A 114,765-nucleotide genomic window follows, 5' to 3' on the forward strand; every position below is an offset into this window, starting at 1 on the left:
AAGACGTCGTCGAGCATCTCCAGACCCGCACGTAGCTTGGAGGACAGGGCGTCGAGTGCGTCCAGTCCTGTCGCCAGGTCCGAACGGAGTGCACGCAGTTCGTCTTCGCGATTCACGGCTGTTTCTTGTTCCCGATAGCGAGCGCCGCCGGCCACGTTCCCGGCGCTTGTCGATGTCGCGATTCTGACACGAATCACCGACCAGTAACTACCGAAACAGTTGTCGCATAGGCGATCTGCGAGTGCGATCGACGTCGAATCGCGCGGCCCCGGCAGGCACATTCGGGAGCCGCTCATACGACGAAGCACCGTTCTTACCGAAACCGCCTGTTCGGCCACGTTGCGGCGAGGACCACCGCATGCACTCTTGGCCCAGCCGACCTGAGTCTGCCTGTAACCAGTTGCATGAGGTCGGCGACATCGAAGAGATGGAAGACATTGAGTGGCAGCAGGATATCGCGGGTGGTGTCCGATGTGAGGTCAGTACTGTCGGTCTGAGCTTCGCCTCTGGGCTCGCCGGCACGCCGGTGACAGTTCACATGCCAGACCCACCGATCCAGTCAGGAGCGCTCTACCTTACGCAACCGCCGGCGGTCCGCAGTCGCATGGAACTGGATCCAGGAGCATGGGGACACCAGATGTCAGAGATCGCGGTCATCAACCGGCTTGGGTTCACCGCCGTGGTGGCCGATATCCAGGTTGTGGGCGACGAGATGAACGACTGGATTGACGATTTCTTGTCTTGGCTGGACCTCCTGACGGGTCAGCACCTGACGACGGTGGGCTACCAGCCGCCCCAGCAGGCAACGAACCGGACTTGCTTGTGGACCCGGGAGAGCGACGGCTCACTCATCCGCGAGTGGGTATACCGACCCTTCCGCCGCTCTACAGCTTGAGCGAGGTCGAGGCCACCGAGGAGATGCTCAAGCACTGCGGCACCTTGGCCGGGAACAAGACATCAGTGCCTTTGGCGTGGACATTGCTCCGCGACGCGCGAGCGCTGCACCGAGTCGCGCAAACGCGCCGCGCCGCGATCGAGTGCGGCAGCGCAGCGGAAATGGCGATCAAAGAACTTCTGAACAGGCGAAACGTCATAGCCAAGCAGAAGAAACCCACCCTCGGGATCCTCTCGGATGACCTCCGCGGCGACGGCTACCCGCTATCGTCGGATTTCGACGCCGCGTTCCTGGATGTCGCGCCGTCGATCAGCACGGTCCCGTAGCGGTGGCGGCGCAGCAAGGCGAAATCATCCACACTGAGCACCCGCGGCACCTTCTGGGTCTGCAGTGGGATACCGAGCAGCACCGGCACCGCGGTCTGCCGCGACAATCGCACCGACCACCGCCCGAGCATTCGGACCGCAGCCCGCCCGGCCAGCTCCCGCGCCGCCGCACGCACGTGCCCGGTCAACCGGGTAGTGCGCCGCTGATAGCGTTCCAGCACACCGGGGACCTGTTCCCGGAACGTGCGCTGGCATCCAAGCGTCGGGCAATAGAGGCGCCGGATGCGCACCCGCACCATCACGCTGCGGCCATCGACCGGCAGATCAGCAAGCCGCCGCTCGTGAACTCCATGAACGCGGGCCGATCCCGCACCACAACCCGGGCATTCAGCCACACCACCGGGAGTCCGGGCCCGGACCACCAGCCGCGAACCGACCACACCCACATCCTCGACAACGAGTGGCGACAAACCCGAAAACGGTACGCCGACACCGATACTCACCTCAGCCACCGGGATATCGTGCCGCCCTCACCTCACAGCCACCACCGAAAGTGGCCCAGAGCCGTTAACTGGACAGACCCCGAACGAAGCCGAGAAGTTCGCCGAAGCGTCGCCCGAAGAGTTGAGTCGCTGATGGTGTGTGCGACGGCTTCGGGTCGGAGGCAGGGGAGTGCCGCGGCGACCGGATGTCTACCCGATCCACTTCTACGAGGGCGCTACGCGGATGCTTTTCTCAGGTCTTTGGGCCGATGTCGAAGACGACGACCTCGACATGACGTCCCGGAATATGACGCCTTGCCTGGGTGCGGAGTTGTTCGGCAAGTGCACCGGCGTCGGGATGTTTCTTTAATCTCCTGAATTTGGTTGCGGTCCAGTAGATGATGTAGATGCCGTGAGTGAACAGAGCAGGGTCCATGTACTGGCCGACGAGTTGATCATCAATCGCGGTCAGCAATGAAGTGTTGGTGACGAGTTTGGCTTCGAAGGCGACCCGCCCGACAGGAGCACCCCCGGATGTAGCGGTGAGGTCGATCCGGGTGCCGACGCCTTTGGGTTTGCGGCGAGTCACCTGTATCTCGCGGTCTACAACAATGTGGGGTTGAAGCCGCAGATACAGTTGCTCGGCCAACCAGTCGGAGATGGTGTCCTCGCCCTTCGGTTTCGCGCCCGCGGTACCAGGGTCTCCGTCCCACAAGCTTCGAAAGGTGCCGCGTTCGCGGATGTCGTGTTGGATTCGGTCGAGTTGTTCGAGCAGAACGATGAGCAGTCCGGCGCTGTCGCGAACCAGTCGAGCGTCACCGCTGGTCAACAAGCCCATGAGCATCCCGGGCTGCACCGGTCGCCAGTTCGCCAGCGCCTCACGAATGCGAGCCTCCTGCAACAGATGCTGAATCGACTCGAGATCTGCTGCTGGGCGGACGAGCGCGAGCGCGGCCAGGTGAGGAGCCATGCCACGCCCGGCCATCGTTTGCAGCAGGGACATACGCAGTCGACGCGCTGCCGATTGCGGAGTGCTTTCGGTGAAGTCGTTGGTTTGGGGTGAGTCCTCGGCGAGGGGGAATTCGTCGAGAAGCATGCGGGTCAGTGTGAAGAGTGATTCGTCGGACAGACGGGCAGGATCGATGTCGCTCACAGGCTCCACAGGGTCGAGGTGACCCCGCGCGTTCCATTTCGTCACCAGTTCGTCAGGTGCCAGCCTCGCGAGGACGGCGAGGGCTGAGGCAGGGGCGGCGTCTTCGTCCAACGCCGAGTGTGCGACATCGAGGGCCGTATCAGGCGCGTGTTCAACAAGCACTTCGAATGCCTCGTCGCGACAGGCTGCGGAGCCGTCGGTGTCGCGCGCCACCTGTTCGACGACCGCGATAAGGCTGGGATCGGCGAAGTCGGCCAACGGGTGGTGAGCGAAGGAGAATCCGTCCGCCTTCTGCACCTGCTCGCGAAGCGCTGCATCGATCGCCTCGCGGCCCGCCTGCGGCGCCGCGTCTCGGATCCCGCGATGCCAATTGGTGGTGCCCGTGTAGGGGAAGGTCACGGTGAGCACCGGCGCCCAGACCGTCCACGTACCCGGCTCGACCTCAGCCAGAAGGTTCGGGTGATGTTCGGCCAGCGTCGCGAGCAGGAACACTCCGGCCCAATCGGGCATCGCGTCATCGACGCTGAACTGTTCACGGCCCACCCAGCGGCCGACGTCGGGCTGTCTGACTTCGAGATAATCCATCCCGAGCCGTAGGAGTGCTTGCTGCTCCTCGATTGCCAGGATGGGCCACATCGGTCCGCTCGTCAGGTCCCAGTGCGTTAGAACTTGCGGGTCTGTGCGCCAATCACCGGCGAGCGCGAGCACAACATTCCACCAATCGCCAAGGTCGTCGCCTGCGCGTGTGATGGCATCACGCAGCACTGTTTCGAGTTCTGGCGCCGCCGGTGAAGGGTCCTCCTCGACGTCGGGCCAGCTACTCTGCTCGGGGAGTTGCTGTGAGGAGATCTCCGGGTGCTGGCGGCATCTTTCGAGTTCGGCATACGCTGGATGGTCCTCGTCGGTAACGGGAAGGCTGTCTGCCGGTCTGAGCGGAGGACTCCACAGCAGATTTCGCAGTGTCACTCGTGCGGGGGCGAGTGTTTCGGATGGCGCCGTTGTCATCCAATCGATGAGCCACTCGATGTCCGCAGGTGTGAGCAAGTTCAGGTCGAGGACAGAAACAAAGGCATGCTCGTTGGTTGCCAGTGCGGTCGCGGCCATCACACGACGTAGATCCGGATCGTCGTCGCTCTGCCATGGGAGCAGGCGTTCAGTGGCGAGCATGTGCCGTCTGGGCAGGCGCCCACTGCCCAGCGCCACGCCAATTTCTGCGGCGATCGCTAAATCTCTCATCCTCCACGCACGGTGCAGCAGGCCGCCGATCAGCTGGTCGAAAGCGGAGTCGGTCCACTCGGGCCGGTGGTTCACTGCATGGATCAACGCGGGGACGACACCGTCGCTGGGGACGAGTTCGGCCAATTCGCCCAGTAGCCGGTGGTAGCCGCCGATGTAGTTCCGTGTGCGGCGGGGTCTCAACGCCTTTCGAATGAGACTGAACTCCACCGCATCAGGCAGCAGCGCTCGCAGCACCGCCGCGATGATCTCGTCGTGGGGATCCTCGTCGGAGTTCAGCTCCAGCAGCGGCGCCAACTCCGCCATCCGCTCGCGTGGCGCGACTGCGGCGAACGCCGTCACAGCTTCGGCTCGCATGGGATCGGGCCAAGTCGAACCAACGGCGATTTGGAGTAGATCGCCGGCGGACTCGCGCACAACGCACTGGCGGGCGATGCGACAGACCCAGAAGGCGACCCAATGATTCGATACGTCTGCCGCGGCCTCGTGGAGCTGGGCGGCCAGTTCGGGGTGACCCAGCACAGAGGTGTCGATTTGCCAGCCTTCGTCGATCGTGCCGGATGCCGCTCCGTGCAGTAGTGCCTCGACGAGGCGCCGACGAATCTGATCGCTGACCAGTTCCACACCGGTCGTGCGCAGCAAATATTTGGCGTTGTCGGCGAGCAACGTGTCGGGAACCGGCGCTCCCGAAGCGAGAAGCCAGCCGAGAACCTCGATCATCGGGCCGGGAACCAGACCATTGACATCGGACCCCAGCAGCGACACCAGTCGCTGCCCTATAACACCGCGGCGCACAAGGTAATGCGCCGCAAGATACTCCGCGTAAGACTGGTGAACGAAGATCACAGTGCCTGGCACCCCCGCCGTGAACAATGCGGTATCGAGCACTTCGCGCACATCATCGACAGTGAGCATCGTCCCGGACAGGGCGGGTTCGGTCTGGGTTGGCACCGCGTTCACCGCGAGAACCGGCGTTTGAGAACTCGTGGCGGTATTGGTCTGCCCCGAGCTGGGGAGCGGCCCTGCTGCTGGCCGGAGCGCGAAGTTGCTAACACCGCAGAACATCGATATCGCTGCCAAGCGCTCGGCTACGAGACGTCGGCGGTAATCGTCGACCTTGCCGGGCTGGCGAGTGGTACTGGTCTCGGTCAGCCTGTCGGTGACAGCGTGCCCCATCGCCTCCGACCGGCTAGCGGGAAGCTCACCGGATTCCCGCCACTGCCTCAGCAAGTTTCCTGCCGACAGAGGGTAGGCGAGCAGACGTGTGAGACGAGCCTCCGCGACCGCCTTCAAGAAGCCGTCGGTATCCGAGCCGGCCAGCTCGCCAATCCCCGCCAAGCTCAGGGGAAGAAGCTCCAGCCGCTCGAAACCAGATAGCGCCGTCCGCAGCCCGTCCGCCAAATCAACCGTCCATGACGCGGGTCGACAAGCCAGCCGCCACGACAGCTGCTTGGCTTCAGGACGACTCAGAACCCTGATCAGGACATAACCGATGTCGGGATCGGTCTGGAGCGCTTCGTCTACAGCATCAATGAAGACACTGCCCTTCGGACCGTCGGACAGAGCAACATCGCTAAGCGACAGCGAGTTCACCAAATTGATGAGAGCCTGTCGACCTTCCAACTTGAGGTCGACCGATCGGCTATCAGGCTCACGGACCTTCAAATCCTCGATCAGCGTGGATTTGCCCGCTCCGCCCGGCGCGAGCAGCACATACGACCTGTGCGTACCGACAAGGTCTTCGGCCCGCTCGGGTCGGTCACCGTTGTACCAATCACGGCTCAGCGTCCTCGCATCCACAAGACCGTGCTCGGTACGCGGGATATCGCTGTCCACCGACGCTACCCAACGAGATACCAATCCACTCACGCCAGCTCCTCACCTGCCGCCGCACCGGCCAGCGGCATGAATTCTTCAGGATGCGCCACGACGCTGGCAGCCTAGACGAACAAGTCCGAAGTCATGGTGATGCCCAAAGGGGCTGCTGCACGGATAGGTGACATCGTGGCCTGCCCCGCCCTCACACCCCCACTTCACCTCGACACGCTGGAAGGATGCCGAGGCCACGCTTCCTCTCACCTGAGCTCCCGACGAAATAGCGCTAGCCGGCGAGGACACTCGCACCTAATCCCCGTGCGGGGCGCGGCTTCAGGTTTCCGGCAACAGCAGCGCCAGGATGTGGGTTGGCCGCCGCAAAAGGACACCATGCCGGCTGGTTCTCAGGCCTGTCTCAGCTGGACCCGACTTGAACCCCCACGCCGCTGACCTGCGCATATAGTGCGATTGATTGATACTCACACCAAATAACAGCAGGTAGAAAGAGGGGGAGATGTGTCCGGAGGGGGACTTGAACCCCCACGCCCGATAAAGGGCACTAGCACCTCAAGCTAGCGCGTCTGCCATTCCGCCACCCGGACCGGTGTGCTCAGCAAGACTATCTGATCGGGCGTGTGGGGCAAAATCACGGGTCTCACCTGCGGAGACTGTCTATGTGATCTACATGGCGTGGACAAAGCGTGTTCGCCGTGCGCCGGATCGGCACCGGGCTGTATTGCGTCCTCGCGCGCGGTCGGGGGGTGTGGATGGTCATGGATGGCGGGTGTCTTTCCGGCGGCATTGCGTGAAGTTCGGGATGCGGTGCTGTCTCCGTCGCGGTGGTGCGGTGCGTGCGTCCCGCGCCGAATCTGTGAGCACGATCTCCTGGACTCTCACTGGGGTTGGGCGTCGTTATCGCGCCCGGCCGCTGCCTCGCCTGGCGGTCGTTATCGATCCTGAGGGGCCGGCATGACTGTTGCCGTCGTCACCCGTCTCGTGATCGACCGATCCGGCGCCGATGCCGAGTGGTGTCAGCCGGCGGCATCTCGGGACATTTCCGCATCAGCGGGGACGGGACGAGCGCCCTCAACTTCGGGCGGTGGACTCAATGAAAGGTGTGCCTCGGCTTCGGCGTGGGTGCGGAAGGAAGCGCTTTTCCGGGCTGGCGACATGTCCCACACGGGGGATCCCGGTGCCCCCGCTTCTCTGTTCCGGGGCGGCCGACATCCGATCGTGCCGGCCCTGTTCGACCCATTAGGAACCTCTTGGAGTGAGTGCCCCCTCGAACGACCCCGGTGCACGTGCTCCTACCCGCGGGCTGTCGAACTGCACCGGAGCTGCCCCATGGGTAAGACCGTATCGAAGCCGGGGAGGTGTTCAGTTGATGGAATCGGTGGGCCCCTGGGGTCGATTTGCCTGCATCCTGTTCGGGTCGTCGACGGATCGTTGTAGCCGCGTTGAACATTCCAGCGCAACAGAATTCGCGGCGCCGGCGACAGTTCCTGTCATCCGCCGAGGTGGCAGCTCCGACGCATCAGATCAGGCTTCTATCGTGACGAGCGGGCGCTGCATCGAGACGGCACTCGACGCAGTCGTGCGGGGCGGGTTTCGCGGGTGTGCGCTCGGCGGAAGCGTCCAGGCTACGTCGTGCACAGTCGCGGGTTCACCAGAGCTGATCCGGCCGACTTCGGTTGTGTCCCTTCTGCCGACCGGTCGTTGCCACACAAATTGACACGACCGTCATTTCGTATAGCCTCATGCATCTGCACAGCGACCCGGCACCGGGGTGATCGGGCGTCGTGGCCGCGGTCCAGTGCGGTCGGGCCGGTAGCGGGCCGAATCCGTATCCCGCGCATCCTGATCAGAAGGGACCCCCGATGACCACCGCCACCCCGACCGAACAGAGTTGGGGCAAGCTGTCCGAGCCGATTCGTTCCGACGCCGCCGGCGCCGATGACCCGGTGTGGAAGGATAACGCCTACCTCTCGTTCTGGGACTCCGCCGCAACGGTATTCGGCACGGTGCACGTGTCGACTTCGCCGAACGCGCCGGATACTTGCCGGGCCCGGTTCAGTGTGTCTGTGGCAGGGCGGGTGACCGAGGTGGTCGAAACGCTCGGGGTGGGGACCTTCAGTGGTGAAAGTATTCATTTCGGATTGGATGGCCGGGTGCGGGTCGAACACCCGCTCGTCTCGGCCGAACTCGTCAATGCGCCACTGTTCACCGCCGCCGATTACGCTGCCAACAACGCCATCCCGGCGCTGGGGGGCGCCGCGCCGCTACAGCATTTCCAGCAGGCGTGCACCGTCGCGGGCAGTATCACGGTGGAGGGGGCGACGATCGCCACCGCCGGCCGCGGTATGCGCGACCGCACCTGGGGATTTCGGGACGAGTCGTCGCAATGGGTCGAATTCGCGGCGCTGTTCGCGGTGGACGATTCGGCTTTCGTCACGGCGATGAAGTTCCGGCACGCCGATGATTCGCTGACCGCCGATGGTTTCGTCATCGACAGCGCAGGCTCGACGGCGATTACCGCAATCTCCTTCGCCCGGGACGCGGCGGCTCAATTCCGCTGGGCACGACTGGAACTCGAGGACGGCACCACCCGGCTGGTATCGCTGGCTGCCCGGCTCGGGGGATTCCGGGTGCCGGCGGGACCGGCCGAGACCGACGGGCCGGCGCTGGGCGTTTACGACGACTTCTTGTCGTTCGATGCCGGTGGCCGCGGCGGCGAGGGCATTTTCGAGCAGGCGATCCTGCACCGGGTCGCCTGACCGGCGGCGACGAGAAAGAGCGGATACACCATGCCCTATACCCTGCGTGTTCTCCAGGCTGCGCGATTCAAAGGTCGTCCCACCGAGCCCGATCTCGCCGCCGCGGCAGGTCTCACCGATGCCGCGCTGGCGAGCGTGTTGGAGCCGCTCCTGGTAGCGGAGGAGCTCCAGCGTGTAGGCGGACGCGTCAAGATCACCGTCACGGGCCGCGCGCGACTCGACGAGCTGCTGGCGGCCGAGCGGGACACTGTCGACCGGGCGCTGCTGCGGCAACGGTACCTGGGCTTCGGCGCGGTGAACGAGGACTTCAAACGGCTGGTCACCGATTGGCAGCTGATCGACGGTACGCGCCCCAACGATCACAGCGACGCCGAATACGACGCGCGGATCGTGGCACGGCTGGGCGAGCTGCACGAACGGTTTGCGCCGCTGCTCGCGGAATTCGTCGAGCTGGCGCCGCGTCTGGCGCAGTACCCGGACCGGTTCGCCGGGGCCCTGGCAAAGATTCGCGCCGGCGATCCGGCCTGGCTGGCCCGGCCGCTGGTCGACAGCTACCACACCGTGTGGTTCGAACTGCACGAGGAATTGATCGGTCTCGGCGGCGGGTCCCGGGTGCGGGAAGAGGCGGCGGGGAGGGCCGAGTGAGCGCTGCCGGACACCCGCCGGTCCTCCTGCTCGGTTCTGCGATAACCGCAGGCCCGGAACTGCTGGGCGGCAAAGCATGGAGCCTGCAACGGATGGCGGTGCTCGGGATCCCGGTCCCGCCGGCATTCGTCCTCACCACCGAGGTGTGCCGGCGGATGCACAGCGCGGGGGAGTCGCTACCTCCCGAGGTATGGGATGCGGTGCCCGCCGCGGTGGCGGAGCTGGAGACGGCCACCGGCCGTCGTTTCGGCGCCGGTCCGCGGCCGCTCCTCCTCTCCGTACGCTCAGGCGCGGCGACCAGCATGCCCGGGATGATGGACACCGTGCTCAACCTGGGTACGAACGACGAGGTCGAGCGGGCACTGGCCGATGAGTTCGGGGATACCGCATTCGCTGCGGACACCCATCGCCGGTTCCGCGCCCAGTTCGAGCAGGTGGTCGGCCGGACCCCGGTCGCGGACCCGTGGGAGCAGTTGCGTGGCGCGATCGAGGCGGTGATCGATTCGTGGCGTTCACCGCGCGCCGTCGGATATCGCGAGAGCCGCGGCCTGTCACACGACGCCGGGACAGCGGTCACTGTGCAAGCGATGGTCTTCGGCAATCTCGATGACCGTTCGGGGACCGGCGTGCTGTTCACCCGCAACCCGCTCTCCGGCGATGCCGAACCCTATGGCGAATGGCTGCCGCGTGGCCAGGGCGAGGATGTGGTGTCCGGCCGCGCCGACGCGCTCCCGCTCGCGGAGCTGGCCGCCGCGATGCCGGAGGTGCACGCCGATCTGCTCGCCGCTGCGGCCCGGCTGGAGGCCGACGCTCGCGACGTGCAGGATATCGAGTTCACGGTGGAGAGGGGCGCGCTGTGGTTGCTGCAGTCACGGGTCGCCAAACGCACCCCGGAGGCCGCGATCCGGCATGCGGTACTCCTTCGGCAGGCCGGCCTGATCACCACCGGTGAAGCGCTCGACCGGGTGACGCCCGAACAGGCTCGCGCACTGCTGGACCCGCGGCTCGACCGCGCCGAGCCGGCCGCGACCGCCGCGGTGGCAACCGGCAAACCGGCGTGTCCGGGGATCGCCACCGGTCGCGTCGTCACCGACTCCGGCGAAGCCGAGGAACGCGCGGACCGGGGTGAAGCGGTGATCCTCGCCCGGCCCACCACCGACCCCGACGATGTGATGGCCATGTCGGTGGCCGCGGCGGTGATCACCGAACTCGGCGGGTCGACCTCGCACGCGGCGGTGGTCTGCCGTGAGATGGCCGTACCGTGCGTGGTCGGTTGCGGTACCGGATCGCTCATGGTGCTGGCCGGACAGACGGTCACCGTCGACGCGACAGCCGGAGCGGTGTATCCCGGCGAGCTCACCGTCGTCTCCGGCGCTCCGGCCGACGATCCCGATATCGCGCTGCTCACCCGATGGGCACGTGCGGAATCGCCTGACAGCGCAACGGGTTCACTACCCGATCTGCTCCTGCGACGCAAGATGGAGAGAGTTCGATGAGCACCCGTGAAATTGTCGAGGAAACGCTCGATAACACGACGATCGACCCCGCGGTCACCTGGACCACCGGCAATGTCGCGGAGGCATTTCCGGGTGTGTTCACCACATTGGGGTTCACCTTCATCAACGCGTCGGTGGAATTGGCGACCCGCACCACGTTCCGGAATCTGGGTGTCCTCACCGGGAGTCAAGTCCATGTTCCCGATCGGCCGGAGGACATGTTCTGGACATTGTTCGCCGGGCGGGCCGCGGCCAATATCGACAAGTTCCGGGAGATCGCGAACATCACCCCCGGTACCTCGGCGACGGCGGTGGAACAGCAGCTCTTCGGTTACGTACGACCGGAGACGGTCGACGCGAACAGCGCTCGGCGCTATCCCGTCATCGTGGTGAAAGCGCCGGCGGCGGTGCTCCGGCTACCCAAGCGCCACGATGCCGAATTCGCCGGACTGCGCCGCTGGCGGCTCGCCCATCTGGACGGTATCGACACGCTCGACCACGCGGGATGCGTCGAACTGCTCGACGACGCGCGACAGCGTTTCCAGCGCATGCTGACCGCGCATATGCTCGTCGCGTTCGTCAGCTCCGGGCTCGCGGACCGGGTCACCGATATGCTGGCCGGGCTCGACCTGGCCCACCTCGCGCCGGCGCTGCTGTCCGGGGTCGGATCGGACGAGAGCGAGATCGCGCATGATCTGTGGGCGCTGGCGCATGACGAGATCGGGCTGCGTGAGTTCACCGACCGGCACGGCTACCACGGCACCAACGAGGGGCAGCTGTCCGGTGTCACCTGGCGGGAGGATCCCACCCCGGTACTCAACCGGCTCGCCGACTACCGGGCTGTCGCCGCGGACAGTCCACGGGCGCCGCGCAATCGGAGCCGGGAACAGATCGAGACCCGGGCGCGTGCTCTGGCCGAGCTCCAGGCGGCCCTGCCCAGGCGCAAGCGTCGCGGCGCGGCCCGGTATGTGCGGTGGGCCGCCCGCTGGATCGCGCTACGCGAGCAGGGCAAGGCCGGGTATCTGCTGACCTTCGATATTGCCCGCGCTGCTATGCGGCGGCAGGGTGCCCTGCTGGTCGAAGCGGGCGTAATCGACGATATCGACGATGTCTTCCACCTGTCCTACGACGACGTGTGCGCGGGGGTCACCGGTGACCGGCGCGTACTGGTCGCGGCCCGCCGGGCACAGTACGACGAGCGTTGCGATTACCGGCTGCCGCAGGCGTGGGCCGGTGTACCGCAGCTGATCAAGTCCGGCGAGACCGAGGCTCCCGCCCTGGATGTCTCCGGCGTCGTGACCGGTGTGGCGGCCAGCGGTGGTGTGGTGGAGGGCCGGGCTCGGGTGGTCCGCGATCCCTCGACCACCGAACTGGACGACGGCGATATTCTCGTCTGCGAAACGACCGACCCGAGCTGGGTGTCGCTGTTCCTCGTCGCCGCCGGAGTTGTCACCGACTACGGCGGTCTGCTCAGCCACGGGCCGATCGTGGCCCGCGAACTCGGAATCCCCTGTGTCTGTGGCACCGAGAACGGCAGCTACCGGATCCGCGACGGCCAGCACATCCGGCTGGACGGTGATGCAGGCACTGTCACCGTCCTCGGATGAGCCGACGGTGCGGCACCGCACCCGGCTTGCCGGCCGGTGGGCCGGGTGCGTACCGGCAGTGGCTACCAGAGGACGCCCCGCAGCAGAGCTGTGAGTTGGTCGATCATCGGCTCGAGCCGGTCCTCGGCTCCGACGAACCCCGCGTACATGCTCATTCCCCACACCACGGCGATGAGTACCTCGGTGGCGGTCGCGATATCGACATCCGGCCCGATGGTCCCGTCTGCCGCGGCGGCCTCGAGTGCCGGCCGGATGAAGCCGCGCACGTTATCGATCTGTTCCTCGGCCCAGTCGGCGAGTTCCGGATTGCGCAGCGCGTCGAACAGCGAAACCGCGAGAAACCTGACGTAGGTGCGGTTCTCGGAATCGCCGCGCATGGTGATACGCAGGAATGCGGCCATCCGATCGGCGAGGTCGGACGCTGCTCCGGCATCGGCGATCCCGGCGGTGATCACATTGTCCTTATCGGCTTCGAACAGTGTGCGGTAGAGCTTGTCCTTGCTCCGGAAGTAATGGTTGATATTGGTGCGGGTCACCCCGGCCCGGGTCGCGATACCGGAGAGTGTCGCGCGGTCGTAGCCGACTTCGCTGAACAGTTCACGCGCCGCCCGCAATATGGCATCCCGCGTTTGCGCTCCGTCCGATCCGGGCGGTCGCCCGCGGCCACGCCGGGGTCGCGCTGCCGAGCCGGTCATCACCGCGCTCCCTCTCGTCGGCCGCTTCCCGGGGGCTGTCTCCGCTCGGGATATCGCCCCGCAGCGACAACTCGCGGTGGACACACCTTCCGCACGGACAGCACCGGACAGAGTGTAGCTGTCCGGTTTCCCTTGGTCCGCAAGCAGTCTCGTCGGATTCGCGGCGCCTATTCGCAAGCCCCGGGATCCGACCGCAGTTCTGGCTCTCGTTCGCTGTCCGCAACCGCTGTCTGGAGTTCATTTCTTGAGCAACATCCCACCTGAAACGCCTGCCCCGTCCTGCCCCGTCCGTCCGATCTCCCCATTCGATTCCGACGATCCACGGATGCCGCTGTTCGCGCCGGAATTCGCCGCCGCTCCCCATACCTACTACCGCGAAATGCGAAAGCAGTACGAGTCTTTGATGCCGGTAGAACTGGCGCCGGGAGTACCCGCGACGCTGGTGATCGATTACCGGACCGCGGTGCGGATCCTGAACGATCCGGAGCATTTCCCGGCCGATCCGCGCACCTGGCAGCAGGGTATGCCCGCCGATTGCCCCGTCCTGCCGATGATGGAATGGCGTCCGATGGCGACCCGCAGTGCCGGGGCGGAGGCAGCCCGCTTTCGCCGGGCCACCACCGAGAGTGTCGATGAGGTCGATCTCTACGCACTGCACACCACGGTGGAAGAGATCGCCATCTCGCTGATCAACACCTTCTGCGAGGACGGCAGCGCCGATCTGATCAGCCAGTACACCTTTCCGCTGATCTTCGGAGTGCTCAATGTGCTGTTCGGCTGCCCGCCGGAGGTCGGCCAGAAAATGGCGGCCGGGATGGCGGCGATCGTCGAAGGGGTCGACGCCGATCACGGGAATATGATGATCAGCGAAGCGATGCTGGAGCTGGTGGCCCTGAAGCGGGCCGAGCCCGGTGACGATATAACCTCGGCGCTGCTGCGGCATCCGGCCGAGCTCGACGATCTGGAGATGGTCCACCAGTTGGCCAGTCAGTACGGCGCGGGGATCGAATTCCAGCAGAATTTCATCGTCAACACGCTGCTGTTCATCCTCACCGACGACCGGTTGGGCGGTGGTGTGCTGGGCGGGAGCCTGTCCACCCGGGAGGCACTCGACCATGTTCTCTTCAACGACCCACCCTTGGCGAACTACCTGCTCACCTACCCGCGGCAGCCGATCCTGATCGATGACGCCTGGCTGCCCGCCCATCAACCGATCGTCGTCAGTATCGCGGCCTGCAACAATGATCCGAGGGTCCGCGGTGGTGATCGCACCGGCAACCGGTCCCATCTCGCTTGGGGTGTCGGCCCCCGTACCTGTCCAGCCCAGTCCATGGCGTACCTCATCGCGCAGGACGCCATCGACCAACTGCTCGATGCACTTCCCGAGATCCGGTCGACCGAACCCCCGACCTGGCGGCCCGGGCCCTTCCACCGGTCGCTGACCTCGTTGCGGGTGGAGTTCCCGGCATCGTCGCCACTGCACAGATCCTGATCACGGTCCGGCCCGCCTGGAGGCGGGCCGGTGGGTGGTCGAACACCGCAGGCCGGGACGATCTCGGTCCCGGCCTGCGGTGTCGCCCGGTCGGTTCGCCTTCAGGCGAGGCTGTGCGCGTGATGATTCGGGTTCGGCGCCCCGCCCGGCCGGGCGGCGTCCCTCACGTGTATCCGATGTCCTGATAACGCCATCGAATACTTTGGTGGGTGCAGGCCCTGGGTGGGATCGGTGAGCCTTCCGGGGTCCTGGCTGTAATGCGGGCTCGCGGGTACAAGAAGATTTCGACGGGCCGGTGCTCATTGGCGAGCTGGGTGAGAATACCGGCCCCTATCAGTGCCAATTCCTCTGAAGGCAGCCCGCCGGTATGGGATTCGGCGAGCGATACACACGTGCGATACGGCGCGACATAGATCGCAGCGGCCGGAAAGGTGCGCTGCACCGCGCTCTTCAGCTCACTGCCCGTCGGCCACTGCGCGGCGGTAGTCGGTATGGGGGCGGCGAATGTATCGCTGCCCGGATCGAGGCTGGCGATTCCGATTGCTGCTATTTCGTCGTCACCGGCGACATCGAGAAGCAGATCGCGGCATACGATCCAGCCGTCGAGTGGCGGTATGGGCACGCGTACCACGAGCACGGGCAGATCTTCATCGGTGATGCGGGCGGCCGCAATCCCTTTGATTCCGACTTCCAGTGCGAGCGATTTCATTTGTTTACCGCGGAGGCCGTGAGAGGTTCGGATGATTCGTGGCCGTCTGCGGAAGCTGCTTTCATTGCGGTCCGCACTGCACCTCCAGAAAAATTACATGTCGTAACGTATCGTAGGAGTGCAATCTCCTGGTCGTCAACCGAATGTTGCTCGGGATTGCCCTTGGTGTCGAGGAAACGGTGTGGACCGGATGTCATACGGCCGGGCATCGGCATTTCCGTATTCGGATCGCCCTCTCAGGTGTGATCAGGGCCGCGTCCGCAGCCGCCGCTCCGCTGGAGAGGCGGCTGTCGCGGTAGGTGGGCGCTCGCAGCGCCGCGTCGCGCACCGGCCCGGTCGTCTACTCCGGTTCGGAGAAGGTATTGACTATGTTTCACATCACATATACAAACGTTCATATACCTGAGGAGGTTGTATGTCGGAGGTCATCAGCGCACGTTTCTCGCGCCGGACGGCACTCGCCGGGTTCGGCGCCCTGGCCGCGGCCGGTGCGCTCGCGCTCAGTGGCTGCGGGCGCGGGGCCGGGGCCACAGGGCAAGTGGGGGTGGGGTGGATCGAACCGAAGACGGGGCGACTCGCCGCCGCGTACAAGCCGATCTATGTGGGTGGGAGGCTGGCACTCGAGGACATCACGGCCGGCGGCGGCCTCCTCGGTGAGATGGCCGGGCTCACCGAGATCGATGACAAGGGCAGTCCTTCGACACAAGCGGCGATCGCCCGGCGCGTGGTCGGCGCCGAACCCTCTTTTGTCGTCGGCCCGACAGGGAGTTCGCAGGTGCTCGCCTCGGCGAGCGCTCTGGCCCAGAAGGCATTCATCCAGTCGGGCTGGGGTGGCAGTGCAAATCTGGGAAACGGGAAGGAATTCCCGTACTTCTATCAGCTCGTCTACAACACCACCCAGCAGGCCGAGGCCGCCGTGCGATTCCTTCGGGAAGCGCGTGACAAGAAACGGATCGGTCTGATCGTGGAGAACTCCGAGTTCGGAGAGTCGATCAGGACGGCTGCCATCGACTATCTGGCATCCGAGTACTCGGCCACCCCGGTCGCAGTGGAGACCTTCGAGGTCGACGCGAACGACCTGACCCCCTACGTCCGCAAACTGGAAGCCGCGAAGGTCGACGGGCTGGGGCTTTTCACCGGTCAGCCGCAGGCCACCATTCTGATTCTGCGCGCCATGCGCGCGAGCGGTTTCGCCCCGACGATCGTGTCCCACGACCTGAACTACGTCGATGCGCTGTCGGAATTCCGTGGTGAACTGCTGGACAACTTCTTCGGCACGACGTATCGCGGGTTGACCTACACCGCCACCGAGACCCCGCACGAGCGGGTCACCGCCCTCGCGGGGCGCATCGCTGAGCACCCCGACACCGCAGGTCTCGGCTATTCCGCCATCACGAGTCCGTATTTCGACTACCTCACCTTGATGGCCGATCTCGTCGCTCAGGAGAACACCGCCGACCCGCGTGCACTGAAGAAGGCGCTCGACGCAGTTGCGGGCTATCAAGGTGTGCGCTCGAAGATCAGCTTCACCGCCGACAACCACACCGGCATCGCCGACGAGGAGATCACGATCGGAACGCTGACCTCGGCGCTGGAACCCGAGTCGCTGGGTGGCTTGCTGCGTCGCCGGGCCGACGGGCTGTGAGACAGGAATGCTGACAGATATCATCGTGCCGGGGTTGACCTTCGGCAGTATCTACGCGCTCATCGCGATGAGTTTCAATGTCTCGTATCGGCCGACCAATGTGGTCAACTTCGCGCAGGGCGAGCTGGTGATGGTCGGTGCGATGGTGGTCGCGGCGACCGCGCTCGGTGGACTGCCGTGGGGGTTGGCCGCCGTGGCCGTCATGGTCCTCGTCGGCGCGATAGCGTTGGTGGAGGAGCGGATCGCGGTGACGCCCGTATTGCGTCGGTCCAGTCACGCAACCGGCTGGGTCATCACCACCCTGGCGTTCTCTTTGGTGATCGGCGAGGTGGCCGGCAAACTGTGGACCGATCAGCCGCGCGCTGTCGAACCGCCCGCGCCGTTGTCGCTGGACCGGATCGAACTGGCAGGGGCGAGTTTCAACACCTATCAGGTCGCGGTGGTCGTCGCAGCGGTGCTGGTCATGCTCGTACTGCAACGCATCGACCGGACACCGCTCGGATGTGCGATGCGAGCCGTCGCCGCCGACCGCGATGGCGCCCGCCTGCGTGGCGTGGATCCGTCCTCGCTGACCCGGCAATCGTTTTTCATCAGTGGTGCGCTCGCCGGGCTGGCCGGGCTCCTGGCCGCCCCTTTGCTGCTGGCTTCTCTCGGCATGGGGCTGGCGCTTCTCATCAAAGGGTTCGCCACCCTGGCCATCGGCGGTATCGGATCGAACAAGGGAGCGCTGCTCGCGGGCTGGACTCTCGGCCTGGTGGAGGCCATCGGGACCAACTATGTGAGTCCCGGGCTCCAGAACGTGGTGCTGTTCGCCTTCATGCTCGTGTTCCTGTTGATTCGCCCGAACGGGGTCCTGGGCCAGAAGGTGATGCGCCATGTCTGATCGTCGCTCGATCCGGTTCGCGCTCATCGGCGCAGGAGTGATCCTGCTCTTCGCGCTGCCGCTGATCAATGCGCACCCCTCGTTCATCTACCTCGCGGCCATGGTGGGAGTTCTCGCCCTCGTCGCCATGGGCCTGAACGTGACGATGGGCTACACCGGGCAAGTCTCGCTGGGGCACGGTGCGCTGGTCGCTGTCGGGGCTTACACCGCGGCAATCCTGATGACCGACCAGGGGTGGTCGTTCTGGCTCGCGGCCGCGGTCGCCACGTTCACCGGCACGCTGGCCGGAATGGTCATGGCACTGCCCGCATTACGACTGTCGTCGTGGTACATCGCGCTGATCACCCTGGGTTTCGCGATGGTCGCGCGCACCCTGATCGTGGAGCTCGAGTGGCTCACCGGCGGGTACGCCGGGATCGTCGGTATCCCGCGCCCGAGTATCGGGGCGATCGAGCTCGGTGATCGCGGGGTGTACTGGCTGGTGATCGTTGTCGACCTGATCGTGCTGGCCCTCATAGCGAGCATGGCCCGCTCACGGATCGGCCGGTCGATGATGGTGGTGCGGGACTCGCCGGAGCTCGCGCGTGCCGTCGGTGTCGACGCCACCGTGATCAAGCTGGCCACCTTTGCGGTGGGTGGTGCCGCGGCGGGGCTCGCCGGGGCGCTGCTGGCCACGAACAACGGCATGGTCTCGCCCGACGACTTCACCCTCGATTTCTCCATCTTCTTCCTGATCGTGGTGATCATCGGCGGTGCGGGCCGACTGTGGGGCCCGATCGTCGGAACCCTGGTGTTCTTCGCTGTGCCGGAGCTGCTCACCTCGCTCGATCAGTGGCGTGGGCTCATCTACGGTGTCGGTCTGCTGTTCCTGATGGTGTTCGCGCCGCGCGGCATCATCGGTGCGGTCGAGGCATGGCGCGATCGCCGTACTCATCGCCCGGATTTCGTCACGCAGGAGCCGCTGGCCACCCGATCCGAGCATTTGGCGTCCGGTTCGCCCGCGGCGCTGTCGATATCGGAGGTGTCGAAGTCCTTCGGCGGCGTCCGAGCGCTCGACGGCGTCAGCGTCGAGGTGGCGCCGGGATCGGTCCACGCCATCGTCGGGCCGAACGGGTCCGGTAAGACCACACTGCTCAATGTCGTCAGTCGCATGCTGGTGCCGGACTCGGGCCGGGTGCGCCTTGACGAGACCGATCTGCTGTCGACCCGGGCCGAGCGGCTGGCCGCTTCCGGCGTCGCGCGGGTCTTCCAGACACCCAAACTCCTTCCGGAGGCGTCCGTCTCCGACAACGTGGTCCTCGGTGGATACGCCCGCCGCACGGCTTCGGTATTGGGTGTCGTCCTGCGGACCCCCGGTGGACGACGGGAGGAACGTGAGGTCCGTGCGCACGCGCACGAGGTCCTGGTCGAACTCGGCCTGGGGTCTTCGGAGTCGTCGCAGGCCGATCTCCTGCCGCACGGCCGGCAGCGGCTGCTGGAGATGTGCCGCGCGCTGGTCGCCCGGCCTCGCCTGCTGATTCTGGACGAGCCTGCCGCGGGGCTGGCTCCACACGAGCTCAGCGCGCTGGAACAGTTGATCGGCTCGATTCGCGACGGCGGGACGACAGTGCTGCTGGTAGAACACCATATCGAGCTCGTCGCGCGGGTCGCCGACACCGTGACCGTTCTCGATCGCGGCCGATTGGTCGTGACGGCGACACCTGATGAGGCGCTCGCGGACCGCCGGGTTGTCGAGGCATATCTGGGAGTGAGCTCATGAACGATGACGTTGTTCTCGTAGCGGAGAACGTGCACGCGGGTTATGGTCCCGTTCCGGTGGTCGCCGCCGTCGATCTGAGGGTGTCGCGCGGCGAGATCCTGGCCGTCGTGGGTGCCAACGGCGCGGGTAAAACCACCCTGCTCAGTGCCCTGTCGGGATTGTTGCCGCTGGCCGAAGGGCGGCTGATCGTCGACGGCGTCCCCGTGCGGAAAGCGGGCCCGAACCAGCTCATCGAGCTGGGGGTGGCGCTGGTGCCCGAGGGGCGGCGGCTGTTCAACGGGCTCACCGTGGACGAGCACCTCCGGATGGGTCTGTGGAAGCAGCGGCTGTCGCGCCGGGTGGCCGCCGAGCGACGGGACAGGGTGACCGAGCTCTTTCCGATCCTGCACGAACGCCGCAGCTCACCGGCCGAGGTGCTCAGCGGTGGAGAGCAGCAGATGTTGGCGATCGGGCTGGCGCTGATGCGCGCACCCCGGCTGCTGATGCTCGATGAGCCGTCCATCGGGCTCGCTCCGGTCATCATCGACCGGGTCTTCGACGTGCTGGCCTCGCTGCGTGCGGAGGGACAGGCGATCATCATTGTCGAACAACGGGTGCAGAAGGTGCTGGAGCGGGCCGACCGGGCAGCCGTCCTGCAGAACGGCCGGGTGGTCGTCACCGGTCTGGCCGCGGCGCTGGTGGACGATCCACGACTTCGCGCCGCGTATCTGGGAACAAAGGAAGTGCGATGACGAGTAGGTTGCGACCCGCGGACGAATGCGTCCTGCCTACGGTGTTGCGGCGGCGAGCCGCCGAGCGTCCCGACCAAACCTTCGTGATCTTCGAGGACGGGGTCGACTGGACGTATGCGCGGATGTTGCGGGAGGCCGAACAGGTGGCCGCCGGGCTGGTGACGCTCGGCGTCGGCCGGGGCGACCGTGTTGTCTCATGGTTGCCGAATGGCCCGGACGCGCTTCGGGTGTGGTTCGGCGTGAACCTACTCGGCGCGATCCTCGTGCCGCTCAACACCGCCTATCGCGGTGGATTACTCGAACACGCTTTCCGGCTCTCCGGTGCCGAGGTCGCGGTCGTTCATTCGGATCTGCTGCCCCGATTGGGTGAGATCGATCTGCACGGCCTCCGTGATGTGGTGGCGGTCGGGCCCGGCTACACCGGTCCGTTCCCGGTCACCGTGCACAGTGAGACGATTTTCGCGGTCGAGCGACCCGGCCCGCCTGCGGTGGATCTCGCGCCGTGGGACACCTACGCGATCATCCTGACCTCGGGCACCACCGGTCCGTCCAAGGGCGTGATCTGCACCTACGCTCAGCTCAGTGCATGCGCGGAGGCTGCTTTCGAGGGCAATTTCGGCCCTGGTGACCGATACCTGGTGACACTTCCGCTGTTCCACGCGGGCGGCACCATCGGAGTCAACGCGGCGGTCGTGCTGGGGGGCAGCATCGCTCTGACCACTGCGTTCCGAACGTCGGAGTTCTGGGATCTGGTGCGGGCCACCGGCTCTACCCATGTCACATTGCTGGGGGTGATGGCCACCTTCCTGAGTAAGCAGCCGGAATCGGCCGCGGACACCGAACATCCGTTGCGCCGGGTCTTCATGATTCCGCTGTCCGAGGACGCAGCGGAGTTCGCGCGGCGATTCGATGTCGACCTCGTCGCGATGTTCAACATGACGGAGGTGTCGATTCCGATCATCTCCGAGCTCAACCCGTCTGTGGTCGGGACCTCCGGGCGGGTGCGCCCGGGGGTGGAGGCCCGGCTGGTGGACGAGCACGACCGGGAGGTCGCGGACGGGACCGTCGGTGAGCTGATCGTGCGGGCCGATCGCCCGTGGACCATCGCGAACGGTTATCTGGGCAGACCCGAGGCGACTGCGGCGGCGTGGCGTAACGGCTGGTTCCACACCGGTGACGCATTCCGGCGGGTCGACGGAGAGTTCTTCTTCGTCGATCGGCTCGGCGACACCATTCGCCGGCGTGGCGAGAATATCTCCTCCTTCGAGGTGGAGAGTGAGATTCTTGCGCACCCTGATGTGCAGGAGGCTGCGGTGGTGGCGACGCCCAGCCCGGACGGGGAGGACGAGGTGCTCGCAGTGGTGGCGCCCGTCGCCGGCCGCCGTATCGACGTCGTGGAGTTGCTGGAGTTCGTCTGCCCGCGCATGGCGCATTTCATGGTGCCGAGGTTCGTCCGGGTGCTGGACGAGCTACCCAAAACGCCCACCAGCAAGATCCAGAAGCACCTGCTGCGCGCCGAGGGGGTAACGGCGGACACGCTGGATCGGGAGGACCTCGGCGTGGTGGTCAAGCGTGGCCGGGTCGGCTCACGGGAGTAGTCACTTCCCATTCGTCCCGACCATCAGCATGACGAGTTCGGTGTGCTGCCGGGCCAGCTCGATGGAGTCGAGCCGGCCCGCGGGCCGGAACCACTGGCCGGCGTTCATACACAGATCGAGGATCGATTTGGCTGCGATGTCCACGTCGATGCCGCGTTCGGGGAAGGTGAAGGTTTCGTTCTCCACGCCGCGGCGTAGACAGATTTCGAAGATCTCGCGAACCTCGCGCTGGCGCTGGAGAATCACCGCGCCGCGGTCCGCGGGCAGGTGGCGCCATTCGCGCTGACTGACCATTCCTTCTATCTGGCGCTCGGTGTGGAAGGTGGAGATGGCAGTGACAATGGCCCGTAGTTGTTCGGCGGGGTCGTCACCGGCGGTGTCGAGTCCAATGCGTAGCGCGGTAAGGGTGTCGTCGTGCGAGCGTTCGAGGATGGCGAAGAGGACATCTTCCTTCGATGCGTAGTGGTTGTACAGCGAGCCGGCGGTGACCTGGCATGCGGTCATGATTCGCCGTACGGAGGTGGCGGGGTAGCCGTCTTTGAAGAACAGTCCGGCGGCGACGTCGAGGATGCGCTGGGCAGTGTCGGTTGTGCGGGCATCGCTACGGGGTTCTGTCACACCTCGAGACTAGCAGTTATGTGAACGAACATTTGTTGACGTACTTGGCCGATGCTGGTAAACAAACGTTCATATATATTGGAGGTATAGTGAAACAACAGCCTGTTATCGACATATGCGATGTCGTTTTCGACGAACAGGGCTGGCGGGCGTATCTCCACGCCCTGCTCGGGAGCGCACCGCGCTACCTCGAAGTCTTCGCCGGTCGATTCGGACGGCTCAGTGGCCGGTCGGCAGCGAGTGTGATGAGGGCATTCGCTGCCGACCCCGGTAGTACCATCGGGTGGCTGGCCGAACAGCTCGGGTCGACCACACCGGACACGCACGTCGCGCACCTGGCCACGGAGGGGATCCGGGCGCAGGTCCTGCACGGCGGTTCGTGGCCCACCACGCACGGCACGGTCAACGACCTGGTCGCCGCGCAGGTTGCCGCCCACCCCGAACGACTCATCGGCTGGGCGGGAGTGAGTCTGCGGGAACCGGATTCAGCGCTGGCCGAGGCAACCCGAGCGCTCGGAGAATTACGGATGACAGGTCTGTCGATCATCCCATTTCTCGACGGAGTCGACGTCGCCGACCAGGTCCACGATCCGCTGTGGCGGCTCTGTGTAGAACACGACGTGCCGGTCTGGATCCACAGCGGTCAGCACTTTCGTACTACGGTCCCCACCGGGATTTCCACCCCTTCGGTGATCGATCGGATCGCCGGGCGCCACCCCGGCCTGCGCATCATCATCGGACACGGCGGCTGGCCCTGGATACTCGAAGCCATCGCGTTGCTGCAACGCCACCCCGAGGTCTATCTCGAGTTCTCCTCACACGACCCGGCGACGATGGCCCGGGCGGGCTCCGGTTGGGAGCCACTGTTCCTGCACGGCGCCCGCTCGATCCGGCACCAGGTGATGTTCGGCTCCACCAGCTGGACGCACGGAAGGTCCGTGCGCGAGATCGCCGAGCGAGCGGACCGGCTGCCCATCGACGAAGCCGTGCGGCACGCCTGGTTGTACGGCAATGCCGAACGGATGCTCCGACTCGACGCGGTGGTGTCGCAATGACCGGGCTCCTCGACGGCCGGCGCATTCTGGTCACCGGCGCGCTCGGCGGTATCGGAACAGCGGTGACGCGGCTGATCGAGTCCGAGGGGGGCACGGTGGTCGGTATCGACCGTCCGGAGTCCGTGGCACGCAGTGGCACGCATACGGCGCACGGACTCGACCTGACGGCGGCGGGAGCCACAGACCGGGCCCGCGAGCTCTGCCGGGAGCTCGGCGGGATCGACGGGCTGGTCAACAATGCGGGGATCGAGTACCGGGCCGGGCTCGGCGAGCACACCGATGACGACTGGTCACGAGTCATGGCCGTCAATCTCGACGTGCCGTTCCGGCTCAGCCGCGACCTGGCCGGCCTGCTCGAAGCCGGTCCCGACGCGGCAATCGTCAACATCTGTTCGATCGCGGTCACCGGTTTCGCGGGCCAGGTGGCCTACGACGCGAGCAAAGGCGGTCTCCAAACGCTCACTCGTTCGCTGGCGGTGGAACTCGGTCCCGAGGGCATCCGCGCCAACGCGGTGTGTCCGGGATTCATCGATACCCCGATGCTCGACACCGGCTCCCTGCGCGATCTCGCCACGAAGGTGGCCCGTGGTCTTCCATTACGCCGCCTCGGAATCCCCGACGATATCGGGCACGCCGTGGTGTGGTTGCTCAGCGGTCGTTCCCGATACATCACCGGACAGTCGCTCTACGTCGACGGAGGCATGATCCGCTCATGAAAGCCCAATACGAGCTCACCACGCCACATTCCACGCTGCGGGTCACCACGCCGGGGCCCGGCATCGTCTGGATCACCCTGAACCGCCCGCACCGGCTCAACGCCATCGATCGCCGACTCGGGGCCGAGCTGTGCGCCGAACTCGAGCGGCGTTTCGCCGACCACGCCACCCGGGTCGTCGTGCTCACCGGCGAAGGACGCGCCTTCTGTGCCGGTGACGATCTCGGCGCGGTCGAGGAACACCTGCGTGGGGACCGCACCCACTCTCCGGTGGTCGGTGACACCGCCGATCCCATCTATCTGCGCATCATCGAGATGATGGTGACGGCCCGTGCGCCGGTCATCACGTCGATCAACGGCTTCGCCGCCGGGGCAGGCGCGGAAATCGCCTGTGCCGGTGACCTGCGCATCGCCGCGAGTACCGCCCGCATCGGCAGTGGTCTGCTCCGGGTCGCCCAAGCGGGCAGCGTCGCGATGCTGGGCCGCCTGGTCGGCCCGGCGCGAGCCACCGAGATCTACCTCTCCGGCGAGCTGTTGGACGCGGACGCCGCCGAGCGGGCCGGGATCTTCGGCCGCGTGGTACCGCCCGCGGAACTCGAAGCGGTCACGCTGGTCGAGGCCGAGCGGTTGGCCCGATCGGCTACCGCCGCGATCGGATTGTTCAAAGAGCTGCGTGAACGCTGTGTCGGTCAGCCGGTCGAAATGGCGCTGCGCCTACAGAACTCGGTGCATATCCGCAACAACGCCGAAGTCGCCGATGCCCGTGAGGGCGCGATGGCCTTCCTGGAAAAACGTGACCCGCACTTCGTGGGCAGATAAGGGGCGCAACACCATGAACATCTTCGGATCCTTCGACCAGCACGTCGCCGTGGTCACCGGCGCGGCCAGCGGTATAGGTGCCGCCTCGATGACGTTGTTCCGGCAGGCCGGGGCGACGGTCGTCGGCCTCGACCTCCGGCCCGGTCCGGACATCATCGCGTGCGACGTCTCCGACCCGGCAGCCGTGGATGCGGCGCTGACCGAGGTGGTGGACCGCCACGGTCGGCTCGACATCGTTCACGGCAACGCGGGTATCAATATCCCCGGTCGTGCGCATTCACTGTCGGACCAGGACTATCGCAAGGTGATGGGCGTGTGCTGTGACGCCAACTTCTACCTCGTGAGGTCCGCGGTCGGCCACATGCGGAGTAACGGGGGAGTTTTCGTTTTCACCACCTCGATGTGCGGTGTCGGAGCCACGCCGAGATCGCCGGTGTACAACATGGCCAAGCACGCGCTGATCGGCCTGACCCGGTCCGTGGCAGTGGATTACGGCTACCAGGGAATTCGCGCGGTGGCACTGGTCACCGGGCCCACCCATACCGCGATGGTCGACGATCTGTGGCCCGAGGGCGTTCTGCGTCAGAGCCTGGTCGACTCCACCGCGACCGGACGATTGAGTACCCCCGAGGAGCAGGCGCGGGTCGCGGTGTTCGCGGCGCTGCCCGGCTCGGCCTACATGAACGGTGGAGTCGTCATGGTCGACGGCGGCGCCACCGCGGGATGGAACGAGATGGCCGGCCGGATGTTGACCCTCACCGCGCCCGCATGAACCCCGACGCTGTCTGGCACCGCGATATCGAGAGCCCGATGCGCGACGGCGTCGTGCTGCGCGGTGATCTCTGGCGGCCGGACCGGCCCGCACCTGTGGTGATCTTCCGAACTCCGTACGGCCGTCGCAGGATCAGCTCCGACGTGCTCACACCGATGGCCTGCGTCGAATTCGGTTGGGCGGCTTTCGTTCAGGACACCCGCGGACGTTTCGGCTCCGACGGCGAGTGGAAGCCCGTCATGTGGGATCAAGAAGCGCTCGACACCCACGATACGGTCGAGTGGGCGGCAGCACAGCCCTGGTGCGACGGCACGGTGATCCTCGCCGGCACCTCCTACGGCGGGATCCTTTCCATGCTCGGCGGGGCGGCGCGGCCACCGCATCTGGCCGGTGTGGCCGCAGCAATGGTCACGACGGGCCGTCGCGATCGGGTGGAGATGGGTGGCGCGCTGCGGCTGGACCACTTGTTCGGCTGGATGATCTACATGGCGGCCGACTGGCTCGCCCGAAATCCCGAGTACGCCGACGCCGAGAACACCGCCCTGCTCGGGTCGTTACTCGCCGACCCGGCAGCGGCGATGCGGACTTTGCCGCTGGCCGCGAACCCGCTCGCCCGCCTGCGCGGTTTTCCCCTCGACGTCGAGAAGCTGCTCACCGGAGCCGAGCAGACACTGCCGGAGTGGCGACCCGAGGCGATCGAGGTGCCGGTGTTCGTGACCACGGGCTGGTACGACGTCTACGCATCGTCGACGATCGATACCTTCACCGAGGGGGTGGCCGCGAACCCTGAAGTGCCGTATCGGCTGCTCATCGGACCGTGGGCACACACCGGGCCGCTCCAACACGTCCAGGGTGAGCTCAACTTCGGAGTGTCGGCCTCGGCGGCGGCGATCGGCCTGCCTGCCAGACAGCTCGGCTTCTTCCGGCAATGCGCCGAGAGCGCGCCGGTGCTGCCTTTGCGGCAGGTCGACTACTTCCTGATGGGCGCCGACGAATGGATGTCGGCCGATCAGTGGCCGCCGAGAGGGGTGGTGTCGCGTCGATTCCGGTTGGTCTGTGGCGCGGGAGCCGGTCGAGCGGGCGGCCTGGAGTCCGACGAGGTCCAGGTGGACGACGGCGGTATCGATACCTATGTCTACGACCCGCTTTCGCCGGTGCCGAGTCGCGGCGGCCGACTCCTGCACCTCGGCCGTCTCGCGCCTGGACCGATCGATCTCGGTCGGCACTGCGAGCGCGGTGACACACTGCACTACCTGACCGAGCCCCTGGAACAGGCTGTGGACGTGGTGGGCTCGGTGTCGATGACGGTACGAGTGAGCCTCGACCGCCCCGACTCCGACGTGTTCGTCAGGCTCGTCGACCGATATCCCGACGGGCGGATGCTGCCGGTGGCCGAAGGCAACACCCGGGTGCGGTTCCGGGACGACCCGGCCGTCGCGGATCCGTTGCCGCCGGGCGAAACCGCCACCATCACTGTCGATCTGGGCTATACGGCCCAGCGTTTCCGGGGCGGGCACCAGCTCGGCGTAGTGGTGACCAGCAGCAACTTTCCGCACGTCGATCGCAACCTCAATATCGCTGCGCCCGGTGCCGCCTGCGCCGACCCGTTGCCGGTCACCGTGGGTTTGCACACTGCGGGCTCGATGCTGACTCTCGATATCCTCCCTGGCGAAAGGATCTGATGATGCCGGTCTGGACCGAACGACGTGAGGGCGCGGTGGCAGTGTTGTCGTACCGAAACCCACCACGCAATTTCCTCACCTTCGCCGCGCTCGCCGAACTGGGCGAGATACTGCGGCAGATATCTGCGGACGACACGATCTCGGTGGTGGTGCTGCGCAGTGCGGTTCCCGGCTACTTCGTGGCGCACGCCGACCTGGAGGAACTCGCGAGGCTCGCCGCGGGTCCTGTTCAGGAGGCGCGTTCCTGGTACACCACGATGCGTCTCGTCGAAACCATGCCGCAGCCGGTGATCGCCGCGATCAACGGGCAATCATGGGGCGGAGGTGTCGAGCTCGCTCTGTCCTGTGCGCTGCGCTGGGCGAGCGCCGCGGCGCACTTCGCGTTGATCGAGACGTCGCTGGGGATCATTCCAGGCGCGGGCGGCACTCAGCGGCTGATTCGGCTTCTCGGCCGTGGAGATGCCACCGAGCTGGTGTTGAGCGGAGAGGTTGTCGATGCCGAGCGCGCGCGGGAGATCGGGTTGGTCGGTCGGGTCTTCGCGACCGAGAACTTCGACGAGGCGGTTCTGACCGCGGCTACAGCGATGGCTCGGAAGCCGCTGACGGCGCTCGCGGCGGCGAAACGAGTACTGCGTGACGGCGCGGAGCTGAGTATCGCCGATGCCTTCCGCCTCGAGGGCGCCACGTTCGCGGACCTGTTGGCGACACCGGAATCCGTTGCGTTGCAGGAGCATGCGCGACATATCTACGCGAACACAGCCGACGACGAGCCGGTGCGATTCGGCACCGATCGGATGGTGAACTGATATGCCCGGGGTTGCTGTTGTCACCGGCGCGAGCCGAGGGGTGGGCCGCGCGATAGCTCTCGAACTCGCCGAACTCGGCTATGACATCGGCGTGGGTTACTACTCCCGCACCGGTGCTGCCGACGCCGTGGTCCGCGAGATCGAGCATCTCGGGCGATCGGCGTGCGCGCTGCAAGTCGATACCCGTGAACCCGAATCGTGCCGCGCGATGGTCGGCCGGGCTCGCCGGCTGGGGCCGATCCGCGCCGTTGTCGCCAACGCGACCGGATTCGCCGACTCCATGCCCGCTCGGACCTCGACGGTGGACACCCCGATCGAGACATACACCGAGATGTTCACCGCCCGGGTGGGCTCCGTGCTCAGTCTGGTCGAAGCGGCCGGCGGCGATCTGCACGACGGTGGTCGAATCGTCGCCGTCACCAGTACCGGCACCCGGCGACACGTTCCCGGGTACGCACCCGTTGCGGTATCGATGGCGGCGACAGAATCTGTGATCCGCTACTTGGCTGTGGAATTGGGCCGCGAAGGCGTCACAGCGAATATCGCCAGCGGCGGGGTCATCGACACCGAGGCACTGTCGGCGGTCTCGTCGAACCCGGACCGCCTGAAGGCGCTGGTCGCCAAGTCGACACCGCTCGGCCGGGTGGGTTTGGCTCATGATCTCGCCCGCCTGGTGAAGTTCCTGTGTGGCGACGACGGCGCATGGGTGAACGGCCAGACCGTGATCGCCGACGGCGGCAATCTCATCGCGTGACCCACTGGGCGCCCGGTCGCCGGTCGAACGCGGCACGGTGCGCTGCCCCCAACTGATCGAGCGCTCGGCATTCTGTGGTTGACGTCACACATCGGACCGGTTATCTTTCATTACGCAGCGTAATGTAATGAAAGGATCGGTTCGTGCGCGACGAGGTGGAGTTCTTCAGTGGCGTAGCAGCGCCACGGGGAGGAATGAGCACGTAATGAGCAGACGAATCCGCCCGAGGTGGCAAGGCGAACGTGCTCGGCCCACCCGCGCGGCGGCAGAACTGACACTGGACGACCTGCAAATTGTCAGTCGGGTGCTCGGGTTTCGAAGTGTCGAGGACCTCGTCGGCAGCGAGCTGTGGCTCGGCACGTCCGGCGGTCGGCCATCGAAGGCGGGGATCTCCGATCTGCCGACTCGGTCGCAATCGCAGCCGGCAGTGAGCGTGGGCTGTCCGGGTGAAACCGAGGGTCGGCATCATGATCACGATGTCTGCCGGTGCCCCGCCGTACCTCCGCGGTGATTCCGATGCGGGCAATCGAACATTCGACACAACCGGCCCGTTCGTCGAGCTCGGCGCACTGCGCGCTACCGACGGGGGAGGAGTTGTTGTCGGCGATCCGAGGTCATCACATCGGGCCCCATCCGCTGGTCCGGGTCGCGTGTCAGCTCGGGCGGCTGCATCATCCCGATACGCAGAGTTCGGCCTGCGCGAAACGGCGATTCCGGAATGCCTTGGCCCGGCAAGCGGACCAGTGGGTGGCCGACCACGCGCCGCCACCACATCCTGCCGCGACCCTGCACACGGAATCCATGGGCGCAGTGATCGATCGACTCGCTCAGCAACAGGTCCACGCCTATCGCCTGCTGATGACCACGAAACCGTCCGACCCCACTGTGCACGCGGAATGGTATCGGCTCGCTCAGCTGATCGACGACTACACCGATCTGGCCACGGCGGTGACACGCGGGTCGCGCCGCCTGCCGACTACCCCGATCTCGTAGGGGGAGCGTCGGCGATATCTCGTGAGGTGATCCGGTGCCGCCGTGCATTCCTCGATGGGAGCTCGTCAACAGTCGACCTCGGGACATCGAGGATCTATCGAGATCGGCTCAACGTCGTAATCACCTGCCAACCCGAGAGCGAAAGGCCGACTACAGGTTTCTTCAGTGGAGACGCCCGCTGCCCTGCTAGGCCTCCGGTCTTTTCGTAGGGGGCTGGTCGGCCGGTTCGTGACGGTCGCAATCGTGGTGATGTGTGGCGCATCGCGAGCAGTTGACCTGAAGTTCTATTGAGGTTACAGAATCGTGTGATGAGCAACGAAGTAGCCACAGTGACCGGGCAGATCCCCGGCGATCTCGATACCGAACTCGCGGCGATTCGCGCCGTTGTCGGGACTGTCGAGCACGCGCAGGCCAACGAACTGGTCGATGAGTTCACCGGGGTTTTCCGCGCCGATGCGATCTGGACTACCGGCCATGGGCGGCGCCTTTTCGGTCGCCCGGCCATCGCCGAGTTCACTGCCGAGGTACTGCCCGGCGCCGCCGCACGCGGGCGGGCGACCTACGAGATCGAGCACGTGCTGTTCCTGCGGCCCGATGTCGCTGCCGTCAAGATCCGGCAAAGCGGCTTCACACCCGAGGGCGAACTGTGGGGTCAGGGTACGCCGATGTATGTGATGACCAAGGAAGAAGGTATCTGGGTGCTCACCGCCGGTCAGAACACCGCCGTGGTGACCGACTGACATACCGCAGACGAGGTGGGATCGGCCGCTTCGAAGGTGCCACCGAAACCTTCGGCGCGGCCACTTCTGGATGGTCGGGGACGCTCAGCGGGTCGGCCTGCTCATGCGCCGGATCGCTGCCGTCCGATCACTCGGCCGGGGGAACTCGGTGTCTGCGGCCGCCCGCGATGAGCGTTTCGATCCATCCGATTGCCTCGTCTCGACCGTGCGGCAAGCGGTCGGCGTGTCCTTCTCTCCGGTAGGTTTCCGGCGCCCGGTGGCGATCTCACCAGGTCGAGGCGTTGCCTCGATTGGATGGCGGTGGGCGTCGGCCCGTCACTGTCGGGTGAGGTGTGTCAGCAAGAAGTCGCGGGCGGCGGAGGAGGCTTGATCGAATCGTTCGCCGTAGACGGCGAAATGACCTCCGGGGACCAGGGCGAGCTGTTTGGGCTCCAGGGCCTCGGCGTAACTCTGGAGTGCGATATCGCTGGGTGTGAGAGTGTCTCCTTCGGCGATCACCATCAGCAAGGGGGTCGGAGACACCCGGCGGAGGAATGCTTCAGGTGCGTAACCCTGGAATTTGTCGATGCTGGAGAGTGTGACCTCGTTACGCCAGGTCGGTATCTGCGGGCCGTTGGCCATCAGCCATTCGTAGACCTCGCTGCCCGGCATCGCGACCAGTTCGGTGGGGTCGTCGGAGGCGGCCTTGATCGTCTGGTGCGGTTCGCCCGCGGCGCGGGCCGACCGGTCCGCGGCGATCGCCTCGTGTACGACGGGCAGCATGATCGACGGCACGAGGCGGCCGAAGGTCGCCCAGCCGTTGGTCAGCGGGACCTGGGACACGACGGCTCGGACGCGGCGGTCGGTGGCGGCGACGACCAGGACATGGGCGCCGGCGTAACTGGTTCCCCAGATGCCGATCCGATCGCTGTCGATTCCGTCGAGCGTCTGTGCGTAGGTCACCGCGTCGCGATAGCCCTCGATCTGCGCGGCCGGATCCACCTCTGAACGCGGTTCGCCGTCGGAGGTGCCGAAACCGGGATGGTCGTAGACCAGGCAGGCGAGCCCGGCGGCGCTGAGCACCTCCGCGAACGGTGCGACCCATTCCTTGACGCCGGCGAACCCGTGGGTCATCACCACCAGCGGCACGGCGCCGGTGCGGCCTTCCGGCCGATACAGCCACCCACGCAGGGAGACTCCGGCGCTGAGGAATTCTACGTCTTCACGCATCGCGGCACCTTTCATTACATTCCGCCTTGTAATGAAATCTAGCGAGTCGGCAATGTGAGGTCAACCACAGAATGATCAGTGCTTGTGCAGGCCTACGGCGTCGAGTGCGGCCTGCACCGTGTACTGCACGAACTTTTCGTCGATCGGTCCGAGGGTGGGTACCAGCGCCCGTATCAGCATCGGCCCGGTGATGAGGTCGCACACCCATTCGGAATCGACTCCGGGCGCAATCTCGCCTCGGGCGATCGCGCGTTCCAGGATCGTCGCAGTGGAAAGCCGGCGTGGTCGCATGAACTGCTCCTGGAACCGTTGCGCTACCTCCGGGGTGCGACCGAGCTCTTCCAGTAGACCCGGCACTGCCCGGCGCAGCACCGGGTCGTTGAACAGGTCACGCTGGTGTTGCTGGATCGCGAGCAGCTCTGCCTCGATCCCACCCAGGTCCTCGGCTCCGGGTTGCAGTCCGTACCGATCGATCAGTACCGCGACCACGAGATCGGCGCGGGAGCTGTACCGGCGGTAGAGTGCAGGCCTGCTCGTTCCTGCTGCGTCGGCGACAGCCTGGAGGGTGAGTGCGCCGTAACCGCGTTCGGCGATCAGTTGCGCGGCGGCCTCGAGCAGCGCGGCGTCCACTCGGCTGTCGCGCGGACGGCCGGTGCGGGAACCAGCGGAGTTATCGAGCATGGGTTCACCGTACCGAGAGCGATCTCCGAGATCGCAGCAACGGGCCGCAGGACGGGACCGGACACCAGTTGCCTCAATGGCCGCCAGGAGCCGGCTGATGGTTCAACTGTTGTCGGGCAGGCGGACGATATGCGGGATAGCGACCGGATTGCTGATCCAGTGGGCGTTCATTCCCGAAGGGAACGGTTCCAGCTCGTCCTGCACAGGGATGCCGTGGGCGGCCAGGTGCTCGGTTGCCCGGTCGACGTCGTCGGTGAACAGTTCCAGCCAGAGGTCGGCGTGCGCATAGTTGTCGACACGATCGAGCCACAGCGTGACGGGTCCGAAGCGGACGGCGGCGCTCTGGACCACTCCTTCGGCGACGGTCTCGTCGCTGTTTTCGGTGACCTCCATGTCCAGGATGTCGCGATAGAAGGCCACAGTCCGGTCGAACTGGGCCCGGGGGAGTTTCATGGCGATATTGTTTCCGCCGCGGAAGGTGGGGGTCATGGTTCAGTTCTCCTGTGTTCGATCGAGGTGGTTCTGTAGCGCGCTCAGACGGCCGTCCCAGGTGTGCGCGAGTGCCGCCAGAAACGACTGAGCCACGGCAACCGGCCGGGTCTGCAGGCGATAGCGGATCCGGCGCCGTTCTCCGGGTTCGGCTCGGACGAGTTCGGTCTCGGCCAGTAGAGCGAGGTGTTTGGTGATCGCCTGCCGCGAGATGGGTAGCCGGTCGGCGAGATCGGTTGCGGTGGCCGGGCCGTGCGCGGCGAGCTCGGCGAGGAGGGTGCGGCGTGTGGGATCCGCCAGTGCAGTGAATACCGCCTGGGCGATCAGCTCGGTATCTGCCTCTTCAGGCTGCGGCATCGAGGTACTCGGTCAGCTCGGTCAGCTCGGTCGCCCATCCCTCGACATTGCCTTCGTATGCGCTGCCCAAGTGGTCGGGCAGCTGAGCGAAGCCGATCTCGACAACTGTGAGCCGGGTGCCGGTCGGTGTCGGCGCCAGCGAGAATTCCACGTGTGTCCGGCGCGGATCGCTGGGCGGCAGCCCGCTGATCGCCCAGGTGAAGGCGAAGCGGCGGGGTGGCTCGACGGCCTGGATCCACAGGGTGTGCGGTCCGTCTTCGTCCCACCACACGCGCACCGTGCCGCCGGGACGCATGTCATCGATTTCGGCTCGGGAACCGAACCAGCTTCCGAGCCCTTCCGGTGTGGTCAAGGCGTTCCACACCTTCTCGGGTGGGTGGTGGAGTTCCTGGTCACGCTCGATTCGATCGGGCAGGGGCACCGCAACCTCCAGATATAGCAACCATTGGATTGCTATAAATTACCGCAATCGATGGGTTGCGGCAAGCGGGTTTCGATGCAGTGAGTGGGCGTAGTGGGTCTCTGTGGCGCCGACCCCCGCGACATGTTCCGGGGACTGTCACAGTGTTCGCAGGAACCGCCCTTTCGCTCCGCCGTGCAGTAGCATCCTTCCCGCAAGGCCGGGTTCCGGCACCGGCGTACAGATCGCGGCTACAGGAGGGTTTTGTGCAGCTTTCGGGCGTGGGGATCTGGAGTTCGCAGCTGCGCTACGGCGATCCGGCCGTAGCTGCGGAGGCGGCCGCCGAACTCGAGGAGCTGGGCTTCGCCGCGGTGTGGATCCCCGATGTCGGCGGACCGGTATTCGATGCCGTGGGCAACCTGTTGCAGGCGACGGAGCGCATGGTCGTCGCGACCGGCATCCTGAACTTGTGGATGCACGAACCGTCGGAGGTCGCGGCTCGGTACGCGTCGCTGACCGGTACACACGGCGACCGGTTCCTGCTCGGTATCGGCGTGAGCCACGCACCGTTGATCGATGCGGGCGATCCGGGTCGCTACCGGAAGCCTTTGGCGGCGACCCGGGCTTATCTGGACGCACTGGACGCGCTCGATCGTCCCGTGCCCGCAGAGGCGCGGGTGTTGGCCGCGCTGGGGCCCAAGATGTTGCACCTTTCGGCGACCCGCGCCGCCGGCGCCCACCCCTACCTGGTCACGCCCGAGCACACCGCCACGGCCCGGACTGCGCTCGGCGAGGGGCCGCTGCTGCTGCCGGAACAGACGGTGGTCCTCACCACCGACGCCGAGCAGGCGCGGTCCATCGGCACCGATTGGCTGCGTAGCTACCTCCAGCTACCCAACTACGCCAACAACCTTCTGCGGTCGGGCTTCACGCAGGAGGATATCGACACCGTAAGCGACCGGCTCTTCGACGCGATCATCGCCTGGGGCGACGAGGAAGCGATTCTGCGTCGAGTAGCCGAACATCGAGCGGCCGGCGCCGACCACGTCTGCGTGCAGGTACTCGACGCCGACCCGCAGGCGTTCCCGCGCGAGCAGTGGCGGCGTCTCGCGGCCGCGCTGGCCTGATCCGAGCGCGTCCGCCCATCGGCACCGAGACCGGGTGGGGTTCTTGACCTACCGGCGCCCGATCGTGGTCCGCTGCGAATGCGGATCGATAGTTCGGGCCGGGTAGCGGCCGAGGGAGTGGGACGGCCTCCTGCTCGATCCGCCGGAACGGGGCCGGGCCTGCTATGCAACGGAGTCGTCGGCGGTCCGGGCGATCGAGGCTCGACTGCGCAGCATCGTGGAATGCGCCGTCACCGAACGCAATACGAATCGGAGGTCGGGCACCGGCCGGTACTTGCGTGCTTCCGGCCGGACGGCGTGGCCACGGGAACGAGAGGATCGCGCCCGGCGCGCCTGAACGTATCGCCCGGCCCTGTCAGTCGCCGCCGATGTCGCTTTCGGCTGGTTTGGACAACGATTCGACCAGGTTGTGCATGGCGCGCATATCGGAACGCAGCGCGTCGAGCTCGGAACGCAGCGCATCCACTGCATCGCCGGCCGGTTCGTGCACCGATGTCGTGGCGGGCGGCTGCGGGTGGCGCTCACTCACCGGTGCCGGTTCCGGTTCCGGTACCGCATCGGGTCGCGCCGGCGCGAATCCGTCCAGGAAGACCGATGTCACTGTGGCGGTGATCGATTCGATATCGGCGGCGAGCGTTTTCCGGTGCCACCGGACCGACTGGAACACGCACTCGCGCATCATCCGCTGGAACTCGAAGGGATCTATGCCGGAGTTGAATTCGCCGTTGCGCACACCTTCTTCGGTGATTTCGTGCCAGGCGTGATGCGAGAAATCGACGGCCTCGGCGATCTGTGTGTAGCCGGGCAGCGCGCTGAGACTCTCCAGTTCGTTCTGGTAGATCTCGGTGGCATAAGGGTGCTGGTCTGCGACTTCGAGCGAAACCCGGACCATGAGGCCGAGCCGGTGACGGGCGGTGCCGGTTCCGGTGAGGACGGCTTCGTAGCGCTGTACCAAATCTGTCAGGAAACTCGTCAGGATCTCGGAGAAGATCGCATCCTTGGAGTTGAAATAGTGATACAGCGTCCCGGAGTTCAGTCCCACCGCATCGGCGATCTCCCGGATCGTCGTCGCCGACGACCCCCGTTCGGAGAATAGCCGAGCCGATTCGGTCAGAATCAGCTGACGCCGACTCGCTGCCACTGTGCACCTCTCGTGTCCGGACTGGCGGTGTATGCCCCTGTTGTACAGAGGCTAGCAGCAGGTCAAGGATGGTTAATCGGCCATCCGTCACCGGTGTACGGCGCGAGCTGTGGCTCGGCCGGGCGCGGTCAGGGCGGCTTCGACGGGCCCGTCGGAGACTACTGCTGTACTCGTGAGCATCGATATCTGCGGTGTCGCGAGCGCCATCTATATCGGCGCCCCGGTCTCGGTCTCGAACATATTCCTCCATCGGGGCAACCATGGTGACGACGGGTCTCCCCGAAGCCCCGAGCCCTTCTGTCGGCGCACGCCTTCGACGCGGAGGGGAACGGATTCTACCCTGCGACACCAGAACTCGAACGGGTTTGTGCTGCTGGTTGCGAGCTCGGAGTATGCGCAGAGGCGATGGGACGCACCCGGGCGACCGCTGCGGAACCATCCGGCAACGGCGCGGAGCCACTGATTTCCGAGCCGGTGGAAGTGTTCGATCGTCCGGACATCCGGCAAGTGGGGGTGATTCGCCTCCGGAGGAGCCTGGCCGGGGCCTCCCGGCGGTGCGGGCAATGTGCATTTACCGGCATGTCCGGCCATGTGGATCACCTATGGATCGGGCGAGTGAGGTGCGACGCCCGTCCCACCGTAGAGTGCGAGTTCATCGGCGGTCAATCAATCAATTGATCAGAAACCAATCGGATGGTTGACAAAAGTGAGTGACCAGGGTCACCATTGAGCGCGTAACCCGTGTGCCGATCCTCGGCCGATATCAGGGGCACCAGTGGCTCGACCACCAACCGGCGCTGCCCAATAGGGGCCCGGTCAGCTCGCGGGCCTTTCATCGAACATCGGAGATCTGTGACCCTCTCGGACGACTACAAAGACACCACTCGTGGCCCGTCCGCCACGGACGGGCTGCACTACCACGAGGCCGGGGACGGGCATCCCCTCGTGCTGTTGCACGGATCCGGTCCGGGCGTATCCGGCTGGTCGAACTTCGCGAAGAACCTGCCGGTCTTCGCGCGCACCTTCCGTACGGTCGTCGTCGATATGCCAGGGTTCGGCGCGAGCCCCGACAAGGAATACGACCGGCCGTACCCGGAGATAGCAGCGCAGGCGATCGTCACCCTGCTCGACGACCTCGGCATCGAGAAGGCCCACCTGCTCGGCAATTCGATGGGCGGATGGGTCTCGCTCGAAACGGCCGCCCTCGCCCCCGAACGAGTCGAACGGATGGTGCTGATGGGCCCGGGGGGTTTGTACGCACCACTGCTCGGGCCGATGGTGAGCGAAGGGGCCCGCCGGCTGCACGAGTTCCTGGCCGAACCGAGTCGCCAGGCCCTGGAGGCCTGGGTCGACTCGATGGTCTACGACCGGGCAACGATCACACCGCAACTCCTCGACGACCGCTGGAACAATGCCACCGCGCCTCGCGCAATCGAACGTATGCGTGCGGTGATGGCTTCGCTGGGTCTGCCCGGCAAGGCGCCACTGTGGACCCGCACCGCCGAGATCCCGCACGAAACTCTGGTCACTTGGGGTCGCGACGACCGGATGCTCCCGCCGGACGGCGCATTCTTCGCGCTGCGGCGCATGCCGAAGGCCGATCTGCACATTCTCGGCGAGTGCGGGCATTGGGCACAGGTCGAGCGAAAGCACGACTTCGAAACGCTCGCCACGGCGTTCCTCACCCGCTAGAGCCATCCCCGAAGATCGAAGGAACCAGATACATGCAATGTCAGCACGAAGCCATCGATGCAGTCCTCGCGGTGCGCGACCGGGTGACCGAGCTCGAGGGCGAATGTACGCAGCGCCGCAAGCTGACCGACGAAACAGCCAAAATTCTTCGGGACGCGGGCATTATGCGGCTCATCCAGCCGAGACGTTACGGCGGGTTCGAGGCAGACCCCTGCCTCTTCAATGCTGCGATGTACGAGATCGCCCGATTGTCGAGCTCGGCAGGGTGGGTCACCGGCGTCGTCGGTGTCCACTCGTGGCATCTCGGGCTCTTCCCCGACCAGGCGCAGCGGGAGGTCTGGGGCGAGGATCCGGATACGTGGATCAGTTCGTCCTACAGTCCTGCGGGTACCGCCAGGATTGTGCCGGGCGGTTACGAGCTGACCGGCCGGTGGGGTTTCTCCTCCGGTAGCGACCATTGCGGCTGGGTTTTCGTCGGCGCGATGGTGACCGACGCGGACGGACGTCGCACCGGGCAGCAGGTCCATCTCCTGCTTCCCCGTACGGATTACACGATCGACGATGTCTGGTTCACTGCGGGCCTGGCGGGAACCGGCAGTAACGATATCGTCGTCGACAAGGCGTTCGTGCCCGAGCACCGGGTCCACGATGTCGCGGACCTGTACGGCGGCCGCTACCCAGGTAATAGCGTCAATACCGGGCCCCTGTTCCGTATGCCCTGGTACACGGTGTTCATCAACGCGGTCGTGGTGCCGCTGGCCGGGATGTCCCGGCGTGTTGTGGACGAGGCGGCGGGCATCCACCGGTCCCGGCTGGCGGTCGACCCGGCGAAGCTACCGCATCCGGCGACGCTGGCACGGCTGACCGAAGCGGATTTCGAGGTCGACACTGCCTACCGGATTCTGCAATCCAACCTGGGCGATGCCTACGCGGCGGCGGTTCGCGGGGACGAGGTGACGGTGCCGATACGTCAGCGCAGCAAGCGTGATCACATCGCCGCCGTGCGACTGGTCGTCTCGGCGGCCGACAAGGCATACCAGGTCGGCGGCCCGCGCTCCATCGCGTCGTCGTGCGCACTGCAGGCGGTCTGGCGTGACGTCCACGCCGGTCGACACCATGCGATCAATCTGCCGGACAAGGTCGATCACGAATACGGCGAGTATCTGCTCACCGGCGCGCTCAACGGCCTCTACTGATTCAAGGAGCTCCTATGCCCATCCTCTCGCTGGGGTACCTGCGTCTGCGTGTCGAGTCCACCGAGTCGTGGCGGACTTTCGCCGGCGACTTCCTGGGCATGATGCGAGTCGACGGCCCGCTGCCCGATGCCCTGCACTACCGAATGGACGACTATCCGCCGCGCCTGGTGATCTCGGAATCCTCCGCCCCGGGGCTGGAGGCGATCGGTCTCGAGGTCCTGCACCGGACCGATCTACAGGAGTTGGTCGAGCGAGTGGAGGCCGCGGGTGTCGAGATCCATATCGGTACCCCGGCGGAGTGCGAGCTACGCCAGGTGACGGGTTTCGCGGGATTCGACGATCCCTCCGGAAACCGGATCGAGTTGTTCTACGGCCCCGTTCTCAGTCACCGTCCGGTGGAACTGAACGGTGTTTCGCGTTTCGTCACCGGTGACCAGGGCATGGGACATGTCATCGTGAACGTGCTGGATACCGAGGAGGCGTACGAGTTCTACGTCGGTGTCCTGGGATTCGTCGAACGCAACTCACTGGCTCTGCCCGGCGGGGTCAGCTATTTTCTGGGCTGCAACCCGCGCCAGCACACGTTCGGGCTCAGCCCCGCGCAGGGGCCCGCGTTGATGCACTTCATGGTGGAGGCCGAGGATATCGACGATGTCGGCAGGGCGCTCGATCGTGCGGCCGATCTCGGGATCCCGATGATGCAGTCGCTCGGCAAGCACACCAATGACCGGATGCTGTCGTTCTACGTCTACTCTCCCGAAGGTCACGCCACCGAAATCGGCTGGGGTGGAGAACGTATCGAGACGCCCCAGCCCACCTACCGGATCACCGAGGGGGCTGTGTGGGGCCATCGATTCACGCCGGCGCCCGACGGTGCGAAGGGGCTTGCTCGGTGACCGGCACACTCGACGGCCGAAGACCGGCGGCGGCCACCACGAGCGAAACCCGCCGGTGGACACCGAGACTGGTCGCCATACTGGTCGTACTGATCTTGATATCCGAGATCATTCCCGTCTCGTCGGTTCTCGCGGGGACCGCCCTGCCCGCCATCGCCGCGGAGTTCGCCACCACCCAGGCCGGGTGGACCATGACAATCGCCTTCCTGACCGCCAGCATCGGGATGCCGCTGGTGGGCAAGCTCGCCGATATGTACGGCAAGAAGCGATTGCTCATGATCGTGCTCGCGGTGACGGTCGCCGGGGCAGTACTGTCGGCCCTGGCGCCGACCTACCCCGTGTTCCTGATCGGACGTGCGCTACAGGGGGCGATCTTCTCGGTCGCGTTCCTGTGCTATTCGCTGGTGCGGGATGTGTTCCCGCCGAGAATCATTCCGTTCGCTGTCAGCGTCACCATCACCGGCACCGGCATCGTGGTTGTTCTGCAGCCGTTCCTCGCAGGCTGGTTGATCGACAATCACGGTGTCACGGGCGCCTTCTGGTTCGTGACGGTGCTCACCGCGGTGCTGGCCGCCGCGGCGTTCCTGATCATTCCGGAGTCGCCGGTACGCTCCGGGGACTCTCGTCCCGACCTGGTGGGGGCGGTTCTGCTGGGTGGCTCGGTGGCGGCGGTCCTGCTGGCGGTGAGCAAGGCCCCGGAATGGGGCTGGTCCAGCGCAGCCACGCCGGCGCTGTTACTGCTCGGGTGCGCCATGTTCGCCGCCTGGCTCGTGCAGGCCGGTCACACCCCCGAGCCATTGATCAACGTGCGGCAGCTCCGCCGGCCCGCGCTGCTGTTCACCGTGCTGTCCTCGGGCCTCGTATACGGGGTGGGGACCACCACCAGTTCGATCCTGGCCGTGATGGCGATGACGCCGCGCGAGGCCGGCGGCGACTACGGATTCGGGATGACGGCCAGTGAATACGCGATCTTCGGTGTGATCAACGGCCTCGGCATCGTCCTGGGCGGTTTGATCGTCGGGGTGACCGCCCGCCGAACGGGCGCCAAGCTGCATATGGTCCTCGCCGCTGCCCTCATCGGGATCGGTGTCCTGGCTATGGGCGTGTGGCGCGGAGAAGAACTGATCGTGCTGATCGCCACCGGCGTGGTGCACCTCGGTGTGGGCCTGGCCGGTGCCGCCATCCCGAACCTCGTCATCGCGGCCGTGCCGGCCGACTCGCAGGTGGTGAGTTCGAGTATCGCCGAGGTCAGCCGCACACTCCTGGCCGGCGTCGGAACGACGGTGGTGTTCTTCCTCCTCAACGCCAATGTCCGGGCGTTGGCAGAGGGAGCGCCGGTGTATGCGGGCGCAGGATTCATGTGGGCATTCGGCGTCATTGCCGCGTGTGCCCTCGCCGGAGGTATCTGCGCAGTATTCCTTCCCCGCCGGCTGGGTGCGGAAATACCCACGGCCGGAAAGGGGGAACCAGCCGCCGCATAGTGACAATGCCGCTCTCGGTGGTTGCTCGACTATCCGGCGAAAAGCGACAGGACCGTTCCGTGCCGGCGGTCCTGTCGTCACGGACCGATCATCGTGGGGCAGCAGCCGATGCTTCCGGGGTGCCCCCCGCGGGCCGGGTCTCCGCCGCCGCCGCGCCGTCGACTGCCTGCGGCCGGTCGGACAGCGACTGCACGAGCTCGCGAATGGCATCGACGCCGGAACGCAGCTCGTCGAGCTCGCCACGGAGTTCGTCCACAGGGTCGGTGGGTGGCTCGGGGGCAGGTTCTGGAGCAGGAATCCGGGTGCGCGGGATCTGCGCCGATACCGGCGGCGGAGCCGGGTCTGCCTGTCCGGTGCGTGCCGGTGCGAACCCGTCGAGGAACACCGAGGTGACGGTCGCAGTGATGGCTTCGATATCCGTGGTGAGAGTGTCGCGGTGCCATCTGACGGACTGGAAAACACATTCACGCACCATTCGCTGGAACTCGAATGGATCTATACGCGAATTGAATTCGCCACAGCGAACACCTTCCTCAGTGACACCGAACCATGCGCGATGCGAAGATTCGACCGCCTTCGCGATCTCGGCGTAGTCGGGAAGCGCGCTCAGGTTCTCGTATTCGTTCTGGTAGATCTCGGTGGCGTAGGGGTGCTGGTCGGCGACCTCGAGCGATACCCGGATCATCAGCGACAAGCGGTGACGGGCTGTTCCGGCCCCGGCCGTGACGGCCTCGTAGCGCTGCACCAGGTCCGTCAAGAAACGCATCAGGATCTCGGAGAAAATTGCGTCCTTCGAGCTGAAGTAGTGGTAGAGCGTCCCGGAGTTCAGGTCGACCGCATCGGCGATCTCACGGATCGTTGTGGCAGACAGACCGCATTCGGCGAACAACCGAGCGGATTCTGCCAGGATCACCTGACGCCGACTGGCGGCCATTGTTCACCTCTCGTCGTTCTGCGGCTACCCGCCGGCTCAGGATCGGCACAACTGCGTTTCTCGTGGGGCCTCGGGCGGGCCCAGGGCATGAGGAGGCGCCGTATCAGAATTGCCGGAGTACTCGTGCGCATCGAAATCTGCGGTATCGCAGGCATCATCGATATCGGCGCCCCGCCCCACTTCGGTCTCGAATGTATTCTGCCACCGGGCGATCCTGCCGGGTGACCAGTCGAGTCCGGTCCGTTCGCGCAGCAGTCTCTCGGTGATCCCCGCGACCATCGCGAGTCGAGCATTGTGCCGGGCTCGGGCCCGGCCGAGGATGTCCGCGGGCATCAAGGGGCGCGCTCTTGTGCGGTAGTGCTCCCACGTTGCTTCGAGCGCATCGGATTCTGCACAGCCCCGCAGCAGTTCGGTCCAGTAGTATTCGCCGAACCCGTCGGGTGCGGCGTACTGTTCGACTCCGGCCCGGATGCGCAGGATCTCCCGGCAGGTGTAGACGTCGACAGTCTTGATCCCGGTCATGGCGTAGTGACATTCGCCGTGGCGGCCACGGATTCGGTGGCGAGCGTACGTATCTCGCCCTTCGCGATCTTTCCTCCGGACGAGCGGGGCAAGTGATCGAGGACCAGCAGATGCTCGGGGAAAAGTTCCTTCGATACGCCACGATCGGCAAGATGCCCGGTGAGCTGGGGGAGTGTGAGCTCATGACCGGGCCGGAGGTTGACGACCGCGCAGACCCGTTCGCCGAATACCGGGTCCGGTACGGCGACGACACTGGCCAGGTCGACTGCGGGGTGGGTTTCCACCTCCTGCTCGACCTGGGGTGCGGAAATATTCTTGCCGCCGCGGATGATGATGTCCGATGTACGGCCCACGGGCGTGAGGAAACCGTCTTCGATCGTGACGATGTCACCCATCAGCAGCCAGCCGTCCGCGGTGTACAACTGCTTGTTGGCGGCCTCGTCCTCGTAGTAACCCGCACAGGTCAGCGGGCCGCGTCCACCCGGCCGGCCGGGACCGCCGCCGGCGGTGACATCCGTGCCCGAGTCGTCGAACAATCGCACGTTCATATCGGGAATGAGCCGCCCCGAGGTGTTCAGGCGGCGGTCGGACGTGTCCGAGACCCGGGTGACGCTGAACGCCCCGCTCTCGTTCGACCCGAAGAACTGGAGAACGGTGGCACCGGTACGGTCCTCGAACTCCGCCGCCCGGTCCGGTGGGACGGCCTCGCCGCCGGTGAACATCACCCGCAGCGACGACAAGTCGAACCGGTCGGCCACCGGTGAGTTCAGCAACATCCGGAACTGGGTGCTCACGCAGCACAGGACTGTCACCTTTTCCCGATCGATCATCCGGATCATGGTTTCCGCATCGAACCTGGGCAGGACAACGGTGGGTGCGCCGAGTATCGCCGGGGCATAGTGCGAGGTCCACAAGCCGAAGCCGAACGGTGCCGGAACAGCGCCGAAGAAGACCTCGTCCGCGCCCAGCTCTCCTGCTTCGATTGCCAGGCGGCTGAACGCAACCCACCGATTGTCGAACTGTGTCACGCATTTCGGGAGGCCGGTCGTGCCGGATGTCGAGTTGAGCATGGCCAGATCGTTCGGCCCGATACTGCGTGCTGCGACCTCCGTCCGGCTCGCCCGTCCCGGTTCTACCGGGGCCGGGACAGCTCCCCGGACATCGACGATCCGGTCCACGCCTCGATTCGACAACGCGACATAGAAATCGAGCGATGCGCCGCGGCCGCGGAGCTGCTGCACCAGCTCCGCCGCCGAGCGGCCGGTGAGCGCATCAATGCTGACGAGTGCGCGTGCCCCGGTCTTCCCGACGAGGTGCGCGATCTCCTGAGGTCCCGATCGCGCACCGATGCCGACCGCGACGACGCCGGCGCGTGCGGCCGCGACCAGGGCCGCGTGGACCAGGAACGAATCCGGTAAACGGATGGCGACCCGCGCCCCGGGTGGTATCCCCAATGCCACCAGGGCGCCGGCCAGATCATCCGCCACCCGGTCGTATGTGCGCCACGATGTGCGTTCGGCCGGCTGGATGAATGCGGGCAGGCCGGGAGTGGCGGCGGCCTGCGCCCGGACGATTTCGTGCAGCGGTTCGGTACCCCACCAGCCGGAGTCGACGTACTGTCGTGCAGTCGCGGCATCGATCAGGCTCATGTAACTACTCCTCCTGTACGGGGCGGGATGTGTCGCCGTGGCACCTGGTGAATCCCCGTACGGGGAATCCGGACCCGTCTAGGTCTCGCGTGACCATGCCAGGTCCTGGTCGCCCCAGGAGCGTGCCGGGCGCGCGAAGACTTCCTCGAGCAGCGGCATGAAGAATTCGAGGGGCTCGGTGTTGTAGTCCGGGTCGAACGACTCCTGGTCCCAGGCGGCGCAGAAGTGTGCGCACGAATCGAAGTACGGTGAGTCCCGGTATCGTTCACGGCTGTCGGTCGGCATGCCCAGCTTCTCCCCGTAGTGGTAGGTCTGGAAAACGCCGTGGTGCTTGACGATCCACACGGCTTCGTCGTCGAGTACCGGCCGCAGGATCGCGGCGGCGACTTCGCTGTGGTTGTCGGGGCACAGATCGTCACCGATATCGTGCAGAAGGGCAGCTACCACGAGATCGGTCCGAGCGCCCTCTCGATGCGCGCGGGTCGCGGACTGCAAAGAATGTTCGTAGCGGTCGACGCGGTAGCCGAAGGTGTGGCCCTTCATCGATTCCAGCAGCCGCAGGACTGTGCCGAGCCAGTGGTCACGTCGGTGTCGGGTGGCCTCGGACTTGATCAGCTCCATCTCCGGGACTGTCGCGTCGTCCATCCGGGTGAAATCGACGGTGCGTGTTTCTTCGGGCATGCCAACTCCTTGGGTTCTGTGATATTTCGGCTGTGACGGTGATCGGTGGCGGGAGGTCATGGCACGTGTGTGGCGTTACCGGGCGTGATTGCGGGTTCTTCTACGAGGGCGATTCCCTTGGTCTCCTGGGTGAAGTAGGCGGCGATTGCTACGGCCAGTGCGAGCACGATGACGTACCAGGTGAATATGTCGGGCGTACCGCGCGAGGTCAGCCACGAATTGAGGTAGGGCGCGGTGCCGCCGAAGATCGCGGCCGCGAGGGAGACGGCGATACCGGTGCCCGCTGCGCGCGATTTGGTCGAGAACAGTTCGGCGAACCAGGCGACCTGGGTACTGGCGGCCAGGGCCTGGACGATGAGCGCCAGAGCGATCGCCAGGGTCAGTGTCGCGGCCGAGGAGTCGAGCATGCCCGACAAGGGGAAGGCCAGGATCGCGACCCCCAGTCCCCACCCGATGTTGTTCCAGCGGCGTCCGAACCGATCGGCGAGCAGTGCTGCGAGCGGTAGGGCGGCGATGAAGACGAGGTTGGCGACGACGCCGGCCCACATGGCGAGCTTATCGTTCACGTCATGGAAGCTGATGGCGTATGCCGGGGCGCTCACCGACCAGGTGTAGGAGAAGACCGAGGTGCCGCCGACCAGCATGACGACTCGCAGGATCGAACCGCGCTGGGCCCAGATGTCCTGGATCGCCGTCCATGCCGATGCCAAGGGGGCAGGGTCTGTGGTTTCGGGCGTCTGTTCGGTGAATGCCGCCGATTCACTCAGCCCACGGCGCAGGTAGAGCGCGAAGAAGCCGAGGACACCGCCGATCAGGAACGGTATGCGCCAACCCCAGTCGGCCATCGCGGAGGCGTCGATCCAGGTGCGCATAACGGCGCCGAGAAGTGTGGCGAGCACCGTTCCGGCGACAGTGGACATGATGACTGTGCTGCCCCACAGCGCGCGGTTGTCCGGGCGCGCTACTTCGGCGATGTAGGTGTATGAGCCACCCTGCTCACCGCCGTGCGCCACGCCTTGCACACATCGCACGAGCAGCAGCCACAGCGACGCCAACGCACCGATCTGTTCGTAGGTGGGCGCGACCGCGATCAGGACACTCGAGATGGCGACGAGCGTCATGGTCAGGACCATGACGAACTTCCGCCCCCGGCGGTCGGCGACCAGGCCGAACAGCAGGCCGCCGATCGGGCGCATGACGAACCCGACGGCGAAGACAGCCATCGTCGAGAGGAGGTTCGATACGGGGTCGGCCGAGTGGAAGAACTGGTTGGAGAAGTAGATCGCGAAGATCGCGAAGATCGTCCAGTCGAACCACTCCAAGGCGTTGCCCATGTTGACGGCCAGAATCATCCGGGCCTTGGCCCGGACCGTGCCCGGTGCGGCCGAGCCCCCCGTTCCGGGGCTCTGCGGAGTGTCGTTGCGGGGTGGTGACGAGGTCATTCGCGTTCTCCTTGGGGCGACAGCGTCGATGGGTGAGTAGGTGACGCGCATCGGGCCGGCTGCCGGTGCTGATTCTCTATTCGGCTGGCGTGCAACGGTTTCGGCTCATGGGCTATGAGGCACCGTTCGACGCGAGGTGAGGAGAGGGATCACACACGTATATGGCGTGAATCACAATGTAAGCCGACCGGCCGGGGAAGTCAATCAATCGTTTGAGTGGCTTTCCTGAAAGGGCTTACATCACTATCTTTTGTAAGATAGAGTTCGGGTTCCTTGCAGCTCTGTGATCCCGATCTCAATGTGTGGAGGCATCGTGACCATGTACGACGAACCGGCCGTCGCTGAAGGGGAGACCGACCCCATGGGCGGATGGAAGCCGCGAGCCACACCACCGATCGGGGTCGACCTCACGAACGAGCAGGCACTCGCCTGTGCTTTCCGGACGCTGGCGCACGGCGGATTCAGCGAGAATATGGCCGGTCACATCACCTGGGCGGATCGTGGCGACGGCAGTCTTCTCATCAACCCGTGGGGACTGTGGTGGGAGGAGGTCTCGGCCTCCGACGTATGCCGCGTCGATGCCGACGGTGTGGTGATCGAGGGGAAATGGGATGTGACACCCGCGTACCACATCCACACCGAACTGCACCGGCGGCGGCCGGACGCCCGCGTGGTCGTCCACAACCACCCGTATTACGTGACCTTGCTCGCCGCCGTGGGTGTACTGCCGATGATCGCCCACCAGACCGGCAGTCTGTACGACGGCGACCTGTCCCTGGTCAGCGAATACGATGGCGAGGTCGGTGATGCCGAACTCGGAAGGGATCTCGCCGAGCGTATCGGTGAGTGCAACAACGTGATACTCGCCAGCCACGGCATCATCACCACCGCCGGCACCATCGAACTCGCGGTCTACCGCGCGGCCTCGATCGACCGGTTCTGCCGGCTCGCCTACGACATCCTGCTACTCGGCAAGGATCCGTTGCCGATCGAGAAGAGTATCCGCGTCGCAATGCAGAAAGCGCTCGTCGAGCGTGCCGCCGGCGTCTACTGGGCCGGTGCGGTGCGCAAACTGCTCCGGACCGATCCCGACGTTCTCCACTGAAACCCACCCACCTCGACCCGTTCCGGCTACGTGTCCCGCGCAGCCGGGTTTGCCGAACCCCGAACCTCCAAGGATTTCCACGATGGCTGATCTCGACGAATTGATGCACAACACCGACTTCACCCAGAACGTGAAGGGGAAAGTAACTTTCCTTCCCGAGCCGGAGAAAGCACACCGGCCCTTCCCGTTCATTTCGGTCGACGACCACATTGTCGAGCCGAAGGACACATTCGAGGGGCGCCTGCCCGCGAAATTCGCCGAGCGGGCACCGCGGGTCATCAACCGGGATGGCGCCGACCTGTGGGTATACGACGGCAAGGAGATCCCGAACGTCGGTTTCAACGCGGTGGTCGGGCGCCCGGTCGACGAGTGGGGATTCGACCCCCAGCGTTTCGAGGATATGCGTCGTGGATCCTGGGATATTCACCACCGAATCAAGGATATGAACCTATCGGGTGTGTATGCGTCCCTGAATTTTCCGTCGTTCCTTCCGGGCTTCGCGGGCCAGCGACTACAGCTGAGCACCGACGATCCAGAACTGGCCCTGGCTGCGACGCGCGCCTACAACGACTGGCATCTCGAGGAGTGGGCGGGGCCTTACCCCGATCGCATAATCCCATGTCAGATCCCGTATTTCCTCGATCCGGAGGTCGGAGCGCAGGAGATCTACCGTAACGCGGAGCGCGGGTTCAAGGCCGTGACCTTCTCGGAGGGGCCACACGCCCTGGGGCTGCCATCTGTGCACTCCGGACACTGGGATCCGATCATGCGTGCGTGTGAGGAGACCGAAACCGTGATCAATCTGCACATCGGTTCGTCGAGTACATCGCCGAGCACCTCGGCGGATGCACCCCCGGATGTATCCGGGACGTTGTTCTTCGGCTACGCGATGTTCGCCACGGTGGACTGGCTTTTCTCGAGGATCCCGGTGCGCTTCCCGAACATCAGGATCGTGATGTCGGAGGGCGGAATCGGCTGGGTCCCCGCGCTTCTCGACCGGCTCGACCATATGACCACATACTCGTCCATGTACGGCACGTGGGACGGCATCGATATCTCACCGGCGGATGTGCTGAAACGGAACTTCTGGTTCTGTGCCGTGGAGGATCCCAGCACGATGGTGCTGCGCGAACGGATCGGTATCGACCACATCCTGCTCGAAGAGGACTACCCGCACAGCGACAGTCTGTGGCCACGGACGATGGAGGTCGTCAACGAGTCCATGAAGGGCCTTTCGGCCGGCGAACTGCGCAAAATCACGTGGGAGAATGCCTCGGTGCTCTACCGGCATCCGGTGCCGCAGAGCGTGATCGACGACCCGAACAGCTTCTGAGAGCGCCCGCGCCGGGCCCGGATACTCGAACGGGCCCGGTCAGCCGAAGAAGAGGCGATCACGGGCGACCGCCGGATCGAGCGGAACACGGGCGCGCTGCGGGTCGTGCGGATATGTCTGCACGTCCCGCAGGTGGCGAGCCGCGATCACCCGCGCCGATGCGGCGTCACCATCTTCGATGCACTGCAGGATCTGTCCGTGTACGGCCAGCGCCTGCGCTCGTTCGGTGAGCGGAATAGTTGCGGGATCGGCTCGTTCACTGGCCCAATCCGTGACGTGACTCGACCACAGGGCTTCGAGGGCGCCCGCCAGCACGATCAGCGACCGGTTGCCACACAGCTGGACGACGGATTCGTGGAATCGCCGCGACAGTGCGGTAGCGGCCACGAGATCGTCGAGCTCGCGCAGCGACTTTTCGTGCAGTTCACGCAGCACGGGTACGACCGTCTCGGCGCGGTCGTCGCGTTCGGCGCACAAGGCCGCGCACATCGGTTCGACCTCATGGAGCGCGCGACCCACGTCGGTGATATCGGTGTCGGACATCGCCAGCACCATCGACAGGCTGTAGGCCACATTGCCGGGAGTGGGGCGGTGCACCACCGCTCCACCACGGTTACCGCGACGGACGCGCAGTAGCCCCTCGGCCTCGAGGATCCGCATCGCCTCACGCAGCGACTGGACGTTGACCGGGTACTGGTCGCGCATTTCGGCTTCCTTCGGCAGTACGTCGCCCTCGGCGAGATCGCCTCGAAGGATTCGCTGCCGGATCTGGTCCGCCACCATCTCGGCCAACCGCCGCCACCGGAGATTGCCCGGGTCGGGAACCGGGGACTTGCGGTCGTGTCCCGGTGGGGGCACCGCCGTCACATCCTTCCGATCTGGATCGTCGATTCGCACTAAATTACCAAACTTAGTGAAGTTCGAATCCGCCGCGGCTCTGCCCGTGCGGCACAGTTGCGGCTGTTCACGCTCGCCGCCCCCCGCCGGATGCTGCCGCGGCTCCGAGGTACACGATCTGCTCAACCGCCCCGCTCGTAGAGCGCGCGGACAGTATCGACCGTATCGGCCTCGGCCGGGGATTTGTCGTCGCGGTAGCGCACCACGCGAGCGAACCGGAGTGCCATGCCGCCGGGATACCGGGTCGACCCCTGGACCCCGTCGAAGGCGATTTCGACGACCTGCTCGGGACGTAGTCGCACGACATACCCATCGGTCGCTCCGTCGGCGAGCTCGGTGAAACGTTCCGTCTGCCATGCCAGCATGGCGTCGGTCATCCCTTTGAAGGTCTTGCCGAGCATCACGAAACCGCCGCCGGCCGGGTCACGAGCGCCCAGGTGGATATTCGACAGGGTGCCGGTTCGCCGGCCGGAACCCCGTTCGACGGCGAGAACGACCAGGTCCAAGGTGTGTACGGGTTTGACCTTGAGCCAGCCGGAGCCACGACGGCCGGCTTCGTACGGGGCCGACGGCGATTTCGCCATCACCCCCTCGTGTCCGGCGGCGAGCGTGCGATCGAGGAAACCCTGCGCCGCAGCGGTGTCGGTGGTCAGCAGACGGTCGACGCGCTGAGCGGCGGGGACGAGCGCGTCCAGTGCGGTGAGGCGGTCTCGGGTGGGCAGATCGAGGAGATCGTTGCCGTCGAGGTGGAGCAGGTCGAAGAAGAACACCGACAACGGTTCGACATCGCCCGGATGTTTGCGGCCGAACCGGGCTGCGGTGACCTGGAACCGCTGCGGCCTGCTGTCGGGTCGCAACGCGATGGCCTCGGCATCGGCGATCAAGTCGGTAGCGGGGAGGGCGAGGGTCGCCGCGACGATTTCGGGGAGCCGGGCGGTGACATCATCGAGACTGCGGGTATATACCGAGACTTCAGATCCTGCGCGGTGGATCTGTACCCGCGCGCCGTCCAGCTTCGCTTCGAATATCGCGGTCCCGCCGAGTCGCTGAATGGCATCGTCGACCCCGGTCGCGGTCTGCGCGAGCATCGGCCCGACCGGCTGCCCGGCGCGGAGCCGGAACTCCGTCAGCGCCGGGCGCCCCCCGCCAAGAGCCGCCGCTGCCACGGTGGGCAGGGCGCCGGCCAGCATCGCCGCGCGCCGGACCTCGGCCGCGGGTATCCCGGCAGCTTCGGCGACCGCATCGGTCATCACGCCCGTGAGTGCGCCCTGGCGGAGCTCACCGCTCAGCAGCCGGCGCAGGAATACCTGCTCGGGGCCGGTCGCGGTCTCGAACAGATCGCGCACCAGGTCGGCGCGTACCGTCCGGGATCCTTTCCCGGCGACCGCTCCGATCCGCGAGAACCGAGCGTCGACGTCGGCGACCGTGAGCGTCGCAACATCAGTGGGCGGCGGCAGCGTGCGCAGCGCTGCCCACCCCACACCGATCTGGCGTTGCGGTAATTCTCCGGACAGCCAGGAGGCCGTCACCGCGATCAGTCGCGCGTCGCCCTCTGCCGCGATTCGGTTCAGCAGTTCGGCGAGGCGGCCTGTTTTGGCTCGCCGCGCCGACGCTGACGCGATCTCGGCGGATGCGGCGGCGACCTCGGCTAACAGCACGTCAACAGCCTGGCACGGGCACCGCCTCCGGGCAATCGGCCGATGTGAAGGTGCGGTTTTCCCCGAGTGCGCCCGCCGATCAGTCCCCGGACCTCGCATCGGACAGGATTTCGGTGAGCGGTAACCGCGGCGTGCTCTCCGGTGGCCGGTCGCGGTGCGGTGGCGCACCTACCCTGACCAGTATCTGGGGCAGCTGGTGGCTGTCGATCAACTGCCGGACCGCGCGCCTGCTATCCGGTAACTCGGTCAGATGAGTGAGCGGGCAGGTCGCGTAACCCGCCAGGGTGGATTCCAGGAGTACGACCGATAGCGTTTCACCGGATCGAACGTGTTCTGCGGGCGAATCTCCGGCCGTGGAAACAACGAGCACCACAGCATGGTCGGACGAGTCCTCGCCGGGGTTTCCGGTATCCGGCGAGGCGGTCGGGAATCGGCGGCCGATATCTACCTGCTCGTGTTCTCGTGGCGAAACCAGCGAGGTTTTCGGTACACCGGTGCCGCCGATCACGTGCCCTGTCCACCAGTGCAGCTCCGCGTGATAGTTCGAATCGTAACGCCGGCGCGCGCCTGTCAACCGGGTGGCGTCGGCCAGCGCGGGGTGGCTTTCCGCCGGCACGATCTCCACAGTGGTGTCTGCGGAATCGATCGCGGATCGCAGTACCGGCTCGAACTCCGGCCAGCCGGGCGGCGGCCCGAACGGTAGGCGGTCGGTGTAACGCCGGTCGATCGCCTCCGCGCGGGCCCGGTCGGCATCGGTCACCATCGGCGAACGCTCGAACGTGATATCCGCCAGGTGGGTCCTGTTGTTGGGGTCGGGGAAACGCGCGACGGACGGACGCCAACCGGCAGCCGCCATAGCGGCCCGCAGGTGGTCCAGGGTGGCACCGCAGCTGATCAGCATCTGGCGGCCGCCCGGATCGGTCGTGGTGAGCATCCGCTCGGGTACCGCGAACAGCCGCAATACCTCGCCGTCGGACTGCCACCGCCACGGCTGGCTGTTGTGCAGTGAAGGAGCCCGTGCCGCGAGGCGGACTGCATCCGCGATTGTGGAACCGCTGGGACCAGCGCTCATGTACCCGACCATACCTATCCGGAGGTACAGGGTGTACCACCCACGCGGACCGCTCTCGATCGTGGTGCCGGCGGGAGCCGGCCTCGGGTAGCGGGTCCGGTCTCGGCGTCACCGGGAATTCATAGGGAGAAGTGCCGAGTTCGCGTGTGTCGACCGATCGGCACGAGCGTTTCGCCTCCTATCCTGAAGATTCATCACGATCGAGTGTCGTTCCGGGTCGGTCGGCCGATCGGGTAGCCGGGATGCTCATGCGTACTACCGGTGTGGACTCTCGTTCGTCCCGCCACGGCGTCGGTTCCCTCCACGGCGGCCTCCGATCGAGGACCGCTGCACGAAAGGCGACAAGGATATGGGTCTCCCGGGAAAATACATCGTGGCGGGTGTCGATGGATCGGAGGCCTCGCTGGGTGCCGCCAGATGGGCCGCCGCGTTCGCCGGCAGACTCGACCTACCGCTACACCTGGTGCATTCGTCGCCGGCTTCGGGTCCGATACCCGATGTGGCGTTCAGCGCCGATGAACTGGAAGAAGTGCAGCAAGCCTATCGGTCCGATCTGTTGAACTCGGCCGGAACCGCACTTCGAGAATGGGCGCCCGAGGTCGAGCTGGAATTGATCACCGGCAGGAAAGCTCCCGCAGCGGGGTTGCTCGAAGCCGCAGGGCAGGCGGCGATGATCGTGCTGGGAGCGACAGGCGCCGGTTCGGTCGAACGCTGGCTGCTGGGGTCGACTGTGCTGCGGGTGGCCGACAAGGCCGTGTGCCCGGTCGCGGTATGGCGCGGTAAGGACACCGGCGTGCCTCTCGACGACCGCCCGATCGCGGTGGGATCCGACGGAAGCCCGATATCGGAGGCCGCGACCCGGTTGGCTTTCGAATGGGCCCGGTTGCTGTCCGTGCCGGTGACGGCGGTGCGGACGTGGACCGGCAGCTCGGCGGTCGCGTCCGCCGACCCGAGCACGATACAGAAACGGGGCCGGACCGCGCTGGTGATCGACTGGGACGCGATCGCACGCTCCGAAGAAGACGAGCTCTCGAAAATCATTGCCCCGTATCGGGAGCAATTTCCCGATGTTGCCGTCGAACTGAGGTCTAGGCGCGGCTCGGCGGCGCGGGAACTGCTGTACGCCCTCGACCATGCCCAGATGGCGATTGTGGGCAGTAAAGGCTGGGGACGCGTCCGCGGTGCCCTGCTGGGATCGACCGGTCAGAATTTGCTGCATCGCGCCGACCGCCCGATCGTCATCTTTCGCACCGCGGACTCCTGAGGTCGGATGTCCGACTGAATATCGATCGCCGAGGCGGCCGCTCCCGGCCTGTCCCGCGCAATTCTCCGTGGCGCCCTACCGCGAAGAGATCGGAAAACGCACAGTACAGCCCGGTGCCAGTTCGGCGCTTCTGTCCCGGCAAGTGACGGTGACCGGATGAGCAGGCCCAGGACCCGAGTCGACCTCGAGGCGCTGTCCATCGATACGCACCGTCAAATGATGTTCCCGGTACATCATCGGAAATGACAGTGTGCCCAGCGACTCGGGCCAGTACGGGCAGAATACGAGGCGGTCGTCACGCATTTCGAGCCCGGTGAAACAGCGTTGCAGAAGGTCCACGCTGCCCGCCATTGCGGCCAGGTGGATTCCTTCGGCCGTGGTGCCACCCTGTACATCGGCTATATCCGATACCAGCACGGATTCGAAATATTCCACGGCACGATCGCGATGTGCACGTGCCAGCACCCAGGCGTGCACGAGCGCACTCAGGGTGGAGCCGTGTGATGTGCGAGCCAGGTAATAGTCGATCGTGCGGGGAATCATCTCGGGCGGTAATTCGTAGCCCAGGCCGGTGAACAGGGCGCGTAGTTCGTCGGCGGAGAACAGATAGAACAGCATCAGGACATCGGCTTGTTTTCCGGCGCGGTAGCGGTTGATATCGTCGTCTTCGGCTTCCAGGATCCGGTCGAGCCGCTGGATATTCCCATACTGTTGCCGATAGTGATCCCAGTCCAGTTCCCGCAGCTGCTCGTAGCCGTCGAATTGACTGATGACCCCGTCGTGCAAAGGCACATACATTCGGTGCGCGATATCCTGCCAGCGTTGCAATTCCGGCGCCGCCAGCTTCAGTGTATCCAGGAGCTCGGCCCGGTCGGGCGGCGCGAGGACGTCGAGTGCGTCGAGTGCGCGCAGAATCGTCCAGACGGCGAGGATATTGGTATAAGCGTTGTTGTCTATCCCTGCGCGTGTTTTGCCCGGGTAACCGGAATGGAACTCGTCGGGACCGATTACTCCCCGCAAGGTGTAGCGGCCGCGTTCGGAATCGAATTCGGCCTTGCTCGACCAGAATCGCGCGATCTCGGCGAGCATCTCCGCCCCGTATCCGGCGAGGAACTCGGAATCGCCGGTGGCCTGGTAGTACTGCCAGACCGTATAGGCGACGGCGCTACCGATATGGTGCGCGCGGTGGCTGAGATCCGGATTCCACCTGCCCGACAAAGGGTTCAAATGTAACCGCTGGCTTTCCTCCCGGCCATCGCTGCCGGATTGCCACGGATACATCGCACCCGTCCGGCCGGCCTGTGCCGCTGCGCGCCGCGCCTCGGGCAGCCGGCGGTACCGGTACATCAAGAGGGCGCGGGTCAGCGACGGAAGGCGCGGGGTCAGCACCGGGAGGACGAACAATTCGTCCCAGAAGATATGCCCTCGGTACGCTTCGCCGTGCAGGCCGCGGGCAGGAACGCCGACGTCGAGGTCGACGGTGTTCAGTGAGACCGTCTGGACGAGGTGCAGCAGGTGCAGCCGCAGGACCGCCACCGCCGGTGCCGCACCGTCGAGGTCGATGTGCAGGCGCGCCCACATATGATCCCATGCCGCGGCATGACCCTCGAATAGTGCCGCATAGTCGGCGAACTCTGTCAACCGGCGCACCGCATTGCCGCCGGAGTCGCCCGTCGCGGGGTCCCGCCCGGTGACCAGAGCCACCGTCTTGTCGACCGATATCGGCACCCGCGGGGTCATAGCGAGGGTGAACTGGTGGCCGAACGAGCCGTTGCCGCGCACGTATAGCCGCTCGACGTCCAACGGTTCGCCGTCTCGGTGCACTGTGCTGCGGACAGCTATCGCCAGCGGCAGCCCCGAGGTGTTGGTGTGTGTCTCGATCAGCACCGAGCCGTCGGGTAGTTCCCGGTCGCGCCCCGGCGTCAGATGTGTGTCGGACAACCTGTTGTAACGTTCGACGAGGGCGTTTCTCGTCGTCGTATCCACGGTGGCCAGGATGGTCAGCGGACCGGCCCAGTTCTCGGCGGTGATCGTCGTCCGCAGGGCACCCAGGTGCGGCCGGTGCAGAGCGGCGAACCGGCGCTGGGTGACCGCGGTGATACGCCCGGCGCTGTCGCGTATGCGGAACGTACGTACCAGTTCGGCTCGCCGCAGGTCGAGTTGCTGCCGGTAATCGAGTATGTCGGCCCCTTCGAGGCCGAACCATTCCCCGCCGGGGAGCCGGAAGGTCAAGGGGAGCCAATTCGGCACATTGACCAGGCTTTCGTTATCGATTGTGCGGTCGGCGATCCGGTCGTGGAGCCGGTTGTACAGGCCGGCGATATAGGTGCCCGGATAGTGTGTCTGCGACGCCGCCGATTCCGGTGCCGCGCCCCGGGTGGCGAAATACCCGTTGCCGACCGTGCACAACGCTTCGCGCAGTTTCTCCTGCGCCGGCTCGTACCCGTCGTAGGTCAGCGCCCACGATTCCGGGATCCCTGCGTTGCCGGCGGCCAGCAGCCCGGCGAGCTTGTGCAGGAAATCCCGGACGCGTGCGGGACCGGCCAGCGACAGATCCGCAGCGGTTTCCCGGGAGACGTCTTCTGCACTGCGCACCACGATCGCGGTTCCCGGCGCCGGCATCGCATCGAACGCATCTTCATCGGTGAGGTCGTCGCCGAGATAGAGCGTGAAAGCGGTGCCCGGTGGCCGGTCGGTGATCCAATGCAGTGCGTCGCCCTTGTTCCAGTCGATATCGGGCCGTAACTCGACTACTTTGCGGCCGTGGGTCGTGCGCAGCCGGTTCCGGCCGGCGCTGGCATACACGGCTGCCGTAATCCGTCCGATATCGCCGGCGTCGGCGTTGCGATAGTGGGTGGCGACCGTGAACCGTTTGTGCTCCACCAGCGCACCCGGGATGTCACGCAGCTCGAGCCGCAGCTCCTCCACCGCGGTGGCCAGTGCCTGCTCGGTCCCCGGCGGTACGGCGGCGGTATGGACCGTGCCGTCCGGCGCCGCCAACTCCAATCCGTGGCTGCCCGCGTACCATATTCCGCTCCGGCCGACCCGCTCGCGTAGGTCGTCGAGATCGCGTCCACTGATCACGGCGACCGTGCATTGCGCGGCCAGTTCGTCGAGCACGGCGTCCAGCCCCGGTGCGAGCCGGGCCGCAGCGGGATCTGCGACGATATCGGCGAGGGTGCCGTCGAAATCGAGCAGTACAGCGGGGGAGCGGCCGCAGATCAGGTCGGTGATCCGGGGCCAGAAGGCGAGCGCATCCGGCGCATCCGCCACACGCCGGAACCGGCCGCGCACAGGTACCCGCGCCAGATCCTCGATCACGATATCGGCGCCGCATGCGCGCAACCGGTCGGCGTGCCCGGCCCGGTCGACCCCGATGACGAAGGCGAATCCACCGCGTCGCGCCGCAGTCACACCGGCCTCCGCGTCCTCGGCGACCACCGTCCGGTCCGGTGCACTGCCCAGCCTTCGCGCGGTTTCCAGCAGGGTTGCGGGGTCGGGTTTTCCCGCGAGTCCCAACTCGCCGGCATCGAGGCCGTCCACCTGTGCGTCGAAAAGGCCGGTGAGGCCCGCGGCCTGCAGAACGTAGTGGAGGTTGCGGCTGGCGGAGAAGATACCGGTCGAGAGCCCGATGGCCCGTAGCCGGTGGATCAGCGCGACGGTCGTCTCGAAGACTTGTACGCCGTCCCGTTCCAAGCGTTCGCGAAACAGGTCGTCTTTGTGATTGCCCAGCCCGCACACCGTATCGGTATTTGCCGGATCCGCTGCGGTCCCCCAGGGAAGACGGATACCGCGGGACACAAGGAAATCTTCGACGCCGCGGTAGCGGGGTTTACCGTCGACATAACGCAGATAGTCGTCCGGCGTGAACGGTGCACGGTCCTGCCCCGGCGCTGCCGGCCGGCCGGCCAGGTAGGCGTCGAACAACTCCGTCCACGCCGCCGCGTGCACGGCGGCGGTATCGGTCACCACACCGTCGAGGTCGAAGATGACCGCCTCGTGGTGTCGCGAATCGATTCCTCGTGCGGGATTCGGGTCGAGGTCCGAATTCGCAGTGGATGGCTGCCGGGATGGGCCGGAGACCTCCGATCCATCGCGGGGCGCGGGCCCCGTCGGGCCGGCCCCGGAGTCAGACTCCATGAGCTACGAGAACAGGGCAGTGCGCACGCTGGACGAGGATATTGCTCGTGGAACCCAGGAGTAGCCCGCGGAATCCGCCGCGACCGCGGCTTCCGACAACCACCAACTGCGCGGACTCCGACCAGTGGAGCAGGTGGAGATCGGGGCCTGCGAGATACTTTCTCCGGGTCACTTCGACCTCGGGATACCTCGGCGCCCACTCGGCGAGCCATTCGGTCATCCGGGTATCCATCGCGGCGGCGATCGCGGGGTCGTCGACCGTCTCCGGCATGCCCGCGAACCAGTGCGTCCGGAGATCGTGCCAGGTGTGTACCGCGACCAGCGGTACCCGCCGAAGTGCGGCTTCGGCGAAGGCGGCGCCCACCGCTGCGTTGCTCACGGCCGTTCCGTCGATTCCGACGACCACCGGCCGTTCGCGGCGCCCGTCGGCTCCGGCGCCGCGGACCACCACGATTTTCCCGTGACCGCTACTCGTGACGGCAAGCATGGTCGACCCGAGGTGGGCGAGGGCCGATCCTTCTCCGGTCCAGCCGATCACGGTCATTTCCGCGGTGGCCGATTCGTCGATGAGCAGTCGCGCCGGTGGCGTGCCGGACAGTTCTGTTTCCACGGTCAGTGCCGCAGCGATGTGCAGCGCTGCCGCGCGGGCGCTGTCGAGGCAATCCTGCCCATACCGGGCGAGGGCTTCGCTGACCGGCGACGGCAAACCGGGGCCGGCGGCAGTGCCGTCACCGTGCACGATGCGCAACATGCGCTGCCGGAGTGCGGCTTCGCGGCTCGCCCAGTGCACGGCCGCCGTGGCGGCCTCGGATCCGTCGACTCCGACGACGACAGGAGCGCCGGGCTCCGGAGATGATGCCGAACTGTCCATCGGCGCGGTTCCTTCGGCTCGGGTATCCGCGTACTTCGTGATCGAACTATCGAGGCCGGAGCGGCGACCGAGATCGGCTGTCGTCCGGTACCGGCGAAACCACCTACAGTTGATCACAGATCTGCGCAGAGTCGGTCACCTCGGTAGCGGGTGTCGCGCGCTTGGTTCGCCGAGGTGGCGGGCGCTGACATACCCCCTGGGGTTCGGTGGGTGCGTAGAGCCCGAATCGTCATGGCCCGGCGGGTGATCGACGCGATCGCCGGTATGCCGGCCCGTGCCGGTGTATCGGCGTGGTGGCCGGCGAACAAGGTTCGATGTAACCAGTAATTCTTGTTGCATCGAGATTGTTTCCGCGCGCAGTTTGTCCAAGCCCGGACGCCCCGGACATCACTCGCCTCTCTGTGTGTCGAGGGTGAAGTGTGATGGTGTCAACGTAATTCGATGACTTTTTCGAGGGGGCCCGTCAAGTCGGCCGGACTGTGGGATCTGGACAGGTGTCTGGTACAGCTGGTAAGTTACTCGATATTCCACGGAGGTGGAGGGCCAGGCTTTACCGTTTCGGCGGTGATCGGACTCAATGAGGAGTGGCGGCATGGACGGACTCAGTAGGCGAAACGCGTTGAAGGCCGGCGGGGTGGCGGGGGCTGCCGGGGCGTTCGCGATGGTGGCGGCGACGTCTACGGGGCGGGCGCAGCCGTGGACATGGTCACCGCAGGGCTCGGTCGCCGGATCCGGATCCGGTGCCGACCCGATGACGGTGTGGGACCCCGAGGCCGACGAGCTGGTCGGCGGGCTGATCGACCGGGGCGAGGTGCCCCGGATCAACGACGCGTTGCGGACGTGGACCAGGAACGGTCAGCCGCTGCCCGCCGGTTTGCCGCCGGAGTTGCGGGATTTCATGGAGTACGCCCGGAAACTCCCGCAGTGGACCGATCCGGCCAAATTGGATACGGCCATCCAGTTCAACAAGAAGCGCGGACTGTATCTCGGTGTGCTGTACGGGTTTGCCAGCGGCATGATGAGCACGGTCATTCCCAAGGAAGCCCGCTCGGTCTACTACTCCAAAGGCGGCCACGACCTCGAGGACCGTATCTCCAAAACCGCCAAACTCGGCTACGACATCGGTAGTAACAATGCCTACGCTCCCGACGGCGAGATGATCGTCACCTGCGTCAAGACCCGGCTGGTGCACGCGGCGGTGCGGCACCTCCTGCCGCAGTCACCGCACTGGGTGCACTCGGCCGCGGAAGATATTCCGATCAGCCAGAACGACATCATGGTCACCTGGCACAGCCTCCCCACGACTGTTATGAAGCACCTGACCTCCTGGAAAGTGCCGATCCCCGTACACGAATCGGAGGCCTTCCTGCACTCGTGGCAGGTCGCGGGCCATATGCTCGGCGTCCGCGACGAGTACATCCCGAAATCGTGGCCGGAAGCCAACTCCCAGGCGGCGCAGGTCCTCGACCCCATCCTGGCGCCCACCCCGGAAGGGATCAAGCTGGCCGACCGGTTGCTCGGCCTCGGCGCCAATATCGACCTCACGATCCTCAGCAAGCCCGTTCTCGGCGCGTTCACCCGCTTCCTGCTCGGCGATCACATTGCCGACGGCCTGCACATCCCGCGGGAACCGGTCTGGGATCCGCTGCTCCGATTCAGCTGGGGCCCCTTCATCGCGGTACGCGAGGGCATCCTCACCGCCGTTCCGCCGGCGGCCGACCCCTACTGGTTGCTCGACGAATTCCTCCGTAAAGCTGCGCTGATGTATCTGTCCGAATTGCAGATGCCGATCAGTATCGAAATCCCCACCATGAACCGCGATATGAGTGTGCCACCGCGCTGAACCATCGGAAGGTGCCGAAATCAACTCTTCCCCAGTATCTTTCGACTCCGCTCCGGAACCGGGCGCAGGCCCGCCGATCTACGACCGGATCGGCGGCCGCGAAGCCCTCGAGGCCGTTGTCGAAGACTTCTATACCCGTGTACTCGCCGACGAGGCCCTACGACCTTTCTTCACCGGAATCAACATGACCCGGATGAAAGGCAGGCAGGTGGAGTTCTTCGCGGCGGCTCTCGGTGGGCCCGACCCTTATATCGGCGCCTCGATGAAACAGGTGCACCGGGGTCGTGGTATCACCCGGTATCACTTCGACCTCGTGGCCTGCCATCTCACGGATGCGCTGACCGGTGCGGGAGTGCCGTCGGAGCTGGTGGCCGAAATCATTGCCGCGATATCACCGCTCGCCGGTGATATCGCGTCCAGTCCGTGAGCGGGTCGATGCGCTGCGATCACCAGGCCCGCGCTCGGCCGATGAACACAACCCATCGCCCAGTAGCTGAACTCATGCCCGCACACATCACCTTCACTATCCAAGGAGCGTTATGACGCCCGCAATCATTCGTCTTGCTGTCGCCTCCGCTGCGGCGATGAGCCTCGTCGGCGCCGCGGCAGGCGCGACTGCCCAACCGGTCTCGTCCCCGGCCGTCGCGCCGGTGGGCGAGGGGCAATCCGGAACCGGATCGTCGGCGTTGGACTCCGGGTCGGCGGCCGCGCGAACGGCCGGGGTACTCGTCGGCAACGGCGATATCATCGGGATCATCGTTCTGCTCGGTGTCACCCCGTTCCAGATACTGACCGACGGTGTCTGCGATATGGCCACCCTGTCGGCCCTGCCCAGTCCCTGCTCTCCGGGCCCGGCCCACTACACGAGGACGACTCCTGCCCAGGGATGAGGAATCGGCCGGCGGGGGCGAAGCGGTGCGGCCCTCGCCTGCGGTCCAACGGATAACCGCTGGGCCGCAAGCGAAGTGCACATCACCGGCGTTGCGGTTCTCGCCGCGACCGGCGCCGCAGGTGCCGGCTGTCTGCGGTGCCGGCGAGCTGAACGGTGTGTGGGCGGGCCGGGTCAGCGGGTGGCGATAATCGCCGAGCCGTGGCCGAAGAGGCCTTGATTCACCGCAATTCCCGCCTGAGCATCTTCTACCTGGCGCCCGTCGGCCTCGCCGCGCAACTGCCAAGTGAGCTCGCAGACCTGCGCGATCGCCTGCGCGGGAATCGCCTCACCGAAACAGGCCAGCCCACCACTGGGATTGACCGGGATACGCCCGCCCAAGGTTGTTGCGCCGCTGCGCAGCAGTTCTTCCGCGCCGCCGGTCTCGCAGAGCCCGATGTCCTCGTACCAGTCCAGCTCCAGTGCGGTGGACAGGTCGTACACCTCGGCCAGCGACATGTCGCCGGGAGCGAGTCCGGCCTCTTCGTATGCGGCATGCGCGACCGCGGAACGGAACTCGTGTGGCGGCGGCTGGACGGCCACCGCGGAATCCGTCGCGAAATCGGGCAGATCGATAACGGTTTTCGGGAACGTCGGCGTGACCGTCGACAGCGCCCGGATACGGACCGGATCGGTGACACCGTGGCGGCGCGCGTACTCCATCGACGTCAGCACCAACGCGGCGCCGCCGTCACTGGTAGCGCAGATATCCAGCAGGCGCAGCGGGTCCGAGACGATCGCCGACGCCGCGACCTCCTCGGCCGATACCTCCTTGCGGTAGCGGGCGTTCGGGTTGTTGAGGCCGTGCTTGGCGTTCTTCACCTTCACCGCAGCGAAATCGTCGAGCGTGGCACCGTGCAGTGCCATGCGCCGGCGGGCGTACAGCGCGAAATAGATCGGGTTCGTCGCGCCGAGCAGATGGAAACGCAACCAGTCCGGATCGTCGCGGCGTTCACCGCCGACCGGCTGGAAGAAGCCTTTCGGGGTGGTGTCCGCGCCGACCACCAGCGCTACATCGCACAGTCCGGCCAGAATCTGGGCGCGGGCATTGGCGACGGCCTGGGCGCCGGAGGCGCAGGCGGCGTAGCTGCTGGAGATCCGTGCACCCGACCAGCCCAGTGCCTGGGCGAACGTCGCACCCGAGACGAATCCCGGGTATCCGTTGCGGATGGTGTCCGCGCCGGCGATATAGCCGACGTCGCGGTGGTCCACCCCGGCATCGGCCAGCGCCGCGCGCGCCGCGACCAGCCCGTACTCGACGAAATTGCGCCCCCATTTGCCCCACTGGTGCATACCTGCACCGAGGACGGCGATATCGCGGTCATTCGACTCAGGCATCGACCGGCCTCCACATCCACACCGTATGCTCCGCTTCCTCGTCTTCGTACAGCACGCCGAGGGTCAATTCGACCGGCATACCGACGGCCAGATCGTCGACCGTGAGGCCGCGCACCACCTGACCGAGAATCACCATCTGCTCGACCTCGAGCTCTACCGCCGCGACGACATACGGCTCGAACGGTTCAGGGGAGACATAGGGCGGTGGCGGCTTGTACCGGGCGTCCGCATACGACCAGATCCGGCCGCGGGTGGAGAACAGGTACTCGGCGAGCTCGGAGCCGTCCTTCGGGCCCGTGCACTGCGGGTTGCGGCAGGCCAGGGTGTTCCGCGGGAAGTACGGCGTGCCGCAGGTAGTGCAGCGACTTCCCTTCAGGCGCACCGTGCCGTCGTCCGCGGTGAACCAGTCGGCCACGGCGGGGCGTTGTTCTTTCTGCACAGGACCGACCGTATAGGAACACGTTCTACATTGGGCCGGAAACCCACTCCATGGGAGTGTGACCGCAGGTACGGTAAGGCCGGATCGGGAGGTAACGGCCTCCTCGAATCGATCTGGAGAACCGACCACGATGGGCATCGAAGTCATCGAACCGCAGTTGATCCGCAACGTCACGGTCGTCGGGGACCCCGACACGACGACACGAGTCGTGCATCGTCTGCTCCGCGATCTCACCAGGACCGGGACCGGCGTATCGAGCACGGTCCACTGGACCACGGACCACACCGACCACACGATCCGAATCGCCGAGCTGTCGAGCCACGCCCCCATTGTCCCCCTGGAACGGTCCATCCGAGTGGCCGACGGGCTGATCGCGGTCATGGACGCCGCCGCGAAACGCGACCCGCGACTCGAGACGGCACTGCGGGTCGCCGACGATCACCAGGTGGCCCGGTTGTGCCTGGTGACCGGCCTCGACCATCCCGCCGCCGACTTCGGCCATTGCGTCGCGACGATCGCGGACACGCACGGGGCCGTGCCGTTGGCGCTGCAGCTCCCGCACGGTATCGGCACCGAGTTCGAAGGTGCCCTCGACCTGCTCTCGCTGGGGGAGTTCGAACAGGTGGCCGCGGACCTCGCCGGGAGTCACCGCACAGCCGCCGAGCAGTGTTACCGCCACCTCGTCGATACGGTCGTGGACGACGCAGTTATCGCCGACCTTTCCGGCCCGTGCAAGATTCCCGCCGGCCGATTACATCACCGCATCCGCTACCTCACCCAGATCGGCGATATCGCGCCCGTCCTGTGCGATACGACCCCCTGGGGCGCTATCGCCGCGCTCCTGGACGCCATCGTCCGCTACCTGCCCTCGCCCCTGCACGTCTGCCAACCGGAACATGCCCTCGACTACTGACCGGCCTCTTGTAGGTGGCCGTCCCGGTCTCTTCTGGTGTCCATCGCTGTTCACCGCCGGGGAGGAACCGCCTGTTCCACGCCGGCCGCAGCTTGCCTGCCTGCCGGATAGTTGTCCTTGCCGCCGCGCGGTAGTCGTAGATCCGGGCGCTGTGCGGAGATCCGTGCAGGCCGCGCGGGTTTCGCCGGCGATGTGATGGTGCGGGCGTCGGCGGAGCCCGATCCGGCCCGGTGGCGCTGTCCGTTTGCTGCGGTAGCTTCATTGGGTGCAGGACCATCTCGATGACCTCCGATTCGCCCACGTTCTCGTGGATTCCGCGGCCGCGGCCGGCATGGACCGCTTCAAGGCTCTCGACCTCATGATCGAGTCGAAGCCGGATCTGGAATCGGTGCGCGAATCCGAAACCGAGGTGGAGAAGCTCATTCGCGGTCAGTTGCAGCGATCCCGGCCTCGCGACGCGGTTCTCGGTGAGGGGGAGGGGCTCGAGGGCTCCGGGCCGCGGTGCTGGGTGGTCGATGCCATCGACGGTCTGGAGAACTATGCGCGCGGTGTACCGGTATGGGCTACGCAGATATCTCTGATCGAGGCATCCGAGGGCGGCTACCGGCCGGTGGTCGGCGTCGTCTCCGCTCCCGCGCTGGGGCGCCGCTGGTGGGCCGTGCAGGATCACGGCGCCTTCACCGGCCGGAATCTTTCCTCGGCGTCCCGCATGCGTGTCTCGGGCGTTTCGAAGTTACCGGACGCGTCGTTCGCGTATTCGTCCTTCGCGGGCTGGGAGGAGCAGGGCCGGCTGGGCGGTCTGCTGGCACTTTCCCGGGAGGTGTGGCGTACGCGCGCCTACGGCGACTTCTGGCCGTACATGATGGTCGCCGAAGGTGTGGTCGATATCTGTGCCGATCCGGACCTCTCGCCGCTGGAGATGGCCGCGCACGCCGTGATCGTCACCGAGGCGGGTGGTGCCTTCACCGGTCTCGACGGCAGCCCGGGACCGCTCGGCGACAGCGCGGCCGCGTCGAACGGCCTGCTGCACGACGAGTTGCTCGGGTATCTGAATTAGGTACTGGCGAGCACGGTGTCGGTGAGTGGCGCTCATTGCGCCGTATGTGCGAGGATCGCAGCCGCGAGTTCCTCGTGCACCTGCGGTGGCAGCGTATGCCCCATACCGGCGACGATCCGCAGCTGCGCGCCCGGTACCTGCTCGGCGATCACTGCGCCGTGCCCCGGCTTGGCCGGCTCATGGCTGCCTTCGACGACCAGCGTGGGTGCCTTGATCCGGGGGAGTACGCCGGTCGGTTCGAAATCGGGGCGGGCGGCGGCGGCCAGGCGGTGGTTGGCCGCCGCCGAGAGGTCGCGGGCGCGGTGGTGGATCCGTTCCTGGAGCTTCTGTGCCGCTGCCTCGTCGAACGGCAGGCCGGTGCCGTGTAGTACGCGCTGCTCGGCGACCATGCCGTCGATGCGGGTGTGCCGGTCCGCCGGCGGTGGTGCTGCTATGAGCTCGCGGTAGAAGGATACGAATTCGGGTTCCGGTTCGGGCAGGCTGCCCGGGGGCTGTGGTTCGCCGAGCAGAGCGCGCAGGATTACCTGGCCTTCATGACCTCCGAGTGGTGACGAGCCGATCAATGTCAACGAGCGCACCCGTTGCGGACATTCCACGGCTACGAACTGGGCGAGCAGGCCCCCCGCCGAATGGCCTACCAGATGGGCACTTTCGAGGCCGTGGGCGTCCAGGACCCGGTACACGTCGTTCTTGATATCGTCCCAGGTGTACGGCTGGGACGCGAAGTCGGCAGTGTCGGACATCCCGGTGTCGCGGTGGTCGTAACGGATCACCCGGCGACCTCCGGCGAGGAGTCGGTCGATGAACTCCTCCGGCCAGAGAATGCCCTGCGACATCGATCCCATGATCAGCAGGATCGGTGTATCCGTGGTTGTGCCGAACTCTTCGCTCCAGATCTTCGGATCACGCATATCGTCCTCTTCTGTGGCGCTGCCGGGCGCCGGTCTCGTTTCGGTGTTCTGATTCGGCCGGTTCGTAGATGGAGGTCCCTCGTGCACCGGCCCTGGCGTGGTGTCTAGCGGCTGCCGCGCCTGCTGTGGCGGGGTAGGCCCTTTTGGGCGATGGCCGCGCGCGGCGGTGTCGGCCGGGCCGCGAGACGCTGATGGTTGTCCGGAATCGGGAAGGTGCCGTGGGGCTTTCGCATTTCGGTTCCGCCTTTCGGTGAGGACGGTGGGAGTGGCCGGCCCGGGAGGTGGGTCGTCGATCCGTACTGCCTCATTTGTAGTACTCTGAATGAAGTGATTTGAACCGTAGTACTACAGATGGAGTGGTGTCAAGTGGTCCGCACGAACCCCCAGCGCCGCCAAGCGTTGCTGGACGCATCGATCGAGGTCCTGGCCCGGGAAGGGGCCCGCGGACTGACGTTCCGCGCAGTGGACAAAGAAGCCGAGGTGCCGGCCGGTACCGCCTCGAACTACTTCGCCAACCGTGACGACCTGCTGGTTCAGGCAGGTCACCGGTATTACGAACGACTGGTCCCCGACGAATCGGTCATGATGAAATTGCAGGGGCCGCGTTCCCGCGAGACTGTCACCGAACTCATGACCGAAGTCGTCGGACGCGTCACCCGCTTCCGCACCGGCTATCTCGCGCTTCTCGAACTCCGGCTGGAAGCCACCCGGCGCCCCGAGCTCCAAGCCCTGCTCACCGAACGAGTCCGAGCCGATCTGGACTTCAATATCCGCAACCATGTCGACAACGGGATGCCGGGTGACGAGAACACGGTCGTCCTGCTGTTCCTGGCACTGAACTGGCTCATCCTGGAACGCCTCACCCTGCCCGGGGTGTTCACCGAGGAGCAGGCCGGCGAACTGGTCCGCATGGCGGTCGAGCGCGCGATTCCTGTCGGCGATCGTGCCTGAGCTGCCGCGGTCGCTGAATCCGGTGAACCCGTGGGCCGGGCCTGTCCGGTACCGGTCCGCGCGCTGCCGGCGCCCTTGACTGTTATATGGACACCCGTCTAACTTCGTTTCAGCCGCCGAGAGAAGTGGGCCGGTCGGAACCCGCTCGGGCCCCCTCGGTGAATATGCCCCTACCGCGGTGGCCGCAACCGGCCATCCGTCCGACAACGATGATCGAAGGTGCCACGATGAGTAATCCGACCGAACCGCTGCTGGGACAGGTGGCCCTGGTGACGGGCGCGGCCCGCGGCCAGGGACGCGCGCATGCGGTCCGGTTGGCCGGGCAGGGCGCCGATATCATCGCCATCGATGCGTGCGCGCCGATTTCCGGCACCGTCACCTACCCCGCCGCCACCGCCGAAGATCTCACGGAGACCGCGCGGCTGGTCGAATCCGCGGGCCGCAAAATCCTTACCCGTGCGGTCGACGTCAGGGATCTGGCGGCCATGCAACAGCTGGTGGCCGACGGTGTCGCACAGTTCGGCCGCCTCGACGTGCTGGTCGCCAACGCCGGGGTGCTGAGCTGGGCTCGTTTGTGGGAGATGACCGAAGAGCAGTGGGATACCGTTGTCGACGTCAATCTCAGTGGTACGTGGCGCACCATCCGGGCCGCGTTGCCGGCGATGATCGAGGCGGGCAACGGTGGCTCGGTAGTGATCGTCAGTTCGTCGGCCGGCCTGAAAGCGACACCGGGTAACGGGCACTACGCAGCCTCCAAGCACGGGCTGGTGGCGTTGACCAATACACTGGCGCTGGAGGCGGGGGAGTTCGGTATCCGGGTGAACTCGATCCACCCGTACTCGGTGGACACCCCGATGATCCAGCCCGACGACATGATGGCGTTGTTCGGCAAGCATCCGTCGTTCCTGCACAGTTTCCCGCCGGTGCCACTGAAATCGCCCAACGACGGGCAGAGCGGTTTCATGCCGGTCGAAGATGTCGCCGAAGTGGTGGCATGGCTGGCCGGTCCCGCCTCGGTGGCCATCACCGGCACCCAGGTCCCGGTCGATGCGGGCGCGCTGAAGTACTGAGGCCGGATATGCGGGTGCTGATCACCGGCGCCACCGGATTCGTCGGCGCCTGGACCGCCAAAGCCGTACACGACCGCGGACACCGGGTGCGGTTACTTGTTCGCGACCCCGCCCGGCTGGCGCCGATCGCGGCGGCACTGGGATTCGACGCCACCGACGTGGTGCGCGGGGATATGACCGACCCGGATCGGGTGCGCGAAGCCCTCGACGGTTGTGACGCCGTGGTGCACGCCGCCGCGGTCGTGGCACTGCGGGCCGATGCGGCCGACGACATGATCCGGGCCAACCTCGCCGGCGCGCGTAATGTGCTGGGCCACGCGGCCGCTCGCGGTATCGATCCGATCGTGTACGTATCGAGCATGACGGCCCTGTGGCACCCGCATTGCCCGCTGCTGCACGCCGATCTGCCACCGGCGGGCGGCAACGACGGTTACGCCACCTCCAAGGCACGTGTAGAGCAGTACGCCCGGGACCTGCAGCAGCAGGGCGCGCCCGTGGTGGTGACCTATCCGAGTTGCCTCGTGGGCCCGGCCGCCGGGGATCAGTTCGGGGAATCCGGTGAGGCGGTCGCCGCGTTCGTCCGTGTCGGCATTCCGGGGCGCGGCGCGGCCTTCACGATCGGCGACGTCCGCGACCTCGCCGAGACCCATGTCCGGCTTCTCGAACCCGGCCGCGGCCCGCGACGCTACGTCCTGGGCGGACACCACGTCACGGGCGCCGAGTTGGCCGATCTGCTGACCGATATCACCGGTCGGCGGGTCCGCTACTACAGTGTTCCCGACAGCGTGCTCGTCGCCGCCGGTAAATTCGCGGACCGGTTCCGGAATCTGCTGCCGCCCAGTATGAGTCAACTCAGCGAGACCGCGATCCGCTATCTGACCGACTCTCCACCCACAGACGACGCCCCGGCCGAACGCGAGCTAGGCATCACGTTCCGGCCCGTCCGCGAGACGTTGTCGGATATGCTTGCCGATCGCCGCCGGCGCCGATAAGGGCGCCCGAAACCCGGGGTCGGACCCGGCCTCTTCGGCACGGAGCCAGGTCGTTTCGGTTGTCGCCGCTGTGGGCTCGGCTCCGCCGCTACTACATCCACGATCGGCCGGGCGATCGTGGATGTAGTGCGCGCGGTCGCGCGTTCACAGCTTCGTCGCGACCTGCCACGCTGTGTGAATCGCGCCCTGAATGTAATCGACCTGTGCGGCGTCGCCCACCACGTGCACCTCGGAGACAACACCTTCCAGTGCCTGGGCCAGTTGCGCCTGGGCGGAAACCTCCGACGCGACGACGACCATATCCGCCGGAGCCGTCGAGGTTTTGTCGCCGACGGTGAACTCGACGCGCTTCTCGGTGATTCGCTGCACAGTGGCCTGGCGATGGATCTGCACGCCCGACTCGTTCGCATGCCGGACAGCGGTCCAGCGCCGCGGCAGCGCCATCGGCACGCCGAGCTGACTGCCTTCTTCGAGCAGAGTTACGTTGCGGCCGCGTTCGGCGAGGAACTCCGAAAGTTCCAGACCGACAAGCGAGCCGCCGATCACGACGACGTTCTTACCCATCGGCAGGAACGTGCGGGTGACGGTGCGGATCGCGGCCGCGCTCTTGGTGATACCCGACAGCTTGCCGAGTTTGGCGATGGTCCGCAGCAGGGGCGGCACTTGCGAAACATCTCCGGAGCCGGTCATCAAGGCGCGCAATGTATCGCCGGTGTGTACATGCGGCAGATCGCTGCCGGGTACCGCGGGCCGGCCACGCACCGCGCCGGTGGCGACGACGACCGCATCCGGTCGCAGTGCCCGGATCGAGTCCACCGTGGCCTCGGTCTTCAAGCGGATATCGATCCCCGGACGCTGGACCTGTACCTTCAGCCAGTCCAGCAGCATCTGGTTGTCCGGAGTGGTGAGACCGGAGAACCAGAGTGTGCCGCCGAGCCGATCGGATTTGTCCAGTACCGTCACGCGATGCCCGCGTTCCGCGGCGACCCGGGCGGCCTCGAGTCCGCCGGGGCCCGCACCGACGACCACCACATGTTTGCGTGCGGTGGCAGGCAGTAGGGGGAGCAGCTTCTCGTTGCCCAGTGCGGGGTTCACCGCGCAGAGGGGAGTGTCATCCCAGAAGTTCTCCTGAACGCACACATAGCAGTTGATACAGGGACGGACCTGTTCCGGCGTGCCCGCCCGGAGCTTGTTCACCAGGTCCGGATCGGCCAGAAGTTGCCGGCCCATTGCCACGAAATCGGTGGTGCCCTCCGCGATCGCCTGTTCGCCGACCTCCGGCAGTACTCGCCCGACGGCGATCACCGGGATGGATACGGCCTTCTTCACCGCGGCCGCGAGGTCCGTGTAGGCGCCGACCTGGTCGGGCAGCGGGCCGTCGGTGAAGTTGGAGAACGGGTTACGGCCCCACCCGGTGACGTGGATGGCGTCGGCGCCGGCTGCCTCGAACAGTGCCGCTGCCTGCACGGCCTCCTCGTTGGTCAGTGCGCCTTCCTCGCCGAATTCCCGGCCGGCGACGCGCACCAGGATCGCGACGGAACCGCCGACCTCCGCCTCGACCGCGCGGATCACCTCTACCGCCAACCGCGCCCGGTTCTCGAGAGTGCCACCGTATTCGTCGGTGCGTTTGTTGTCCGCGCGGCTCAGGAAAGCGCCGAGCACATAGCCGTGCGCCACATGGATCTCGACCGCATCCCCGCCGGCATCGCGCACCCGTCCCGCGGCCTCGGCGAAGCAGCGCGCCAGCCAGTCGATATCGTCTTTGGTGGCCTCGTGATATGTGGGCCGTTTGCCGCCCGCGACGGCTGCCATCTTCTGCAATTCGCCGGGCGTGTTGTCGGCCAGTGCGGATCGGTCCGGCGGTGCGGACGGTGCCGACGGAACAAGCAGCGGACGGCCCTGGAGCGTATCGATCCGAGCTACCTTGCCGTGATGGGTCATCTGCACGCACAACTTGCTGCCCGCCGCGTGGACCGCGTCGGCGAGAGCCGTCAACCCCGGCAGGAACCGGTCATCGGAGAGTCCGGGCTCCTTGGTGCTCGTGCAGCCGATCGGGAAGGCGACGGCGGCGGCGCCGGTGATGATAAGCCCGGCCCCGCCGGCCGCGCGGGCGGCGAAATGGTCGATATCGCCCTGCTCGATCTCGCCGTCCTCGCAGAGGTTCATATCCATCGCGGGCAAGACCACGCGGTTGGCCAGCGAAACCGGGCCGATGGTCCCGGGGGCGAGCAGATGCGGGAAGGTCCTGGTGCGGGTCACGAGTAGAAGTTAGACGGTCCGCCGACCTCGTGATCGCGCTGTTCCCGATCACCGAGACCTGGCGGGCGCGGTATATGCCGGTATCGCGCGAAAGCCGCCGGTCTTATGCCTAGGATCCGTCCGGTGACGATTTCCGACCGCCTATCGCCCCGGGCTCCGCACAGTTCACCGACCGATACCGACGGCCCGCGGATTGCGTTGTACGCACCGGAATTCGCGGTCGACCCGCACAGCATCTACCGCACGATGCGGGAGCAGCACGGCTCCCTGGTGCCGGTGGAGGTGGCGCCGGGCGTGCCCGCGACGCTGGTGATCGGCTACTACACGGCGCTGCGTATCTACAACGATCCGGACCATTTCCCGGCCGACCCGCGCACCTGGCAGCGCGATATTCCGGCAGATTGCCCGGTGCTGCCCCTCATGCAGTGGCGGCCCAACGCCCGGCGTAACGACGGCAGCGCGCACGCACGCTATCGGCAGGCCATCGCCGCGGGCCTGGGCGAGGTCGACCCGTTCAATCTGCACGAGACCGTGGAGCGGGTCGCTGTTCCGCTGATCAACTCGTTCTGCGGCGACGGATCGGCGGACCTGATCGAGCAGTACGCGTTTCCGCTCACCTTCGCCGTGCTGAACGCGGTGCTGGGTTGTCCCACCGAGATCGCGCAGCGGGCGGCGGCCGGAATGGCGGCGATGTTCGAGGGCGTCGGCGCCGGAGGGGGTGCCGAATTGCTCATGACCTCGCTGCTGGAGCTGATCGAGCTCAAACGAGCCGAACCCGGCGACGATGTCACTACCCGGATGATGCAGCATCCGAGCGCATTGAGCGAGCCGGAGATCGTGAACCAGGTGGCCACCCTGTACGGGGCGGGGATCGAACCGCTGCAGAATCTGATTGTCAACGCGCTGCGGTTGATGCTCACCGACGAGCAGTTCGGGGACAGCGCGCTCGACGGCAGCCTGTCCACCCGGGACGCGCTGGACGAGGTGCTGTTCAACGATCCGCCGATGGCGAATTTCTGTTTCACCTTCCCGAAACAGCCGATCCTCATCGAGGGTGTCTGGTTGCCGGCCCACCAACCCGTGATCATCAGCATGGCGGCCTGCAATACCGATCCGGTGATCGGGTCCAACCGGCATGCGGGTAACCGTGCGCATCTGGCATTCGGTGGTGGCCCGCACGTGTGCCCGGCCAGTTCACTGGCCTACTCGATAGCTCAGGACGCCATCGACCAATTGCTCGACAGCCTGCCCGAGATCCGGCTCGGAGTACCTGCCGATGAGCTGACCTGGCGGACCGGCGCGTTTCATCGGGCGTTGACCACGTTGCCGGTCGTGTTCCCGCCGTCGCCGCCGCTGTCGCCGGTATAGCCGTCAGGTCTCGCGCAGCCGGGCGACGTTGTTCAGCCAGTCGTCGACGACCCGGTCGGCCAGGGTCGAATCGGCGCGCAGCAGCCGGGTGAGTTCGAGGCCGCGTACGAGGGCCATGAGCGATTCGAACGCTGTCCGGGCCGATTCGGGATCGGGGATACCGGCATGCCGCTCGAAATGGGTCCGCAGTGCGGCCCCCAGCCGTTTCTCGGCAGGTAGCAATGCGTCGCGTAACTGTGGGTCGGTGCGGGACGCGGCCCACAGTTCCATTGCCGCCTGAAAGGGTGGTCCGGTCATTGCCGACCGGACCGCGTGCACCATCTTCGGGAGGCTCTCCGGCCCGTCGCCCAGGCCGTCGACGAGTTCGCCGAAATCGTCCAGGCGCCGGTCGGCGATATGGTGGATCGCGGCGACCAGCAACTCCGATTTCGACGCGAAATGATGCAGGAGCGCGCCTCGCGAGACGCCCGCTTGCTCCTGAATCCGTTGCGTGGTCGTGCCTGCGTAGCCGTGATCGACCAGGCATCGGATCGTCGCGTCGAGCAGAGCTGCGTGGGTTTTCGCGTGTTGTTCTCTACGGGTCAGGCCGCCGGTCCGGGCCACCGCTTGTGCGGAGCCCCGCCGCACAGGGCCGGCTCCGGAAGTCACCGGCTTCCTGGTCACAGGGCGCGGAGCCGGCCGTCGGCGATCAGATCACGCAGCCGGAATTTCTGGAGTTTGCCCATCGCGTTCACAGGAAAGCTCTCGACGGTGTACCAGGATTTCGGGGTTTTGTGCGGGGCGAGACGCTCCCGTAGGTAGTCCTGTAGCTCGGCCGGTATGGGAGCCGGTTGGGCCGGATCCGGCCGGACCACCGCCGTCACGGCTTCGCCCCAGATTTCATCGGGCAGGCCGAGTACGACGGCGTCGATGAGTGCGGGATGCGCAGCCAGGGCTTCCTCGATTTCGCGGGGATAGATGTTCTCCCCGCCGCGGATGATCATATCCTTGAGCCGGCCGGTGACGCGGACGTAGCCGCGGGCATCCATCGTCCCGAGATCGCCGGTGTGCAGCCGGCCCTCGGCATCGATCGCCCGCGCCGTTTCGGCGGGCATCTCGAGATATTCGATCATCTGCTGGTAGCCGCGGGCGCAGATCTCGCCCTCGACCCCGAGGGGTTGCACCGCGCCGGTGGCGGGATCGCGGATGGAGACCTCGACTCCGGGAAGCGGTCGGCCCGCCGTGAACAGGTTGTCGTCACGGCTGTCGGCGGGACTCGTCTGGCACACGATCGGCCCGAGCTCGGTCTGGCCGTAGACCGCACTGGTCGCGGCACCGCAGACCTGCGCCCAACCGTCCACCAGTGCAGGCGGCACGGCATCGCCCCCGGACATCACGACCCGCAGCGCACCGAGATCGAACTCGGCCAGTCCGGGGTAGCCGAGGAGGGCGTGCAGCATGGCAGGCACACCACCGTAGATCTCGGCGCGGTGATCCTGGATCGCCGCCAGCATTGTCGCCGGATCGAAGACTTCGGCGAGGACGAGTGTGGCCCGCTGATACGTCGATCCCAGCGCGGCCAGACCGCACCCCGCAGTATGGAACAGCGGCAGCCCGGTGGCAAAGGTCGCTCCCGGTGTGGCGCCGCAGCGGTCGCGGACGAAGGCGGCATTGGTCACCATCGACCGGTGCGCCAGTACCGCCGGTTTCGCGCGCCCGGTGGTGCCGGAGGTGAACTGGATCTGGGTGGCGGAGCGCGGATCCACCACCGGCAATTGCCCGCGCTTCTCGGTGCCGCGGACCTCGTCCAGCCAGCCGTCGAAGGTTACGGCCGCGCGCACGGCGGGCACTGCGGGGAGTACGGCGTGGACCTGGGCCGCCATATTCGTGCCGCGGAAGCTGTCGGTGTAGAAGATGCCGGCCGCATGCGACCGGCCGAGCGCGTATTCGAGTTCGGGCCCGCGCAGGGCGGGGTTGGCCGTGACGAGCACCAGCCCGGCGAGTGCGGCGCCGTACTGCAGCACGAGCCATTCGGGGACGTTCGGCGCCCACACCGCGATATGTTCACCCGGCCGGAACCGGTCGAGCAGCCAGGCAGCCGCGCGTTCGGCGTCCTCGCGTAACTCTGCGTAGGTCCAGGTGCGGGCGCTGCGTTGCGGAGCGACGGACACCAGCGCAAGCTGATCAGGTGCTTCGGCGGCGGCTTGCCGGAGCAGTTCGCCCACCGTGAGTTCGAGAACCGGCCGGCTGATATCGACCGGCCACACCGATTCGGTGAGCGCGATCATCGCCGCTGCTCCAGCTCGCGTTTCATCCGCTCGATATCGTCGTCGGCCGGGATATCGCCGCCGCCGTCCGGGATGAACCGGCCCGTATCGCGCCACTGGACCGCGGCGTCGAAACCGTGTTGCTGGGCGAAATCGACGAACCAGCGGCCTTCGGGGGAGTGGCGGGTGATGCCGTCGAAGAGGATCGCGAGGTTCTGCGTCGTTTGCAGGCCCATATTGTCGTAGGCCTGGTTGATCATCATCTTCTGCATGACCAGCTGATTGGTGGGGACGCCGGCCATCCGGTCGACGAGTTCTTCGACCGCGGTATCGAGTTCGGCCGCCGGTACGGCGTCGATGACCAGCCCCCACTCCCGGGCCCGGATCCCGTCGATGGTGTCACCGGTGAGCAGCATCCGCTTCGCGCGTTCGGCGCCGAGGCGATACACCCACATCGCGGTGGTGGGGCAGCCCCATACCCGGGCCGGCATATAGCCGATCCGCGCGTCCTCCGCCATGACGACGAGATCGCAGGACAGCGCGATATCGCTGCCGCCCGCGACGGCGTAGCCGTGTACTTTCGCGACGGTCGGTTTGGCCGAACGCCACAGCGAGAAGAAGTGCTCGGTATTGGTTTTCATCATCCGGAAATCCTTGATCGGATCCCAGACCGCGCCCTGGTGTTCCGCGCCGCCTTCGGCATAGAGCTTCAGATCGTAGCCCGCGCAGAAGGCGCGGCCGGCTCCCTGGACCACGATGACGCGCACCGAATCATCGGCGTTCGCCGCGGCGACGGCGTCGCCGATTTCGCGAGCCATCTCGCCGGTGATCGCATTCAGCCGCTCGGGCCGGTTCAGGGTGAGGTAGGCGCGATGGTCGCGTACTGCGTAGTCGACCGTGGTCCCGGCGAAGGTCATCTCGGCGTTCCTGTCTGGGCGGCGAAGGTTCCGAGAACGGTTTCACAGTCCGATCGGACTGTCAATGAAAAGTTCGGGTCACCGGCCCGAACGGGTCACCGGCACGTCCTCGGCGAAATCGACCACGAGTTCCCGGCGGGAGAACAACCAGATGCCGTCGGAGCGCTCGAAGGTGTCCCGATAGCGCATCGCGATCCGGTTGTCCCGATGACCGTCACCGCGTGCGTAGATATGGTGCGCCGTGCAGTAGGTTTCGGCGTGCGCGCGGCCTGCGGTATCGGCCTCGGCCACCTGTTGTCCGACGATATGCCGGGTCGCCACCAGGTGCGATACCGCCCCCACCACCGATCGGGCCACTGTCTCCCGGCCGCGCAGTTCGGCCGGTGCGTCCGTTCTGTTCAGTTCGGCCGGTAGTACGACCACCACATCGGGGGTACACAGGGCGGCGACCGCCGCGGCGTCCCGGCGGTCGATGGCCAGGGCATAGCGCGCCGCGAGCGTGGTCAGGGCAAGCCGGTCGGCAGGGTCCATCGTTGTATCTCAGCGCGGATCGGCGCCGGAACCCAGGGGGCCTCTCGCTGGGTGAGACTTGGGTGGCCGCATCGCGTGCGAGTACCGCAGGCTGCCCCCGGAAGAGGAGGCATGCATATGGGTACGTTGACCGGTCGGGCCGCACTCGTCACCGGCGCCGGGGTGGGCATCGGGCGCGGTATCGCGGGTGCTCTGGCCCGGGAGGGCGCGGATGTGCTGGTCGCCGAGATCGACGCGGCGGCAGGCGCGGATACCGCGAAATGGTTGACCGGGACATGGGGCGTGCGGGCGCAATTCGTGCACACCGATATCACCGAACAACGCCAGGTCGAGGCAATGGTGGACGCCGCGGTGTCCGAATACGGCCGGCTGGACATCCTGGTCAACAATGCCTGGCGCGGAACGGGTTACGCCCGCCTGGAGAAGACGGCGCCCGAGGTGATGTCCGCCGGTTTCGATATGGCGGTGATGGCCGCGTTCTGGGCCATGCAGCGGGCCTATCCGGCGCTGGCGGAACACGGAACCGGCCGGGTCGTGAACCTGGCCAGTCTCAACGGTGTCAACGCCCATATGTATTCGGTCGCCTACAACGCGGCCAAGGAGGCGCTGCGGGCGGTGACCCGCACGGCGGCGCGCGAATGGGCGCCGAAACAGGTGTGCTGCAATGTGATCTGCCCCGGCGCGCGCAGTGCGGCCTACCAGCGGATGGCCGATGCCAATCCGGAGATGGCGGCCTCGATCGATGCGGCCAACCCGATGGGCCGCGTCGGCGACCCGCTCGACGATATCGGTCCGGTCGTCGCCTTCCTCGCCGGCGACGGTGCGCGATACCTCACCGGAAACACCCTGTTCGTCGACGGCGGCGCGCATATCAACGGCGTGCAATGGGCGCCGCAGGTCGACTGAACGCCGGTCGGCGGGGCCGGGCCGCATGTGCCGGTCGTCGCGGGCCACGAGCGTGACCCGCAGTACGTCGGCGCTCGCCGTGCTGCCGGGTGCTCGAAGCCGAACCCGTCCGGCTGTCCGGGCCGGCCCGGTGCGGGCGCGTTTTCCACTGGCTGAGACCTGCTACGGCGAGCCGGTGACGGACTTGGATAGCGTCGGGGCGGCACATGCGGCATTGCCGGAAACATGTGGCACGGGATAAGCGGGCAGGAGTTGAGTTGGAACACGCGACCATTGCGGGGATGCTGCTCGACCGTCTCGGTGATTCGCACCTGGGGGTGCGGACCCGGGAGCGGGATTGGACGTGGGACGAGACGGTGCGCGAAAGCGCCGCCCGCGGGTCGCTGGCCGCGGCGTTGCGGGTCGACGGACCGTTCCATATCGGGGTGCTGCTCGAGAACACCCCCGAATATCTGTTCTGGCTCGGCGGCGCCGCCTTGAGCGGTGCGGTGATCGTCGGTATCAACCCCACCCGGCGCGGCGCCGAACTCGAGGCCGAGATCCGCTACGTCGACTGCCAGCTGATCGTGACCGATACCGCCGGGATGGCGCAGCTGCGTGAGCTGGACCTCGGCCTCGACGAAGACCGCTTCGTCCTCGTCGACGCGCCCGATTACCCCGACCGGGTCCGTACGCACCGGGTGGACGAGCCGGTCGCCGCACCGGCGGTGGACGAAACGACCCTGTTTCTGCTGTTGTTCACCTCCGGCACCACCGGCACCTCGAAAGCCGTGCGCTGCAGCCAAGGCCGGTTGGCCCGGCTCGCCTATGCGAACAACGAGAAATACGGGCACGTCCGCGAGGATGTCGACTACTGCTGTATGCCGCTGTTCCACGGAAACGCGCTGATGGCGCTGTGGGCGCCGGCGCTGTCCAACGGTGCCACCGTCTGTCTGACCCCCAAGTTCTCGGCGTCCGGGTTCCTGCCCGATGTGCGGTTCTTCGGTGCCACCTTCTTCACCTACGTCGGCAAGGCCCTGAGCTATCTGATGGCCACCCCGGAACAGTCCGACGATATCGACAACACCCTGGTCCGGGGGTTCGGCACCGAGGCATCACCGGAGGACAAGGCCGAGTTCGCCCGCCGTTTCGGGGCCGAATTGTTCGAGGGTTACGGATCGTCGGAGGGGGCGGGATCGGTGAAGCCCGACCCGGATGCTCCTGAAGACGCCATGGGCCGGCCCGCGCACGCCGATATCGCCGTCGTGAACCCGGACACCCGCGACGTTTGCGCCCGCGCGAAACTCGACCGGTTCGGCCGGGTACTGAACCCGGACGACGCGATCGGCGAGATGGTGGACAAGGGCGGCGCGAAACGTTTCGAGGGGTACTACAAGAACGAGGCCGCGGTGGCCGAGCGGATCCGGCACGGCTGGTACTGGACCGGCGACCTCGGCTATGTCGACGAGGCCGGGTTCATCTATTTCGCCGGTCGCAAAGGTGACTGGATCCGTGTCGACGGCGAGAACACGTCCGCGCTGACGATCGAACGGATCCTGCGGCGGCACCCGAAGATCATCGCGACGGGTGTGTACGCGGTGCCCGACCCGCGTTCGGGGGATCAGGTGATGGCCGCGATCGAGGTCGCGCAGGTAGCGGACTTCGACCCGGTCGAGTTCGCGGCCTTCCTCGGTGACCAGGACGATCTGGGGACCAAGGCGGCGCCGCGATTCGTGCGGGTATCGGCGAACCTGCCGGTGACCGGTTCGAACAAGGTGCTCAAACGTGAGCTGCAAGCGCAGTTGTGGCGCGTCGGCGACCCTGTCTACCACCGGGTGGGCCGCGGTGCGCTGACCTACGAACTGCTGACCGAGCTCGGTAAACAGGAGCTCGAACGAGAATTCCACACCTACGGCCGCGCACGGTTCCTACCGGACCCCGGCGTTTCACGGCGGTGACGGTGGGTCGGTGGTGCCGGTGTAGCGAAGGAGGCAGGCAATGAAGCTCGGTGTCGTGATCCCGGTCGAACTGGGGACGAGCGGGGAACCGGAGGAGATCCTGCGGTTCGCGCGGGCCGCGGAATCGCTCGGATTCGACGAGATCTCGGCCGTGGAACATTCGGTGGTCATCGCCGATACCGAAAGCGAATACCCCTACTCGCCGACCGGCAAATCTCATCTGCCCGACGATTGCGATATCCCGGACCCGTTGGAGCTGCTGTCGTTCGTCGCCGGCGCCACCACCACGCTCGGCCTGTCGACCGGCGTACTGGTACTGCCGAACCACAATCCGGTGGTGCTGGCCAAACGCCTGGCCACCCTCGACCGGCTCTCCGGGGGACGTGTGCGCATATGCCTCGGTCTCGGCTGGATGCGGGAAGAAATCGAGGCCTGCGGCGGCCGGTTCGACCGCCGCGGCAAGATCGCCGACGAATCCATCGCGGTCATGCGGGCACTGTGGGCCGGTCGCGACGGTGTGGATTTTCACGGTGACTACTTCTCGTTCACCGATGCCTACAGCCGGCCCAAACCATTCCGGGGCACCGGGGTGCCACTGTACATCGGCGGCCACAGCCTGGCGGCCGCTCGCCGGGCCGGCCGGCTGGGTGACGGGTTCCAGCCGCTGGGACTGGCCGGTGCCGACCTCGATACGGCGATCGGTGCCATGCGTGCCGCGGCCGCTGCGGCCGATCGCGATCCCGCGGATATCTCCCTGGTACTCGGCGCCACCCTGCCGCGCCTGGACGAGTCCAAGCTCGACCGATCCCGTGCACTCGGCGCCGACCGCCTCGTACTCTCGGCGTCCCGCCACGCCACCTCCATGGATCTCGTGATCGACGAAATGGCGGAGTGCGCGAAACGCTTGGGTCGCTGACCGCACGGCTACGGATGGACGACGATCTTTCCCAGCGAAACGGTGTGGCCGCCGATCGCGCCGGCGACCACCCACCGGGCGCCGTCGCGCAGGTGCGGCAGTACCTCGGGCAGGACCGGGGCGCCCACGATGTCCATGCCGTGAATTGCCGGGGTCCGGGTGGACCGGGTGCCGGGGCGCGAGTCCGGCCCGGCGACCCATCCACCTTGTCTACCGGAGTTTGATGCTGCCACCGTCGACCATGATGGTCTGGCCGGTGATGTAGTCGGCGTCCGCGCTGGCGAGGAAAACCGCGACCCGGCCGATATCGGCCTCGGGATCGCCGAACCGGTGCAGTGGGGTCTTCGCCAGCAGAACATCTTCGATACCGGGATTCGCGGCGATATAGGATTCGACTCCCTCGGTCAGCGCGAGCGGCGAGATCAGGTTGATATTGATGTTGTCGACCGCCCACTCGTTCGCCGCGACCCGGCTGATCGCCCGGATGGCCTCCTTGGCGGCCGCGTAGGAGGTCTGGTTCTCCTGCCCCTCGATACCGGCCCCCGAAGCGAAGTTGACGATCGTGCCCTGATTGGCAGCCAGTTGGGCGTGCGCGGCCTTCATCAGCCAGAAGGTCGGATAGAAGCCTGTCCCGAAGGACAGGTCCAGCATCTCCTGAGTGGTTTCCAGCAGCGGTGCCTGCCGGGAAGCGTGCGCATTGTTGACCACGATATCCAGCTTGCCGAACGCCTCGATCGCCGCCTGCACGATCGCCGGTGCGTTCGCCTCCTTCGAGATATCTGCGTTCAGGAACTTCCCGGTTCCGGCCAGTTCGGTCTCGAGCGCCGCACCCGCGTCGTCGTCGATATCGACGAAAAGGACCTCGGCCCCTTCCTTGGCGAAGGCCCGGACGATCCCGCGGCCGATACCACCCGCACCTCCGGTGACGATCGCGACTTTTCCGGCCAGCCTCATCGCATTCCTTCCGATCGGTTGGAAACTCGCGCTGTCCGGCCGGGGACAGCCGGGATGTATCCAGCGTATGCGACCGCCCACTGTGTCCGGGTCCACTGCGTCGCGGGCGTGTGTCGTCGCTGTCCTTCCACCGTCGGCGCATCGGCACCGGAATCCCACCGTGCGGAATCCGCCCTTCTGCGTGTTGGACGTGACCTCGGGGGCGTCGGGTGTTCCGCCGCCACTGCGGATGTGTTCCGCTAGCCGGAAACCGTTGCGGCCGCGAACCGGCTCGCCGGTTTCGGCAGCCCGAGATGGTCACGCAACGTCGCGCCTGAGTACTCGGTGCGGAACAGGCCGCGTTCCCGCAAGATCGGTACCACCGTTTCGGTGAAGATCTCCAGGCCACCGGGATAGTAGGGCGGCATCACATTGAAACCGTCGGCGGCGCCCGTGGTGAACCATTCCTCGATCGTGTCGGCCACCTGTTCCGGCGTGCCGGCGAATACGCGGTGCCCACGAGCGCCGGCGAGACGGTGCAGCAGGCCGCGCAGGGTGGGGCGTTCGCGTTGCACGATACCGGCGATGACCTGGCGCCTGCTGGCCGTATTGTCGGTGACATCGCCCGCGTCGGCGAACAGGCCGGCCGGTACCGGCTCGTCGAGCGGCAGTCGGCGCAGTGTTTCGCCGGCGAGCGATTCCAGTTGTTCGAGACCGTATTCGGGGACCGTCAGCTCGTTGAACTCCCGTTCGAGCTGTTTCGCCGCGGATTCGGTGCTCGCGATGAACGGACTGAGACCGGGCAGTATCTTCACCTGGTCGGGGTTCCGGCCGAATTCGGCGGCGCGACGTTTGATATCGGTGTAGAAGGCATGGGCGTCGCCGAGCCGCTGATGCGCGGTGAAGATCGCCTCGGCGTAGCGGCCGGCGAATGCCCGGCCGTCGTTGGAGGCGCCGGCCTGCACCAGCACCGGATAACCTTGCGGTGTGCGGGCCGAATTGAACGGGCCGCGCACCCGCAGATGCTCTCCCGCGAAATGGATGGGATGGATCTTGTCCGGGTCGGCGTAGCGGCCGGCGGCGCGGTCCAGCAGCACGGCGTCGTCCTCCCAGCTGTCCCACAGCGCCGTGACCGCGTCGACGAATTCCCGGGCCCGCGCGTAGCGCTCGGTATGGCCGGGGTGGCGGTCGAGACCGAAATTGGCGGCCGCCAGGTCGGTTCCGGTGGTGACGATATTCCAGCCGGCCCGGCCATCGGAGATATGGTCCAGCGAGGAGAAGAGCCGGGCCAGGTTGTACGGCTCGTAGTAAGTGGTGGACGCCGTCGCGATCAGTCCGATCCGGCTGGTGGCCGCGGCGATCGCGGTGAGCAGTGTGATCGGTTCCAGGCCGGGTGCGGCGTTGTAGGCCACGTTGGTTCGCAAAGCGGGGCCGTCGGCGAAGAAAACCGCATCGAAGGCGGCGGCTTCGGCCGTACGCGCGATCTCCTGGTAGTAGCGCACATCGTAGATCCGGTCCGGGCGGCTGAGCGGATGCCGCCAGGCGGCCTCATGGTGACCCGCGGGATAGATGAACGCGTTGAGAGCGAGTTGGCGTCGCCCGGCCGGAGAAGGTTGAGGCATTGCCGCATTACAGCAACGCCACCACCGTCCGGGGAACGGTAATTCGCGCGCTGATCCGAACTCCGGCGCGCTTGCCGTCCACCGCGCTTCGGCAACGGGCGCGGCCACGTCCCTGTGTCGAGGCCAGAGCTTGCTGCCGCAACAGGCCCTTGCTGATGATCGTCTTTCAGGATCTCGCTGGTTCCTTCGCTGATCAGCCGAAAAGGCGCTTCCCGCATGAGGCGTTCGTTTTCGGCTTCCTGGAGTAACCGGAACCGCCGTGGATCCGGAAGGCTTTCTGGAGGACCTCGGCGCAGTATTCACCGGCGATCCGCATGGCCGAACGTCGTGAGGTTCCTGTGCGGTTTGTCCGCGTCCAGTTCCGTTCGCACCAGAACCGCGACGAGGTCGGGGTGGCGCCGTTGGTGAGCCACAGTGTGGCGCCGTCGAGGGTGATCTGGCCGTAGCGGGCGTCGCGGCGCTGCATCCCGCGGGTCAGGACAGTGACTTTCCTGCCGCCGTCACGCCTCGAGATAGCTGACGATCCCGCCGATCAGGGCGTCGAGGGCGTCGTCGAGGTCGCCGTAGGTGCCGAGCGAGCGTTCGGAGGTGATCCCGCGCATCGCGGCGGGGATGAGGGCGGCGACCTTGCGCACCTTGACCGGATCCAGATCCAGGTCGGCGAATGCTTTCTGGCAGGCGGTATCCCAGTGCGGTTTCCACGAGGCCAGCTCGGCGGCGGTGAGCGGGAAATCGCGTTCGAGTTCGACGTGGTCGCGGGGGAGGGCGGCGCGCAGGGTTTCGATGGCCAGGGATTCCCGGCCGCGCAGGCCGCGGGCCATGGCGGTGACCATGGCGGCGACCCGCTCGTGCAGGCCGCCGTCCGGTTTGATGCCGGCGGGCAGATCACCACGTTTGTCCGCGGTGCGGCGCAGCACCGCCGCCCAGAGACCGTCGATATCGCCGAACTGGTATTTGACCACTCCCCAGGTCGCGCCGATATCGCGCGCGATGCGGTTACCGGAGACAGCGGCGGGATCGCCGGTGGCCAGCGAGGCGATCGCGGCCTCGAGAATGCTCTCCCGAGACTGGATTCCGCGCCTGTTGGCGCGCCGTTCACTTGCTGCCGCTTCCGTCACGAGCAGCGATTCTACCGCCGCAGATCGAGACCACCCAATTTCACATAACCCTCTTGTATTCTTTCATAGAGGGTTCTATTATCGGTGGGCGCGTGGCCGGATCGGCCGATCCGCACGCCGTATCGAGCAGCTCACGAAGGCGTGAAGGGGTTCAGATGGCGAAACCGCCGCTGTCGATGGAGCCGACGGGCTGGTTCCAGGTGGCCTGGTGCAATGAGATCACGGTTGCCGCGGTGCACAAGATGAAATACTTCGGTCGCGAGATGGTGGCCTGGCGTTCGGCATCCGGCCGAATCGCGGTATTCGACGCCTACTGCGAACACCTCGGCGCCCACCTCGGGTACGGCGGCCGGGTGGAGGGTGAGAACCTGGTCTGCCCCTTCCACGGGTGGGAGTGGAACCGCGAGGGGCGTAACGTCTGCATTCCGTACGAGAGCCATCCGAACAAGGGCCGCCGGATCCGTAGCTATCCGGTGGTGGAACGCAACGAGGCGGTGTGGATCTGGTTCGATGTCGAGGGGCGTCCGCCGCATTTCGAGGTGCCGGATATGTTCACTGCGTTCGGAGACGGCCGCACCGCCGCCGACTACTACCCGCCCGTGCCCGCGGCGACCCTGTGCCGGACGGGACTGGAGATGCATCCCCAGTACGTTATGGAGAACGGTGTCGACTTCGCGCATTTCACGTACGTGCACAAAACCCCGTTCGTCCCGGAATTCACCCGCCACGACTTCTCCGGCCCCGTCTCCTACGTCGATTTCACCATCGCCTTCGACGAATCGGTCCCCGCAGACCAGGTCGGCAGCGGGGTCGAATCGATCAATGCGGGGCTGGGATGTTCGATCACCAAGAGTTGGGGCATGGTCGACAACCGCACCATGCCGGCGGTGACACCGGTGGACGAGCACACCTCCGATGTCCGTTTCACGGTGTGGATCGGGCGCAAACCCGGCGACGACTCCCCGGCGCTCACCCGATACGGGAAGACGATGGCCGATTTCGTCATCGAACAGTTCGAGGCCGATATCGAGATCTGGGCGCACCAGCGCTATTCGGATCCGCCCGCACTGTCCCGCAAGGAGTACCAGGGTTTCACAGCGCTACGGGAATGGGCGCGCCAGTTCTACCCGGACGGCGGGCCGTCCACCGATCCGCACCGGCAGTACAGCGGCGCCGTCCGGCCCGCGGACCCGGCCGGCTCGTGAACCCGTCCGCTCGCCGAATCACCTCGCCAGAACCGAAAGGCCCCGTATGAGCACCGATAAGATCCGGGTATTCCAGGTAGCGACCGGCAATCTCGGCACCGAGATGATCGGCCGGATCCACAACCACCCCGACCTCGAACTCGTCGGGCTGCACTGCTACACCGCGGAGAAGATCGGCCGCGACGCAGGCGAGATCGTGGGTATGGACCCGGTGGGCGTGATCGCCACCGGGACGGTCGAGGAGATCATCGCCGCCCGGCCCGACGTGCTCACCTTCCACGGGGTCTTCCCGGACGAAGAGCTCTACGAGAGAGTTCTCGAAGCAGGTATCAACGTGGTGACCACCGCGGACTGGATCACCGGTTACCACCGGGACACCAATCACCCGCATCCCTCCGGCCGCAAGGTCAGTGAGGTCATCGCGGCCGCGTGCGAGCGCGGCGACGCGACGTTCTACGGCACCGGGATGAACCCGGGCCTGGCCCAGATCCTCGGGATCGTGCACAGCGCTGATGTCGCCGAGATCGAAAACGTCACCGTCACCGAGTCGGTCGACGTCTCCTGTCACCATTCCGTCGACACCTGGAAGGCCGTCGGGTACGGCCGCCCCGTCGACGATCCGACCATTCCGGAATCGCTGCACAAGTACACCGCGGTATTCGCCGATTCGGTGTACCTGATGGCCGACGCATTCGGCCTGGAACTCGACGAGGTCACCTTCGGCTATGAACTCGGCGCTTGCACCGAAGACGTCGACCTCGGCTGGTACTTCCTGCCCAAGGGGTCCCTCGGCGCCAACTACATCAAGTATCAGGGCCTCGTCGACGGCGTGCCGCGGGTCGAATCACATCTCGAATGGCAGATGACTCCGCATACCGATCCGGCCTGGAAAATCAAGGGCTGCTACATCACCCAGATCACCGGCGATCCCAGTATCTACAGCAAACACATGGTCTTCCCCCGTAAGGGCGTCGACCTGTCCGACCCCGCCAGTTTCGCTTCCATCGGCATGACCGTCACCGGTATGCCCGCCCTGCACTCCCTTCGGTCGGTGGTTGCGGCCCGGCCGGGCATCATCACCAGTGCGGACCTGCCCCTGCGCAGCTTCGCCGGGCGTTTCACACTCTGACGGCGATCCTCGCTGCCGGTGTACCCGGCCCCCTCGGCACGTGGCGATTCCGGCCACCGAGCCGGCGGTAGTGCTCGCCGAGCTGCGGTGCCGAAGAGTGCGCCGCCAACGCGATTCTCGCTCAGCGGGAGTGGCGATGGTCTCTTTTCCGGCTTCGGCTTACGGTCGACACCGAATCGCCCGGAATGTACCGGCCCCCGAAGCGGTCCCCGCAGCGCAGGGGCCGGTGCCCACACCGGTCGAGACAACGGTTGCCGACCGCTACGCGGCGACCGGTCCGCGCTGTTGCGGCGGCCCTCGGAATCGGCCGGCCGAAATCAGCCGGCCGGTGGCCGCGGATTTCCGCATTCGGTGCGCGTATCCGCGCCGGGCGGCGAGCGGAGGAAGAAGAAGGGAACGTCATGACCGCAACCCAGCCCAGATAGTCCAGTAGTTGCGGTGTTCTGGCCACCGACCGGAATACCGGGCGGTGGCATCGTGCCACGCCTGTCGACCGGCGTGCTGATATCGCCGCATCCATTGTGCCGATCACCGAATGAAGCTGTTCGGCTGAACGGAACCACTTCGCCGCCCCGGGATTTGTGCTGTCCGGGAAATTCAACGTGCTCAATTTTCGAATTATCGGCACGACATTCGGCGTAGGGGCTTGTCCATAATTCTTCCGGCGATATTCCGGAAACAGTGCCGGGCATCGGCATGCCCGCTTTCGATCGAGATGAGGGTCAACAGATGAAAGCAAACGTCCCACGCCACTCGTATGTCCGTGGCGTCCGTCGCGGTATGCGCCTGGGCGGCGTAAGTGCGGTATTCGCGGCCGTCGGAATGCTGGCCGCAGGCCACGCCACGGCCGATACCTTCGTACCGCTTCCCGACGGCCACCAGGCCGCCCCCGGGGCGACGGTCACCCGTACGGGTGAACATGCCGTGATATCCCCGTCGATGGCTGCCAACGGTGTGGGACGGGTGGTGTGGGTGTCCGGCACCGTCACCGCCGACGTCACCCATACGCCGACGGTCGAACGCCCGGGGCCCTATTCGACGCCGGCGGATATGCCGGGCACGAACAATTCGTCGACCCACGGCGCTTCACAGGTGAATACCGGTTATATCGTCGGTTGCCAGGTCAGCATCGGGGACAGCGCGATCACCGCGGGACTTTCCGGCAATGTCAGTACCAACGGTGGCGGGTTGAGCGGTTCGGCCGGTATCCAGCTCGGCCCTGGTGACGTGAAATTCGTCCGGGTCGGCTTCAAGGATATTCTCCGGCCCGGGGTCTACAGTGTGGGCTACCGGGATTTCGAAATAGAAATTCAAGGTTGCGGCGGTTACGCGCAGGCCCGGTCCTATACGGTCGTGGAAATCATCGGCGATCACTATTCGAAGACCACTCTCTACGGGGCGCCGTTCAGTATCGGATGAGCACGGTCCAATTTCCGACCGCTCGTCTTCTCGACAAGTCAAGAACCCGGAGAGGTTTTCCCCAATGATTGATCCCAAGAAACTCGTCCGCGCTGCATTCGTGGCAGCCGCATCGGTGGGGTTGGCGGCCACCGGCACCGCCGGCGCCGATACCTTCGTACCGCTGCCCGGGGCGGCGGTCACCGAAACCCTCGGTGACGGTACAGCCGTCACGCTGCGCATCGTCGGGGAATCGGCCACGATCAGCCCGTCCATGGGCGCCACCCCGCTACACCGCAATGCCTGGGTATCGGCCAGTGCCCAAGTCGAACTGTCGGCGCCGGCGCGCTCGAAGATCAAACCCGGCTACGTGGTCGGCTGCCAGGTCAATATCGCCGGCGGCGGCGCCAACAGCGGCGCGAACTACAGCACCGACTGGGCGGGCGAGAACCAGTCGGCCGGCACCAGTCTCGGCGGGAACCTGAGCCTGGGACCGGGGCAGGCCAAGAAGTTCTACCTGCTGGACCTGGAAGCCCCCGATGCCTTCGGAATGGAATCGCATCGGCCCTTCTCCTCGATCGCCGGAACCAGTGGCAGCGTGAGCTGGCACAACAGCACCATCGGGCTCGCCGGTTGCGCGGGCTACGCGCAGGCCAGGGCATTCACCGAAGTGGAGGTCGAAACCGCCGGCTCCAAGGAGATCGTCACCGTCTGGGGTCAGCCGTTCAGCCTCGGCTGAATCGGCCGGAACCCGGGTTCCGCCGTGCGGCGAGACCCGGGTTCTGCCGTGCCGGACTCTCCTCCGGCGCGTGCAGTCCGCGCACCACACGGCCGATGCCGCCGGGAAGCCCGGCCGCGGCCTGAATCCGGGAGAACTCGGTCAGATAATTCCGCTGCTCGACCGACATGGCAGAGGAACGCCGAGAGGTCAGGTCGAAATGCAGGTCCATCTGCTCACCCACCGCAACCCGGCGCCGGGTGTCCAGGCTGAACACCTCGTGCAGGACGTGGATTCTTTTGTCGTCGGCACCCAGTAGCCAGGAACGGATCTCGAGTTCGTCCCCACGACGCACCTCACGCTCGTACCCGAGTGACGACTGGACCACGACCTTCCCCAGCCCGGTCCGGTCGACGTAGCTCTCGCCCATCCCGATCAGAGCGCTGAACGCCGCGTGTCCGCGATAGACGATAATGCCGTAATACATGGCGTTCATATGGTCGTTGAAGTCGATCCAGGAGTCCTCCACCCGGCAACGGAAGGACGTGACCGGGCCCTGCGGCACCCGGTCGAGCGGGATGATCGCATCCGCCGAAATCATGGGCCTCCTTCGAATCCGGTCCGCCCGGCCCGATATAGCCGGCAACCGGGTTCACAACTCCGGAAAGTATCGTCCGGGCCATCGCGCTGTCTCTCCGGTTGCCGGTGGGTGGAACTCTCCCGGGTGACACCGGGACAGCCGTGGAGTGGCACTGTGTCCCGGAGCAGGACCGAGACGTGCAGCGCGCGCAACCCCGCAAGTGGGCCGTGGCTTCCGGAGTGCCGGGGCCGAGTGGAGCATGATGGTGGGCGATGGGTCCGTCACCGCTGTGGGCGCCTGGCGGACGACACCGACGTTCGAGGAGGTCCACCGGATATGCGTGGAATCAACCATGTGGTCCTGTATGTCTCGGACCTTGCGCGCAGCCTGGACTTCTACGAGCAGGTCCTCGGGTTCGAACGGCTCCCCGGTGGTTTTCCGGGGGGTGCGTTCCTGCGGCACGCGGGTTCGGCCAACGACCATGATCTGGGGCTGTTCGAATCCCGGGGCGCGGCTGTCCCGGCCCCCGGATCGGTCGGGCTTTATCACGTGGCATGGGAGGTCGCCACGCTGGCCGAGCTCTCGGCGGCCCAGCAGAGTCTGGCCGCCGCCGGGGCGCTGACGGGGGCGGGTGACCACGGGTCGACCAAGGCGCTGTACGGCCGCGACCCCGACGGTATCGAGTTCGAGGTGTGCTGGCTCGTGCCCGACGAGCACATCGAGGAAGCGCTGCGCGGCGCCTCGATGACCGCGCCGCTGGACCTCGCGGCCGAGATCGAGCGCTACGGCGCGGATACTCCGGGCGGTCCTCGCTCCGACCCGGCGGTCTGGCGCAGGATTGCGGCAATGCGCTCTGCGCAGGGCTGAGCCGGACGGTTCCACCACGGCGTCGCGGCTTTCAGGGGCGTGCGGCGGCGAATCCATTCAGTGGGAGTCGGCGCCGCGGATGCGGCGGCCGACTCTAGCCTCGGGAACGGTTCTGCCGGGATTCGCCGACCCGGATCGGCGAGACACGAGCCCGGCAATCGGCTCGGAACGAGGAGTGAAACACGTGGATATGCAGAAGTACGGGCCGTGGGCCGTTATCGCGGGCGGCTCCGAAGGCGTCGGTGCCGAGTTCGCGATCCAGCTCGCCGAGCAGGGGATGAACCTGGTACTGCTGGCGCGTAAACCGGAACCGCTGGAGGCAACAGCCGAGGCTTGCCGTGCGCACGGCGCCGAGGTGCGCACGCTATCGATCGACCTGCTCGCCGCGGACGCTTTCGTCCGAATACGTGAGGCCACCGACGATCTCGACGTAGGTTTGTTCATCTACAACGCAGGTGCCAACACCTACGGACACGAATTCGTCACCGGTGACCTCGATCGCTTCCAGGCTGTTATCGATCTGAACATCACCGTCCAGCTGAAACTGGTGCAGCATTTCGGTGCGCCCATGAAGGAACGGCGCCGCGGCGGGATCCTGCTGGTGGGTTCGCTCAGCGGCTATCTGGGCTCGGCTCAGATCAGCGTGTACTCGGCGGTCAAGTCGTTCTGCCGCACCTTCGCCGAAGGCTTGTGGCTCGAGATGAAGGATTACGACGTCGATGTGCTGGAACTGGTGCTGGGGCTCACCCGCACGCCGGCCATGGACCGGGCGGGACTGAAGATGAACCGGCCCGGCCTCCTGGTCTCCGAACCTCGCGATGTGGCGGCACAGGGTCTGGCGAATCTCGCCGACGGCCCCATCGTGGTGGTGAAGCAGTTCGAAGCGGTCGCTGAGAAGAACAGCGGGCAGAACCGGGCCGAGCTGCTGCTGGAGGCGCGGGCGGCGGCGAAGAAGCTGCTTCCTCCACCGACCGAATGACACTGGTACCGAAGCTGTTCGGATGAATCGTGAAACCGGTACGGAAGGAACACACGTGAGACTCGACGGAAGAGTCGCGATAGTCACCGGAGGAGCCGGTGGGATCGGCCGCGGAATTGTCCGGGCTTTCACCGACGAGGGAGCATCGGTCGTTTTCGCCGATATCGATGGCGAGGCGGGGCGAGCGCTGGAGCAGGAACTCGACGGCCGGGGGAAGTACGTCGATATCGATATCGCGCAGGAGGGCAGCGCCGAGAAGATCTGTGCGGCCGCGATCGAAACCTTCGGCGCGCTGCATATCCTGGTCAACAATGCGCATGCGTCGCGACAGGCCCCGCTGGTCGAGACGACCCAGGAGATGTTCGACCTGTCGTTCGGTACCGGGTTCTATCCGACGGTGCGCCTGATGCAGGCCGCGTATCCGCATCTGCGGGCGACCGCGGGTTCGGTGATCAATTTCGCCTCGGGCGCAGGTATCGAGGGGCATGCCACACAGGCTTCCTATGCCGCGGCGAAGGAAGCGATCCGGGCGGTCAGCCGGGTGGCGGCCAACGAATGGGCTGCCGACAACATCAATGTGAACATCATCTCGCCGCTGGCCCGCACCGAAGGGGTCAGTGCGTACATCGAGGCGAACCCCGGTATCGAGGACACCATGCTCAGGCGTGTCCCGCTGGGGCGTTTCGGCGATCCGCAACAGGATATCGGGCGGGTCGCGGTATTCCTGGCGAGCGCGGACGCCGACTACATGACCGGTCAGACTCTGATGGTCGACGGTGGAACAATCAAACTGCGGTAGCCGTCCAGCGGCGATAGGTCGCGGCTGTGCAGGCCATCCGCTCCCCGTCCGAGGTTGTCTCGGCCGGGGAGCGGTTCCGGTCTCCCGCCGTGCCGACTCACCGATCCGGTGTGGCGGCACCGATACCGGTGAGCAGCATCCGCATGCCGCGCAGCAGGATTCGCTCGACCTCGGCGAATTCACCGGAGTCGCCGGCGTCGACCCAGTGGATATAGGCCTGCCGCATCGTCTGCATCACCAGTTGGGCGGGGAGTTCCCGCAGGAACGGATCCCGGCCGAGGTCGTAATGCTGGTCGAGGAAGCGAGTGATCTCCCCGCACAGCCCTTCGCCCCACTCCAGCCACCGCAATCGGTACGGCGGCGTGTGGATCATCAGCTCCATGAACTTGCGGTCGAATTCCGGTATCCGGCTGCGGTGCACCTCGGTGGTGAACGCGTGTGCGAGCACCTCGACCGGATCTGCGTCCGTGGAGGCCGTGTGCAGGATTTCGACGATGAGTTCCTCGCTCTGCCGGAACAGGGGGGAGAGAACGTCCTCCTTCACCGGGAAATGGCGGTGGAAGGTGCGTGGCGAGATCCCCACGATTTCGCAGATCTGCTCCACGGTGGCGGAGGTGTTGCCCTCGGCGATGAACAGATCTCGTGCGGTGAGAGCGATGGTCCGTCGCAGTTCCGCCGCCCGGCGCTCGGTGAGGGTGGGACGAGCTGGCTTGGTCACCGGGCCTCCCTTTCGTGCTGTCGTACCGGGCCTGCGCGTCGGCGCCCATGCGTGTCCAATACGCGGCGTCAGGGTATGACAGTACGGCAGAACGTGACAAAATGGCCAATGAAGGGGCCGGGCTCCCAGCCAGCGGAATTCTGCACCCCCGTTCGTCCGGCACCTGATTTCATGCCACGGTATCGCCGATAACGGGAAAGGCGCGACGGCCTGACATCGATGCACGGTGGCCGGAACGCGAGGGAACGAGAGGTCGGAACATGATCGAAGGTGCGGAATACGGCCCGGACAGTGGCGCCGGCCGGCAGGACGCGCGCGTCCCCACCGCCCGGCCGCCGGCCGGCGACGCGAAAGGCGGCCGGGCATGAGCGGGGAAGAGTCGCTTGCCGGACTTGTGGCGCGCGTAGAGCGTCTCGAGGACGAGCTCGCCATCATCCGGAAACTCACGGCCTACGGACCGCTCGTCGATGCGGGTGAGGCCGATTCCGTGGCGGAATTGTGGGCCGAGGACGGCGTTTACGACGTCGAGGGCTGGCGGATGGCCGGGCGTGCCGAGGTGCGATCCATGGTTCTGTCCGACGCCCACCAGGACATCATCGGGGGCGGCAGTGCCCACTTCTTCGGCCCACCCCATATCGAGCGCATCGAGGGTGACGAGGCCGAGGCGATCTGCGAGTCGATCCTGGTGCGGCACGAGGACGGCAAGTTCTACATCTGGCGGGCCGGAGTCCACCGGATCGAGTTGCGCCGCACCGGCAACGGTTGGTGCGTCACCCGGCGGGTCACCCGGCCCTTGAACGGCAGCGCCGCAGCCCGTGATCTGGTGGCCGGCCGGAAATAGGAATACATTGCCCGGCCGCGCGAGTTCGGCGCAGCGGGCAGGTGAAGTGCTCCACCCGCCGCCGCCCCGCGCGCCGGCGGCGGGTTCGGCCGCGCGTATCCCGGATCCGGCCACCGTCCCGGTGACGACGTGATGAGCTGTGCACGTTGCGGTTCCACCGGTTCCGAGCACTCGGAGCGCCCAGTGATCGTCGAAGCATTGTCCGCGACGTCGTCGGGCAAGGTCCCCCAGCGGCGACAGTTGCCTTCCCGACCGCCTGATCGACGCGACACATCAACATCTCGGTGAGCGGGAAGTTCCGGAACCGGGCCGGTCACCACCACCGACACTGGGGTCGCCCCATGAGCAGGCCGAACGACCGGTATCCCTGTCGGCTCCGACATCTGCCGCGGCCCTCGAACCGGTCACCGGTCTCGACGAACAGGAGAATCAATGTCGGATGTGCGTGTTCACCCCGAGCGGCTCGCCGCGGTCACCGAATGGGATTACGAGGCCGATGTGGTGGTGGTGGGCTACGGAGTGGCGGGTGCCGGCGCGGCGATCGAGGCCGCTCGCGCGGGGGCCGATGTACTCGTGCTCGAACGGACCGGGGGCTGGGGCGGCGCGGCGGCGCTCTCGGGTGGATTCATCTATCTCGGCGGCGGCACCGCGTTACAGCAGGCGCTCGGTTTCGACGATACGCCCGAGAACATGGAACGCTTCCTGATGGCCGCGCTCGGTCCGGGCGCCGACGAGGTCAAGATCCGCGATTACTGCCAGGGCAGTGTGGAACATTTCGATTGGCTCGTTGCGCAAGGTGTTCCGTTCAAAGAAGAATTCTGGGGCGAACCCGGTTGGGAACCGCCGGCCGATCAGGGCCTGATGTTCTCCGGCGGGGAGAACGCCGCACCGTACAACACCCTCGCTACTCCGGCGCCGCGTGGCCACCTCCCGCAGATGGCGGATAAACACACCGGCGAGAAGGGCGGCGGGTTCATGCTGATGAAACCGCTCACCGACACCGCGGCGGCCTTGGGTATCCGCGCCGAATACGATGTGCGGCTACAGCGCCTGATCGTCGACGACTCCGGCCGAGTCACCGGAGTGGTGGCCAAACGCTACGGCAAACCCGTGTATGTACGCGCACGCCGGGGCGTCGTGCTGGCAACCGGTAGCTTCGCCTACAACCAGCAGATGGTCGAGGCATACACCCCGTTGCTGATCAACCGGCCAGCGGCTGCCATCGAGGAACACGACGGTATCGGCATCCTGGTGGCACAGGCTCTGGGCGCCCAGCTGGCGCATATGGATGCCATCGAGGTCGCGATCTTCGCCGACCCGCAGTTGATGGCGCGCGGAATACTCGTCAATGGGCGCGGCCAGCGCTATATTCCCGAGGATTCCTACCCCAGCCATATCGGGCAGTCGACCCTGATCCGCCAGGCCAACGAGGCGTTCCTGATCATCGATGAATCCGCTCTGGAGGAGGCGAACAACAGCGTCTCGAGCAGCGCGGCGATGCGCAGCGTGCCACCCACCTGGGTCGCGGAATCGGTCGAAGAACTGGAATCGGATATCGGTTTCCCCGCCGGGGTCCTACAGGCCACCGTCGAGGTCTACAACAGGCACGCGAAGGACGGCGCGGACCCGCTGCTGGGTAAGAAAACCCAGTGGGTGAAACCGATCGGCGCACCGCTGGCGGCCTACGATCTGCGCAACCGCACAGGCGGTTTCACCCTCGGCGGCCTGCGCACCGATCTCGACTCCCGGGTCGTGCATGTCTCCGGTGACCCGATTCCCGGCCTGTTCGCCGCGGGCCGCTGCACCTCGGGAATCAGCGCGGGCGGCTACGTGAGCGGCGCGTCCTTGGGCGACGGCAGCTTTTACGGTCGCCGCGCCGGCCGGACCGCCGCCGGATCCTGACCCCTTCACCGACGAGGTGGTGCTCACTCGAGGCGGGGCCGGTCGCCGGGTCGAGAGGGCTGGAGCCGATCAGCCGAAGGGGAGCGGGTGGGCGAACTTGGCGCGCAACAGACCGCCGATTTCGGCTACCGCGAGCGTCGCGCGGGCCGAATTCTGCGGTCGCATGAGAAAACCGTGCAGTACGCCGGGGTACCTGGTGACGGTGGTCTGGACCCGCGCGTCCCGCAGTCGGCGGGCGTATCGCTCGCCCCAATCCCGGATCGGGTCGCCCTCGGCGGTCACCACGATCGCCTGAGGGAGACCGGTCAGGTCCTCGGCGTAGGCCGGAAACCGATAGCAGTCGTCGGGCCCGGTGGCGCTGGTGTCCACGAGTTCGTGCAGATAGGTGATGTCCTCGCGGAGCAGCATCGGAGCGTCGGGCATGGCGATGATCGACGGTGCGCCCATATCGCGGTCCAGTCCGGGGTAGAGCAGAACCTGACCGAACAGGGCGGGGCCGGTACGGTCCCTGGCCAGCAGCGCGACGCCGGCGGCGAGACCGCCGCCCGCGCTGTCACCGAGTACGACCAGGCGGCCGGGATCGATGCGCAGCGATTCCGCGTTGGCCGCGACCCATGCAGTGGCCGTATACGATTCCTCGACCTGTGTCGGTGCTCCCCATTCCGGAGCAAGCCGATAGTCGACACCGATCACCGTCGCACCGGCCGCGGCCGCGATCTGCCGGGCCAGCGGTTCGAACGAGGCATTGGAGCCCATCGCCAGACCACCGCCGTGCAGATGGACCACGGCCGGGGCCGCGGTGTCGTTGGTGGGCCGGTATATGCGGAGTGGGATGTGCCCGTAGGGCCCGGGGACGGTGAGATCCTCGATGTCGGTCATGAGCGGCATATCGGCCGGGGGCTTCATCGCCTCGACGCCGGCACGGACCTGTTCGATGCCTCGGGAACGCATGGAAGGTACTGCCCCCATGGCGTTGATACGGGCTTCGACATCGGGATCGAGTGGGGGAACGGGCACGGGCGTCTCCTCGGCGAATATCAAGGGTTAGGAGCCCAATAGGACCGCATCACATCGTTGTCCGGCTGCCGCTGTTCCGTCAGATGGGAGGCCGGTCAGGTCCCGCTCACCGGAAATACGGCAGTCGACATTTCGGACACGCCTTATCGTCCGTTGTGCCAGCCGTTCGTGACCTGGGTCACGAACAACCGCCCATCGGTCCGCTACCTGCTGTCGATGCCCGGCGCTGGCGCAGTTTCCGCGGTGCCGTAGGACCGCGGGGTTCTGCTGTCGAATCCCTCGACTGCGTCGCGGAATGTCGTATCCACGAGCGCTGAGCGGGGGGCGGCACGGCGACCGGAACCCCGGGCCCCATCTCGTCTCAGGAGGACGTTCGATGTCCGATCCCACATCCCGGCTCACCACCGGAAGCCCCGACGACCCGCCGAGGTTCAGATCCCCGGCGCTGATCATCACGGCGCTGATCCTCGCCGAATGCGTGAGTGCTTTCGAAGCCGGAACGATCTTCATCGCGTTGCCGCGGTTCAGCGAAATCTTCGGAGCACCGGCCTCCACGACGGGCTGGGCGGTGACCGCCTACATGCTTGTGGCGGCGGCGACGGCCCTGGTCGGCGGTCGTCTCGGCGATATGTACGGCCGCAAAAAGGTCCTCATCGCCGTCATGCTGGTTTCGGTGCTCGGTTCGGTGATCAGTGTCTTCGGTGACTCGATGGCCGCGATCATCGTCGGCCGGGGCGTGCAGGGAGTCTCGGGCGCGATTCTGCCGCTCTGCTACGGCCTCGCTCGCGAAGCCCTGCCCGCCCAGAAGGTGTCGATCGCCGTGGGGTTCATCAGCGGCGCGGCTCTGCTGGCCGGTTCAGGAGGCTCCCTGATCGCCGGAGTCCTGCTCGACGTCGCCGACTGGCATATGATCTTCGTTCTCGCCGCGGTCCTGGCTGTCGTGGCATCCGCCGTGGCGGCGGTTGTGCTGCCGGGGACGCATACCCGGTCCGAACTGCCCCGGTTCGACTATGTGGGCGCGATTCTGATGACGCCCGGCCTGATCGCACTGCTGTACGGCATCACACAGGGCCCGGCGTGGGGGTGGACCAGTCCCGCCGTCATCGGGCTGATCGTGGCCGGGCTCGCCATTCTGGCGGTATGGACTTTCTGGGAACTGGGGCGCAGCGAGCCGCTGGTCGATTTCCGGGCACTGGCGAACAAGCGTATGACGCTCAACTTGATCGCGTTGTCGGTGCTCGCACTCGGCCCCGTCGGTGCTGTGCAGATCGTGACCCCGATGATCCTGCAGTCGCCGGCCTCGTTGCCGGTCGGGCTCGGAATGTCGGCAACGGTCACCGGCCTGGTGGCCGGTATCGCGGCGCTTTTCGGTTTCGCCTCGTCGCCGGTGGCGGGTGCGGTCGCCGGCCGGTGGGGTGGCCGGACGGCCTTTCTCATCGGGGCTGCGCTGTTCGCCGTCGCGAACATCATGATCTTCGTGGGCCATAAATCGCTGTTCGTGATGATGGGGGTTTTCGCGGTTGCGGCCGTCGCTACCGCCTTCGCCTTCACCGGCTACCCGAAGATCGTGATCGAATCTGTTCCCGACAACGTCACCAGTGTCACGACGGGCATTCTGAGCACTGCCCGGCAGGCATTCTCGGCGATCGGTGTGGCCATCGTATCGGTCATGCTTTCGATGTGGACGGTGCCCGGCACCACAGCCCCCGCATTGTCGTCGTTCAACGTGGCGGTGGGATGGTTCGTCCTGTGCTCGCTGATCGTGGCCGCCATCTGCCTGTTCATCGGCAGGCCGCAGCCGGAGACGAAACCGGCCGACGGTCTGCCGACCGGCGACGAGGGTAGCGAGACCTCGGCGGCATACGCCTGACGGACTGTGGGACCGGCGCCGTTACGGGGCTTGCCTCGCAACGGCGCCGAAGCCGGATCGCGCCGGGCCGGAGGGCCGGTGTCCGGGCGTTACCCAGGCAGTGCCGGACGTCGAGCCGGGGTGTGCCGCGCGCGACCTCGGCCGTCCGCCGAACCTCCCGTTCATCGGGATCGGCGGCCTCGCGTTCTCGCGGCGTCCCCTTACGATCCGATCGTGACTTCTTCGTCCGATACCGACCACATCCCGGCGAAATCCGACCGCGACGCCGTCGCCGATACGGTGAACCGATACACCTACGCCCTCGATGATCGCGATTGGGCCCTCCTCGACGAGGTGTTCGCACCGGATGCCGTGGTCCGTTACGGCGCTGCCGAGGCGCCCGCGGTCCGTGGCCGGGCGGCGACCGTGGCGATGATCCGGTCCTTTCTGGATCGGTGCGGCCCCTCCCAGCATCTGCTCGGCAACCACATCATCGAAATCGACGGCGATACCGCGTCCTCGATCTGCAAAGCCCGGGTCCTGCACATCGGCGCCGGGGACAACGCGAACCTCACCTACGAATGCGTGGGTGTGTATCGCGACCGGCTGAGCCGGTCGCCGCAGGGGTGGCGGATCGTGGAACGAACGTTCGTGATCGATATCGAGTTGGGGGACCGCCATGCGGTCCTCGGCGGTGGCTCCGCCGGGTAGCCGAATCGTCGCGGTGTGGTGGTACCCACCGCGGAATGAAAGGAACACATATGCCTGGTCCGCGCTTTGCCTTCACGAAACTCCTGGTGAACGATCTCCCGGCCCAATTCGACTTCTATTCCAAGGTTTTCGGCCGAGTGGAACGGACCCGCTACGAGTTCGACGATCGTCGCGATCCGCTCGCCGAGATCATCATGACCTCTCCGGACGGGACCGAGCAGTCACTGGTGCTGTTGCACTACAAGAACCGGCCCGCGCCGGCCCCGGGTTCGGCGGTGATCGGTTTCGAGGTGCACGGTCTCGACGACATCGTGCGGCGGGCCGAGCAGGCCGGCGCCACCGTCACCGAACCGCCCACCACGATGACGGAGATCGGTATCCGGGTCGCTTTCGTCGCGGATCCGGAAGGGCATGTGCTGGAACTGTTCGAACGGTTGTGACCGGTAGTCGGGCGCATCCGGATCAAAGGAAGAAGGAACATCATGACCGCCACCCTCTCGGCGTCCGGCAGGCATCCGCTCATCCCTGTCGCCCCGCCCAGTGTCGTTGCCGACCTGTACTCGAGCGCCGAGACCGCCGCCTTGTTCGGAGTGATCGCCGATCACGGTCCCTGGCCGCTGGTGCTGGCGCACCATTTCGCGTCGACCGAGGAGTATCTGGCCGTATCCGGTGGGGCGGACCGGAAACCGGATGCGAAGCTCGCGGACTTCGCCGCGCCGGTGTTCCGCGGCTACCTGGCCAAGGAAGGTGTGGCTTTCTACGATGAGATCCGCGATATCTATCTGAGCCGGACGCTGCTCGAACACGCCAAGAGTGTGCACGGTGCCCGTTACGGTATGGCCCATCACATGCTGTTCAACATGGCGGTCCCGTCGCGCAGCTTCGACGCGGGCCATTTCGACAGCGGTAACTGGCGGGGGATGAGTTCGGTGGACACCCCGATCTGGTTGCTCAGCGTGATGGCGAAATCGGGTCTGTTCGATGCGTGGGAGGTGAAGACCTCGCAGGTGATCACCTACTTCTACGATTCCGATCTCGACGGCGGATTCACCTACTGGCCCGACGGTCCCGATCGCGCACCGCAGCGGCTGGCCGCGCCGTTCTGGAATACCGCCGTACTGTCGGACAACTCGAAGATGTACCACCGGCGCGAAGGCAACGGCCCGCGGGACAGCCGCGATATGCCGGAGCTGGAAATGCATACGCGGCTGCACGGTGCGGGCGGTCAGTGGGTGGTACGAAACGGTGATACGGAAATCGGCCGGTACACCGACGGTGACGTCCGGACCCTGTTCCACTATACGGCGCTCGTCTTCGACGACCGGCACGATGCAGACCGCTATCTCGACCACACCGACGATCTGACCGCCGACAAGGTTTTCGATATCCTCGGCGACGATTTGACGCGCCGCGGTATCGAATTCGATTTCCCGGCGGACCCGATGACCGATCGCGATTTCATCGCGCTGCTCACCGCCACCTACGCCATGGCGCCCGCCGAGTACCCGGCGGCAGCCCCGCTCGATATCCACTGAGCACTGTCCGGCGGGCTGCCCGGACGGTGTGGTGAGGGGCCACGGAAGCCACTGGGTGCGAAGCACCGACTGTCCGGGTGATTGATTGATGCCGGTGGCGCGGAGCCGGCCGGTCGATGTGGGCCGATGCGGTCCGGATGACAGTTCCCCGCCCGGCCGAACGTTTTTGCCGGGTCCGCGTCCGGCCCACCGCGGTGGACAGTGAGCACAGCACGATCGGGTAGCGGCTCCCGCTGAATGGGAGGCCGGCGTTCGGCCCGCCTACCGGGCCCTATCGTCCTCACATACCAGTTCTTGTGACCCACTTCATGCCGGAATTATCGCTGCGCACAACGGTTTTCGCTGCGCGAGGAGCCGGCGAGAACGTTCACTGTTCCCCGGAAGGCCCGCACTATGACCACACCCGTCGAAACCGTCGCAGCTGCCGTCACCGCCGCCGGTGCCACGACCATCGAGGCACGCCGGATTTCGAGTGGATACTCCTGGCCGGAGTGCCCGAGGTGGCAGGAGGGCACCTTCTGGTTCTCCGATATGTACACCGGAACCCTCAAGACGCTCGATGCCGACGGCAACGCCACTGTCGTCGTCGATGCGAACGCCCGCGCCGCGGGCACCGATGTCCCGATCGTGCTGGGTGGGTTCGGCCGGCTGCCCGACGGCCGCCTGATCGTGGTGTCCATGCACGAGAAACTGGTGCTGGTGCACGGTGGCGGTGCCCCTGACGACCTGTCGGTGTACGCCGATATCTCCCGGTACTGTTCGGCGTCCGCCAACGATATGGTGGTCGACGCCGATGGCCGTGCCTACATCACCCAACTCGGTTTCGATATCTTCGAGAACGAGGAGCCGAAGACGTCGCCGCTGATCGTGGTCGAGCCGGACGGCACGGTCGGAACTCCGGCGAAGGTCGGTCCGCTCAACTGCGCCAACGGTATTGCCATCAGCGCCGACGGCAGCAAGATCTACACCGCTGAGGTCATGGCCTTCAAGATCACCGTGATGGATCGTGCGGCCGACGGCGCGCTGTCGAATCCGCGTGACTTCGCTACCTGCCCGTTCATGCCCGATGGCATCGGCCTGGACGCGGACGGCGGGGTCTGGGCCGCGATGCCGGGCGGCGGCTATGTCGTGCGCTTCACCGAGCAGGGAATGACCGACGCGATTCCGGTGCCGTTGGAGAACGGTGTCGCCTCGGCGTGCCTGCTGGGCGGACCGGACCGCGACCGGCTCTACCTGACTGTGGGGCATGAGGTCTACGACTTCGAGAAGTCGGCCCGAGAGGGCCTGGGCAGTATCTGGGTCGCCGATGTGCCGCATCGCGGCGGCGATACCCGTCCCTGATCCGATCAGGCCAGCTCGAGAGTCGAGGAAAAACACATGGCAACACTGGATTTCAGCGATCGCGTGGTAATCGTGACCGGCGCGGGCCGGGGGATCGGGCGGGCGAACGCACTGCTGCTCGCCGCGCGCGGCGCCGCTGTGGTGGTGGGCGACCTGGGCGCCCGCACCGACGGTTCGGGCGTGGACGGTGACGACCCGGCGGCGGCGGTGGTCGCCGAGATCACCGCGGCCGGGGGCAAGGCCGTTGCCTGTCACGCCGATATCGCTACCGAAACGGGCGCGCGTGCACTGGTCGATACCGCGCTCTCGTCCTTCGGCAAGATTTCCGCCGTCGTGAACAACGCCGGAATCGTGCGCACCGCGCCCTTCCGTGAGGTGCCGGACGAGGAGTATCAGCGCCATCTCGACGTGCACTATTTCGGTGCATTGCGGCTGTGCCGGGCGGCGTGGCCCCATATGCTCGAGACCGACGCCCCGCGTGTAGTCAACACCCTCTCGGCGGCGATGCTGGGCAACCCTGGGATGGCACACTACGGCGGTTCCAAGGGTGCGCTCTTCGGCCTGACCCGCAACCTGGCGGTCGAGGGCCTGGAAACAGGTATCAAGGTCAATGCCGTCGCGCCCGGCGCCGGTACCCGGATGGCCGAAGCCTCGGCCGACTCGCTGTCACCGGAAGTCATGGAGTACATGCGGACGGCGCTGCTGCCCGAGCACGTCGCCCCGGTTGTGGCCTATCTGGTGCATCCCTCCTGCGAGGTCACCGGAGAGGTGTTCAACGTGGCGGGCGGAATTGTGAACCGGCTGGCCCTGGTCAACACCGTGGGCATCCACGATCCCGGTCTCACCGTGGAAACCGTGGCCGAGCAGTTCGGCACGATCATGGCGATCACCCCGCAAGCCGTCCCGCAACTCGTCGCGCCCGCGCAGCTGCCGGCCTCCTGAACCACATCCCACAGCCACACTGGAGTGATCCGATGAGCACAACCGAGACGGCCGGCAAGGCCGTGAGCACCGAATTCCCGTTCCCGCCGGTGGCCACGAACGAAGCGATGGACCGCTATCACGCCATCGCCGCCGAGCGGCCGATGACCAAGATGACGATGCCGTTCGGCGGCGAGGTCTGGGCGATCCACCGCAGCGCCACGGCCCGGGAGATGCTGGGCGACGGCCGGTTCGTCCGCGAACCATTCCGGACGGGCGAACGGGTGGTGCCGTATTTCGTCGACTTCCCCGATTTCCTGAAGACCACCATGCAGTTCGAGGACCCGCCACATCACACGAAACTGCGGAAGCTGGTGCAGCGCTCCATTTCCCCGAAACGGGTCAAGGCGATACGTGATTCGGCGGTGGAGTTCGCCAACCACCTCATCGACGAGATGATCGCCAAAGGCGCGCCGGTCAACCTCGTGGAGGATTACGCCGTGGCGCTGCCTGTGCAGATGATCGCGAACCTGCTCGGCGTCCCGCCCGAGGACCGGCCGAAGTTCCAGAAGTGGAGCTCCGCGACGCTGGCGGTGGCGAATATGTCCGAGGAAGAAGTCGTGGCGAACATGACCGAACTGGTCGTGTACATGATGGGCTTGATCGAGGACCGCCGGAAGAACCCGCGCGAGGATCTGCTCAGCGATCTGGCGAACGCCCGCGACAAGGACGACAGCCTCACCGACGGCGAAATCATGCCGATTGCGTTGCTGCTGATCGTCGCGGGTTTCGACAATACGGCGAACTTCATCTGCACGGGCGTGCATTCGCTGCTGCGCAACCCCGATCAACTCGAGATATTTCTCGCGGATCCCGACGGGATGGCACCGACGACAGTGGAGGAAGTCCTGCGGCACGGCCGGATGGCGGTGGCCGACGTCGTCGCCGGTGGCAGTGGGCTGGTGCCGTTCGTGGCCACCGAGGACGTGGAACTGGATGGTCACCGCATCGCGAAAGGCGAAGCCGTACTGATCGATCCGGCCTCGGCCAACCACGACGGGACGATCGTCGAGAACGACGCCGTATTCGATATCCGGCGATCGACCAATCCGCACCTGACCCTGAGCTACGGCGTCCACCACTGTCTCGGTGCACCACTGGCGCGGATGGAGATGCAGGTCGGGATTGCCGAGCTGTTCAAGCGGCTGCCGGGGGTACGGCTCGAGGGTGAGGCTGTGGTCGATACGGACAACCTGGTCCAGCCCATCGTCGATCTACCCGTCTCCTGGTAGGGGTTCTCGATGCCGAAAGTGTTCTACACCCAGCCCGACGGCGAGGTGAAGGTGATCGACGGCGCCGTGGGCGATTCGGTGATGTCGACCGCCGTGCGCAACGGTGTGCGCGGCATTGTCGGCCAGTGCGGTGGCACCATGTCGTGTGCGACCTGCCATGTGTACGTCGACCGTGCCGAGCTGGGGTTTTTCCCTGATCCCAGCGACGACGAGGACGATATGCTCGAGTGCACGGCCGCCGACCGCGCGGACAATTCCCGGCTGTCGTGTCAGCTGGAATTGGCCGACGGCGTCGATCTGCACGTCACCGTCCCCGACGAGCAGGTCTGACCGATGGGGGATCCGGAAACTGTGCCGGGTATCGGTACACCGCCGCGCAGTGTGGTGGTGGTCGGTGCTTCGCACGCCGCCGTCCATCTCGCGGATCGCCTGCGGGATTTCGGGTATACCGGTGCGATCACTCTCGTCTCCGGCGAACCACGGCTGCCGTACCAGCGTCCGCCACTGTCCAAGGCGTGGTTGAAAGGGGAGGCGACGAGCGAGTCGCTACTGCTGCGCGCCCCAGCGCACTACGCCGACAAGGACATCGAACTGCTCACCGGTGTGCAGGTCCAGCGAGTGGCCCGCACATCGGCGGGTGTCCGGGTCGAGTTCGGGGTCGCGGGCGGCTCGCGCGCCCGGGAGTTCGATCGGCTGGTCCTGGCCACCGGTGCGCGGGCACGCACTCTGGCCATTCCCGGCTCCGATCACCCCGATGTCGTGCGACTGCGCGACCTCGACCATGCCTCCGCGTTGGCCGAGCGGGTGCGTAAGGGCCCGATCGTGGTGATCGGTGGCGGTTTCATCGGCCTCGAGGTTGCCGCCACCGCTCGGGCCCTCGGCACGGAAGTGGCCGTGATCGAGGCCGGCTCGCGGCTGCTGGGGCGTGCGGTGGGGGAGGGCACCGCGGCGGCGCTGCTCGCGGCGCACCGGGCGATACAGACCGACGTCGTTCTGGACACCCAACCGACGGCGATCACAGTTGCGGGCGACGGGATACGCGGCGTCCGGTTGAACGGCGGGCGTGAGCTCCCGGCCGCGACGGTACTGGTCGGCATCGGTGCCCAGGCACGCATCGAACTGGCCAGCCAACTCGGCCTGCACTGTGCGGGCGGAGTAGTGGTCGACGATCGGTGCCTGGCCTCCGACGGCTGGACGCTGGCCATCGGGGACTGCACGACTCGGGTCTCACCCGCGGGGCACCACTATCGGCTCGAATCGGTGGACAACGCCACCACTCAAGCGGAGGTCGCGGCGGCAGTACTGGCGGGGAGCGCCGCGGCCCCGGCCTCGCCGGCACCCTGGTTCTGGTCGGATCAGGGCGATCAGAAGTTGCAGATCGTCGGTCTGATCCGTGACTACACATCGGTGGTGGTACGCACCGACCCGGACAAACCGCGACGCCGGGTCGCCCTGTACTTCGCCGACGACGTGCTTGTCGCCGCCGAATGCCTGAACGCTCCGGCGGATTTCGTGGCGCTGCGATCGGCACTGAACCGGGGGTGCAACCCGGGCCCGGAAGCGTTGTCCGACAGCAGTATCCCGATCAAGAAGCTGCTGGCGCCGGTCTGCGGCTGAGCGATCGGATCGGGCGCCGCGGCCGGTCGGTCCGGCCGCGGCCCACCGGCCGCCGCCGATGGGTTCATCCGGATATTTGTTCGGCAGCAATCGAAGCAAGACGATCGTCGAGTTGACGGCCGACCGCGAACAGCTGGGGAGTGACGGCCCGTTCTCGCTGAATGGGAACATCCTCTGGCGGCGGGGATCTACCGCTGGCTTAATGACCGATGGCTGTCGAACGACGCTCCGAGATATCGGCGCACCCGGCAGTTCGCTGCCCATTCGTGCGCTTGCCGCGGGCTGTGGTCCTCGACCCGCTCACCCGGCAAATCCGCAACGACAACCCCAGCGCACCTCCTGCGCGACTCTTTCCCGATGATGACAAAGGAGTCGGTCGTTGAGAATCCGATACCGCGTGACTGCCGCCGTGAGCGCAGGTGCCGCCATCGCGCTACTGCTCACCTCGTGTTCCGGCGTGGCTGCCGTGGAGCGTAAGCCGGCCGGAGAACCACGCCGCGGGGGAACCGTGGCATTGGGCTGGAACACCGAGGCCCAGTCGGTCGACCCGGTGACCTGCGCGATCGGCATCGGAGTCGGTCCCTGCCAGGCGATCTACGGCGCCCTGCTCTACTACGACGCGGAGACCCGGGAGATCGTGCCCGGGATGGCGGAATCGTTCACCAGCAAGGACGGCAAGGTGTGGACGCTGAAACTGCGTCCGGGTGTGATGTTCACCGACGGCACTCCGTTCGACGCTGCTGCGGTGGCCTTCAACTGGCAGCGCGCGCTGGACCCGAGCCAGCTCTCCCCGAGCCGGGCCGCAGCGCAGATGATCGGCTGGCAGGTCCTCGACCCGACAACCTTGCGGGTGACATCGGAAAAGGCGAACTACCAGCTCCCCTACCAGCTCACCGAACCGCTGGCGTTCATCGGTTCGCCCACGGCCATCCAGCGTAAGGGCGCGGATTTCGCCACTGCGCCGGTCGGTGCCGGTCCCTTCGTGTTCCGGTCCTGGGCCCGCGGCACCGAAATGGTCCTCGAACGCAATGACGGCTACTGGGACAGCCCGCGACCGTACCTGGACAGGTTCGTCTACAAGACGATCCCGGCCGACGACCAGCGCTACAACGCATTACAGGCCGGGGAAGTGGACGTGATGGTAGTGGTCAGCGATAAATACGCCGAACGCGCCCGAGTGGCGGGCCTGGAAGTCGTTCAGTACGCGCAACTCGGCGGGAACGGGGTGCGGTTGAACAGCCGGGGCCCGCTCGCCGACCCTGATCTGCGCACCGCGATCGGGAAACTGATCGACAACGAACAGATACGGGCGGCGGCCTTTCCGGGGGAACAGGGTGCCGAATACTTCGTCGCCGAGGACCAGCCACTGTTCGACGAGGCCGCGAAATGGCCGGAGAAAGATATCGAGGGGGCACAGCGGCTCGTCGACGGCTACCGGGCCCGGCACGGTGGCGAGAAGATCGTGCTCTCCTACGTCACCACCGCGGGTAGTCCGGTGCTCACCCGGGTTGCCGAAGTCCTCCAAGCGCAATTACAGCAGGCGGACGGTCTCGAGCTCGAAATCAAGGCTCTCGACGGCGCCGGATATGCGAGCGCATTGGTTTCGGGAAGCTATGACCTGGTCCTCAACGCGCTCGGCGGCGCGCACCCGGAGAACCTGTACCGGGTGTTCCACACGAACGGCTCCGGCAATACCGCCGACTATTCGAACCCGATTGTGGACCGGGCACTGGAGCGGGCCCATGCCTCGAACGATCCGGCTGTGGTCGCGGACGCCTATAAAGCGGCGATCCGGGAGTTGGTGGCCACCACCGCCTACCGCTATTGGCGCCCATCCGTCACGAGTTTGATCCTGCGCGCGGACGTATACGGCGTCGAACCGACGTATCAGTACTGGATGCGCCCCGAACTGGCGTGGATACAGGAATGAGGTACAACATGAATGCCTGTGCCCGCGGCACCCGCCAGTATCGGTGGGCCGGCCGATGACAAGACGCGTGCTCGCTGTCTACCTCGCGAAACTGGTCGCCGTGCTGGTTCTGGTCAGCATTTCGACCTTCCTGCTGCTGGAGATGACTCCGGGAGACCCGCTGGCCACCTTGTTACCCGAGGGCGCCACCCCGGAGATGCGTGCCGCGGCGGCCGAACGGTTCGGTCTCGACGGGCCCCTGCTGCAACGGTATTTCGAGTGGCTGGGCTCCGCACTGCAAGGCGATCTGGGTCGCTCGATGCAGTCACAGTTACCGGTCACCGATGCCATCCTCGACCGTTTGCCGGTCACTCTGGAGCTTGCCGGGCTGTCGATACTCGTCGCGCTGGCCGTTGCCGTTCCCGTCGGTGTCCTGGCCGGCTACCGCCCCGGCGGTGTGGCGGACCGGATCACCACGGTCCTGTGCTCGGTGACGCTGTCGATTCCCAGCTTTCTGCTCGGTGTCCTGCTCGTCTTCGTGTTCGCGGTGTCGATGCAGGCATTGCCGGTGATCGGCTGGACGCCACTGCCGGAGGGGCTCGGCCCGCACCTGAGCGGATTGATACTCCCCGTCGCGACGCTGGCCGCCATCGAGGCCGTCGCCTTCATTCGCCTGCTGCGCAACGATATGGTCGCGACGCTGCAGCAGGATTTCGTCCTGTCCGCCCGGGCGCGTGGCATCCCGACCCGCCGGATCCTGTTCGTGCACGCATTGCGACCGTCGGCTTTCTCCCTGCTCACTGTGCTCGGCGTATCGATGGGCCGGCTGATCGGCGGCACGGTGATCGTCGAATCCCTGTTCGCACTTCCCGGCCTGGGATCCCTCGTCCTCACCGCGATCAACTCCCGTGACTACCTGCTCGTGCAGGGCATCGTCCTGGTTGTCGCGGTGGGCTACGTCCTGATCAACGCGGTGGTCGATATGGCCTATCCCTTACTCGACCCGAGAGTGAGAGCGTCATGAGCACATCCCTCGAGAAATCGGCACCCGCCCGGCCGGTGCCACCGGCAGCGCCGCCCGATTCGGTGCCGGCCGACGGGCCACCCGGCCGCCGTACCCGCCGCAATATCGGTGCTCTGTGCGGAGCTGTCTGGCTGATCGTGATCACGCTCGCCGCCGTGGCGGCGCCGGTGCTGCCGCTGCCCGACCCGGGCAAGATCACCGATCAGTACTCGATCCGGCCGTTCCGGCAGGCCGCGCATATCCTCGGCACCGATCCGCTCGGACGCGACCTGTTGAGCCGGGTCATCCACGGTGCCCAGATCTCACTGGCCGTCGCGATCGGCGCGACGCTTCTCGCGCTCGTGATCGGCACCGCGCTCGGGCTGACCGCAGGTTTCTTCCGCAGCAAGGTGGATATCGCCTTCGATATCGGTACCAACACCGTGCTCGCGTTTCCGCCGTTGATCCTGCTCATCGCCCTGGTCGCCGTAATGGAGCCCAGTATCGGGACGCTGACGGTCGGGCTCGGCCTGGTGGGTATGCCGACCTTTGCGCGGATCGCGCGGGCGAACACCATCGCCTTCGCCGGCCGGGAATTTGTCACCGCATCGAAATCGCTGGGTGCCAGTACGTTTCGGATCCTCGTGCGGGAAATTCTGCCCAATGTCGCGCTTCCGGTGTTCTCCTTCGCGATCGTCGTCGCGGCGACGCTGGTGGTGGCCGAGGGGTCACTGAGCTTCCTCGGACTCGGCGTACCGCCGCCCGCACCGAGCTGGGGCGGCATGATCGCGGCCGAGCGGGAAAGTCTGTACGAAAGCCCCTACCTCGTGCTCGTGCCAGGGATGTTCTTCTTCCTCACCGTGCTGTCGCTCAATATGACCGGCGACTGGGCACGTGACCGCATCGGACGGGAGTCGGCGCTGTGACATCTGCTGACAAGGTCGAGACTCGCGCTGTTCCGGCAGCCCCGGGGCCGGGGAATTCCGTTCCGCCGCCGGCGCTCGCTCTCGCTGATCTGCGGGTATGGTTCGACACCCCGCGCGGTATGGTTCGCGCGGTCGACGGGGTCGATCTGACGGTCGCCGCGGGAACAACGCTCGGTGTCGTCGGAGAATCGGGTTCGGGTAAATCGGTGCTCGCGCGTGCGGTCATGAATATTCTCCCGCGCAACAGCACGGTTCGTCCCGGCTCCCGGATCGAGATAGGCGGACGCGATACCGCCGACCTCGACAGGGCCGAGGCGCGCGCGCTCTGGGGTTCCCGGATCGCCATGGTGTTCCAGGACCCGATGACCTCGCTCACCCCCGTCCTCACCGTCGGCGCGCAACTCACCGAAACCCTGCGCCGGCACCTACCGCTGTCGCGAGCCGAAGCGGCGCGGCGCGGCGAGGAACTGCTCATCTCGGTGGGGATCCCGGACGCGCGCAAACGGCTCCGCCAGTACCCGCACAACCTCTCCGGTGGTATGCGCCAACGTGTGGTGATCGCTCTGGCACTCGCCTGTTCGCCACGGCTGCTGATCGCCGACGAACCCACCACAGCGCTCGATGTGACGGTGCAACACCAGATCCTGACCTTGCTGGCCCGGCTACAGCAAGAGAACGAGATGGCGATGGTGCTGATCACCCACGATCTCGGCGTCGTGGCCGGTCGCACCGACGAAATCGCCGTGATGTACGCGGGCCGGATCGTCGAGCAGGCACCCACCGAGGAACTGTTCCGGGCCACCCGGCACCCCTACACGCAGGCGCTGCTCCGCTCCATTCCACGACTGGCCGCCCCCAGCCATACCAGGCTGGAGGCCATCCCCGGACGACCGCCCACCATCATCGATCCGCCACCCGGCTGCGCGTTCGCGCCTCGCTGCCGGTACGCCCGGCCACGATGCCTGTCCGAAACACCGCAGCTGATCGAGGCACCGAACAGTGGCGGCCGACATCGCCTCGCCTGTTTCCATCCCGTCGGGACCCCCGAAGGGGACGAGGCGCAGACCACGAATCTGGCAGCGGGCGTTTCGGCGGCCGGACTGCCGATGGACTCCAGGAGCGTGCACTGAAATGGCCGGTACCGGAACTGCCCATCTGCGTGACGACGACGCCGAGGTGGTCCTGCGCGTCCAGGACCTCGTGGTCGAATACCCCACAGCCCACTCGGGCAAGGTCCACGCTGTCTCGAATGTGAGTCTCGATATCCGGCGCGGGGAAACCCTCGGACTCGTCGGCGAATCCGGTTGCGGGAAATCCACTCTCGCCAAGGCCATCATGCAGCTCCCGGCCCCCACGTCGGGCCGGGTGCTGTTCAACGGCGAGGATCTCACCACCCTGTCCGCGCGCGGTCTGCGTTCGGCGCGACGCCCTATCCAGATGATCTTCCAGGACCCGATCTCGTCGTTGAATCCACTACGAAGGGTGCGACAGATTGTCGCGGAGGGTTTGGAAGTCGCCGGTGGCCACAGCAAAACCCAGCGCGCCGAATTGGTCGACACCATGCTCGAATCGGTGGGTCTCGATCCGGGCGCGGCCGGTGACCGGAGGCCACACGAGTTCTCCGGCGGCCAGTGCCAGCGAATCTCGATCGCGCGCGCGATGGTCCTCGAACCGGAGGTGGTGATCTGCGATGAGCCGGTATCGGCCCTGGACGTCTCGGTGCAGGCCCAGATCCTGAACCTGCTCGAGGATATGAAGGATCGCTACGATCTGACGCTGCTGTTCATCGCCCACGATCTCGCGGTGGTGAAGAACATCAGCGATCGGGTGGTCGTCATGTATCTCGGGAAGATCTGCGAGGTCGGCGCACCCGATTCGCTCTACGCCCGGCCCGCCCATCCGTACACCGCCGCGCTGCTGTCGGCGGTCCCGGAGCCGGACCCTGCGATCGCGCCGAACACCAGCACCCTGTCGGGCGATCTGCCCTCGCCGCACGACCCGCCGTCGGGTTGCCGGTTCCGCACCCGATGTCCCCGGGCCAGTGCACTGTGCGCGAGCACCGAGCCGGAGATCCGCGAGGTCCGTCCCCAGCACTATGTAGCGTGCCATTTCCCGAACGACCTGGAGTCGTTCGCGGCCGAGTGATCGGCATACGAAACCGCGCCGGGCCCAAGGGCCGCCCGCCCCCCCGCGAAGACCCTCTGTACCAGCTGCCGGGCCGACCACCGAACCGAAAGGACTCGCGACCAATGAAATTCGATGTCATCCTGCCCGGAACCAGTCATATTCCCGATTTCTACCCGTGGGCGCATGCGCTCGACGCGGACGGCTTCCGGCGTATTCTCACCACCCTCGACGAAGCCGGCTTCCATGCCGTGTCGGTCTCCGAGCACCTCGCGATGCCGTTGTTCGAAGTACCCAGGCTCGGCCCGTACTGGCAGGATGCGTTGTCGACGATGGCGTTCGCGGCCGCGGCGACCCGCCGGATCCGGCTGGACGCGACCGTTCTGGTGCTGCCGTATCACCACCCGTTACGGCTGGCGAAATCACTGGCGACGATCGATGTGCTCTCCGGCGGCAGGGTCAATGTGTCGGTCGGTGTCGGCCACGCGGAACAGGAGTTCGCGGCGATGGGGGTGCCGTTCCGGGAGCGCGGCGCGATCACCGACGAGATCCTGGAAGCACTGAACACGCTGTGGACTGCCGAGCAGCCCGAGCATCGCGGTGAGTACTTCGAGATCACCGATCTCGCAGTGGATCCGCGCCCCGTGCAGAAACCACGACCTCCGATCTATGTGGGCGGGAACTCCAAACCCGCGTTGCGGCGCGCCGCGCGGCACGAAGGCTGGCAGCCGAACCCGACGAACTTCACGCTGGAAGAGATCCCACCGCTGCTGGACTACCTCCGTGAACAGCCGGCCTATGCGGGCAAGGAGGACATCTTCGATGTCAATTGGCTCAAAGCGCCTGCCGGCGTCACTCTGGACAGGGGGTTCGCCGGTGCTTCCGCTTCCGAACTGAACGGCTATCGGGACGAGTTGATCGAGGCCTACTCCGGCGATTACCGGAAGGCCGGTATCACCCGTGCGGCCGCCCAGCCGCCACGCAACATAGGTTCCGAGCAGGAATTCCTGGATTATCTGCGCTGGTTCGCCGAGGAAGTCATGGCGGTGGCGGGAATCGAGTGAAGTGGCGCTGGCCTGCTGCGGATCCGGCGGTGGTGGGAATGGCCGGCGCGGTGGTATGTCCCTCCGGGTGCGTCTGCCGACGCGGGGTGGAAAGTCAGGTGTAGAAGGTGACAAGGTCGCGGTCGGCCTCCGCGCAGAACTGGATCCAGTGCCGCATTTCGGCCACAGATTGCGCGACTCGTCGATCGGCGAGGACGGAAAGGTCCGCGCCGTTGAGTGCTTGGGCGAGCGGCTTCAGCTCGGTGCGGGTGAGGTGGCCGATGCCCGGGAAGTCGATGATCTCCGGCAGCGGCACCGGGGAGCCCGCGTTGGCGAATTCGTTGGGGTCGAACTGCACGCCGATCTCGTCGAGCGCGGTGTGAACCGTGCCGAACCAGGTCAGGGCGACGGGGTACCAGTAGGCGTTGCGGAGGCCCGGCCGAATCGCTCGCACAGTTGCGACAGCGCGTAGCCGTACACCGATCCGTCGGTGCCAGTATGTGGTCGGGAGTAGAACAGCTCTTCGAGCGCGCCGTCTCATAGGCCACGGGTTCGCTTGCGGAGCGGGGCTGCGGCAACATCCAGTCGAAGAACTGCTGCGGTTCGGAAGTGAACGCGGACGGCGCACGCAGCACCTCGACTTCCACCGCATACGCCACGACCCCGTACCCCATACCGCTCCTGTGCTCGTTGCTACCCTCCGAGTCGCTGATACCGAGGTGTCGGCGACCGGGCGCACAGTACGCGAGCGCTGTGACACTGAATTTGCACGGACACATCATGTTCGGCCACGCAGGCCCTGTGTTGAGGAGCATGAGCTGGTGCGGCGCACGCCTGGTTGAGCCAGGCCGAGATCGTGGCCCAATACGGCCTCGTCGCGTTCGCCGACGCGGAAGCGGAGCTGACCGCGTGGATCGTTGATCGGCGCGGATCACCGGGAATGAGCCGAAAGCGATCTTCTTCAGCGGCGTGGCGACGAGCCCGGGAGGGCGTTGCTGCCAGCACGGCGCGAAACCGGCACGGTTTCGGTGGGCCGCTCGACATGGGCCGATACGAACGAAGACGAGTTGATCGACCCGCCCGAACAACCGGCGATCAACCAGTCGCTCGCCTGGGCGGCCCCACACCTACCGGCGAGGATGTCCTACTGCGGATCTGGCCCGAGCGCGCCACCTCGCTCGCGCCGGACAGTCCGCCATTCTGACGGGCCGGGGCAAACGTCACCGGGCCTCACCAGGAACAGGAACCGTGTTCGAGAACGCATGCCCGAATCCCACCCAGCCGGATCAGACCCCTGGGGCAGTCTGCTCCGCCCCGAATTCCAGGGCCGCGACGACGAATTGGCCAACCTCGCCAACGGAGCCGACCTCGTCGGCGTCGGCAGGGCGGCGGTGTCGAACCGGGCCAAGGGACACCACGACTTCCCGAAACTCGGTGCTACTGACCGGGTCGCCGCGAAAGCGCTCCAAATACACCGCTGAGCGCCGGATATCTCAAATCCGGACCCACGTGTCGTTCTGTGGCCACGATTTGTACCCCGGTTCAGCCCGTTGAGCCTCGCCAGGGAGTGTTCTCGGCTTCGTCGAGCAGTGGCAACGCCTGGTGCAGTGCGCGGCGGATCGGTTCGGTCCAGCGCCGGATATCGGGGGCCGGGGATCGTTGAGCGGGTCGATCCACTCGTGATCGGTTTCCCATTCCCTGGGCAGCGTCCCGACCTTGAATCGCTCGGTGGCGGGCCGCCGGGCGGCGAAGTCGTCGGGTTCGAATCGGTACCAGTTCTCGTCACCGTCGCACTGGATGGCGACGGAATGCTCGAATCTGCTGATGCGTATCCGGGGTGGCTTCAGAGCCTGTGGCTAGCCCTACATTCGATACCGGTCCCGCGCAGTGAAGTGGGAACGGTATCGAATGTAGGGCTCTACCTGTAGATGTACCGAGTGATTCGGTGTTGCCACCGGAGTGTGAGGCAGGCGAGGAGCCGAGCTTCGTGTACTACGAGCCCGGCGCCGGCGCG

General features: G+C 66.2%; 103 protein-coding genes, 1 tRNA gene and 2 pseudogenes. 66 read left to right on the top strand and 40 right to left on the bottom strand.

The genetic code is table 11. The features are described from left to right. Window positions 1-358: 358 nt before the first annotated feature. Both NS6_RS31435 and NS6_RS34415 read left to right on the top strand, forming a co-directional pair. Window positions 359-895, top strand: a complete 537-nt coding sequence (locus NS6_RS31435) for a hypothetical protein (protein ID WP_157113046.1) — start codon at window positions 359-361, stop codon at window positions 893-895. Beyond that, window positions 892-1,221, top strand: coding sequence for a hypothetical protein (locus tag NS6_RS34415; protein ID WP_084471597.1), 330 nt, complete (start codon window positions 892-894; stop codon window positions 1,219-1,221). The genes NS6_RS31435 and NS6_RS34415 overlap by 4 nt, the downstream gene beginning before the upstream one ends. Here the strand turns inward: NS6_RS34415 and NS6_RS34420 are convergent. The 3 genes and pseudogenes from NS6_RS34420 to NS6_RS31455 all read right to left on the bottom strand — a co-directional run. Continuing rightward, a pseudogene (locus NS6_RS34420) lies at window positions 1,191-1,739 on the bottom strand (transposase family protein); the annotation flags it as partial. The gene NS6_RS34415 and the pseudogene NS6_RS34420 overlap by 31 nt on opposite strands. A gap of 217 nt (window positions 1,740-1,956) precedes the next feature. Further along, window positions 1,957-5,928, bottom strand: a complete 3,972-nt coding sequence (locus tag NS6_RS31450) for a DUF8371 domain-containing protein (protein ID WP_157113047.1) — start codon at window positions 5,926-5,928, stop codon at window positions 1,957-1,959. 496 nt (window positions 5,929-6,424) lie between these two features. Beyond that, a tRNA-Leu gene (locus tag NS6_RS31455) sits at window positions 6,425-6,509 on the bottom strand. Window positions 6,510-7,784: 1,275 nt separating this feature from the next. On the opposite strand from NS6_RS31455, the gene NS6_RS31460 reads away from it, so the two are divergent. From NS6_RS31460 to NS6_RS31475, 4 genes are read left to right on the top strand one after another with little or no spacing between them, the layout of a single operon-like run. Next, window positions 7,785-8,681 (top strand): DUF7064 domain-containing protein, encoded by an 897-nt coding sequence (locus NS6_RS31460; protein ID WP_068049673.1) that lies wholly within the window; start codon window positions 7,785-7,787, stop codon window positions 8,679-8,681. Between the two features lie 30 nt (window positions 8,682-8,711). After that, complete coding sequence (locus tag NS6_RS31465) at window positions 8,712-9,326, top strand: hypothetical protein (RefSeq protein WP_068049678.1); 615 nt, start codon at window positions 8,712-8,714, stop codon at window positions 9,324-9,326. Next, window positions 9,323-10,822, top strand: coding sequence for a pyruvate, phosphate dikinase (locus NS6_RS31470; protein ID WP_084471601.1), 1,500 nt, complete (start codon window positions 9,323-9,325; stop codon window positions 10,820-10,822). Before NS6_RS31465 ends, NS6_RS31470 begins: the two co-directional genes overlap by 4 nt. Then, the gene (locus tag NS6_RS31475) at window positions 10,819-12,429 is read left to right on the top strand and encodes a PEP-utilizing enzyme (protein WP_084471603.1); all 1,611 of its coding nucleotides are present in this window, start codon (window positions 10,819-10,821) and stop codon (window positions 12,427-12,429) included. The genes NS6_RS31470 and NS6_RS31475 overlap by 4 nt, the downstream gene beginning before the upstream one ends. A gap of 62 nt (window positions 12,430-12,491) precedes the next feature. Here NS6_RS31475 and NS6_RS31480 read toward each other — a convergent pair whose 3' ends face one another. Next, entirely contained in the window at window positions 12,492-13,124 is a 633-nt protein-coding gene (locus NS6_RS31480; RefSeq protein ID WP_068049679.1) for a TetR/AcrR family transcriptional regulator, read from the bottom strand. Window positions 13,125-13,449: 325 nt separating this feature from the next. Between NS6_RS31480 and NS6_RS31485 the strand changes: the two genes are divergently transcribed. Then, window positions 13,450-14,616 carry a cytochrome P450 family protein gene (locus tag NS6_RS31485; protein ID WP_245669588.1) on the top strand — a complete coding sequence of 389 codons (1,167 nt, stop codon included), beginning with the start codon at window positions 13,450-13,452 and terminating at the stop codon, window positions 14,614-14,616. A 163-nt stretch (window positions 14,617-14,779) separates the two neighbouring features. Here the strand turns inward: NS6_RS31485 and NS6_RS31490 are convergent, their stop codons facing one another. After that, window positions 14,780-15,325, bottom strand: coding sequence for a hypothetical protein (locus NS6_RS31490; RefSeq protein WP_068049683.1), 546 nt, complete (start codon window positions 15,323-15,325; stop codon window positions 14,780-14,782). 415 nt (window positions 15,326-15,740) lie between these two features. On the opposite strand from NS6_RS31490, the gene NS6_RS31495 reads away from it, so the two are divergent. From NS6_RS31495 to NS6_RS31515, 5 genes are read left to right on the top strand one after another with little or no spacing between them, the layout of a single operon-like run. Further along, the gene (locus NS6_RS31495) at window positions 15,741-16,970 is read left to right on the top strand and encodes an ABC transporter substrate-binding protein (protein WP_068049685.1); all 1,230 of its coding nucleotides are present in this window, start codon (window positions 15,741-15,743) and stop codon (window positions 16,968-16,970) included. A gap of 7 nt (window positions 16,971-16,977) precedes the next feature. After that, window positions 16,978-17,853 (top strand): branched-chain amino acid ABC transporter permease, encoded by an 876-nt coding sequence (locus tag NS6_RS31500; RefSeq protein WP_068049687.1) that lies wholly within the window; start codon window positions 16,978-16,980, stop codon window positions 17,851-17,853. Next, the gene (locus NS6_RS31505; RefSeq protein WP_068049688.1) at window positions 17,846-19,612 is read left to right on the top strand and encodes a branched-chain amino acid ABC transporter ATP-binding protein/permease; all 1,767 of its coding nucleotides are present in this window, start codon (window positions 17,846-17,848) and stop codon (window positions 19,610-19,612) included. The genes NS6_RS31500 and NS6_RS31505 overlap by 8 nt, the downstream gene beginning before the upstream one ends. Continuing rightward, on the top strand, window positions 19,609-20,343 hold the full coding sequence (locus tag NS6_RS31510) for an ABC transporter ATP-binding protein (protein WP_068049690.1): 735 nt from the start codon (window positions 19,609-19,611) through the stop codon (window positions 20,341-20,343). Before NS6_RS31505 ends, NS6_RS31510 begins: the two co-directional genes overlap by 4 nt. After that, on the top strand, window positions 20,340-21,941 hold the full coding sequence (locus NS6_RS31515; protein WP_068049692.1) for an AMP-binding protein: 1,602 nt from the start codon (window positions 20,340-20,342) through the stop codon (window positions 21,939-21,941). The genes NS6_RS31510 and NS6_RS31515 overlap by 4 nt, the downstream gene beginning before the upstream one ends. Here NS6_RS31515 and NS6_RS31520 read toward each other — a convergent pair whose 3' ends face one another. Then, the gene (locus NS6_RS31520) at window positions 21,942-22,559 is read right to left on the bottom strand and encodes a TetR/AcrR family transcriptional regulator (protein ID WP_068049694.1); all 618 of its coding nucleotides are present in this window, start codon (window positions 22,557-22,559) and stop codon (window positions 21,942-21,944) included. It abuts the gene before it with no gap. Between the two features lie 89 nt (window positions 22,560-22,648). Here NS6_RS31520 and NS6_RS31525 point away from each other — a divergent pair, with 89 nt between their 5' ends. From NS6_RS31525 to NS6_RS31555, 7 genes are read left to right on the top strand one after another with little or no spacing between them, the layout of a single operon-like run. Next, window positions 22,649-23,614: an amidohydrolase family protein gene (locus NS6_RS31525; protein WP_068049698.1), complete on the top strand. Its 966-nt coding sequence runs from the start codon at window positions 22,649-22,651 to the stop codon at window positions 23,612-23,614. Continuing rightward, window positions 23,611-24,330 carry an SDR family NAD(P)-dependent oxidoreductase gene (locus NS6_RS31530; protein WP_068049700.1) on the top strand — a complete coding sequence of 240 codons (720 nt, stop codon included), beginning with the start codon at window positions 23,611-23,613 and terminating at the stop codon, window positions 24,328-24,330. The genes NS6_RS31525 and NS6_RS31530 overlap by 4 nt, the downstream gene beginning before the upstream one ends. Further along, the gene (locus tag NS6_RS31535) at window positions 24,327-25,148 is read left to right on the top strand and encodes an enoyl-CoA hydratase/isomerase family protein (protein ID WP_084471605.1); all 822 of its coding nucleotides are present in this window, start codon (window positions 24,327-24,329) and stop codon (window positions 25,146-25,148) included. The genes NS6_RS31530 and NS6_RS31535 overlap by 4 nt, the downstream gene beginning before the upstream one ends. Before the next feature lie 13 nt (window positions 25,149-25,161). After that, complete coding sequence (locus NS6_RS31540) at window positions 25,162-25,920, top strand: SDR family NAD(P)-dependent oxidoreductase (protein ID WP_068049702.1); 759 nt, start codon at window positions 25,162-25,164, stop codon at window positions 25,918-25,920. Further along, entirely contained in the window at window positions 25,917-27,602 is a 1,686-nt protein-coding gene (locus tag NS6_RS31545) for a CocE/NonD family hydrolase (protein ID WP_068049704.1), read from the top strand. Before NS6_RS31540 ends, NS6_RS31545 begins: the two co-directional genes overlap by 4 nt. Beyond that, entirely contained in the window at window positions 27,602-28,408 is an 807-nt protein-coding gene (locus NS6_RS31550; protein ID WP_068049709.1) for an enoyl-CoA hydratase/isomerase family protein, read from the top strand. The genes NS6_RS31545 and NS6_RS31550 overlap by 1 nt, the downstream gene beginning before the upstream one ends. Window position 28,409: 1 nt before the next feature. Next, the gene (locus tag NS6_RS31555; RefSeq protein ID WP_068049711.1) at window positions 28,410-29,162 is read left to right on the top strand and encodes an SDR family oxidoreductase; all 753 of its coding nucleotides are present in this window, start codon (window positions 28,410-28,412) and stop codon (window positions 29,160-29,162) included. Window positions 29,163-29,272: 110 nt separating this feature from the next. On the opposite strand, the gene NS6_RS36550 is transcribed toward NS6_RS31555, so the two are convergent. After that, window positions 29,273-29,440 (bottom strand): hypothetical protein, encoded by a 168-nt coding sequence (locus NS6_RS36550; protein ID WP_443093662.1) that lies wholly within the window; start codon window positions 29,438-29,440, stop codon window positions 29,273-29,275. Window positions 29,441-29,678: 238 nt separating this feature from the next. On the opposite strand from NS6_RS36550, the gene NS6_RS31560 reads away from it, so the two are divergent. Both NS6_RS31560 and NS6_RS31565 read left to right on the top strand, forming a co-directional pair. After that, window positions 29,679-30,155 carry a DUF4254 domain-containing protein gene (locus NS6_RS31560; RefSeq protein WP_068049847.1) on the top strand — a complete coding sequence of 159 codons (477 nt, stop codon included), beginning with the start codon at window positions 29,679-29,681 and terminating at the stop codon, window positions 30,153-30,155. A gap of 308 nt (window positions 30,156-30,463) precedes the next feature. Next, the gene (locus tag NS6_RS31565; protein ID WP_068049713.1) at window positions 30,464-30,895 is read left to right on the top strand and encodes an SgcJ/EcaC family oxidoreductase; all 432 of its coding nucleotides are present in this window, start codon (window positions 30,464-30,466) and stop codon (window positions 30,893-30,895) included. A 315-nt stretch (window positions 30,896-31,210) separates the two neighbouring features. On the opposite strand, the gene NS6_RS31570 is transcribed toward NS6_RS31565, so the two are convergent. The 5 genes from NS6_RS31570 to NS6_RS31590 form a co-directional block, all read right to left on the bottom strand. Next, window positions 31,211-32,104, bottom strand: a complete 894-nt coding sequence (locus tag NS6_RS31570; protein WP_068049849.1) for an alpha/beta hydrolase — start codon at window positions 32,102-32,104, stop codon at window positions 31,211-31,213. Window positions 32,105-32,179: 75 nt separating this feature from the next. Further along, window positions 32,180-32,785 (bottom strand): TetR/AcrR family transcriptional regulator, encoded by a 606-nt coding sequence (locus NS6_RS31575; protein ID WP_068049715.1) that lies wholly within the window; start codon window positions 32,783-32,785, stop codon window positions 32,180-32,182. A 102-nt stretch (window positions 32,786-32,887) separates the two neighbouring features. Continuing rightward, on the bottom strand, window positions 32,888-33,274 hold the full coding sequence (locus tag NS6_RS31580; RefSeq protein ID WP_068049717.1) for a VOC family protein: 387 nt from the start codon (window positions 33,272-33,274) through the stop codon (window positions 32,888-32,890). A gap of 3 nt (window positions 33,275-33,277) precedes the next feature. Beyond that, on the bottom strand, window positions 33,278-33,631 hold the full coding sequence (locus tag NS6_RS31585; RefSeq protein ID WP_068049720.1) for an ArsR/SmtB family transcription factor: 354 nt from the start codon (window positions 33,629-33,631) through the stop codon (window positions 33,278-33,280). Further along, window positions 33,618-34,052 (bottom strand): SRPBCC domain-containing protein, encoded by a 435-nt coding sequence (locus tag NS6_RS31590; RefSeq protein ID WP_068049851.1) that lies wholly within the window; start codon window positions 34,050-34,052, stop codon window positions 33,618-33,620. The genes NS6_RS31585 and NS6_RS31590 overlap by 14 nt, the downstream gene beginning before the upstream one ends. A 245-nt stretch (window positions 34,053-34,297) precedes the next feature. On the opposite strand from NS6_RS31590, the gene NS6_RS31595 reads away from it, so the two are divergent. Then, window positions 34,298-35,158 carry an LLM class F420-dependent oxidoreductase gene (locus tag NS6_RS31595; protein ID WP_068049722.1) on the top strand — a complete coding sequence of 287 codons (861 nt, stop codon included), beginning with the start codon at window positions 34,298-34,300 and terminating at the stop codon, window positions 35,156-35,158. Window positions 35,159-35,513: 355 nt separating this feature from the next. On the opposite strand, the gene NS6_RS31600 is transcribed toward NS6_RS31595, so the two are convergent. Then, the gene (locus NS6_RS31600) at window positions 35,514-36,299 is read right to left on the bottom strand and encodes a TetR/AcrR family transcriptional regulator (RefSeq protein WP_068049724.1); all 786 of its coding nucleotides are present in this window, start codon (window positions 36,297-36,299) and stop codon (window positions 35,514-35,516) included. 852 nt (window positions 36,300-37,151) lie between these two features. Between NS6_RS31600 and NS6_RS31605 the strand changes: the two genes are divergently transcribed. Genes NS6_RS31605 through NS6_RS31620 form a run of 4 tightly spaced genes read left to right on the top strand, consistent with a single transcriptional unit; the run spans window position 37,152 to window position 41,564 of the window. Continuing rightward, on the top strand, window positions 37,152-37,991 hold the full coding sequence (locus NS6_RS31605) for an alpha/beta fold hydrolase (RefSeq protein WP_068049726.1): 840 nt from the start codon (window positions 37,152-37,154) through the stop codon (window positions 37,989-37,991). Window positions 37,992-38,023: 32 nt separating this feature from the next. Further along, window positions 38,024-39,187, top strand: a complete 1,164-nt coding sequence (locus NS6_RS31610; protein WP_068049729.1) for an acyl-CoA dehydrogenase family protein — start codon at window positions 38,024-38,026, stop codon at window positions 39,185-39,187. A 14-nt stretch (window positions 39,188-39,201) separates the two neighbouring features. Beyond that, a complete protein-coding gene (locus tag NS6_RS31615) occupies window positions 39,202-40,083 on the top strand; it encodes a VOC family protein (RefSeq protein ID WP_068049731.1) in 882 nt (293 codons plus the stop codon). Further along, window positions 40,080-41,564 carry an MFS transporter gene (locus NS6_RS31620; protein WP_068049733.1) on the top strand — a complete coding sequence of 495 codons (1,485 nt, stop codon included), beginning with the start codon at window positions 40,080-40,082 and terminating at the stop codon, window positions 41,562-41,564. The genes NS6_RS31615 and NS6_RS31620 overlap by 4 nt, the downstream gene beginning before the upstream one ends. A gap of 88 nt (window positions 41,565-41,652) precedes the next feature. On the opposite strand, the gene NS6_RS31625 is transcribed toward NS6_RS31620, so the two are convergent. From NS6_RS31625 to NS6_RS31645, 5 genes are all read right to left on the bottom strand, one after another. Further along, window positions 41,653-42,498 carry a TetR/AcrR family transcriptional regulator gene (locus NS6_RS31625; protein WP_068049735.1) on the bottom strand — a complete coding sequence of 282 codons (846 nt, stop codon included), beginning with the start codon at window positions 42,496-42,498 and terminating at the stop codon, window positions 41,653-41,655. Window positions 42,499-42,534: 36 nt separating this feature from the next. Further along, window positions 42,535-43,020 (bottom strand): hypothetical protein, encoded by a 486-nt coding sequence (locus tag NS6_RS31630; protein ID WP_068049737.1) that lies wholly within the window; start codon window positions 43,018-43,020, stop codon window positions 42,535-42,537. After that, window positions 43,017-44,669, bottom strand: coding sequence for a class I adenylate-forming enzyme family protein (locus NS6_RS31635; protein ID WP_068049740.1), 1,653 nt, complete (start codon window positions 44,667-44,669; stop codon window positions 43,017-43,019). The genes NS6_RS31630 and NS6_RS31635 overlap by 4 nt, the downstream gene beginning before the upstream one ends. A gap of 78 nt (window positions 44,670-44,747) precedes the next feature. Then, window positions 44,748-45,350, bottom strand: coding sequence for an HD domain-containing protein (locus NS6_RS31640; protein ID WP_068049742.1), 603 nt, complete (start codon window positions 45,348-45,350; stop codon window positions 44,748-44,750). A gap of 56 nt (window positions 45,351-45,406) precedes the next feature. After that, window positions 45,407-46,792, bottom strand: coding sequence for an MFS transporter (locus tag NS6_RS31645; protein WP_084471614.1), 1,386 nt, complete (start codon window positions 46,790-46,792; stop codon window positions 45,407-45,409). A 361-nt stretch (window positions 46,793-47,153) separates the two neighbouring features. Here NS6_RS31645 and NS6_RS31650 point away from each other — a divergent pair, with 361 nt between their 5' ends. Continuing rightward, the gene (locus NS6_RS31650) at window positions 47,154-47,897 is read left to right on the top strand and encodes a class II aldolase/adducin family protein (RefSeq protein ID WP_068049854.1); all 744 of its coding nucleotides are present in this window, start codon (window positions 47,154-47,156) and stop codon (window positions 47,895-47,897) included. Between the two features lie 82 nt (window positions 47,898-47,979). Beyond that, complete coding sequence (locus NS6_RS31655) at window positions 47,980-49,230, top strand: amidohydrolase family protein (protein WP_068049744.1); 1,251 nt, start codon at window positions 47,980-47,982, stop codon at window positions 49,228-49,230. Window positions 49,231-49,269: 39 nt separating this feature from the next. On the opposite strand, the gene NS6_RS31660 is transcribed toward NS6_RS31655, so the two are convergent. From NS6_RS31660 to NS6_RS31670, 3 genes are all read right to left on the bottom strand, one after another. After that, on the bottom strand, window positions 49,270-50,088 hold the full coding sequence (locus NS6_RS31660) for a FadR/GntR family transcriptional regulator (RefSeq protein WP_068049857.1): 819 nt from the start codon (window positions 50,086-50,088) through the stop codon (window positions 49,270-49,272). 161 nt (window positions 50,089-50,249) lie between these two features. Next, window positions 50,250-51,785, bottom strand: a complete 1,536-nt coding sequence (locus tag NS6_RS31665) for an ATP-dependent DNA ligase (protein ID WP_068049746.1) — start codon at window positions 51,783-51,785, stop codon at window positions 50,250-50,252. 79 nt (window positions 51,786-51,864) lie between these two features. After that, a complete protein-coding gene (locus NS6_RS31670) occupies window positions 51,865-52,857 on the bottom strand; it encodes an Acg family FMN-binding oxidoreductase (RefSeq protein ID WP_068049859.1) in 993 nt (330 codons plus the stop codon). A gap of 349 nt (window positions 52,858-53,206) precedes the next feature. Between NS6_RS31670 and NS6_RS31675 the strand changes: the two genes are divergently transcribed. Then, on the top strand, window positions 53,207-54,121 hold the full coding sequence (locus NS6_RS31675; protein WP_068049747.1) for a universal stress protein: 915 nt from the start codon (window positions 53,207-53,209) through the stop codon (window positions 54,119-54,121). Window positions 54,122-54,196: 75 nt separating this feature from the next. Here NS6_RS31675 and otsB read toward each other — a convergent pair whose 3' ends face one another. Both otsB and NS6_RS31685 read right to left on the bottom strand, forming a co-directional pair. Then, window positions 54,197-58,261, bottom strand: a complete 4,065-nt coding sequence (gene otsB, locus NS6_RS31680; protein WP_084471616.1) for a trehalose-phosphatase — start codon at window positions 58,259-58,261, stop codon at window positions 54,197-54,199. Next, window positions 58,251-59,132 carry a universal stress protein gene (locus NS6_RS31685; RefSeq protein WP_068049863.1) on the bottom strand — a complete coding sequence of 294 codons (882 nt, stop codon included), beginning with the start codon at window positions 59,130-59,132 and terminating at the stop codon, window positions 58,251-58,253. The genes otsB and NS6_RS31685 overlap by 11 nt, the downstream gene beginning before the upstream one ends. A gap of 592 nt (window positions 59,133-59,724) precedes the next feature. Between NS6_RS31685 and NS6_RS31690 the strand changes: the two genes are divergently transcribed. From NS6_RS31690 to NS6_RS31700, 3 genes are all read left to right on the top strand, one after another. Next, window positions 59,725-60,975, top strand: coding sequence for an oxygenase MpaB family protein (locus tag NS6_RS31690; protein WP_068049749.1), 1,251 nt, complete (start codon window positions 59,725-59,727; stop codon window positions 60,973-60,975). 76 nt (window positions 60,976-61,051) lie between these two features. Then, window positions 61,052-61,402 (top strand): group I truncated hemoglobin, encoded by a 351-nt coding sequence (locus NS6_RS31695; RefSeq protein ID WP_157113051.1) that lies wholly within the window; start codon window positions 61,052-61,054, stop codon window positions 61,400-61,402. 112 nt (window positions 61,403-61,514) lie between these two features. After that, a complete protein-coding gene (locus NS6_RS31700) occupies window positions 61,515-61,865 on the top strand; it encodes a hypothetical protein (protein WP_157113048.1) in 351 nt (116 codons plus the stop codon). Window positions 61,866-62,038: 173 nt separating this feature from the next. Here NS6_RS31700 and NS6_RS31705 read toward each other — a convergent pair whose 3' ends face one another. Both NS6_RS31705 and NS6_RS31710 read right to left on the bottom strand, forming a co-directional pair. After that, on the bottom strand, window positions 62,039-63,241 hold the full coding sequence (locus NS6_RS31705) for a lipid-transfer protein (protein WP_068049752.1): 1,203 nt from the start codon (window positions 63,239-63,241) through the stop codon (window positions 62,039-62,041). Then, a complete protein-coding gene (locus tag NS6_RS31710) occupies window positions 63,234-63,656 on the bottom strand; it encodes a Zn-ribbon domain-containing OB-fold protein (protein WP_062980267.1) in 423 nt (140 codons plus the stop codon). The genes NS6_RS31705 and NS6_RS31710 overlap by 8 nt, the downstream gene beginning before the upstream one ends. A gap of 154 nt (window positions 63,657-63,810) precedes the next feature. Between NS6_RS31710 and NS6_RS31715 the strand changes: the two genes are divergently transcribed. Beyond that, window positions 63,811-64,593, top strand: coding sequence for a GTP-binding protein (locus NS6_RS31715; protein ID WP_068049754.1), 783 nt, complete (start codon window positions 63,811-63,813; stop codon window positions 64,591-64,593). A 265-nt stretch (window positions 64,594-64,858) separates the two neighbouring features. Continuing rightward, window positions 64,859-65,650 (top strand): inositol monophosphatase family protein, encoded by a 792-nt coding sequence (locus NS6_RS31720; protein WP_068049756.1) that lies wholly within the window; start codon window positions 64,859-64,861, stop codon window positions 65,648-65,650. 32 nt (window positions 65,651-65,682) lie between these two features. On the opposite strand, the gene NS6_RS31725 is transcribed toward NS6_RS31720, so the two are convergent. After that, window positions 65,683-66,561, bottom strand: a complete 879-nt coding sequence (locus NS6_RS31725; RefSeq protein ID WP_068049758.1) for an alpha/beta fold hydrolase — start codon at window positions 66,559-66,561, stop codon at window positions 65,683-65,685. A gap of 366 nt (window positions 66,562-66,927) precedes the next feature. Between NS6_RS31725 and NS6_RS31730 the strand changes: the two genes are divergently transcribed. The 3 genes from NS6_RS31730 to NS6_RS31740 all read left to right on the top strand — a co-directional run bounded on the left by NS6_RS31730 (window position 66,928) and on the right by NS6_RS31740 (window position 69,574). After that, window positions 66,928-67,512 carry a TetR/AcrR family transcriptional regulator gene (locus NS6_RS31730; protein WP_068049760.1) on the top strand — a complete coding sequence of 195 codons (585 nt, stop codon included), beginning with the start codon at window positions 66,928-66,930 and terminating at the stop codon, window positions 67,510-67,512. Window positions 67,513-67,739: 227 nt separating this feature from the next. After that, window positions 67,740-68,582 carry a mycofactocin-coupled SDR family oxidoreductase gene (locus NS6_RS31735; RefSeq protein WP_068049870.1) on the top strand — a complete coding sequence of 281 codons (843 nt, stop codon included), beginning with the start codon at window positions 67,740-67,742 and terminating at the stop codon, window positions 68,580-68,582. A gap of 8 nt (window positions 68,583-68,590) precedes the next feature. Continuing rightward, a complete protein-coding gene (locus tag NS6_RS31740) occupies window positions 68,591-69,574 on the top strand; it encodes an SDR family NAD(P)-dependent oxidoreductase (protein ID WP_068049762.1) in 984 nt (327 codons plus the stop codon). A 144-nt stretch (window positions 69,575-69,718) separates the two neighbouring features. Here the strand turns inward: NS6_RS31740 and NS6_RS31745 are convergent, their stop codons facing one another. Continuing rightward, window positions 69,719-71,833 (bottom strand): oxidoreductase, encoded by a 2,115-nt coding sequence (locus NS6_RS31745; RefSeq protein WP_068049765.1) that lies wholly within the window; start codon window positions 71,831-71,833, stop codon window positions 69,719-69,721. A 105-nt stretch (window positions 71,834-71,938) separates the two neighbouring features. Between NS6_RS31745 and NS6_RS31750 the strand changes: the two genes are divergently transcribed. Next, on the top strand, window positions 71,939-73,201 hold the full coding sequence (locus NS6_RS31750) for a cytochrome P450 family protein (RefSeq protein ID WP_068049766.1): 1,263 nt from the start codon (window positions 71,939-71,941) through the stop codon (window positions 73,199-73,201). Between the two features lie 3 nt (window positions 73,202-73,204). Here the strand turns inward: NS6_RS31750 and NS6_RS31755 are convergent, their stop codons facing one another. The 4 genes from NS6_RS31755 to NS6_RS31770 form a co-directional block, all read right to left on the bottom strand. Continuing rightward, the gene (locus NS6_RS31755; RefSeq protein ID WP_245669590.1) at window positions 73,205-73,849 is read right to left on the bottom strand and encodes a TetR/AcrR family transcriptional regulator; all 645 of its coding nucleotides are present in this window, start codon (window positions 73,847-73,849) and stop codon (window positions 73,205-73,207) included. 11 nt (window positions 73,850-73,860) lie between these two features. Continuing rightward, on the bottom strand, window positions 73,861-75,468 hold the full coding sequence (locus NS6_RS31760; RefSeq protein ID WP_068049767.1) for an AMP-binding protein: 1,608 nt from the start codon (window positions 75,466-75,468) through the stop codon (window positions 73,861-73,863). After that, window positions 75,465-76,364, bottom strand: coding sequence for a crotonase/enoyl-CoA hydratase family protein (locus NS6_RS31765; RefSeq protein ID WP_068049768.1), 900 nt, complete (start codon window positions 76,362-76,364; stop codon window positions 75,465-75,467). Before NS6_RS31765 ends, NS6_RS31760 begins: the two co-directional genes overlap by 4 nt. Window positions 76,365-76,442: 78 nt before the next feature. Continuing rightward, on the bottom strand, window positions 76,443-76,895 hold the full coding sequence (locus NS6_RS31770; protein WP_068049770.1) for a nuclear transport factor 2 family protein: 453 nt from the start codon (window positions 76,893-76,895) through the stop codon (window positions 76,443-76,445). 117 nt (window positions 76,896-77,012) lie between these two features. On the opposite strand from NS6_RS31770, the gene NS6_RS31775 reads away from it, so the two are divergent. From NS6_RS31775 to NS6_RS31785, 3 genes are all read left to right on the top strand, one after another. Further along, window positions 77,013-77,801, top strand: a complete 789-nt coding sequence (locus tag NS6_RS31775) for an SDR family NAD(P)-dependent oxidoreductase (RefSeq protein WP_068049872.1) — start codon at window positions 77,013-77,015, stop codon at window positions 77,799-77,801. 206 nt (window positions 77,802-78,007) lie between these two features. Further along, window positions 78,008-79,738, top strand: a complete 1,731-nt coding sequence (gene casI / locus NS6_RS31780) for a steroid-22-oyl-CoA synthetase (protein WP_068049772.1) — start codon at window positions 78,008-78,010, stop codon at window positions 79,736-79,738. Between the two features lie 40 nt (window positions 79,739-79,778). Beyond that, entirely contained in the window at window positions 79,779-80,654 is an 876-nt protein-coding gene (locus NS6_RS31785) for an LLM class F420-dependent oxidoreductase (RefSeq protein WP_068049774.1), read from the top strand. Between the two features lie 8 nt (window positions 80,655-80,662). Here NS6_RS31785 and NS6_RS36300 read toward each other — a convergent pair whose 3' ends face one another. From NS6_RS36300 to NS6_RS31805, 5 genes and pseudogenes are all read right to left on the bottom strand, one after another. Then, complete coding sequence (locus NS6_RS36300; RefSeq protein WP_281211564.1) at window positions 80,663-80,791, bottom strand: hypothetical protein; 129 nt, start codon at window positions 80,789-80,791, stop codon at window positions 80,663-80,665. Between the two features lie 73 nt (window positions 80,792-80,864). Further along, complete coding sequence (locus NS6_RS31790) at window positions 80,865-81,608, bottom strand: SDR family NAD(P)-dependent oxidoreductase (protein WP_068049775.1); 744 nt, start codon at window positions 81,606-81,608, stop codon at window positions 80,865-80,867. Between the two features lie 239 nt (window positions 81,609-81,847). Next, window positions 81,848-83,209: an LLM class flavin-dependent oxidoreductase gene (locus NS6_RS31795; RefSeq protein ID WP_068049776.1), complete on the bottom strand. Its 1,362-nt coding sequence runs from the start codon at window positions 83,207-83,209 to the stop codon at window positions 81,848-81,850. Window positions 83,210-83,342: 133 nt separating this feature from the next. Continuing rightward, window positions 83,343-83,519, bottom strand: a pseudogene (locus tag NS6_RS35055) (acyl-CoA dehydrogenase family protein); the annotation flags it as partial. A 190-nt stretch (window positions 83,520-83,709) separates the two neighbouring features. After that, a complete protein-coding gene (locus tag NS6_RS31805; protein ID WP_068049778.1) occupies window positions 83,710-84,327 on the bottom strand; it encodes a TetR/AcrR family transcriptional regulator in 618 nt (205 codons plus the stop codon). A 155-nt stretch (window positions 84,328-84,482) separates the two neighbouring features. On the opposite strand from NS6_RS31805, the gene NS6_RS31810 reads away from it, so the two are divergent. From NS6_RS31810 to NS6_RS31825, 4 genes are all read left to right on the top strand, one after another. Continuing rightward, window positions 84,483-85,532, top strand: coding sequence for a Rieske 2Fe-2S domain-containing protein (locus NS6_RS31810; protein WP_068049780.1), 1,050 nt, complete (start codon window positions 84,483-84,485; stop codon window positions 85,530-85,532). Window positions 85,533-85,578: 46 nt separating this feature from the next. Continuing rightward, window positions 85,579-86,661, top strand: coding sequence for an NAD(P)H-dependent amine dehydrogenase family protein (locus NS6_RS31815; RefSeq protein ID WP_068049782.1), 1,083 nt, complete (start codon window positions 85,579-85,581; stop codon window positions 86,659-86,661). A gap of 729 nt (window positions 86,662-87,390) precedes the next feature. Continuing rightward, entirely contained in the window at window positions 87,391-88,080 is a 690-nt protein-coding gene (locus NS6_RS31820; RefSeq protein ID WP_068049784.1) for an MspA family porin, read from the top strand. Window positions 88,081-88,144: 64 nt separating this feature from the next. Beyond that, window positions 88,145-88,798: an MspA family porin gene (locus NS6_RS31825; protein WP_068049786.1), complete on the top strand. Its 654-nt coding sequence runs from the start codon at window positions 88,145-88,147 to the stop codon at window positions 88,796-88,798. Here NS6_RS31825 and NS6_RS31830 read toward each other — a convergent pair. Continuing rightward, window positions 88,785-89,378 (bottom strand): thioesterase family protein, encoded by a 594-nt coding sequence (locus tag NS6_RS31830; RefSeq protein ID WP_068049788.1) that lies wholly within the window; start codon window positions 89,376-89,378, stop codon window positions 88,785-88,787. The two genes, NS6_RS31825 and NS6_RS31830, sit on opposite strands and share 14 nt — an antisense overlap. A 315-nt stretch (window positions 89,379-89,693) precedes the next feature. Here NS6_RS31830 and NS6_RS31835 point away from each other — a divergent pair, with 315 nt between their 5' ends. The 3 genes from NS6_RS31835 to NS6_RS31845 all read left to right on the top strand — a co-directional run bounded on the left by NS6_RS31835 (window position 89,694) and on the right by NS6_RS31845 (window position 92,002). Further along, the gene (locus NS6_RS31835) at window positions 89,694-90,224 is read left to right on the top strand and encodes a VOC family protein (protein WP_068049790.1); all 531 of its coding nucleotides are present in this window, start codon (window positions 89,694-89,696) and stop codon (window positions 90,222-90,224) included. A 190-nt stretch (window positions 90,225-90,414) separates the two neighbouring features. After that, the gene (locus NS6_RS31840) at window positions 90,415-91,203 is read left to right on the top strand and encodes an SDR family NAD(P)-dependent oxidoreductase (protein ID WP_068049873.1); all 789 of its coding nucleotides are present in this window, start codon (window positions 90,415-90,417) and stop codon (window positions 91,201-91,203) included. Between the two features lie 55 nt (window positions 91,204-91,258). Continuing rightward, window positions 91,259-92,002, top strand: coding sequence for an SDR family NAD(P)-dependent oxidoreductase (locus tag NS6_RS31845; RefSeq protein ID WP_068049875.1), 744 nt, complete (start codon window positions 91,259-91,261; stop codon window positions 92,000-92,002). A 97-nt stretch (window positions 92,003-92,099) separates the two neighbouring features. Here NS6_RS31845 and NS6_RS31850 read toward each other — a convergent pair whose 3' ends face one another. Beyond that, on the bottom strand, window positions 92,100-92,720 hold the full coding sequence (locus tag NS6_RS31850; protein WP_068049792.1) for a TetR/AcrR family transcriptional regulator: 621 nt from the start codon (window positions 92,718-92,720) through the stop codon (window positions 92,100-92,102). A 364-nt stretch (window positions 92,721-93,084) separates the two neighbouring features. On the opposite strand from NS6_RS31850, the gene NS6_RS31855 reads away from it, so the two are divergent. Both NS6_RS31855 and NS6_RS31860 read left to right on the top strand, forming a co-directional pair. Further along, complete coding sequence (locus NS6_RS31855) at window positions 93,085-93,561, top strand: nuclear transport factor 2 family protein (RefSeq protein WP_068049802.1); 477 nt, start codon at window positions 93,085-93,087, stop codon at window positions 93,559-93,561. Window positions 93,562-93,993: 432 nt separating this feature from the next. After that, entirely contained in the window at window positions 93,994-95,463 is a 1,470-nt protein-coding gene (locus NS6_RS31860; protein WP_068049804.1) for an FAD-dependent oxidoreductase, read from the top strand. A 69-nt stretch (window positions 95,464-95,532) separates the two neighbouring features. On the opposite strand, the gene NS6_RS31865 is transcribed toward NS6_RS31860, so the two are convergent. Then, window positions 95,533-96,480, bottom strand: a complete 948-nt coding sequence (locus NS6_RS31865; RefSeq protein WP_068049877.1) for an alpha/beta hydrolase — start codon at window positions 96,478-96,480, stop codon at window positions 95,533-95,535. Window positions 96,481-96,856: 376 nt separating this feature from the next. On the opposite strand from NS6_RS31865, the gene NS6_RS31870 reads away from it, so the two are divergent. The 15 genes from NS6_RS31870 to NS6_RS31940 all read left to right on the top strand — a co-directional run bounded on the left by NS6_RS31870 (window position 96,857) and on the right by NS6_RS31940 (window position 112,772). Beyond that, entirely contained in the window at window positions 96,857-98,350 is a 1,494-nt protein-coding gene (locus tag NS6_RS31870; RefSeq protein ID WP_245669591.1) for an MFS transporter, read from the top strand. Window positions 98,351-98,563: 213 nt separating this feature from the next. Then, a complete protein-coding gene (locus NS6_RS31875; protein ID WP_245669592.1) occupies window positions 98,564-99,040 on the top strand; it encodes a nuclear transport factor 2 family protein in 477 nt (158 codons plus the stop codon). A gap of 50 nt (window positions 99,041-99,090) precedes the next feature. Next, window positions 99,091-99,480: a VOC family protein gene (locus tag NS6_RS31880; RefSeq protein WP_068049883.1), complete on the top strand. Its 390-nt coding sequence runs from the start codon at window positions 99,091-99,093 to the stop codon at window positions 99,478-99,480. A gap of 42 nt (window positions 99,481-99,522) precedes the next feature. Further along, window positions 99,523-100,575, top strand: coding sequence for a hypothetical protein (locus NS6_RS31885; protein WP_068049806.1), 1,053 nt, complete (start codon window positions 99,523-99,525; stop codon window positions 100,573-100,575). 393 nt (window positions 100,576-100,968) lie between these two features. Next, complete coding sequence (locus NS6_RS31890) at window positions 100,969-101,916, top strand: SMP-30/gluconolactonase/LRE family protein (RefSeq protein ID WP_068049807.1); 948 nt, start codon at window positions 100,969-100,971, stop codon at window positions 101,914-101,916. 36 nt (window positions 101,917-101,952) lie between these two features. Then, entirely contained in the window at window positions 101,953-102,858 is a 906-nt protein-coding gene (locus NS6_RS31895; RefSeq protein ID WP_068049808.1) for an SDR family NAD(P)-dependent oxidoreductase, read from the top strand. 32 nt (window positions 102,859-102,890) lie between these two features. Continuing rightward, complete coding sequence (locus NS6_RS31900; RefSeq protein ID WP_068049810.1) at window positions 102,891-104,129, top strand: cytochrome P450; 1,239 nt, start codon at window positions 102,891-102,893, stop codon at window positions 104,127-104,129. A gap of 9 nt (window positions 104,130-104,138) precedes the next feature. Then, entirely contained in the window at window positions 104,139-104,459 is a 321-nt protein-coding gene (locus NS6_RS31905) for a 2Fe-2S iron-sulfur cluster-binding protein (RefSeq protein ID WP_068049812.1), read from the top strand. Window positions 104,460-104,462: 3 nt separating this feature from the next. After that, complete coding sequence (locus NS6_RS31910) at window positions 104,463-105,746, top strand: NAD(P)/FAD-dependent oxidoreductase (protein WP_068049815.1); 1,284 nt, start codon at window positions 104,463-104,465, stop codon at window positions 105,744-105,746. Between the two features lie 379 nt (window positions 105,747-106,125). After that, a complete protein-coding gene (locus NS6_RS31915) occupies window positions 106,126-107,676 on the top strand; it encodes an ABC transporter substrate-binding protein (protein WP_068049820.1) in 1,551 nt (516 codons plus the stop codon). Between the two features lie 55 nt (window positions 107,677-107,731). Continuing rightward, window positions 107,732-108,679 carry an ABC transporter permease gene (locus NS6_RS31920; RefSeq protein WP_068049822.1) on the top strand — a complete coding sequence of 316 codons (948 nt, stop codon included), beginning with the start codon at window positions 107,732-107,734 and terminating at the stop codon, window positions 108,677-108,679. Then, a complete protein-coding gene (locus NS6_RS31925; RefSeq protein WP_068049824.1) occupies window positions 108,676-109,584 on the top strand; it encodes an ABC transporter permease in 909 nt (302 codons plus the stop codon). The genes NS6_RS31920 and NS6_RS31925 overlap by 4 nt, the downstream gene beginning before the upstream one ends. Then, window positions 109,581-110,714, top strand: coding sequence for an ABC transporter ATP-binding protein (locus NS6_RS31930; protein WP_245669593.1), 1,134 nt, complete (start codon window positions 109,581-109,583; stop codon window positions 110,712-110,714). The genes NS6_RS31925 and NS6_RS31930 overlap by 4 nt, the downstream gene beginning before the upstream one ends. Window position 110,715: 1 nt before the next feature. Beyond that, the gene (locus NS6_RS31935; RefSeq protein WP_068049827.1) at window positions 110,716-111,729 is read left to right on the top strand and encodes an ABC transporter ATP-binding protein; all 1,014 of its coding nucleotides are present in this window, start codon (window positions 110,716-110,718) and stop codon (window positions 111,727-111,729) included. Window positions 111,730-111,833: 104 nt separating this feature from the next. Further along, window positions 111,834-112,772: a TIGR03619 family F420-dependent LLM class oxidoreductase gene (locus tag NS6_RS31940; protein ID WP_068049829.1), complete on the top strand. Its 939-nt coding sequence runs from the start codon at window positions 111,834-111,836 to the stop codon at window positions 112,770-112,772. A 94-nt stretch (window positions 112,773-112,866) separates the two neighbouring features. On the opposite strand, the gene NS6_RS31945 is transcribed toward NS6_RS31940, so the two are convergent. Further along, entirely contained in the window at window positions 112,867-113,205 is a 339-nt protein-coding gene (locus tag NS6_RS31945) for a DUF7691 family protein (RefSeq protein ID WP_068049831.1), read from the bottom strand. An 808-nt stretch (window positions 113,206-114,013) separates the two neighbouring features. Here NS6_RS31945 and NS6_RS31950 point away from each other — a divergent pair. Continuing rightward, on the top strand, window positions 114,014-114,232 hold the full coding sequence (locus tag NS6_RS31950) for a hypothetical protein (protein ID WP_068049834.1): 219 nt from the start codon (window positions 114,014-114,016) through the stop codon (window positions 114,230-114,232). Window positions 114,233-114,765: the final 533 nt, after the last annotated feature.

Source organism: Nocardia speluncae NBRC 108251 (assembly GCF_001613245.1).
GTDB classification, from domain to species: Bacteria; Actinomycetota; Actinomycetes; order Mycobacteriales; family Mycobacteriaceae; genus Nocardia; species Nocardia speluncae.

Excerpts from the sequence above, each read along its gene's own strand:
- NS6_RS31585 (WP_068049720.1), bottom strand. The coding sequence starts at position 33,631 with ATGCCGCAGCCTGAAGAGGCAGATACCGAGCTGATCGCCCAGGCGGTA.
- NS6_RS31900 (WP_068049810.1), top strand. The coding sequence starts at position 102,891 with ATGAGCACAACCGAGACGGCCGGCAAGGCCGTGAGCACCGAATTCCCG.
- NS6_RS31465 (WP_068049678.1), top strand. The coding sequence starts at position 8,712 with ATGCCCTATACCCTGCGTGTTCTCCAGGCTGCGCGATTCAAAGGTCGT.
- NS6_RS31835 (WP_068049790.1), top strand. The coding sequence starts at position 89,694 with ATGCGTGGAATCAACCATGTGGTCCTGTATGTCTCGGACCTTGCGCGC.
- NS6_RS31685 (WP_068049863.1), bottom strand. The coding sequence starts at position 59,132 with ATGGACAGTTCGGCATCATCTCCGGAGCCCGGCGCTCCTGTCGTCGTC.
- NS6_RS31560 (WP_068049847.1), top strand. The coding sequence starts at position 29,679 with ATGCGGGCAATCGAACATTCGACACAACCGGCCCGTTCGTCGAGCTCG.
- NS6_RS31935 (WP_068049827.1), top strand. The coding sequence starts at position 110,716 with ATGGCCGGTACCGGAACTGCCCATCTGCGTGACGACGACGCCGAGGTG.
- NS6_RS31640 (WP_068049742.1), bottom strand. The coding sequence starts at position 45,350 with ATGCCCGAAGAAACACGCACCGTCGATTTCACCCGGATGGACGACGCG.
- NS6_RS31515 (WP_068049692.1), top strand. The coding sequence starts at position 20,340 with ATGACGAGTAGGTTGCGACCCGCGGACGAATGCGTCCTGCCTACGGTG.
- NS6_RS31510 (WP_068049690.1), top strand. The coding sequence starts at position 19,609 with ATGAACGATGACGTTGTTCTCGTAGCGGAGAACGTGCACGCGGGTTAT.
- NS6_RS31675 (WP_068049747.1), top strand. The coding sequence starts at position 53,207 with ATGGGTCTCCCGGGAAAATACATCGTGGCGGGTGTCGATGGATCGGAG.
- NS6_RS31615 (WP_068049731.1), top strand. The coding sequence starts at position 39,202 with ATGCCCATCCTCTCGCTGGGGTACCTGCGTCTGCGTGTCGAGTCCACC.
- NS6_RS31880 (WP_068049883.1), top strand. The coding sequence starts at position 99,091 with ATGCCTGGTCCGCGCTTTGCCTTCACGAAACTCCTGGTGAACGATCTC.
- NS6_RS31570 (WP_068049849.1), bottom strand. The coding sequence starts at position 32,104 with ATGCGTGAAGACGTAGAATTCCTCAGCGCCGGAGTCTCCCTGCGTGGG.
- NS6_RS31655 (WP_068049744.1), top strand. The coding sequence starts at position 47,980 with ATGGCTGATCTCGACGAATTGATGCACAACACCGACTTCACCCAGAAC.
- NS6_RS31545 (WP_068049704.1), top strand. The coding sequence starts at position 25,917 with ATGAACCCCGACGCTGTCTGGCACCGCGATATCGAGAGCCCGATGCGC.
- NS6_RS31910 (WP_068049815.1), top strand. The coding sequence starts at position 104,463 with ATGGGGGATCCGGAAACTGTGCCGGGTATCGGTACACCGCCGCGCAGT.
- NS6_RS31740 (WP_068049762.1), top strand. The coding sequence starts at position 68,591 with ATGCGGGTGCTGATCACCGGCGCCACCGGATTCGTCGGCGCCTGGACC.
- NS6_RS31610 (WP_068049729.1), top strand. The coding sequence starts at position 38,024 with ATGCAATGTCAGCACGAAGCCATCGATGCAGTCCTCGCGGTGCGCGAC.
- NS6_RS31625 (WP_068049735.1), bottom strand. The coding sequence starts at position 42,498 with ATGGCCGCCAGTCGGCGTCAGGTGATCCTGGCAGAATCCGCTCGGTTG.
- NS6_RS31905 (WP_068049812.1), top strand. The coding sequence starts at position 104,139 with ATGCCGAAAGTGTTCTACACCCAGCCCGACGGCGAGGTGAAGGTGATC.
- NS6_RS31575 (WP_068049715.1), bottom strand. The coding sequence starts at position 32,785 with ATGCTCGATAACTCCGCTGGTTCCCGCACCGGCCGTCCGCGCGACAGC.
- NS6_RS31645 (WP_084471614.1), bottom strand. The coding sequence starts at position 46,792 with ATGACCTCGTCACCACCCCGCAACGACACTCCGCAGAGCCCCGGAACG.
- NS6_RS31790 (WP_068049775.1), bottom strand. The coding sequence starts at position 81,608 with ATGAGGCTGGCCGGAAAAGTCGCGATCGTCACCGGAGGTGCGGGTGGT.
- NS6_RS31480 (WP_068049679.1), bottom strand. The coding sequence starts at position 13,124 with ATGACCGGCTCGGCAGCGCGACCCCGGCGTGGCCGCGGGCGACCGCCC.
- NS6_RS31580 (WP_068049717.1), bottom strand. The coding sequence starts at position 33,274 with ATGACCCCCACCTTCCGCGGCGGAAACAATATCGCCATGAAACTCCCC.
- NS6_RS31950 (WP_068049834.1), top strand. The coding sequence starts at position 114,014 with ATGCCCGAATCCCACCCAGCCGGATCAGACCCCTGGGGCAGTCTGCTC.
- casI (WP_068049772.1), top strand. The coding sequence starts at position 78,008 with ATGCGGCATTGCCGGAAACATGTGGCACGGGATAAGCGGGCAGGAGTT.
- NS6_RS31690 (WP_068049749.1), top strand. The coding sequence starts at position 59,725 with ATGGACGGACTCAGTAGGCGAAACGCGTTGAAGGCCGGCGGGGTGGCG.
- NS6_RS31940 (WP_068049829.1), top strand. The coding sequence starts at position 111,834 with ATGAAATTCGATGTCATCCTGCCCGGAACCAGTCATATTCCCGATTTC.
- NS6_RS31890 (WP_068049807.1), top strand. The coding sequence starts at position 100,969 with ATGACCACACCCGTCGAAACCGTCGCAGCTGCCGTCACCGCCGCCGGT.
- NS6_RS31535 (WP_084471605.1), top strand. The coding sequence starts at position 24,327 with ATGAAAGCCCAATACGAGCTCACCACGCCACATTCCACGCTGCGGGTC.
- NS6_RS31860 (WP_068049804.1), top strand. The coding sequence starts at position 93,994 with ATGTCGGATGTGCGTGTTCACCCCGAGCGGCTCGCCGCGGTCACCGAA.
- NS6_RS31485 (WP_245669588.1), top strand. The coding sequence starts at position 13,450 with ATGCCGCTGTTCGCGCCGGAATTCGCCGCCGCTCCCCATACCTACTAC.
- NS6_RS31630 (WP_068049737.1), bottom strand. The coding sequence starts at position 43,020 with ATGACCGGGATCAAGACTGTCGACGTCTACACCTGCCGGGAGATCCTG.
- NS6_RS31530 (WP_068049700.1), top strand. The coding sequence starts at position 23,611 with ATGACCGGGCTCCTCGACGGCCGGCGCATTCTGGTCACCGGCGCGCTC.
- NS6_RS31810 (WP_068049780.1), top strand. The coding sequence starts at position 84,483 with ATGGCGAAACCGCCGCTGTCGATGGAGCCGACGGGCTGGTTCCAGGTG.
- NS6_RS31540 (WP_068049702.1), top strand. The coding sequence starts at position 25,162 with ATGAACATCTTCGGATCCTTCGACCAGCACGTCGCCGTGGTCACCGGC.
- NS6_RS31870 (WP_245669591.1), top strand. The coding sequence starts at position 96,857 with ATGTCCGATCCCACATCCCGGCTCACCACCGGAAGCCCCGACGACCCG.
- NS6_RS31435 (WP_157113046.1), top strand. The coding sequence starts at position 359 with ATGCACTCTTGGCCCAGCCGACCTGAGTCTGCCTGTAACCAGTTGCAT.
- NS6_RS31840 (WP_068049873.1), top strand. The coding sequence starts at position 90,415 with ATGCAGAAGTACGGGCCGTGGGCCGTTATCGCGGGCGGCTCCGAAGGC.
- NS6_RS31725 (WP_068049758.1), bottom strand. The coding sequence starts at position 66,561 with ATGCGTGATCCGAAGATCTGGAGCGAAGAGTTCGGCACAACCACGGAT.
- NS6_RS31855 (WP_068049802.1), top strand. The coding sequence starts at position 93,085 with ATGAGCGGGGAAGAGTCGCTTGCCGGACTTGTGGCGCGCGTAGAGCGT.
- NS6_RS31795 (WP_068049776.1), bottom strand. The coding sequence starts at position 83,209 with ATGCCTCAACCTTCTCCGGCCGGGCGACGCCAACTCGCTCTCAACGCG.
- NS6_RS36300 (WP_281211564.1), bottom strand. The coding sequence starts at position 80,791 with ATGGACATCGTGGGCGCCCCGGTCCTGCCCGAGGTACTGCCGCACCTG.
- NS6_RS31895 (WP_068049808.1), top strand. The coding sequence starts at position 101,953 with ATGGCAACACTGGATTTCAGCGATCGCGTGGTAATCGTGACCGGCGCG.
- NS6_RS31550 (WP_068049709.1), top strand. The coding sequence starts at position 27,602 with ATGATGCCGGTCTGGACCGAACGACGTGAGGGCGCGGTGGCAGTGTTG.
- NS6_RS31775 (WP_068049872.1), top strand. The coding sequence starts at position 77,013 with ATGGGTACGTTGACCGGTCGGGCCGCACTCGTCACCGGCGCCGGGGTG.
- NS6_RS31565 (WP_068049713.1), top strand. The coding sequence starts at position 30,464 with ATGAGCAACGAAGTAGCCACAGTGACCGGGCAGATCCCCGGCGATCTC.
- NS6_RS31505 (WP_068049688.1), top strand. The coding sequence starts at position 17,846 with ATGTCTGATCGTCGCTCGATCCGGTTCGCGCTCATCGGCGCAGGAGTG.
- NS6_RS31765 (WP_068049768.1), bottom strand. The coding sequence starts at position 76,364 with ATGACCTTCGCCGGGACCACGGTCGACTACGCAGTACGCGACCATCGC.
- NS6_RS31925 (WP_068049824.1), top strand. The coding sequence starts at position 108,676 with ATGAGCACATCCCTCGAGAAATCGGCACCCGCCCGGCCGGTGCCACCG.
- NS6_RS31785 (WP_068049774.1), top strand. The coding sequence starts at position 79,779 with ATGAAGCTCGGTGTCGTGATCCCGGTCGAACTGGGGACGAGCGGGGAA.
- NS6_RS31555 (WP_068049711.1), top strand. The coding sequence starts at position 28,410 with ATGCCCGGGGTTGCTGTTGTCACCGGCGCGAGCCGAGGGGTGGGCCGC.
- NS6_RS31830 (WP_068049788.1), bottom strand. The coding sequence starts at position 89,378 with ATGATTTCGGCGGATGCGATCATCCCGCTCGACCGGGTGCCGCAGGGC.
- NS6_RS31460 (WP_068049673.1), top strand. The coding sequence starts at position 7,785 with ATGACCACCGCCACCCCGACCGAACAGAGTTGGGGCAAGCTGTCCGAG.
- NS6_RS31635 (WP_068049740.1), bottom strand. The coding sequence starts at position 44,669 with ATGAGCCTGATCGATGCCGCGACTGCACGACAGTACGTCGACTCCGGC.
- NS6_RS31705 (WP_068049752.1), bottom strand. The coding sequence starts at position 63,241 with ATGCCTGAGTCGAATGACCGCGATATCGCCGTCCTCGGTGCAGGTATG.
- NS6_RS31820 (WP_068049784.1), top strand. The coding sequence starts at position 87,391 with ATGAAAGCAAACGTCCCACGCCACTCGTATGTCCGTGGCGTCCGTCGC.
- NS6_RS31735 (WP_068049870.1), top strand. The coding sequence starts at position 67,740 with ATGAGTAATCCGACCGAACCGCTGCTGGGACAGGTGGCCCTGGTGACG.
- NS6_RS31885 (WP_068049806.1), top strand. The coding sequence starts at position 99,523 with ATGACCGCCACCCTCTCGGCGTCCGGCAGGCATCCGCTCATCCCTGTC.
- NS6_RS31715 (WP_068049754.1), top strand. The coding sequence starts at position 63,811 with ATGGGCATCGAAGTCATCGAACCGCAGTTGATCCGCAACGTCACGGTC.
- NS6_RS31770 (WP_068049770.1), bottom strand. The coding sequence starts at position 76,895 with ATGGACCCTGCCGACCGGCTTGCCCTGACCACGCTCGCGGCGCGCTAT.
- NS6_RS31670 (WP_068049859.1), bottom strand. The coding sequence starts at position 52,857 with ATGAGCGCTGGTCCCAGCGGTTCCACAATCGCGGATGCAGTCCGCCTC.
- NS6_RS31920 (WP_068049822.1), top strand. The coding sequence starts at position 107,732 with ATGACAAGACGCGTGCTCGCTGTCTACCTCGCGAAACTGGTCGCCGTG.
- NS6_RS31475 (WP_084471603.1), top strand. The coding sequence starts at position 10,819 with ATGAGCACCCGTGAAATTGTCGAGGAAACGCTCGATAACACGACGATC.
- NS6_RS31650 (WP_068049854.1), top strand. The coding sequence starts at position 47,154 with ATGGGCGGATGGAAGCCGCGAGCCACACCACCGATCGGGGTCGACCTC.
- NS6_RS31495 (WP_068049685.1), top strand. The coding sequence starts at position 15,741 with ATGTCGGAGGTCATCAGCGCACGTTTCTCGCGCCGGACGGCACTCGCC.
- NS6_RS31825 (WP_068049786.1), top strand. The coding sequence starts at position 88,145 with ATGATTGATCCCAAGAAACTCGTCCGCGCTGCATTCGTGGCAGCCGCA.
- NS6_RS31490 (WP_068049683.1), bottom strand. The coding sequence starts at position 15,325 with ATGAAATCGCTCGCACTGGAAGTCGGAATCAAAGGGATTGCGGCCGCC.
- NS6_RS31815 (WP_068049782.1), top strand. The coding sequence starts at position 85,579 with ATGAGCACCGATAAGATCCGGGTATTCCAGGTAGCGACCGGCAATCTC.
- NS6_RS31760 (WP_068049767.1), bottom strand. The coding sequence starts at position 75,468 with ATGATCGCGCTCACCGAATCGGTGTGGCCGGTCGATATCAGCCGGCCG.
- otsB (WP_084471616.1), bottom strand. The coding sequence starts at position 58,261 with ATGGAGTCTGACTCCGGGGCCGGCCCGACGGGGCCCGCGCCCCGCGAT.
- NS6_RS31700 (WP_157113048.1), top strand. The coding sequence starts at position 61,515 with ATGACGCCCGCAATCATTCGTCTTGCTGTCGCCTCCGCTGCGGCGATG.
- NS6_RS31750 (WP_068049766.1), top strand. The coding sequence starts at position 71,939 with ATGCCTAGGATCCGTCCGGTGACGATTTCCGACCGCCTATCGCCCCGG.
- NS6_RS31500 (WP_068049687.1), top strand. The coding sequence starts at position 16,978 with ATGCTGACAGATATCATCGTGCCGGGGTTGACCTTCGGCAGTATCTAC.